The sequence below is a fragment of the Aquimarina sp. MAR_2010_214 genome, assembly GCF_002846555.1.
Taxonomy (GTDB): Bacteria; Bacteroidota; Bacteroidia; order Flavobacteriales; family Flavobacteriaceae; genus Aquimarina.
The window spans coordinates 5,088,185-5,203,527 of the sequence record NZ_PJMS01000001.1; the positions used below are offsets into that span (position 1 = coordinate 5,088,185).

A 115,343-nucleotide genomic window follows, 5' to 3' on the forward strand; every position below is an offset into this window, starting at 1 on the left:
GTTGTGCAAGATGAGCTTTTGGCTGTATCGCATTTAATTCTTTTTCGATGGTAGAACCACCTATCCCTAATGCATTCATACTATATATATTTTCTAAGGTGGGCTATACTGTCATTAACTTTTCAATTTCTTCTATTTCTATAGGCATAGCTTGTGTGAGGTTTATATTTCCGGTTTCTGTAATGAGATAATCATTCTCAAGTCGACAACCTATTCCTTCTTCGGGAATATAGATTCCGGGCTCACAAGTAAGCACCATTCCCGGTTCCAGAGCTCTGGAGTACAAACCAACATCATGAACATCTAGTCCAAGATGATGAGCTGTACCATGCATAAAATATCTTTTGTATAGAGGCAGATCGGGGTTTTGAGCAGCTACTTCTGCAGCATCAAGTACTCCGATTTTGATAAGTTGCTCTTCGACCAAACCTGCCATTTGTTTTTCATAATCTGCAGGGACTATTCCAGGCTTAAGTAATTTACTTCCCTCTTTTAAACAATTTAGTACTGCCGTATACACTTCTTTTTGTCGATCAGAAAATTTACCGTTTACCGGAACACAGCGCGTTGTATCACTATTATAATTACCATAACAAACACCAAAATCCAGCAGAATCATATCACCATCCCGGCATATATTATCATTAGTATTATAATGTAATGCGCAAGCATTTTTTCCTGATGCTACAATAGGCTTAAAAGCATGTCTTGTCCCTCCGTTTTTAAGGAATGCGTAGGTTAATTCTGCTTCTAATTCATATTCTTTGCAGTTTGGTTTTACTGCTTTGAGTACTCTTTGAAACCCTTCAACACTAATATCTGCAGCTTTTTGTATTTGTGCGACCTCTTCTTTTGCTTTAATCGAACGTAAAGTTCTTGTAATTTTGGCTGCTCGATAATACTGATGTAAAGGGTATTTTTCTTTACACCAGTTAATCATTCGATCCTGCTGCGTTTGTTTGTCATATGTAATTCGCTTTGAATGTTCATTATGTCCTAAATAAAAACCATCAGCTTCAAAAGCCATTAATTGAAGTATTTTTTCAAAATCATGTATCCATTCTATCCGTTTTACTCCAGAAACCTGATGAGCTTCTTCTTTGGTTAGTTTTTCACCATCCCAAATTTTGATATGCTCATTAGTTTCTTTTATAAATAAAATTTCTCTATTCTCTGGTTTATAAGCATCTGGATACAATACTAACACTGTGTCCTCCTGATCAATTCCTGACAAGTAAAACAAATCATTATTTTGAGCAAACCCCATAACATCATCTGCATTGGTATGCTTGATATCATTAGATGTAAAAATCGTGATTGTATTTTCTATAGTTCTTGAGGAAAAATTATTTCGATTCTTTATAAAAAAGGTATTCGATATAGCTTCGTAACGCATATTGAAATTCTGTAAGAAAAAAATGATTAATAGTTATTTATACTGTACCTTTCTCGTTTAGTTTTAAAGATACAGTCGACAATTTATAAGTTGTTTTACTCATTTCATTCTTTTTTATGTTTTTTTTAAGTAGAACTCACTTCTTTTACAGAGTTCGTTTGCAATAAAAACAAGAGGTTAGAGTAAAAAAATTAACTCACAATAGCATTTAGTTCTTTATAATCTGGTAAAACCGGCCTTGTTTTTAATCCTTTTTCTATAACTCCTAATACATGCATACGTTCTTCTCCAATAAGTGGTAATCTTGGCGCTCGTACATTTTCTGTTCCGATTCCCGTAGCGACTTCGGCTAGTTTAATATTTTGTACCAGTTTTGCATTGATATCCAATTCTAACAAAGGCAAAAACCACCTATATATCTCAAGTGCTTCCTGAAGTCTTCCTGCTTTTTGTAATTCATAAATAGCAACAGTTTCTGCAGGAAAAGCATCTACTAATCCAGCAACCCAGCCATCTGCTCCCATCAAAAGACTCTCTAAAGCTAAAGTATCCACACCAGAAAGGATTTTTAGACGATTTCCAAATTTATTTTTGATTCGGGTAATATTAGATATATCTCTTGTAGACTCTTTTACTGCCTGTATATTATCTACCTCTAATAACTCTTCGAACATATCCAGAGTTACTTCAATTTTATAATCGACTGGATTATTATATATCATAATTGGTAGCTCTGTACTTTTGGCCACTTCTTTAAAATACACTACTGTTTCACGATCTCCAGCTTTGTAACGCATTGGAGGTAGCATCATTAATCCCTGAGCACCATCTTCTTTAGCTTTTGCAGCTGCATCGATTGCATTTTTGGTCGTTTGTTCTGCAATGTTCATGATTACAGGAACTCTGCCTTTAACAATTTCAACCGTCTTTTTTACCAATATTCTTTTTTCTGTATCACTTAAGGTACTAGCCTCTCCCAGCGTTCCTCCCAGAATAATTCCATGAACTCCTGCTTCTAGTTGAGCATTAATATTAACTTTAAACATATCTAGATCCAAAGTATCCTCATTAGTAAATTTAGTTGTAACTGCTGGCATTACACCTTTCCAATCTATAGTCATAATTATGGTTTATTTTTTTGAAGCAAATATATCATGGATTTAAGGCCTAGAGTACTCTCAAATTACCCATATATGGTATTAAATTAACCTACATAACGGTAAATATTGATTTTTTGATTAATATTCATTCAGGTTAAAAAAAATAGGTTAGGCTCTTATTTTGTTTTATAAACCAAAATCCCCTCTTAATTGATCAGGTTTAACTGTCAATTAAGAGGGAAAGGGCTATTACAAATTAAAAATGAGTTCTATATCTCTTAATTCACATCCCAGAATATTTTGGTACTTAATTCATCTCCTCCAATATTTGAAGCAGCGTTTGCAACATTTGTACCATTAGTATTGTATTCTCTAATAGGGTACTTTATTCTTCTTGGGATAGGGTTACCTTCTGAGCTATCGTTTAAAGTAGGGAAACCTAGTCTTCTATAACTTGACCATCCTTCAAAACCTCTATTATAAAAAGCAATCCACTGCTGAGTTCCTATCTTTTGTCTATAGTTTCCTGTTGCAGTTGTGTATGCCACACTTGCTTGTGCCAGATAGGTTGTAGCATCACCAGATGAACCTCCCCAATACGTAATAGATGCTGTAATTGCATTATTATAATGATTTTCTGCACCTGCTGGAGATCCAACCAAAGAACGTTCTGCTGCTTCTGCCAATAAAAACTCTACTTCTGCATAGTCTAATAACAATCCTTCTACATCTGGTTGATGAAAAGCAGTACCAATGTGGGTAAAATTGTCAAATACATTAAGATTCCCTAGTATTCCTCCTACATAAGGAATTAAGTTATTATCAAAATAACCAGATTGTCTTGGGTCATTAATAGGCTGCATAATATCTACTATAGCCTCTGCAACAACATAATCTTCTCTACCACTATTTACAAGAGTTTCCCATATTGGATTTGTATTCGGTGTTGTTGTCTCATATGCTAATGATGCATTGTCTGCATTAGCAGTAAATACTCCAGAATTAACGGCCTCTGTTGCCAAAGTTCCTGCCTGATTAGAATCCACATCTGCAATCCTTAGTGCTAGTCGTAGTTTTAAAGAATTTGCAAATTTTGCCCATTTAGAGACATCTCCTTGATAAATCAAGTCTGAATCACCAAATGATTTTCCGGAAGTATTAAGGTTATTAATAGCAGTATTTAGCTGATTTATGATATTAGTATATATATTTTGATCATCATCATATACTGGATTCAAAATATTTTCATTCAAAGACAGAGCTTCAGAGTAAGGAACATCTCCAAAAAGATCTACCAAAACATGAAAAGTATATGCTTTCAAAATTTCGATAATCGCTAATCTATTTTGCTTATCTATTTCGGTAAGACCGAATACTTCTTCTTCTGGAATTAATCGAGCCGCTTCATTAAGGTCACTTAGAACATCTCTATAAAGTGTATTCCAATAATTTTGTGGAAAACTCTTAAGATCTTGAAAATTAGTTTCAGGACCTATAAAACCAGTACCCGCCCAATATTGCGCATAAAATTTCAGATGATTATCAAAAACACTTTGTGTAACCATTTGGTCTACCAAATTTCGTTGCCCATTAGTAAATAATGTTGTCGAAGGAACTTCAGAAATCTGTTTATCGCTCACATTGAGATCATCTACCTTACAGGAAAAGATCGTAAACAAGCAGAATAGTATGGCTAAAATTTTACTATTTTTCATTTTTTTAGAATTTTACTTTTAGGTTAAAACCATATTCTTTGGATGTAGGATATGCAGAAGATTGAAATCCTTGTAAGTTACCTGCACTTAATCCTGCTTCTGGATCAGAATATGGAATATTTTTATCAATAATCCATAAGTTTCTACCAATTACAGAAACCACCACATCATTAATAGGTAGGTTATCTAATAACTTTGTTGGCAGTGTATAAGAGAATATTACTTCTCTTAATTTTACAAAAGAAGCATCATAAACATCTTGTTCATCTGTTGATCTGTAATAAATAAATGGGCTATCAAAACTATTTACCGGAGTTCTTACTGTATTAGGGGTCCCATCTTCTCTAACACCAGGAGCAATTATTCCTCCTCCATCGGCAACAGCATCTCTTATAGGGTTACCTAAATCATTACGCCCTGCAGTTTCAGGGAATATTCCGGTAGCATATCCATATGTATGATCGAGAGAATAGATATCTCCTCCTTTTTGCATATCAATTAAGAAACTAAGCGAAGCATTTTTATATCTAAAAGTATTGTTGATTCCTCCATTCCAATCTGGAATTATATTACCAATCACTCCATTTTCTTCGTTAGTCACGTAGTATCCATTTTCATCAACAACTCGCTGGCCATTAAGATATTTAAAACTAGATCCTCTAATCGTACCATAAGGTTCACCTACAGTAGCATTAATAGAAACGTCTTCTTGCAATGTTCCTGATAAACTTAAATTATCAATTCCGTCCAATAGAGAAACTACTTCACTTTTGTATGTACTCCAGTTTACATTGATATTCCATTCAAATTTTTCGGTTTTAATTGGAGTTCCAAAAAGACTCACTTCATATCCTTTATTTTCAATTTCACCAGCATTTACAATTTTTGAATTAAACCCTGTAGAAGTAGATATATCTAATGGAAGAATTTGATCTTTACTATTTGTTTGATATGCTGTTATATCAAATCCAAATCTATTTTTAAAAAGCTTAATTTCTAATCCTGCCTCATAACTTATAACGGTTTCATGCTTAAGTGTAGGATTGTTTTTATTATTTGGTAATGAGAAAAGAGATTGCCCTGCAAAACCATTAACAAAAGTATATACATCATCTACAAGAAGTACTCCTGCACTATTACCCACTTCGGCGTAGTTCAATCTCAATTTCCCAAAATTTAACCAATCACTTGTAAAGAGGTTAGAAAAAAGAAAACTAGTAGAAATTGATGGATAATTAAATTGTCTTTTACCATCTGGTAGTGTTGATGATCGATCTATTCTATATGTTGCATCTAAGAATAAAATATTATCATAACCAAACGAAGCACTAGCATAATACCCATTAACACCCATGCTAGACTTTCTTTCGATAGGTGGTGCTATTGGATTTACTGAATTGGATAAAGAATAAAAACCAAAAGTATTAAGTCCTCCATTCGTTTCTGCAAAAATAGAACTTCTATTTGTTCTGGTGAGGTTCATTCCCAGTAGTCCTTTAAAATTAAGCTTTTCAGTAATATCAAAATTAAAGTTCCCTATCATGTCGTAGTTCATTTCTCTAAAAAACCCATTAAATCTGTTATACTCAGATGGGTTGAAACTAGAAACATTGACTCTTTCTTCTCTTATTTCATCAAATCTATCCATAGTCACTCTTGCCAAAACATCGAACCAATCATTCACTTTATATGTTAAAGCTACATTTCCAAAAACACGATCTCTACCATCGGTTTGATAATTTTCATATAATGTCCAATATGGATTATCCCAATATTGTGGTCTTGGTGCATAAGGATCATCACCTGTACGTGCTGATGACCGTAAATTCCAGGTAGCATTTCTTCCTAACCTAAAATATGCATCTCTTTGTTCTCTTAAATCAACATTTGTTTGATACCACTGTCGCAATCCAGGTAAAACACTATTTTCGTCATATCCTGTTGCGAATCTACCTCGTCCACTATTTTTTGTATACGTAACCTTTGCTCTCGCTGTCACTTTGTCGGTCAACTTATAACTTCCGCCAAAATCTACCGTTTGCCTTTTAATTAAACTGTTAGGCAAAATACCTGTTTGTTCTACATTGGTAAATCCTAACCTGAAATTTCCTTTGTCTGAAGCCCCATCAACACTAACATTGGTTGATTGCAACAAACCTGTCTGAAAGATTGAGGTAGGGTCATTTTTTGCTGCTACCCATGGTGTAGGAGTACGATAATTAGGGTTTTCTGGAAAAAAAGCTCCCGATTGGTATACCAAAAGATTAGAGTCAAATCTTGGACCCCAAGAAGCATCACCTCCTGTATCAACAACATTATCTAAAATACCATCTCCATTTACATCCTCCTGTACAAAAGAAGCTCCATAACCTCCTCCGTATTCTTTTTGATATCTCGCGAATGTTTTAGGATCAAATTTGCTAAATGTAGTGTTTGAGTTAATTGTTATCCCTAGCCCTTTATTTTTAGACCCTTTTTTTGTAGTGATTATAATTACCCCGTTTCCTGCTCTAGATCCATATAAGGCAGAAGCAGCAGCTCCTTTTAACACGTTAATACTTTCTATATCATCTGGATTAATATCAGATGCGGCATTACCATAATCATATCCTCCTCTACCGGCTGTTGAATTTCTTGAATTATTAATTCTATTACTAACCGGAGTACCATCAATCACAAATAAAGGTTGGTTATTACCAGTCAAGGAAGAGTACCCCCTGATAATCACATTCGTCGAACCTCCGAAGTTATTATTTCTAGAAACCGCAACCCCGGCAAGTTTACCAGACAATGAATTCACAAAGTTTACACCTTTAGCTTTGCTAATATCTTCTGATTCTATCTTTTGAGTTGCATACCCTAAAGATTTTTTAGATCTACTTATACCAAGAGCTGTTACTACGATTTCATCTAGTGAAGTAGCATCTTGATACATCGTCATATTTACTGTAGTCTCATTTCCTACTAGTTTTTCTTCTGTTTTAAAACCCAGATAAGAAAAAATAAGTGTTTGACCTGCTTCTACCTGCAAAGAGTAATTACCATCAAAATCAGATTGTGTACCAGATGATGTTTCTTTGATTAGAATATTTACTCCTGGAAGAGGAATCCCAGAATCCTCTGTTATTTTACCGGATACTGTTTTTTCTTGTGCAAAACCTAGTGTACAAAAAATCAGCATGAGTATAACCGAAAGATTAATTTTTGTGTTCATTAGTTTGTTTTATTAAATTTTAAAATTACTTGACGGATCTTTTGGCATTTTCCCAAGTACCTGATCCATAATTTTGTAGAAAGATTTAAGACGTAGAAGTATATCTATAATTAACTTTTAAGATGATATTTCTATCTGTCTTTTCTTATCAATCCCCTTTGCAATGTTTTAGAAAGAAGGATATGGGATTTTAGTTTTGTTTACGATTTTTGTAAAGTTTAGTTTCCAAGCCCTTGTCGAAAAAAGCTTTGAGTACTGATTTGTGTCTACTTTTTTTTCATATGTTTTTAAGATTGATTATTTAGAGGCGAAATATACCTTAGAGTTATGGTATTACCATTATTTGGATTAATAAAGTATCATATATGGATACTTTAGTACTATTTATTACATATTCTTTTCTAATTTTAACAAATAGATGAAGATTACATAATTACCTAAAACATTGAAATTAGGTGTAGATTCTTTTGGATAGTAAGTGAAGAAAATACTGTTCTAAATTAGTAAACCAAGCTGTTTCTAAAGAACCCCTTGCTATATTAAAACATAAGAGATACGCTTTACACATATATAAATAAGCATGTTCATGTACCCTTTTTACTACCGATTTTATTAAAAAAACCGTGTTGATTTACTTCTTGTTAAAAATGGTACATGGTTTTTGTATACCTATTTAATTATGTTCTCATGTGATAGTAAGCAATTTTTAGATAGCTCAAAACTGTTTAAAAAAAATCTATCTAAAAAGCTCTACTTATCTATAATCCACAGAAAACGCTTTTCTATTCTATACTTATCCTATAGAGATATTAAATTTTAAAGCATAAAAAACACTTTATAAAACAAATCCAACTTCTCTTAAAAAGAAAAAAAACTAAAAAAAGAATAAAAAAGAATAAAAATCACTGAAATCAAGCCTAAAAAATGAAAACATGCCTTAATACTGTAATTTTATTGCAACTAACATTTATTAGTATTTTTTTTATAAAACATACTAATAAAAAACACAAACTTCACAATGAAAAATTACAAAAAACACATGCTTTGGATAAGCATGGTGGCAGCAATGGTATTTGTACTTAAAACGAGTGCACGACCCGCGAACCCTATTACATGCAGTAAAAACAACACTTCTTCAATTCCCAAAAGCAAGCAAGCTTGTGAATGGGGAAATGATTTTCTCACTCCTACTGTAAAATTCACTGATTTTGACGGACAAACCGAAGGATCTCGAGTATTTAAGCAGGTAATTCCTAATGCAGAATCCTATATGAAACAACGTTGTTTAGACGTTGCAAAAATATTATATCGTAACTCCACAGATGCTCCTAAGTTTAGATTATTAAACTTTAATCTGAAAAACGAAGATTTTGTAGCTCACAAATTTGGAGATGGTGACCAAATGACCATAGAAGTAAGCACGCAACATCTGGCTAATGTCTATCGCCAATCTGGTAACAACTCTCAAGCCCTAAAAGATGAAATCGATGGTATTCTATTTCACGAAGTAACCCATGGCTATAATTACTCTCCTTCTACCGGAGGAACGTATGACGGATCTTCTCCTTTTTGGGCATATACTGAAGGTATAGCAGATGGCGTGAGAATTTATGCAGGGTTTCATCAGATCAAGACCCCAAATGTAATTGATTCCAGAAAATGGTTAGGTGGATACACCATAACAGGGTTCTTTCTGCACTATGTTACCCTAAAATATGACAAGAATTTTATCTATAAATTTAATAAGGCAGCAAAAGACTTAGGAAACTCCTGGTCATTTGACAATGCGTTTAAAGATATTCTTGGAAAAGGTGTTGAAACTGTATGGAATGAATACAAAAACTATATCAACAGCGGAAACACTCTTGATTATGATGGAAATTACCCATGGAGTCTGGATTGTGGTGATACCGGCGGAAGTGCTACTGATATAACTAATGATGGTGGAGTAGTGTCTAGTCAATATAACGACTCCCCATCCAACGAAAATATATCAAAACTAATCGACAACAATATCAATTCTAAGTACCTAACTTTTAATGCATCTGCATGGGTGCAGTATAAAGCTAGTAAATCTTATGTTTTATCTTCCTACACGATAACTTCTGCAAATGATGCAGCAGAAAGAGATCCAAAAAACTGGACGCTACAAGGATCCACAAACGGAAGTTCTTGGCAAAATATCGATCAGAAATTCAATCAAGATTTCCTGAATAGAAATCAAAAAAGAACTTTTCAGGTCAGCACCACTTCTTCATATCAATATTATCGATTATCGATGAGCAATAACAGTGGAACTATTCTTCAATTATCTGAAATCGAATTATTTGGAAAAGAAAAAAACACACAACAACTTCCGGTAGCTGATTTTAGCGCAAACAAAACCAACATAAAAGAAGGAGAAAGTGTGTCTTTTACTAATTCTTCAACCGATGCTACTTCATATAATTGGACATTTGATGGAGGTAGTCCATCTAGTAGTACACAAACTAATCCTGTAGTGAAGTATAATAGAGAAGGAACCTATTCGGTAACGCTTAAAGCAACAAATGGGGATGGATCTGATACAGAAACTAAAACTTCATTTATTAAAGTTTCTTCAAATGGAGGCGGAGGAGATATTGCTGACATCACTAATGACGGGGGAGTCATTTCTGATCAACATAATGATTCTCCTTCTTTTGAGAATATAACGAAACTCATTGATAATGATCCTAATTCTAAGTTTTTAACTTTTAATTCTTCTACATGGGTGCAATATAAAGCAACCAAAAACTACACATTATCTTCATATACGATAACCTCTGGGAACGACGCACCAGAAAGAGATCCTAAAAGCTGGACGTTGCAAGGATCCTCAAACGGAAGCAACTGGCAAAATATCGATCAAAAATCTAATCAAGATTTCCTGAATAGAAATCAAAAAAGAACTTTTCAAGTAAGTACTAGCACTAAATATCAATACTATAGATTATCCATGAATAATAATAGTGGAACCATTCTACAAGTATCCGAACTTGAATTATTTGGAAAAGAGAGTTCTACTGACGGAGGTTCTTGCCCGTGGGGAAATAATTTTCTCACTCCTACTGTAAAATTCACTGATTTTGATGGACAAACCGAAGGATCTCGAGTATTTAAGCAGGTAATTCCTAATGCAGAATCCTATATGAAACAACGTTGTTTGGACGTTGCAAAAATATTATATCGTAACTCCACAGATGCTCCTAAGTTTAGATTATTAAACTTTAATCTGAAAAACGAAGATTTTGTAGCTCACAAATTTGGAGATGGTGACCAAATGACCATAGAAGTAAGCACGCAACATCTGGCTAATGTCTATCGCCAATCTGGTAACAACTCTCAAGCCCTAAAAGATGAAATCGATGGTATTCTATTTCACGAAGTAACCCATGGCTATAATTACTCTCCTTCTACTGGAGGAACTTATGACGGATCTTCTCCTTTTTGGGCATATACTGAAGGTATAGCAGATGGCGTGAGAATTTATGCAGGGTTTCATCAGATCAAGACCCCAAATGTAATTGATTCCAGAAAATGGTTAGGTGGATACACCATAACAGGGTTCTTTCTGCACTATGTTACCCTAAAATATGACAAGAATTTTATCTATAAATTTAATAAGGCAGCAAAAGACTTAGGAAACTCCTGGTCATTTGACAATGCGTTTAAAGATATTCTTGGAAAAGGTGTTGAAACCGTATGGAATGAGTATAAAAACTATATCAACAGCGGAAACACTCTTGATTATGATGGAAATTACCCATGGAGTCTGGATTGCAGTAGAAGCAACAGAAATAATACATCTACTACGGAAAATATAAAACCCGAAGATGCATTCAAGTTAAAGTCATACCCTAATCCAATTCAGGATAAATTGTTTTTTGCAAAACCAAAAAACCTAAAAGGTACATCTTTACTTTATGAAATCTATGATACTCAAGGTTCTCAAATTTTTACAGAAAAAACGTCAGGAAGCGAACTGAATCTAGATCATTTAGAATCCAAAATGTATTTTATAATTGTTAAACAAGATGGAAAAACCATATATAGAAATAGATTTATAAAGCGATAATATCGGTTTATGCTATACCATAGCTAATTAGAACTTTAAAAACACCTGTCACTATAAGGACAGGTGTTTTTTTATATGAACTCATCTTGACTTTTCGTTTTTAACCGAAAATGAGTTGAAATTTAACCAGATGAGGCGCTTTTTGAAAGTTATAGCAGTTCTACAAATAAGAAAAGTAACAAAATATGGGTGAATTACAGCTATTTTTTAGGAAACAGAAAAAGTCAAGATGAGTTCTATGTGTTTGTTTATAGATAATATTCTGAAGTATGTTTAATCAGCTTTAATGAAAAAGTAGTATTCAAGACTCCAATATTATCTATTTTTGACAATTTAGAACGCATAAACTCATGATACTCCTCTAAGCTGGGCATATTAATTTTTAACAAAAAATCTACCTGTCCTGCCATATGAAAGCACTCTTGAACTTCCTTCAAGTTTTTTATTTGATTTTCAAACTTATCAATAAATGATTCCCCATGAGATTGAAGAGATACCTGGCAAAATGCTGTAATTGGCAGACCAACCATATTCTTATTTACAATTGCAACATATTTTTCTATATATCCTTTACTTTCTAAACGCTTTATCCTCTCATATATAGGAGAAACAGTTAAGTTCAAAAGATTAGCTATTTCTTTTGCTGTTTTTTTAGAATCTCTCTGAAGGATTCGTAAAATAGTTTTGTCTGTGTTATCCAACATTTCCATATTACCAATAAATAAAATTACTATATATAGATAAAAAAAACTTTTATTTCATAATAATACAGTTTTTTTTATTACAATCATACATTTGTTCAATCTATTTAACTAGATATAGCTATCTCTTAAAGATAAAATTCAAAATTCATGATAAAGTGATTTTACACTAAATTAACACTTGGAATGCATTATATCCTTTCAAAAAGGTATATATGTCTATTTTTATCAAAAAAAGATACATATTTTAACAAGAAAAAAAACTTAAGAACACAAAAATGCTTAGTTCAAAAAGATAAAAAAACTTTATATTTATATTTATACCATAAAAATCACTAATATTTATATCAAAATACAAATATTAATCTTCATATTATAAATTTGAAAACAATAACTCTCTTAAACATAATGTATTATTAATCTTTTCGAAACACAAATTAATTGAGAGTTTATTCGAGAAATCAGCAGTCAAATTATTAACTAAACCAATTTTAATATGAAGAATAAATTAGGATATCTATTTTTTGTGCTTACCTTCATGTCATTTGCCAATATAGGCACAGCCCAGGAAATTACTATTACCGGAACGGTAATGGATAATACAGGAATATTACTACCTGGAGTGAACATTGTCATAAAAGACTCTTCTAAAGGAACACAAACCGATTTTGATGGAAACTATTCATTAACAGCTTCATCAGGAGATACATTACTATTCAGTTATTTAGGAATGGAGACTCAAAATATTACAGTATCAAGTTCGGGGGTACATAATATAACCTTACAAGAAAACTCTAATCAATTAGAAGAAATTGTAGTAACCGGATATTCAAAACAATCGGTAAGAAATATAACAGGATCTGTTATCGTAGTCAAAGCTGAAGACATTGCTGCCACTTCACCTGTAGATATTGAACAATCTTTACAAGGGTTAGCATCTGGGGTAACAGTAGGTTCTGAAGGAGGACCTGGAGGAGAAGCTATGGTACGGATTAGAGGGTTTGGAACAATCAATAATAATAACCCATTATATGTGATTGACGGTACACCGACCAATACAGGAATAAATCAGCTAAACCCTTCTGACATAAAGTCTATGCAAATATTAAAAGATGCCTCTTCTGCTGCTATCTATGGATTTAGAGCATCAAATGGGGTAATACTTATTACTACAAAAGGAGGGAAATACAATAGTGATACTAAGTTTACTTTTGATTCTTATGTAGGCGTGGATAATATCCCTAAATCAGCATTTCCTGATTTATTATCTACACAAGAGACCGCAAATGTGATCTGGACTCGTTTTAATAATGATGGCACTGCCCCTTCCCACCCTCAGTATGGTAATGGAAGTACACCTGTATTACCTAATTATTTAACTCCAGCAGGAGCAAATTCTGCAGATCTATCCACTTATGACCCTGAGACAAACAAAATCACAAGAGCTAATAAAGAAGGGACCGATTGGTTTGATGAATATTTTAATGCTGCTTTTGTACAAAATTACAATCTAGGAATTTCAGGAGGTTCTGAAACTGCAAAATTTCATGTTGGAATAGGAGCTCTAACACAAGATGGTGTAGCTTTGCATACTTCGTTTGATCGATATGTACTACGAGTAAATTCAGAATTTAAAGTAACCAATAATTTTAGAATAGGAGAATCTTTTAGTATTTCCTATTCAGACAGAATTGGTTCTACAGGAAGTCAATTTACAGGAGGAGATATTTCTTTTTTATATCGATCTCAACCTATTATCCCCGTATACGATATTGCGGGTAATTATGCAGGCCCTCAAAGTCCAGGGTTAGGTAATGGCATTAATCCGGTAGCAAGTGCAACCCGTAACAAAAACAACCTTACCAGAAGACTTAGAACTATTGGTGGAGTATATGCCGAACTAGATGTTTTTAAAGACCTTACTTTCAAAACTAATTTTGGTGTGGATTATGACGCCAACAACAGCTCTTTCTTTTCTTTCAAAAATCCAGAAGTAGCAGAACCTACTAATGTTAACAAATTAACAGAAAATAACAGTTATGCTATTTCAACCACATGGTACAATACACTTAGTTATTCAAAAAAAATTGGTAATCATACAATCGATGCAGTAGTAGGAACAGAAAGTTATAAGCTACAAGAAAAATTCTTAGGTGCTTCAAGAAATAAGTTTCTTATCAACAATATCAATTATAGATATCTGGACAGAGGAGAAGGCTCTCGAGATAATAATGGAGAAGGAAATAAAGAAGGATATTTTTCTGTTTTCGGAAAGGTAGATTATAGTTATAATGACAAATACCTACTCTCTGCTTCTTTACGAAGAGATGCTTCTTCAAAATTTGATGAACAACATAGAGCAGATTTATTTCCTGGATATAGTGCAGCATGGAGAATATCAAGCGAACCTTTTATGGAAAATGTTTCTTTTATTAATGACCTTAAAATAAAAGCAGGATATGGAGAATTAGGAAACGAAAGTATTCCTCAAGGAAGAATATATAGTCAATACAATAACAACGACAATACCAATTATGACTTATTAGGAACTAATTCTAGCGTTCTCCCTGGGTATGGCCTATTCATTTTAGGAAACAAAGATTTAACCTGGGAATATACCAGTACAAAGAATCTAGGGGTTGATGGTGCTTTATTCAATAATACTTTCATGTTTAATTTAGAATTTTATAATTCGGTTACCGAAGAATTATTAGTTCCAGAACAAGCAAACATAACAATCATAGGTAATGCAGTTCCTAAATATATAAATAACGGAACCGTAGAAAATAATGGATTTGACTTGTCTTTGGGATATAGTAAGCAGATCAGTGAAGATTTAAAATTTGACACCTCTGTAAATATATCTGCTTATAAAAACAAAGTAAAAGATTTAGGAGATAATTCTGATTATTTTCTAGATGGAAACCTAGCAAGAGAAACTAAGCCTTCCAGAACACAATCTGGTCATGCCATCTCTTCATTTCATGGGTTTATAATTGATGGTATCATTCAAAATGATGCAGAACTTGCAGCTACCGGTGATTATTTAGGAAAAGAAATAGGGACTTTTAAATATAGAGATCTCAATAATGATGGAGTGATTAATGATGAAGATAGAGATTTCATAGGAAATCCTCATCCGGATTTCACTTATAGCTTTAACATGGGATTAGAATACAAAAATATTGATTTTGGAATATTCTTTCAAGGAAGCCAAGGAAATGATATTTATAATTTCACTAAGTTTTTCACTGATTATAACAGTTTTCCGGGAGCAAAAAGTAGAGATTATCTAAATTCATGGAGTCCATCTAATACCGGTGCCAGGTTACCTAAATTATCCAATAATCCAGCAGAGCATTATTCTAGTGCTAGTAGTTATTACATAGAAGATGGATCATACTTACGACTTAAAAATGTTCAATTAGGATATAGCTTGCCAGAACAAATAACATCTAAATTGAAAGTTGAAAAACTAAGAGTATACATTCAGGCCAAAAATTTATATACCTGGACAAAATACTCTGGACTGGATCCAGAAATTAACTTACAATATGGAGGTGGTTTTGGCAACTTAGATATAGGTATTGACAGAGGAGCATATCCAGTTGCAAGATCATTTTTATTTGGAGTTAATCTCAGTCTATAATTTATATGCTAGGAAAATAACATGAAGTAAAACATAACACTCATGTATCCTAATAATTGTAACACAAAACATTCAAAATATAAACAAATGAAAAAAATAATCATTTTTATATCCGTAGTTCTTTGCATCCTTTCTTGTGATAAAGAACTAGATATCGAACCACAAGGAGCTCTTGTTGAAGGGGTAATAGTATATGATGAAAATTGGGTAGATCTGCAACTTACTAGTGCTTATGGAATTTTAGATGGAAATCCTGGTTATTTCTGGGCTCCTGCATCTAACTGGGCTCTTGGAGATGTAGCTTCTGATGATTTCCATAAAGGATCATCTATAGACGATCAACCACCGTTAAACGATGTAGAACGATTTTCTGCAGGAACCACTAACATCTATGCTACCAGAAAATGGGAATCTACATTTGAAGGTATTTCAAGAACAAACCAAACCTTAGAGTCAATTGAGAAAGCCATAGAAGGAGGTGTTTCTGAGGAAAAACTAATCGTATTTCGTTCAGAAGCACGTTTTCTGAGAGCACATTATCATATGGATGCCAAAAAAATATGGAACAACATACCTTTTATTTCTGAAGGTCTTACAGAGACACCCTCTAATGAGATCGATGCATGGCCATTAATTGAAGAAGATCTTACATATGCTATAGACAATCTTCCCGAAAATCAAGATGATGCAGGAAGAGCTACATCATGGATAGCAAAAGCATATCTAGCAAAAGCACATATGTTTCAAAATGATTATGCCGCAGCAAGACCAATCCTAGATAACATTATCAACGAAGGGCCTTTCCAACTGGTACCTAATTATCATGATAATTTTAATGGAGAAAAGGATAACAATTCAGAATCTGTTTTTGCTGTTCAAAACTCTGTAAATGATGGCGGCGAAGGTTTTATTAATGGAAACCGAGGGAACAGACTAAACCATCCTTATGCTTCTGATGCACCAGGAGGGGGATGCTGTGGATTCTTTCAACCCAGTCAAAATCTCGTAAATGCATTTAAAACAGATGTTAACGGACTACCTTTATTAGACTCTTTTAATAACTCTGATATAACTAATGATCAAGGAATTACCTCTAATCAGGCGTTTACACCATATACCGGAAACCTAGATCCAAGGTTAGATTGGACAGTAGGTAGAAGAGGAATAGAATACCTTGGGTGGGGACCTATGCCTGGGTCGAGATGGATACGTGATCAATCTAATGGAGGACCATATGTAGGAAAGAAACACGAAATATTAAAATCTCAGGAAGGAACAATTTCTGCCGCTGGATTACCACAGTATAATGCAATCAACACACCATTAATAAGGTATTCTGATGTATTATTATGGAGAGCAGAGGTTTATGCCGAAGACGGACAATTAGGCGAAGCTATGAATCTAGTAAACAGAATAAGAGCAAGAGCTGCTAATCCTGACGGGTTTGTTAAAAACCCCAATGGAACACCAGCTGCAAACTATGTAATCAATGAATACACATCATTTCCTGATAAAGAATATGCAATTAAGGCAGTTCGTTTTGAAAGAAGGTTAGAATTAGCATCTGAAGGACATCGATTTTTTGATTTAGTACGATGGGGTGTGGCTCCACAAGTATTAAATAAATATATTAATGAAGAATCTTCAAAACGAGTTTATCTTAATGGAGCAAGTTTTAGTCAAGGAAAGAGTGAGTACTACCCTATCCCTCTAGACGCAATTAACTCTTCTGGAGGAGCTTTAAAACAAAACTCCGGATATTAATATATACACTACACTTTATCAATCGATTTTTTGTATTAGTTATTTTTTGTTTTAGATTGTAAAGACAGGATCATTTTTTAGATTCTGTCTTTCACATATTAATTCATCATATATTTATTAAAACCCTATGTCGCAAAACCACAAAGTTCAAAATAAATGAATCATGAAATTGTCTATGTTTAGAAGAATACTCCTGACTCTCACGATTGCAGGGTTAAGTGTACATTGTACAAATAAAAAAGAAGTAAAAAAACCTGTAGACTATGTAGATGTTTTCATTGGAACAAAATCGCCAGGACACACATTTCCTGGTCCTATGCTTCCTTTTGGAATGGTACAATTGAGTCCCGACACCAGAAATGACCATACTAGTTGGCCTGCCTGTGCAGGATATGATTATATGGATACCTCTATTATAGGATTTACCCATACACACTTATCAGGAACAGGGGTTCCCGATTTAGGTGATATTCTATTCATGCCAACAACAGGAGAAACACAATTTCAAGCCGGAACTCCAGAAAATCCTGATTCTGGATATCGTTCTAGATATAGTCACCAAAGTGAATTTGCAGAACCTGGATATTATTCAGTTGTGCTCGATGACTACAATATAAAAACAGAACTAACCACTACAAAAAGAGTTGGAGTACATAGGTATTCGTATCCTAAATCAGAAAAGACCAGTATCATTATTGACCTAGAACATCGCGATCCAGTAATAGAAGCAGAGTTCGAAATCATCAGTAAAACAGAAATTGCCGGATATCGAAGATCAAAAGCATGGGCAGGAAATCAACGCCAGTATTTTGTTGCACAATTCTCAAAACCCATTGTATCCTATCAAATTCTTAATGGAGAAAAAATAGTAACTACAGGCACTAAATTTAGCAGCAAAAAAATAATAGCAGCTCTCAATTTTGATAGTTCTGAAGATCAAATTACTACAAAAGTAGCACTGTCCGCTGTAAGCATAGATGGTGCCAGAAAAAACCTGGAAAAAGAATTACCAGGTTGGCACTTTGATGAAACAAGAAAAGAAGCAAAAAAAATCTGGAATAATTCGCTAAGCAAAATAGAAATATCCGATAGCAATGAAGATAAAAAAGAAATCTTCTACACCTCATTATACCATAGCCTTTTAACCCCTAATTTATATAACGATGTAGACGGTCAATACCGTGGAATGGATGATAAAATACACACTGCAAAAGGGTTCAACAATTATACAGTTTTCTCTCTTTGGGACACATTTAGAGGTTTACACCCATTACTAACAATTATAGAACCAGATGTAACCCGAGATATTGTTGTTACCTTACAAAAAAAGCATGAGCAATATGGCGAAATCCCCATGTGGGAACTAGCCGCAAATGACACAAGATGTATGATAGGATACCATGGAGTTTCGGTAATGGCAGATGCATATCTAAAAGGAATAACGAATGTAGATACCGAAAAAGTATTAAATGCGATGATAGAAAGTTCTAACGTAAAAAAAAGAGGCATTAATTACTATACCGAACTAGGTTTTGTTCCTTCAAATAAAAGCAGCCAATCTGTGTCTAAAACTCTAGAATATGCATACGATGACTGGTGTATTGCGCAAATGGCAAAAACTTTAAACAAAACAGACATCTATAATGAATATTCTCGAAGAGCTCAATTTTTTGTTAATCTATATGACCAGCAAACCGGTTTTATGAGGCCTCGATATTCTAATAGAAAATGGTATGAAGATTTTAACCCTACATCTGTCGAAAAAACTTATAATTTCAATTTTACAGAAGGGAATTCGTATCAATACAGCCTGTTTGTTCCTCATGATATAGCAAGTGTGATAGATTTAGTTGGTGGTGACAAAAACTTTAACCAATGGCTTGATAATCTGTTCTCTAAAAATTTTGATGAAGAAATTAGTGAAGATTCTGATGTCTCTGGATTATTGGGTCAATATTCTCACGGAAACGAACCCAGTCATCATCTCGCCTACTTATATAACTATGCCGGTAAACCATGGAAATCACAACAAACCATTCACAAAATATTAAATGAAATGTATACTTCTGAGCCCGATGGACTCTGTGGAAATGATGATTGTGGTCAAATGTCTGCATGGTACGTATTGAGTAGTTTAGGTTTTTATTCTGTTACACCGGGAGCTCCAGAATATGTTATTGGAAGTCCTACTTTTGAAAAGGCTGAAATCCACCTTGAGAATGGAAAAACTTTTACGATACTAGCCAATAATGCCAGTAAAACAAACATCCATTTTTCATCCTTAAAACTTAATGGCGAAGAATACCCTAATACATACCTAAAACATGAAGATATTCTAAATGGAGGTGAATTGGTTTTTGAAATGACAGATATTCCAAATAAAGATTGGGGTACAAATCCATCAAACAGACCGCTATCAGACACCCAAAAAACGGTAAACATACCATATCTAAAATCTGATCACACTACATTTTTAGATACCAAAATAGTTGATTTAGATTGTGACACAGAAAATGCATACATATATTATACACTAGATGGTAGTGAGCCTACAGAAAGTAGCATGAGATATAATTCTCCTTTTGAAATAAAAGGATCTACAAAACTAAAAATCAAAGCTTTCAAAAAAGGGTTAATATCTAGCTATACAACTACATTATTTTTAGAAAAATTAGAAAGCATAGATCCTAAAAAACTAAAAAACAAACTAAAAAATGGACTTTCATATCAATATTACGAAGGTATTTTTCGATCTGTTTACGATTTTTCACAAGAAGAACCTGTGCAAAAAGGAGAAGTTATAAATATCAATATAGAACCCCGTTTAAGAGATGAATGGATCGGTTTTGAATTTGATGGATTCATCGATATACCAAAAAATGGATTATATAATTTTGAAATTTCTGCCAATGATGGTGCTCAATTATTAATTGATAATAAAGAGTTATTTGAAAGTGACGGAAGGAAATCATTCAGTTTCACTCAAAAAAATGACATCATTCTATCTAAAGGATTACATAAATTTACTATTCGATATTTTCAATGTTCGGATAATATTGGTCTAAAAGCATTATGGAGTGGCCCTGGCTTTGAAAAAACAGAAGTTGACACTTCTCATCTTTATCATATAACTGATCAAAATGAAGATAAGCCTAAACCATAACACTTAAAAGATATTAAAGTACATATTTAAGTTAACATCAAAACCACACTTGGTTGCTAATAGAAATAAGAAGCAACTAATAATTAACTAAACGAAAAAACTGTAAAATAAACAATGATATTAGGAGTAGATATAGGGGGTAGTCACATTACTGTAGCCCGCATTGACATCAAAAACCATGAAATACCCGACTCTAATTTAATTTCGACAAAGGTAGACAGCACCGCTCAAGCAAATGAAATTATTGATCAATGGATCCATATTTTACAAAAAAGTATAGATTCTCTTAATGAAGATAAAGAATCTTTAGAAGGACTATGCATCGCATTACCAGGTCCCTTTGATTATTATCAAGGTATTTTTGCATATAAAATGGAGAACAAGTTTACTGCTTTATTGGGCATAAACATCAAAAAAATAATTATCGAACGATTAGCTTTATCTGATACCATACCATTACGATTTTATAATGATGCGGCTTGTTTTGGCATAGGAGAATCCTGGAAAGGAAAACTTAAATCCGCAGAAAAAGCATTGGCCATAACTTTAGGCACTGGTTTTGGAGCTACTTTCTTATCACAAGGACTTCCTATGCTTTCTGGAGATGGTGTTCCCGAAAATGGTGAGCTGTACAATATTCCCTTTAAAAATGGAATAGCAGATGAATATTTCTCTTCCCGCTGGTTTATTAAAAAATACAAGGAGGCAACAGGGATTACTATAAGTGGCGTAAAAGATCTAATTACTGATACTAAGTCCAGCCCACATACAGATCAAATATTCGAAGAATTTTCTAGAAATTTAGCTATTTTTCTGTCTCCGTGGTTAAAAGGATATAATGCAGATGCCGTAGTAATTGGAGGAAACATATCTAAAGCATGGAATTCTTTTGCAGACAACCTTAATGCTGAATTAAAAAACCAGGGATGTAACACTAAAATATATCAAAGTGAATTAAAAGAAAAAGCTATTTTACTAGGCGGGGCGCGTCTGGTTAATAACATATTTTATGAAAGCCTCTGCTTTTAAAATTATCTAAATAGAATACAGATCAACAAAAGATTAATTTTTATCTTAAAACGCTAAATATCAAAACAAAAATATCATAATCTAAAAAAAACTATTTTGAAAAACAGTACAACATATAAAAGTGCTTTTATATTTTTAACTTCCTTATTCTTTTTATGGGGATTTATAACAGTACTAGTCGACTCACTAATTCCAAGACTTCGGGAAGTTTTTACGTTAAACTATTTTCAGGCTGGATTAGTTCAATTTGCGTTTTTTGGAGCCTATTTTTTACTATCTATTCCTTCTGGGTTTATTTTATCTAAAATTGGTTATAAAAAGGGAATCATATTGGGTTTATTAACACTTGCATCAGGATGTTTATTATTTTATCCCGCTGCATCTTATCGTGAATTTAGCATTTTTATGTTAGCATACTTTGTAGTAGCAAGTGGGATTACAATTCTACAGGTTGCCGCTAACCCATATGTGGCAGTATTAGGCCCTGAAGAAGGTGCTTCGAGCAGACTTAACTTGTCTCAGGCTTTTAATTCATTAGGCACAACTATTGCTCCAGCTATTGGAGCTATGTTTATTTTAAGTGATAAAGTTAAAAACCCCCAGGAAATTGCAGCTTTAAACATCTTAGATAAAGAAAATTATTACATTTCTGAAGCTGCTGCGGTTCAATCTCCTTTCATAGGAATCGCCATATTTGTGGCCATCTTAGCCTTTGCATTTATATTTATCAAACTTCCTAAGCTAATAAAGGACAGTCCAAAAGGTGGATATCTAAGAGTTTTACAAAGCAAGTCTTTGGTAATGGGTGCTATTGGAATATTTGTATATGTAGGAGCCGAAGTCGCAATAGGAAGTTATTTAATCAATTATTTTTTAGACATGAACCTAGCTACTTTAATCAAAGAAAGCACATTCATGAAGAGTATTTCTGAAGGAATTCTGGGATCTGATAGCCAAACATTAGATAATAAAGCAATAGTAGGAGCTTTTGTTACTTTTTATTGGAGTGGCGCAATGATTGGCCGATTTATAGGTGCGCATTTAACAAAGATCATAAAACCAGCCAAGGTTTTAAGCTTCTTTGCTATCGGAGCTGTTTTATTAATTTTAGTATCTATATCAACTTCTGGTTTTATAGCTATGTGGAGTATTCTGGCAGTAGGGCTATTTAATTCTATTATGTTCCCTACCATATTTTCTTTATCAATAGAAGGCTTAGATGATCTAAAACCACAGGCATCTGGTGTCTTATGTACCATGATAGTAGGTGGCGCAATAATCCCTCCTCTATTTGGATTACTTTCTGATCAAACAGGATTTAAAACCGCACTGATCCTAGTTTTAATCTGCTATATTTATATCGTTTTTTATGGTAGAAGAAAAGCTAATTCTTAAAAATAAAATTTTTATTAAAAGTGAAAATAACAAATCATATAGTAATGAAATATCTATCAATTCTAATAACGATACTACTTTGTTTTTCTTCTTGTAAGAAAGATTCTACGGATTCTGTAAATCAGGTTCCTGTATCAAAAACTATCAAAAAAACAGATTTCACAAAATATGTCAATCCATTTATTGGCACCAGCAAAATGGGACATACTTATCCAGGAGCAACAGCACCTTTCGGAATGGTACAAGTAAGTCCACAAACAAATTTTGAAGTAATGTTTAATAAGGATGGTAGTTACAACAAAGAAACCTATGAATATTGTGCTGGCTATCAACACAGAGATTCTACAATAATAGGTTTTTCTCATACAAACCTAAGTGGTACCGGACACTCTGATCTAGGAGATTTTTTAGTGATGCCCACAACAGGGAATTTAGTACTCGATCCTATAAAAACCGCTGATGGCGCCAAAGGATTTTATTCTACATTTTCTCATGATAACGAATATGCATCACCTGGATACTATAAAGTAAAACTAAAGGATTATGACATTACCGCAGAGCTTACTGCTACAGAACGTGTAGGGGTTCATCAATATACTTTCCCAGAAACGAAAGATGCGCATATCATTTTGGATCTAGTCTACAATGTTTACCATCATGATGACAAAAATGTATGGACATTCTTACGAGTAGAAAATGATTCCTTAGTAACCGGGTATCGCCAAACTAAAGGATGGGCAAGAACCAAAAAAGTGTTTTTTGCTATGCAATTCTCTAAACCTTTTAGTAGTTATGGACATAAAAAGTACGATACTGTAAAGTATGATGGATTCTATCGTCGTTTTGAGCAACAGGAAAATTTTCCTGAAATGGCAGGAAAAGACATTAGAGCATATTTTAATTTTGACACAAAAGCTAATGAAAAAATCAATGTCAAATTTGCATTATCTTCTGTAAGTACCAACGGAGCATTAAAAAACTTGAAATCCGAATTACCAGATTGGGATTTTGAAAAAGCCAAACAGAAAACTGAGAACAAATGGAATGATGAATTATCGAAAATAGAAATAAAAACAATTTCAGAAGAAGATAAAACTACATTCTATACGGCACTATATCATACCATGCTTAGTCCAATTATTTATGAAGATGTAGACGGTAGTTACCTTGGATTGGACCAAAATATTCATACTTCTGAAAACTTTACAAACTACTCGGTTTTCTCTCTTTGGGATACGTATAGAGCTTTACACCCCCTATTTAATATTACACAACCTAGTCGTAATAATGACATGATCAAATCGATGTTGGCTCATCAAGAACAAAGCGTACATCATATGTTACCGATATGGAGTCATTATGCTAATGAAAACTGGTGTATGATAGGCTACCATGCAACTTCGGTAATTGCAGATGCCATTGCCAAAAACGTTGGTGATTTTGACAAAAACAAAGCTCTTGCTGCATCTGTAAGTACTGCCAATGTTTCTTATTTTGATGGTTTAGGGGATTATATCAAATATCAATACATACCCGACGATAAAAGCCACTCTTCAGTTTCTAAAACACTAGAATTAGCCTATAATGATTGGTGTATTGCCCAGATTGCAAATAGTACCGGAGATAAAAAAACTACAGATCAGTTTCTAAATAGATCAGAGTATTATAATAATGTATATGATCCCAAAATTGGATATATGCGTCCTAAATTATCTAATGGTGAATTTAGGAAAGAATTTGACCCTTTAGATACACATGGACAAGGGTTTATTGAAGGAAATGCATGGAATTATGGTTTATATGTACCTCATCAACTAGAAAAAATGGTAAAAATGATGGGAGGAAACGAACGATTTAGTCAACACCTCGATTCTTTGTTTACCATGAAATTAGAAGACAAATTTATAGAAAAACATGAAGACATAACTCGAGACGGAATTATTGGTAATTACGTACATGGTAATGAGCCTGGACATCATATCCCCTATTTATATAACTGGACAGGCAAGCCATATAAAACCCAAGAACGTGTTCGCATGATCATGAATACTATGTATGGTCCTACAGTAGATGGATTGTGCGGAAATGATGATGCGGGGCAAATGAGCGCATGGTATATATTTAGTAGCTTAGGTTTTTATCCCGTTACACCAGGATCAGCTGAATATGCAATAGGAAGCCCTCTGGTTAAGGAAGCAATACTACATCTGGAAAACGGAAAAGACCTTAAGATTATAGCAAAAAATCAAAGTAAAGACAATATTTATGTACATCAAGTATCGGTAAATGGTAAGGTTATAAATGATGTTACCCTTTCTCACAATGATATCATAAACGGTGGAGAAATTATTTTTGAAATGCAAAACACTCCGAAAAAGATAAAATAACACCATAAATCATAAGTTTTTTCATTGTATTGAATTTACTTAGGAACTAATAAGGTAAGATTTTAAAATATCTTTCTATAAAAAGGCCCCGAGACTTTGACTCGGGGTTTGTTACACAAAGAATAATTGGTAATAACCAAAGCAAAAACTATTTTAAATTGTAATTTTGGCGACTAGCTATTTTTTGCTAGTATTACTTAAATAGACTATATACAAAAAATGATATTAGGAGTAGATATTGGAGGGAATTATATTACTGTAGCTGGAATAGATACCAAAACAAACAAATTGTCGGAAGCTAATTTGGTTTCTATTACTGTTGACAATAAAGCTGAAGCTGATGAAATAATAGAAAGGTGGTTATTTGCTTTACAGAAAGTCATCAACACTCTTGTAGACGATCCTCTAGAAGGAATTGGAATTGCTATACCTGGACCTTTTGATTATTACAATGGAATTTTTGCCTTTAAAATGCAGCAAAAATATGCCTCTCTTTTTTGTATAAATATTAAAGAAATACTTAAGAAGAAATTACAACTGTCTGATGATATTCCTATACGATTTTACAATGATGCTGCTTGCTTTGGTATTGGGGAAGTATGGAAAGGAAAACTAAAATCAATTCGACGAGGATTAGGAATAACATTAGGTGCTGGTTTTGGTGCCTCCTTTCTGTTTCATGGGCTTCCAATCCTTTCTGGAGATGGCATTCCTAAAGACGGAGAGTTATACCACATCCCTTATAAAGATGGAATTGCAGATGATTATTTTTCTACTCGGTGGTTTGTCAAAAGATATAAAGAGATTACCGATACAACAATTAATAACGTTAAAGAGCTTACAGAAGCTTCTTTAAAAAATGATGTAGCCGTACAACAAGTTTTTAATGAATTTTCAGAAAACCTAGCTGAATTTTTAAGTCCCTGGTTAAAATCTTACAATGCAGAAGCTATAGTTATTGGAGGTAATATTGCTAAAGCATGGCCCTTTTTTGCTAATGAGCTAGAGAAAAAAATAAATACTCACGATTGTCTTGTTAAGATACACAAAAGCGAACTTCAAGAAAAAGCAATATTATTAGGTAGTGCAAGACTAGTTAATGACACTTTCTATAAAGGGCTTGCATTTTAAGCAAATAAAAAAGCTCAAAAATTCTTTTTTGAGCTTAAAAATATTGTATAAATCACATAGTTTAATAACGTGCAAAAACTATCGATTTTTATTTAACTAATTTTCTTCTTTTAAATTTCCATTGCGTAATCCCACCATCAAGATCATAAATTTTAGTGAAACCTGCTTTTCTCATATATGCAGAACATTTCTTACTTCTTGCTCCACGAGCACAGTATACAATTACAGGTTTTGTTTTGTCAACTTTAGTAATAAGATCTTTAAAATTTTTATTTCTAAAATCAATATTCACAGCTCCTTCAATATATCCTTCTGCATACTCACCGGGTGTTCTAACATCAATAAGTTGTACTTTACTCATTTCTAATAGTGAATCTATTTCTTCTACTGTAATTAACTCTACAACATCATCTTTTTCAACCCGTTTACAATTGAACAATATTGAAGAAATAAAAATAATTACTAAAAATGATTTGATATTCATAAGATAATATTAATCTTCTATGATTTCACCTTCCCAATTCATAAAGCCGCCAACCAAATTATATGTAGTTTCGAACCCCATTTGATTCATCAACATACATGCCTGAGCACTACGCGCTCCAGAACGGCAATATACATAGTAATTTTTAGCCTTATCCAGCTTTCCTATTTCATCAAGAAAACCTTGCCCTTGACGAATGTCTACATTGAGCATATTAGGTATATACCCATCCTCTACTTCTTCTTCTGTTCTTACATCTAAAATTACTGCATTATTGTCATTAGCAATTTGTTCTTGCCATTCTTCTTGAGTGATATCTTCTGCCATTATAAAATATATTCTACTAAAATTGAATTTTTATTTTTTAATATTCCTTTACAAATATAATGAGTAGTTCATTAATTGTATTAAAACTACACCTTCAATTTATTAAAAATTAGGAAAATACTATACCTTAATACTACAACCGATAGCTTTTGTGATTTCTACAGGAACTTTTTTTCCTTCTAATAGAGCATTCACAGCATCTTCAACATATTTCTGATCAGCAGCTGATGCATCCTTATAGTTATTATCAATAGTCCCTATATATCGAACGATATTACCTTTCGGTGTTTTCTCTAAGATATACACATGAGGAGTTTTTGTTGCTCCGTATTGAGGGTATATTTTTTGTCCATCATCAAATAAATATGGAAAAGTAAACCCTTTCTCTTTTGCTCTTATCTTCATATTATCAAAACTATCATCTGGATAAGATTTTGAATCATTAGGGTTTATAGCCACAACAGGGTATCCTTTTGCTTTAAAAGTAGCATCTAATGCTATTATTCTATCTTCATAAGCCACAGAGTATGGGCAATGATTACATGTGAAAACGACAATAAATCCTTTGGCATCCTTATAATCTGCCAATGATATCAATGTATTATCTACGTTTTTAAGTTTAAAGTCTGTAGCGACATCCCCTATCGAATATCCTCCTTCAATTTTGGCACCAGATACTTTATCCAAAGCAAATGCACTTATTGCTATTACAAAAGCTACTCCAACCAGGATTTTTAAAGTTTTCATTGGTTTAATTTTTATTACTCTTTACTTTACATCAATCTTTACAGCATTTTTTTAAGCTCTTTTTCTAATTCATTATAAGTAAAAGATCTTTCATAAAAATTACTGTCTCCATCTTTATATATTATCGTTGCAGGGATAGAACCCGACCAGTTACTATTAACTTTAGGAATCCAAGTATTTGCATCAGGATCATCTAGTAATATTACTTTGCTTCCTATCTTCTGTTTTCTAACAAAAGGAATTAATTTAGATTCTACTTGAGTGGGTAAATCCAAACTTACCAAAATCACCTCTACTTTATTCTTAGGATATCGACTATTGATCAACTCAAAATAAGGCAGCTCGGCCACACATGGTTTACACCATGTAGCCCAAAAATTAATGACTCTTATTTTTCCATCATTAATATTTAATAATGGTTTAAAACTCTTAAAATCATATACAGGTATTTCTATACCTTTACTCTCGAAAACATCAGTTGCATCAAGAGCCACAGTCTGCTGCTCTCCTTTACAATTTGTAAAAAGTACAATAAATACGGTATATAAAATTAATCTTGACATCATACTAATGTATCAAAACCATTGATAATGCAAAAGAAAATTAACAAGGTTTCTATATTTTATCTAAATATTTTCAGAATTTTTCACAATTGTTCAACTCAAAATCATGATATTTTTTCCAAATGGCAATAATACTATTAAACCTGATCTTTAAATTCGAATTTAACAAAGAATTAATAACATTTTATAATTTCTCAAATAAAAATTAATATACATTTGTATATACAAATATTGTACGAACAATTGAATATAGAAAAGATCATAAAAACAGATATTGAACTTCCGTTACCCAAAAAAGTTGTAATAAATTTATTATATACTGAAAATTGGATAATGGATAAAATCAATATCGAATTAAAAACTTATGATATTTCTCTTCAACAGTTTAATGTGTTGCGGATTTTAAAAGGTCAAAAAGAAAAACCTGCCAATCTCTCTACTATACAAGAAAGAATGGTTACCAAAATGAGTAATACTACAAGATTAGTGGATAAACTTATTAGTAAAGGTTATGTAAAACGAATAACTTGTAAATCTAATCGAAGAAAAGTAGAAATTACGATTACACAACAAGGAAAAGTTTTTCTTGATGAAATAAATCCCATAATGGATGAATTTGAAAATAGAATTACTTCAAATTTTTCTACAAAGGAGCTCGCTCAATTAAATGAATTATTAAATAAGTTCAGAAATTATAACTCATAAATACTATTACTAATTAATTTTTTAAAATAATCATGAAAACTAGACTTAAATCATTATTCTTAGCAATTGCAGTAATTGCAACAACATCTGCTTTTGCACAAAAAAAAGAGATCAAAACTTCAGAAAGTACAATTAACTGGACAGGTAAAAAAGTTACCGGATCTCATACAGGAACACTTAATCTATCTGAAGGCTTTTTAGTATTTGATGGTGACAAAATTACAGGAGGTGAGTTTACAGTAGATATGACTACACTTGCCGTTACTGATCTTGAAGCTGGAAAAGGGAAAGAAAAACTTGAAGGACATTTAACCTCTGATGATTTCTTCGGCATCGCAAATCATAAAAAAGCAAAATTAGTTGTTACAAAAACTAAAAAAACAGATAAAGGTCATATCATAGCCGGAGACCTTACCATCAAAGGAAAAACAAACCCTATTAAATTTCTTCTAGCTGTAAATGGTCATACCGCATCAGCAACACTTAAAGTTGACAGAACAAAGTATGATATCAAATATGGATCAGGAAGTTTCTTTGATAACTTGGGTGATAAAACGATCAGCGACGAATTCGAATTAGCGGTTACATTAAAAATGTAATTTTTTATAGCCTCGAATTATAATTAATTTATATATTTGAACCAACAAAGAAAAAATGAAAACAATCTTAACAAATAATTGGTGGTGGTCATCTCAAAACGAAAACGTCGTGAGATAGCTCCTATCATTGTGTTAAGTAAACATATCAAAGGCTTGTCGAATCACGACAAGCCTTTTTTTTGTTCCATAAACAGAGGCTGTAATTAAAAAATTAAACCGTAAAATGACTTTTAAATTAACCACACATTTCAAACAAATCCTGGCAGATACATTTACTCCGGTAAGTGTTTATCTAAAAATCAGAGATCGTTTCCCTAATAGTCTATTATTAGAAAACAACGATTATAGAGGTAGTGAAAATAGTTTTTCTTACATCTGCTGTAATCCAATAGCCAATATCAAAGTAGAAAACGAAATTATTTATCAGTCCTTTCCCGATAAGAGTATCGAAGAAATACCTATAACAGAAAGCACTAACATCGCCGAGATTATTGAGCAATTTGGTAAAAAATTTGTAACCTCAAAAAGTAAATTCAAATTCATAAACAATGGCCTTTTTGGTTATATCTCCTATGATGCTGTTCGATATTTTGAAGATATCTCTATTACTAAAAAAGAAGAAGGTTTACATATACCCGACATACAATACACAGTATATCAAAATATAATTGCTATTAGTAATTTCACTAATGAAGCCTATATTTTTGCACACTGTTATGAATCAGAAAGCAATATTTCCGAAATAGAATCTTTGCTTAAAGTTAAAAATTTTGCATCCTATAATTTTACTACTGTTGGTGATACTACTTCTAACCTCAATGATGAACAATATAAAGAACACGTAACCCTAGCCAAAAAACATTGTCATCGCGGAGATGTATTTCAACTAGTATTATCCAAACGTTTTTCTCAAAAATTTAAAGGAGATGAATTTAATGTCTATCGTGCATTACGTAGTGTTAACCCCTCTCCCTACCTGTTTTACTTTGATTATGGTGATTTCAAAATATTTGGTAGTTCTCCCGAAGCACAACTAGTGGTAAAAGATGATATTGCCGAGATTCACCCGATTGCAGGAACTTTTAAACGTACCGGGAATGACGAGCAAGATGCAGAATTAGCAAAAAAACTGGCGGTTGATGAAAAAGAAAATGCAGAGCACGTGATGTTGGTGGATCTGGCTCGTAATGACCTAAGTAGAAATGGAAATAATGTAACTGTAGAAACCTATAGAGAAGTTCAGTTTTATTCTCATGTGATCCATCTGGTTAGTAAAGTAACTAGTAAAAAACATAAAGACACTACCACTATGCAAGTAGTAGGAGACACTTTCCCGGCAGGTACATTAAGTGGTGCACCAAAACATATGGCTATGCAGCTTATCGAAAAATACGAAAACGTAAATCGCGATTTCTATGGGGGAGCTATTGGTTTTATGGATTTTTCGGGAAACTTTAATCATGCGATCATGATTCGAACGTTTCTAAGTAAAAATCACAAATTACACTGGCAAGCAGGAGCCGGATTGGTTAATGAATCAAATGAAGAAAACGAATTACAAGAGGTATATAATAAACTAGGAGCACTAACAAAAGCATTAAAAATAGCAGAAGAAATATAAGGGTGTTTCCCCAATTACTTGGGGTCGGGCTATTCGCGCTACAGGGTAGCTAGCTTCTATCCCTAACACAAAAAAATAATAACGTGTAAAAAACTCTGAAACCCTAAAAGAAAAAACAATGAATACAAAAATATTAGTAATAGACAATTACGATTCATTCGTATACAACTTGGTTCATTATCTAGAAGATCTTGGTTGTGAGGTTATCGTAAAACGTAATGACCAATTACGATTAGAAGATGTAGAAGCATTTCAAAAAGTCTTATTATCTCCAGGTCCGGGAATCCCAGATGAAGCCGGTTTATTAAAAGAGATCATCCGTAAATATGCAGATACCAAAAGTATTTTCGGAGTTTGCCTAGGACAACAGGCCATCGGAGAAGTTTTTGGTGGTAATATAATCAACCTCAACGATGTATATCACGGTGTAGCAACCAATGTAACAGTATCAGTTACCGATGAATCTCTTTTTGAAGGACTTGATACCAATTTTAATGTAGGGAGATATCACTCCTGGGTAGTAGCAGATAAAGATTTACCCGATTGCCTGCAAGTGACTTCATATGATGAAAACGGACAAATCATGTCCCTGCGTCATAAAGAATTAGACGTTCGCGGAGTACAATTTCATCCAGAATCTGTATTAACTCCCGACGGAAAAAAGATATTAGAAAACTGGATAAAAAACTAGATATAAACCTTTAAGGTTTTAAAAACCTTGAAGGTCTTAAAAACATAATATCATGAAAAAATTACTCAACCGATTAATCAATCACGAAACCATCTCTAAAGAAGAGGCCAAAGGTGTTTTGGTAAATATCTCTAAAGGAGAATACAATCAAAGTCAGATTGCATCATTTCTCACCGTATATATGATGCGTAGTATTACGATCGAAGAATTAGAAGGTTTTAGAGATGCATTACTAGAGCTTTGTATTGCTATAGATCTAAGCGAGTATAATCCCGTAGATCTTTGTGGTACTGGTGGTGATGGTAAAGATACCTTTAATATCTCAACACTTTCTTCTTTTGTCTCGGCAGGAGCCGGAATCAAAGTCACCAAACATGGGAACTACGGAGTTTCTTCAACATGTGGTAGTTCTAATGTAATGGAGCATTTGGGGATTAAATTCAGTAATGATAAAGACTTTTTGAAACGTAGTATCGATGAAGCTGGGATATGTGTATTGCATGCCCCGTTATTTCATCCTGCGATGAAAAATGTCGCTCCGATACGTAGAGAATTAGGGGTAAAAACCTTTTTCAATATGCTTGGACCTATGGTAAATCCGGCATTTCCTAAAAATCAAATCGTAGGAGTTTTTAACCTGGAACTAGCGAGAATGTATGGGTATCTGTATCAAAATACAGATAAAAAATTCACTATTATCCATGCACTGGATGGATACGATGAGATTTCACTAACCGGAAACACAAAAACAATTTCTAATACTACCGAAGGAATGCTTTCGCCATTAGATTTTGGAGTGCCACTATTGAAACAAGAAGATATTTACGGAGGAGATTCTATCGAAGCATCTGCTGCCATATTTATGAATATCTTGAGCGGTAAAGGAACCGAAGCACAAAACAACGTAGTCTGTGCCAATGCAGGAATGGCTATCGCAACAGTAGAAGGTCTCGAACCAAAACAAGGGTTCGAAAAAGCAAAAGAATCACTACTTTCTGGAAAAGGATTAATAGCACTAAAAAAAGTTCAGGAATTAAGTAAGAATTAAAATAATTTATCACTCCAGTACTTCAGCTGGGATTTATAAATACATCAAAGAAATTCAATTTAATAAAATGAAAGTCGAAACATACAAAATCACAGGCTGGAAAGAGAAAGAAACCGGGCTACTTATTAGCGAAAATGAAGATTGGATTTTGGTTAAACATATACCCGTTGATTATGTCATTGATGGATATAAATTGTATAGAAAAAGTGCTGTACAAAAAAGGAAGTCAAAATCAAAAGAAGATAAGATTTCTAGAGTGTTACAACTTAAAAATGTTAAAACAAACAAACCTGATACTTTTTCATTTGGAAGCGCACTTGAAATTCTTAAATGGTCTGAAGAAAAATATGATGTATTCGAATTTCAGGATACCGAAGCAGAATTATTTTACGGAAAATTAAACAGAGTAATTGGAGATATGTTTCATATTGATTTGATAACATCTAATGGGCGGGTCGAAAAGGACTATGATTACGATTTCTTAACTGATGATATTATTGCGATTACTTTTGAAACTGATTATTTTGAATCTGTTCGATTACTAATGAATGATGAACTAAAAAAAGAAGGAAAACTAAATATTGTTTAATAGACACAATATTTATTATATGCCTCACTAAAAAATAAGGTATTAAAATGAATGTAGCCAACAAACAACCATCAACCATAAATGAACATACTAGATAAAATAATAGCAGATAAATATAAAGAAGTTGAACTCAAAAAAAGTTTAATTCCTATCAAACAATTAGAGAACTCTGTTTTGTTTGATCGTCAAACAAATTCATTAGCCAAAGCTTTACAGAATAGTGATACTGGTATCATTGCAGAACACAAACGTAGATCTCCTTCTAAATCTGTAATTAATCAAAAAGTAAGTGTACAAGATGTGGCAGATGGGTATCAAAATGCAGGAGCTTGTGGAATGTCGGTGCTATCAGATGGCAAGTATTTTGGAGGATCTTTAGAAGATCTTTTACTTGCCAGAGCAACAGTACAAATGCCTTTGCTACGTAAAGAATTTATCATCGATGAATATCAATTATTAGAAGCCAAAGCTCATGGAGCCGATGTAATCTTATTAATTGCAGCCGTTTTATCACGCGATGAGATCAAATCTTTATCCCAGTTTGCCAAAAGCTTATCACTCGATGTATTATTAGAAGTTCATAACCAGGGCGAATTGCAAAAATCAATCATGCCATCTTTGGATATGCTGGGTGTAAATAATCGAAATCTAAAAACATTCGAGGTGAGTACAGATATTAGTAAAACACTAAGTACTCAAATCCCGGATGATTTTGTAAAAGTTTCAGAGAGTGGCATTAGTTCTATTGAAGCTATAAAAGACCTAAAACAATATGGATATAAAGGTTTCCTTATCGGTGAAAACTTTATGAAAACCGAAAACCCCGGAGCCAGTGCTGTAGAATTCATAAAAGATCTAAAGAAATGAAACTGAAAGTCTGTGGGATGAAATATCATGAAAATATAAAAGCTGCAGCAGCGCTGAAACCAGACTATCTCGGCTTTATTTTCTATGAAAACTCTCCCAGAAATTTTGAAGGAGAAATTCCAAAATTACCGGATCATATCAATAAAGTGGGGGTTTTTGTTAATGAGTCAATAAATCAAGTTGTTTCAAAAATTGCTAAACACAGTTTAGATGCTATACAACTTCATGGAGATGAGAGTCCCGAATATTGCAAGGCGTTAAAGGAAGTAGAACTGTCTCTTCCGGTTAGTAAAAATGGAAAAGAAATTGGTTTTGAACGCTATAATTTCGAAGTGTGGAAAGTATTTTCTATCAAAGACCAATTTGATTTTAAGGTATTGCAACCTTATGAAGGTGTGGTAGATTATTTTCTCTTTGACACTAAAGGAAAAGAAAAGGGAGGCAATGGATATACTTTTGATTGGAGTGTCTTAAAAGGCTACCCCTCTTCTACTCCATTCATTTTAAGTGGCGGTATTGGACTTGATGAAATAGAAGCTGTTGTATCTTTTCAGGAGAGCCCAGAATCTAAATATTTACATGCTATTGATGTAAATAGCAAATTCGAAAGTGAGCCAGGATTAAAAAAAACAGAAAATCTCGAAAAATTTATAAAGCGTGTCATTTCAACATAAACGTAATGACAACCAAAAACTACAGAAAATGAATTATCAAGCTAACGAAAAAGGATATTACGGAGATTTTGGAGGAGCATATATTCCCGAAATGCTTTATCCTAATGTCGAAGAATTACGAACTACCTATCTGGATATTATGAACGAACCTTCTTTTAAGGAAGAGTTTGATCAATTATTAAAAGACTACGTTGGTCGTCCTTCTCCTTTATATTTCGCCAAACGTCTTTCAGAAAAACACAACACCAAAGTATACCTTAAACGCGAAGATCTTAACCATACCGGTGCACATAAAGTAAATAATACTATTGGACAAATTCTTGTAGCCAAGCGATTAGGTAAAAACAGGATTATTGCAGAAACGGGTGCTGGTCAACATGGAGTGGCTACAGCTACAGTATGTGCACTTATGGGTATCAAATGTATTGTTTATATGGGTGAGATTGACATCAAACGACAAGCACCTAATGTAGCGCGAATGAAAATGCTTGGCGCCGAGGTAAGACCTGCTAAATCAGGAAGCAAAACTCTTAAAGATGCCACCAACGAAGCTATACGAGATTGGATCAATAATCCTGTCGACACACATTATATCATTGGCTCTGCTATAGGACCTCATCCTTACCCTGATATGGTAACACGGTTTCAATCTATAATCTCAGAAGAAATCAAGTGGCAGTTAAAAGAAAAAGAAGGAAGAGAGCATCCTGATTATGTAGTAGCATGTATTGGTGGTGGTAGTAATGCTGCAGGGACATATTATCATTTTTTAGAAGAACCAAGTGTTGGAATTATTGCTGTAGAAGCTGCCGGAAAAGGAGTACATAGTGGCGAGAGTGCAGCTACTTCTCAATTAGGAAAAGAAGGAATCATTCACGGGTGTAAAACCTTGTTAATGCAAACCCCAGATGGGCAAATTACAGAGCCTTATTCTATTTCTGCAGGACTGGATTACCCAGGTGTTGGGCCACTACATGCTCACCTATATAAAACTGCACGAGGAGAGTTTTATTCTGTAACCGATGATGATGCCATGGCTGCCGGATTAGAATTATCGCAATTAGAAGGAATTATTCCTGCAATAGAATCTTCGCATGCCCTGGCAATTTTTAACGATAAAAAATTCAGACCCGAGGATATTGTAGTGATAAGCTTATCTGGTAGAGGAGATAAGGATCTCGACACATACATAGGTTATTTTAAATTATAACAATTCAGTAGTAAGCACATTGTAATGAGCACTAATTACCAACTACTCAATACTCAATACTAAAAAATGAACAGAATAAATACAGCATTAGAGCAAGATAAAAAGTTATTATCTATATATTTTACAGCTGGCTATCCTTCACTAAACGATACCGTAAAAATCATACAAGACCTAGAAAAAAGTGGTGTAGATATGATCGAAATAGGGTTACCATTTAGTGATCCCTTAGCAGATGGGCCAACCATACAAGAAAGCTCAACAATCGCACTTAACAACGGAATGACCACTAACATTCTTTTTGAACAACTAAAAGATATTCGTAAATCGGTTAACATCCCTTTAATTATTATGGGGTATTTTAATCCTATGATGCAGTATGGCATAGAAGCTTTTTGTGCCAAGTGCCAGGAAATTGGTATCGATGGATTGATTATTCCCGATCTTCCGGTTAATGAATATCACGAGCATTATCAAGAAACCTTCGAAAAACATGGATTAATCAATGTATTTTTAATCACTCCGCAAACCTCGGATGAGCGAATTCGATTCATTGATAGTGTCTCTAGCGGATTTATTTATATGGTCAGCTCGGCTAGTACTACAGGAGCCAAAAACACTTTTGGAGATGTGCAGCAACAGTATTTTAACCGTATTAAAGCTTTACAACTCAACAACCCACAAATAGTAGGTTTTGGAATCAGTAATGCAGAAACTTTTACGCAGGCTACAACTACGACCAAAGGCGCCATAATTGGTTCTGCTTTTATCAAACACCTTACTAATGAAGGGGTAGGCACTATTGACAAGTTTGTTGGAAGCATTAGATAATTATATAGTATGCATGAAACTGTCAAACAAAAATATTTTTGTTTGATAGTTTCATAATTTCACTTCGTTTTACTTATTCTTAAGATATAACGCTCTTCTGGCACCTCCTTCATTAAACAATGCTCGCATTCTTTCTTTCTGGCCATTGGTAAACATAAACATGGTATCATCATCAACACGATCCATAAAATTCATAAACATCTCATTAGTATCACAAGATCTTTTAGGGTAAATCGGTTTTCCTAAATTTTGGTTTTTTTGATTAGGAGTATCCGCTACTTCATCTCCAACCTCACAACTACCATCTTTACCGTATATATGTTTTAAGTTCAACCAATGCCCTATTTCATGAGTAGCCGTTCGTCCTAATTCATATCCTGCTTCTAATGGAGGTAATGTACCAAATACTCTAGGATCTATAACTACGGCATCTATTCTTGGGTCTGCTCCAGGAAAATATGCATATCCTCCCAAGCCTAATCTTCCCCATCTATCAAACATGTCTGCAATATAGATATTTAGATACCTATCACTAGGCCAGATATCCTGTCCTCCTTTATTGTCAAAAAAAAGTTTGTATTCTTCTATAGGCAACTCACCCGTTAAATCATTTCCAGAAAAACCCGATATATCCGCTTCCGTTCTAATAATTCCTGTAGTCGGTTTTCCATCTGGATCTGTAGTTGCCAAATAAAACTCTATACCAACATCAGCAACCAAACTTATAAACTCATCTGGTGTTTTTATATGATCTTCATTTTTTTTCCTATAATCCTTATTGAGTACATCGATTTGAGATTGTATTTTTTCATCACTAATAACAAATGGTCGTGATGGTGGGTTGATCACATGTATAACTACTGGGATTTTAATAATTTCGTCTGATGGAACAATAACCTCTTCGGGCATTTCACTTAAGTTATTTTCATCATCACTACAAGAATAAAAAAATAGCATCAATACAATTGTTGCTATACTAGGTATTTTTTTTATCATACAACTATTTATTATTATTATTATTATGTATTATGTATTATAGATTTGATGAACATCTGATAAATAGGTTGCGTATCAAATCATGTTTTTAAGTAAACTTTAAGAGGTATTACCGTACAGTCTAGACACAAAATTACTTATAATGCACTACAGCAAACTGCTCGCTGATCCCAAAGTTTTGCCAAATATTACAAGTATATTCCCGATATATATTGTGTATTTATAATTAGCTCTACTCCTAACTTTATACCATTTTAACTTTCTAATGACGTATTAAATAGTTTCTTTTTTATCTTTAGGTTAATTAGAAAAAGGCAACCAAATGATTACTTTTTAAATTTTGGTTTTTTAAAGATTCGTTGTTTATTACCAAATGATATATCCGATCAATTTTATTCAATTATGAGTGTGACTTCTATATTTGCTATTATTTTTATAGTACCCTTTTCGTTTTTATATTCAAAAAATCAAGAAAGGTCTAATTATAAAAATGTATACTGTACCGCCTATACCTCACAAACATCTGATCTACAAGATAGCCTACCTTGGCCAGACACATCAAAATGGAAGGCTCATGTTTTTAAAATGAGCGGACATTCTTTTTCTATAAAACTACCAGGTCATATTAAGCTAACCACTATCGAAAATGATATTGTAGTGATCCTACCTAGAAGAAATACTAAAAAAATCGACTATAGGATATCTCTAGGAAAATGGGAAGATTTAGATATGAAAGAAGAACGGTCTTGGTTAGAAGGTTCCTCTAACCGAAAGGATCTTGTATGGCTAATCGATGAAGAAAATATTGCATATTATACAGGAATAGATCTTACCATTGCCAAACCCCATCAAACTACACATTCTTTTTATTGTAAAAAACGAGTCGGAGCATTTACATTCTTCATGAATATAGATGGCATAAGAGTCTATACTATTCGCGACATGTATTCTTTAACCCAAGAAGGTTGTTTACTATTTATTTCTGCATTTAAAACTATCAAAAACATACACTAATCTCCTTACTATAGTACAGATATTATCAATGACTTAATAAAAAATATCTGGTGATTTTGTATCTTTCTGTAATAAAACATATCATACTACGTGATATTATTTTTTTATGCTAATAATTTCTAATTTATGCTTCCCAAAAAACGGATTCTTTCTTTATTTCTTTTCATCCTTTTTGTTCAATTTAGTTTTGGGCAAAATGATTTTAAAATTCAATTATCTGATGCTGCTTTAGCATTAACTAAAAACAAAGTAACATATGACCCTTCCTATTTCTCTATTGACTACCCAAATGGTGATGTCCCTAGTGATAAAGGTGTATGTACAGATGTAGTGATTAGGGCCTATAGAATATTAGATATTGATTTACAAAAAGAAGTACATGAAGATATGTACGCCAATTTTGAACTATATCCCAAAAACTGGAGATTGTCTAAAACCGATAAAAACATTGACCATAGAAGGGTTCCTAATTTAATGAAGTTTTTTTCTAGATTTGGAAAAACAAAACCAATAACTAACGATTCAAAAGACTATATACCTGGTGATATTGTATGTTGGAATCTGGGAAGAGGGCTCACACATATTGGTTTGGTCGTGAATAAAAAAACTAGCGATCAACAGCGATATTTAATAGTTCATAATATTGGTGGCGGACAAGTATTGGCAGATTGTTTGTTTGATTATAAAATTATTGGCCACTATCAATATAAAAAACGATAGTACTTTTTTAATTCTTAGTGATAAGAGTTTTAAAAATTTATCTACCAGGTTCATCTCAGTATTTATTCATACACTCCTATTAAGAGTGCATGGTCTGATATGTTATGATATTCTTTTTTTAGAAAAATCGGTTTAATCTTTTTAGTACTCCAGATTTGATCTATTTCAAATAGAGGGATCCCATAAGGCCATGTTGCAGTAAATCCCTTAGAAACTGAATGAAAACTATTCAGTTCATTTTTATAATTACCAAAATGTACACTTTCATAAGGAGTATTAAAATCCCCTACAATAAAAGACGGGTCTTTTTTTATAGTGAATTCATAAATAGTATGTAATGCCGATTTTCTATATGTAAAAGGTACTGCATTAACGTCTGCAATAAGTATTGATTTTTTTTGATTGGCAAGAGTAACAGTTATATGGTTAAATTTAAAACTCTCGTCTTTACAATGATACTCAATGTCATTTATTTTTCCTTTCACTGCGATTACCATCCCTCCTTGCAATTTTTGTATACTATAAGATATAAATGTATTTTTAAATCGTATTACATCTTTATCAGTCAACTCTTCGGCTTCTACTAGTGCTATAAAAGACGGTTTTTGTTCCTTTACTTTTTTGATAATAATATTAATTGCTGGTTCTCCTTTTCTTGCGATATTCCAAAATAATATACTCTTACTACTGTCAGAAAATTCTAGTGGCGATTGCACTTTATAATAAACAGTAAACCAATACATAAATAAGCATAATAAGCATCCTACTAAGGAATAAAATATTTTTTTCATTTTAAAAAACACTATGCATAGTATTAAATTTCCAATGAGTAGAAATAATACAGGGCATGCATAATATATAATGTTAATAGGATACACACTATCCTTAATAAGGAAATGAATAAAAATAAATATGCTATAAAGTATAAGAAGAAGCTTTCTTTTCGAAATACTATAACTTCGTTTCAATATTTTTCGAAATGAATTCATCCTGACTTTTTTGATTCGACCGAAAATAGTTTTTTTTACTGAAATCGTTTAACCTTTTTTGATTGAAGTGAAAATAGTTAAACCATTTCAATCAAAAACAATACTATCTCTGACTTATACCTGATACAAAACAGCTCTAAAAAAAATATTATTTTTCATTTTTCATTTCTAAATCCTTACATTAGTAATTCACACCTAATCAATTATTTAATATAAAATCTAATATATGGGTAAAGGAGATAAAAAAACACGTCGTGGTAAAATCGGTATTGGTTCTTATGGAAAACTAAGACGTCGTAAAAAATTAACCGCTATAGTAGAAACAAAAAAACCTAAATCAACCCCAAAACCTAAAGCAGTGGCTAAAACTGAGCCAGCACCAAAAACTGAAGCAACGCCGAAAGCTGAGGCAAAAACAAAGACTGAAGCAAAAACAAAAACTGAGGCAACACCTAAAGCTAAACCTGCTGCAAAAAAGACTACAAAAAAGAAAACCGAAGAGGAATCTGAATAAGTTTTAAAAATATTTTTGATACTGCATCACCCTAAAATCAATAGTATTGAATTTAGGGTTTGCTTTTTTTAATGCCTTATATTCCTGCAAGCTTCCTATAGATCGATTAGCAGCCCCCGAAGGTGCAGTAAGAGAAACTGTATTGATTATTCTTTCTCCTAAACTAAACCGATGTATTCTGGGGATATCGTTTGACACTAATTCTAATTTCATATCATATTCCTTTAGATGTTTTCTAAAAAAATATTCTGGCCCATTTTTACTATTACCGCCAGTAAATAATACTGTTTTTATTTTGGGATATTGTTTCAAATACGATATCACATCTCTAAGCATACTATTTTGCATCCCCAAGTCTGATGCATCGATCTTTTCTCGTTCGCAACTATGCACGATATCACAAACTCCTATTCCTCTAGAGATTAAGAAATTCTTTCTTTGATCTATTGCTTTTTGAGTGGTCTCAAACTTTAAGTCTAAATCAAATATTCTACTCAAAACAGGCCATAACAAACCGCTTATACTTCCATAACAGAAATCGACATCTCCTTTCTTTAATTCTTTTGTAGTAAATCTGGGCGGAGGCAATGTTCCTACAATAAGTTTTGTGGCTCCTTTCGGGAAAAATGGTTCGTATGGATGAATATGTAAAAACAAATGAATTGTGAATTAATGGATTACGAAGGTAACAGTATTATTTAAAAAAGTAACAGAAGTTGTTTTATACCTTTTTAACTAAGAAAATGCACTAATATTGAAAAAGTGTGTTCTCCATTCAAAAAACAACTATCTACGGTAAGAAAATATACACTTACGTTCAACAAATACTCTTCTACATTAAAAAAACATTTCCCTACATTCAAAAAATGATCATCCACATCAAAAAAATGTACACTTACATTCAACAAACAAGCATCTACATTAAGGAAATATGCATTTAGGTTTAACAAATAACCATTTACATATAGAAAATCACCTGCTATGCTGTCAAAATAAAAAATCAAGGGGTAACATAATACCAACTTGGTAAATATACTAAGAACATATGCTCAAATAAATTGTAGCATACAAATTAGTATACACTTAAAACCCAATTTTTATGGATCAAAGACAGATCAATCGATTAGAAATGTACCAAGCAGTACAAACCTTTATGGATACCAATACCAATATATGGAATAGCGTACCCATATTAGTAACTTTTAAAAACGAGTTAGATGAGTTATTGGTACAAATCAATGAAAACAAAGATACTCAGGAAGCCTCCAGGGTATATCTAGGTAGTAATAAAACTACTCAAAAACGGTTTGTGTCAGAAAAAGGAGATATTCTTAATGACGCACTAGAGGCCTATGCTGCTATAGAAAGTAATGCAGTATTAGAACAAAAAGCAGCAAAAAGTTTTACTGATCTATATAGTCTGCGTAATCAGGATTTTGTAACTGTAGTTACAGAAACCATCTCATTATTAGATCAAAACATAACACCTCTTGGTGATTATGGAGTAACTCAGGATCAAATCACAGACCTAAAAAATAGTTTTGATAGTTTTTTGGTACTTAACGGTGAGCCCAGACAATATCGTATTGCTCAAAAACAAGCAACAGCTACGCTATCTGATCTTTTTGATCAAACCTCGACCTTGCTTAATAGCAAAATTGATAAAGTGATGAAACGGTTTAAACGCGCTAATACCACTTTTTATAATGGATACCTAGCAGCACGTATTATCGTAGGAAACTAAGTGAATATAGTAATACTTGTTCTTAAAATAGAGTAGAAATCGGTCTACTCTATTTTTTTTATGATTTAGAATTCATCTTATCTTTTACTACTACTTCATTCTTCACTTCTTATTTAAAAAAAACTTTTATTTTTTTTCTCAGTCCCGAAAAATGAAACTGAGATGATTTAATATTGCAGTAGGGAAACAAATTACATCATTTCAAAAGCCTAAAAAATCTTTGATTTGATGAATGAAAAATTATATCAATTACAAAATTATTATTTATGAAAAAAACACTTTTTATCGGTATCATTTTGTGCCATGTTTGCATAGGCTTATTTGGACAAACATCTTCTCCCGTTAAATCAGGAAATAAAAGTTCGATATTTGATCCTTTCATTCCCAAAGTTGTTCCTCCTAGTGTTGGGACTTTTCAAACTGTCAATTTAACCGATATTAATTCCTATCAAGGGGTTGCCAATATTAATATCCCCATCTATACCATACAAATAGGTAAGATTAGTGTTCCTATATCAATAAATTATAATACTTCTGGAGTTAAACCCAATCAGATAAGCTCTAATGTAGGTCAGAACTGGTCTTTACAAGCAGGAGGACAAGTTGTAAAGATTACTAAAGGACAGGAAGACTTTTCAGCTAGCTTCTCATTTCCATATAATACTAATGACCCTAGTTATACATTAGTAAAATATCAGGACCTTTGTCATCCAGAAGCTAATAATAATAAATTGAAAAATATAGGCTGGTTACTTCAAGGTGAAGATTTTTCTACACAAACATATCTTGATTTTAGTTCTTCATGCTCTAATACTATATATGCAGTAGCGGATATAGCAGAAAATCCAAAAATAGAACGTGACACATACCCTGATCTTTTTGCTGCTAGCGCCCCTGGTTTGAATTCTAAATTTACTCACCGCCTGGATCGAAGCATTCAAGAAATAGAAAAACAAGGATATCGTATAGAAACTACTATTGGTAAAAGTGAGGTCATTAATTTATTTCCGAAATTTCATAATGCTAACTTTCCTTTATCCTATCAAACGTTTGATGGAGGCACTCCAAGAAGATTAGTATGTGTCAATAAAATTGACATTACAAATACCTCCGGAACGCAATATGTTTTTAAGGATTTGGATATTGCACAATACGTACAAAGAGATGCGCTAAACTCTATACCAACTCAAGATGTTGGATCGGTATTATTAACCAATCAAGAAGTATCTGCTTATAACCTTAGTACGATACAAGATACAGAAGGTAATAAAGTAGATTTTATTTATGAAAAATATCAGATAGCTACCTCAGAATATAGCAAAAGTTCTGAGTATTCTTTAACCAAAAATGAAACGTATTTGGTTAATAATCTATTCTCTACAGAAAAAAAATACCCTCAACTTAATAGATTGAAACGTATTGTTTATCGAACTGGAAGTGTAGAATTTGTATACGGAAAATCACGATTAGATCTTACAGGTGATAATGCATTAACCCAAATTGTGATCAAAGATATGCATCAGAAAATCATAAAAAAAGTAAACCTAAAACAGGGCTATTTTGTTTCTAATAATGGGTGCTCAGAACCTACTTGTAAGCGATTAAAACTAGAACAAGTTATTATAGAAGGTAGGGACGGTCTCAAAATGCCTCCATATCGTTTTTTTTATAATTCGACTAAGTTGCCAGAAAGAGGGAGTACGTATATAGATTTCTTAGGGTATGCCAATGCGCAAGTACCCTCAGAATTTAATGGAGTGAGTGTTATTAAAAATAAAGAGACCACCTTAGTGCCTCCTCCTATCATTTATTTTTATCCATACAAAAAACGTTTTTCTTTTTCTCCATTCAAGATTTATACAAATAGCTATACCCCTTCCGGAGGTGTTTCATTAAGTTCTAATCTAGGAATGAGTCAGGCAGCAATACTTACCAGAATGGAAAAACCAACAGGTGCCAGCGAAGAATTTGTATATGAACTTAACAGTTTTATCACAAATGACGGTAAAGAAATCACTGGAGGGGGATTACGTATTAAAGAAAATAAAATCGTAAGCGAAAGTGGAGATGTCTATCAAAAAAATTATAAATATGTAAGTGAGACCGGCCTATCCTCTGGATACATTAATAATCTTCCATTATATGGAATAGCTCAGGCTTATGATAATGGGTATAATATACGTCTAGGTAGTGAGGTAAAAGCCAATATCATATCTGGAAATATTGCTTTGAAATATTTTCTAACCTCAAGAACTAATCTAGAATTAACTAATGGTGCTTTTGTAGGATATTCTAGAATTGAAATAGAGAAAAACCAAAATAAGTATAAAGAATTAACCTATACTTCGCCAAAAGATTATCCTTTAGAAGAACCTGATTTCTACCCACTTATAGGAGGATTAAACGAGGTAGAAATACAATATGCTTATGATAATGGAGGCTTTTTTCCTCATTTTAACACTAGAGATATATTACTAGGTAAGATGACAAAATCAAAGACATATAATGATAAAAATGAGGTGCTGATAGAAGAATCTATGGACTATCAATATAAAGTTTTTGAAACCAGTATACAGACCATAAAAGTTCCCAAGTCTCAAATAGTGGTTCAGGTATCTTCAGCAGCAGATTATAATTTTGAATTTAAGCCTAAAATATTTACGCATAGAAATTTAAAATCATTGGATGAAAAAACATCTATTTTAGACACAAAAAGAATAATAGAACGAACAAAATACTGGTACAGTAATGAATATCCTTTTATAGAAAAAACAGAACAGATCGGTGGTCGTTTTGACCAAAAAGTAACTACTCAATATTTTTACCCATTTTCAATAGCACCCAATACTTTTAATGCAGAACAAAATACGCTACATCAGGAATTAATCCAAATTCATAATATTAATACTCCGATACTTCAGGAATCATGGTTTAATAAGCCCGGTTTTACATCTCCAAAACTCGTCTCTAGGCAAAAAACAATGTTTACTAAATTTTCTGGTAATATTTTAACGAGTGAAATAAAAACATCCAAAGATGGATCTTCTTTTGACTCAAGAATCAGAATAAAAAGTTATGATAACTTTGGAAACCTTACTAGCTATAGGAAATCAGAAGGAACAGATATAAGTTATATTTGGGGATATAAAAATAGTTTACTTCTTGCTAAGTTAGAAAATGTAAAATATTCAAGCATCCCCAATACATTAATTACACAAATACAAAACCTTTCTGATGTAGATACCGACAATTGCAGATTGGCATCCTGTAAAGAAGAAGCATTAAGGATAGAACTTCAAAAATTAAGGGATTATTTTCCTAATGGCCAGATCACCACATATACTTACGATCCAAATATTGGTATAACCAGTACGATAGACTCAAGGGGATATGCTACTTATTATACTTATGATCACTTAAATCGTCTGGAGTCTGTAAAAGATGCTGATAATCATCTTATCTCTAAAAACAAATATCATTATAAAAACCAGCAATAATCACCATCTTTTTATTAGCAGAAATAACATGAAAACAATATATATAGTATTAATAATAATGATGATGACTCTAGCAGGCTATTCGCAAACATCTCCTGCGAGTCAGAATAATCAAAATACACCAAATTCTCAAGTCCCTTCCCCAGCACATCCAACAGGTAGTCCCTCTGATCCTATAAATCCTATAGGCCCTATAGGACCTATAGGGCCTGATGATGATAAAGAAAGTCATATAAAAGATTATAGAGATGCAGATGGAGACGGTTATGGAAATCCAAATGAATATGTCAAAATTCCTCCGATAAGCCTTTTTACATTTCCACCACCAGCCTCTGGGTATGTTCGTAATAAGGATGATTATGATGATACTAATGATCTGATTACAAACATCGCTCCAAGTAATTTTTATAAAGATAGTGATAGTGATACCTTTGGTAATCCTGAAATAAGTATTTATAGTAGCGTTAGCCCTAGTGGTTATGTGAATAATAATAGTGACTGTGATGACACAAATGCTGCAATACATCCTAATACGGTGTGGTACCTGGATTTTGATAAGGATAGTTGGGGGAGTCAAAAAAATTTAACAGTTACTGCATTGGATTTTTCATTATATGATTATCCTATCCCAGCAGTGTTTTCATCCCAGAACCCTGGACAAATACCTAGAGATATCTTGATATCTCAAACTACATTTATAGGGTGCAAACCTCCGGCTCCTTATAACTATGCACTCAGAGACGGAGATTGTGAAAATCTTGATTTTAGAAAACATCCAAAAAAATGGTATCGCGATATAGATAAAGACACCTACGGTAGTGATACAGACACAAAGATATCCTGTACACAACCTTCTGGATATGCAGCACGAGGAGGAGATTGTGATGATAATAATCCTGAGATTATCCCTCAATACTGGTATCCAGATACCGATGGAGATGGCTGGGGAGTATTTATTTTTGTTGCAAATAATGAAGTAGTCGATTTTCCTAACAAACTACAATGTGATCAGCCTGAAGGATATGTAGCTAACTTTGATGATAAGTGTCCTGATGAGTATGGGGATCGCCAGGGATGTTTATTTATTAAGTATCAAACTCCAACCTTATCTAATGAGAATTATGTGTTCACACAGGTATATCAAGAAGCAATGACTACACCTGCTGCCATACAATATGCTAAAGATGTAATTGAGAATGTAACCTATTATGATAAACTTGGAAGGCCCAAACAACAAAGAGCAATTCAAGCTTCAAAAAATGCGAAAGATATTGTCACCCATATAGAGTATGATAAAGAAGGTAGGCAAGACAAACAATACCTCCCTTTTGAAGCTAGTAACATAATAGGAAGCTACAAAACAGTCAATATTACTAAAGATATCAATACTTACTATAAAACTGTTTATAAAGATGATTTTACAGGAGTAAATGTGGCTGATATCAATGCATACTCTAAAAGTGAATTCGAAACGTCATCACTTAACAGGGTATTAGAACAAGGAGCACCAGGTACAGCATGGAAAGTGAATCCTGAAAATGATACCGATCATACTGTTAAATTTGATTGGCAAACCAACACCGCTAATGAAGTTGCTTATTTTTATGTGGATTTTACGGAAAATAGTACTGAAAAACCTGAATTACATAAAGGAACTACAAGCTACCTCGAAAACGAGCTATATGTGACCATTACCAAAAATGAAAACTGGAAACCTACAAATGGAAACTTAAATACTGTAAGGGAGTATACCGATAGATTAGGGAGAATGATCTTAAAAAGAACCTTTGCTTCGACAAGCTCAGCAACAGGAGCACCGAGCGTAGTCGAGGCACATGACACGTATTATGTATATGATGATTTTGGGAATCTTACCTATGTAATACCTCCTAAAGTAACTACAACTGATGGTATCTCTGATACTGAGCTTGCCGAATTATGTTATCAATATAAATATGATTATCGCAATCGATTGATCGAAAAGAAAATCCCCGGCAAAGGTTTGGAATCTATTATATATAACAAGCTAGATCAACCGATCTTAACTCAGGATGCGAACCTAAAAGCAGACAATACCTGGCTCTTAACCAAATATGATGTTTTTGGAAGAGTAGCGTATACCGGTAAAATCAGTATCACAGGAAAAAATCGCAAACAACTACAAACCGAAGCAAATGCATATACAGATAAGCTATGGGTAACAAGAGGGGCTAAAGTTAGCATCGGAGGAGTAGATATGTACTATACCGATGATGGTTATCCAAAAGCGCTTGCAAGTGAAGTATTAACGATTACTTACTATGATGATTATGGATTTTTGGGAGCTACTCCACAGCAAGCTTTTACAAAACCGAATACTATCTATAGTGAAGTAGTTTCAGACCAAACAAAAGCATTGACAACCGGAAGTTTAGTAAAAATACTAGATACCTCATACTGGACAACTACAGTTATGTATTATGATAAAAAAGCAAGACCGATTTATGTAGCCAGTAAAAATGAATATCTCAACACTACTGATATTATAGAGAGCAAGCTTGATTTTGTAGGTAAGGTAAAAGAAACCAAAACCAGCCACACCAAAAACAGCAACGCTGCAATTGTAACGATAGATACATTTACTTATGATCATATGGGTAGGGTGTTGCACCAAACTCAAAAGATCAATAGTCAAGATAGGGAGCGTATTACAAGTAATGATTACGATACTCTTGGACAATTAATCAAGAAGAATGTTGGAGGTGTTATTACTGGTACCATTACTCCAAGTAAAGTTGAAGGACTACAGGAAGTAAATTACAAATACAATATACGAGGTTGGCTTACTAAGATTAACGATCCTAATACTGCTCTTGGGAACAAATTGTTTGCTTTTGGGATCAATTACAATACCCCGCAACATGGAGCTACTGCACTGTTTAATGGTAATATTGCAGAAACAAAGTGGAAAACTGCCAATGATAATGTAGAGCGATATTACAAATATGAGTACGATGCTTTAAATAGGATTACCAAGGCAGATTGTAGTGATAGCGCTTTTAGTTTACTAGGAGTTAGTTATGATAAAATGGGAAATATTCTTTCATTATCCAGACATGGTTGGCAAGGTGGTACGACATATGATTATATGGATGTATTGGGTTATACCTATGACAGTGGTAATAAGCTACAAAAAGTAACCGATATCGGTAATAAAGGATATGGATTTAAGGATGGTACCAATACCAATGAAGATTTTGATTATGACCAAAATGGTAACATGATCAAAGATCAAAACAAGGGGATTACAGGGATTACCTACAATCATTTAAATCTCCCTAAAACAGTTACTATAAATAATGCTTCTCATAATGGAAATATTACCTATATTTACGATGCCACTGGAGTGAAATTAAAAAAGATCACAACAGAAGGAAGTTCATTAACAACAGAGTATGCCGGTAATTACATCTATAAAAATGGTAATCTAGAGTTCTTTAACCATCCTGAAGGGTATGTAGAGAAAGAAGCAGATGGGTATAAATATGTATACCAGTTTAAAGACCATCTGGGGAATATTAGGTTATCCTATAAAGATGCTGACAAGAATGGCTCTATCTCTCAAAGTGAGATTATAGAAGAGAAGAATTATTATCCTTTCGGTATGACTCATTCTGGATATAATAGTATACTACGAGGAAGAAATCATAATTATGGTTTTGGTGGGAAAGAAGAACAATCAGAACTTAGTCTAGAATGGTTAGATTTCTCAGCAAGAAACTATGATTCTGCATTAGGTAGGTGGATGAACATTGATCCATTGGCAGAAGCCTACTATGAGTGGTCTCCATATAATTATTCATATAATAGTCCTTTGAAATTTACTGACCCTACTGGTATGGGACCAGAGGATTGGGTTGACAAAAATGGTAATCTTGTTTATGACCCAAGTTTAAATGATGGCAAAGGAGGTTTTACTGAACACGCTACGAATACCGATAAAAATATAGCGAGATCGCTAAGACAAACAGAAGAAGGAGAAGCTCAATTTCAAGAATTAGTAACTTCTGAAGCCCAAATACAAGTTGAGTTAGACTCAGACTCACCCATAAAGACAGATAAGAAAACTGGCAATGTTATTGCTGGAGAAACAAATAACAGCGAGGTTGAACAAGACTTAAAAACGGGAGATGTTAAAGTTTTAAAGTCAAAAATAGTTTTATTTGAAAAAACTATTGATGCAGTTGTAGATGCTACCGAAAACCAAACGGTCGAAGTTGGAGGAGAATCAATAAATGGTTTAAACTTTAGTGAGGTTTTAGGTTCCGTTTTTGGTCACGAAATTGAACATACTACAAATGAAAATGAAAAAACGGCTAGAACAAATGGTAATACAGAAACTAAGCCTGTGCAAATTCAAGTCAAGATAATACAACAATTAAAAAAGAATAAAAAGAATTAAAATGATGAAGAATATTGTAAAAATGATTTGCTTGTTATTTGTATTAAGTGGTACATCTAATGCTCAGGATAGTGATATTAACTTATCAAATAATTTAAAAAAAGATATTGCTGAATTTTTAATATCTAAGGATGTTTTAAAAGAGACAGAAGATATAACAAGGTATTTTAAAACCATCTATATCACCAATTTAAATAATAATGATTTTAAAATTGATGAAGAAATAGGTGTATATGCTGTTGGAGCTTCTATAAGTCATACACCAACTTTTTTATTGTTACAAAATAAAAATCAATATGATATCTATGAAATAAACAACCTTAAATCACTTCTAAATAAAGTATTAGAATTATTAGAGAAAAAAGAAGATTTAGAGGATCAAACTATTGTTAATTATATCAATAATATATTTAAAGCATACAATAATAATCTAGCAAAATCACAACAAGGTTTTGTGATTAAATAAAAACGGATGCTCTACGAATGTCTCTGACTTCGTAACGGTAAGAGTAAAATAAATGATAAGAAACAGTCATCTAGAAATAGGTGGCTGTTTTTTTATTGTGCTAGTTTTTGAGTAAGGTCTGCTTTAAGTACAAATGCAGATAGAAAATCTTTTACGGTCTCTTTTTGTTTATCAGAAAGGTTCTGTGCTTTATTAAAAAGACTTAGTAAATCTTGGTCGTCAATAGTTGTTTGTGCCTTATTCTCTCCATGAACTAATCGATCTAATGACACTTCTAATATATCAGCCATCCTATTGGCAACTTCTAGAGAAGGTATAGAAATATTACGCTCATACTTAGAAAGGTTCGTTACATGTACTCCTACCTTTTTGGCAAAAGCTTCTTGTGAAAACCCTTTTTGACTTCTTAACTCTTTAAGATTATTACTAAAACTATCCATAGTCTAAACACTAGTTAAAAGCACTATATATACTTATAATGCTGTACAAATCTACAAATCATATAGCGAATAATATCTATGACATGTAAAAAACATATCGAAAAGGATTAGTTAAATAAATCAAATTCGCTATGTTTGTAATCGAAAACGATTAGTAAAAACTTTTCAACAATGTTAGACACCACCAACCCACATAACTACAGTTACATCACAAAACAGTTAGAAATCCACATTCTAGGAGGTATTAAGTTTAATAATCTAGAACGTATGCGAGTTACACTAAGCATACAGAAACCAGAAAATCACAATGTGTTGCGTCATAGTATTGATTTATATAATGATAATACAATAGAGAGATTAGTTAGAAAAGTGGCAGAACGTATAGAAATAGGTACATCAATAGTGAGGCAGTGCCTCCAAGAGCTTACCGCAGCACTAGAGCAATACCGTATCGATCAGATTAATAAAGAGCAAGAAGTTCCTGTACTTAAATCATTATCTAATAAAGAACTGCAAGCCGCAGAAACCTTTTTGCGAAACAAAGACTTACTAAAAAACACCAATGAACTCATCGGTAAATCTGGTGTGATTGGTGAAGAAACTAACCGATTATTAATGTACCTGATCTTTACGAGCCGTAAAACATCAAATCCATTACATTGTATCAGTCTTGGTAGTTCGGGAGTTGGCAAAACACACCTGCAATCTAAAGTAGCAGAATTAATCCCTGATGAAGATAAAGTAGAAATCACAGTATTATCGGCAAATGCCTTTTACTATTTTAATAGAACAGAATTACAACACAAGTTAATCTTAATCGAGGATCTGGACGGAGCAGAAAGTGTACTCTACCCATTACGGGAGTTACAATCTAAAAAGAGGATTACCAAAACAGTAGTTCATAAAGACAAAAAAGGAACAACCAAAACTATACACCTTACTGTAGAAGGTCCTGTATCTGTTGCAGGATGTACTACTCAGGAATCTATTTATGAGGACAACAGCAACAGGAGTTTCCTGCTCTATATCGATGAATCTAGTGAGCAGGATAAAAAGATCATGCACTACCAGCGCGCCGAGTCGGCGGGACGAGTAAATAAACAAGAGGAGTTTATCGCAGCTAGGTTTTTACGAGATGTACAACGAATCTTAAAACCTATCAAAGTGATCAATCCATATGCAGAATACTTAGAGCTTCCCGAATCTGTATTTAAACCTAGAAGAACCAATAGCCACTATTTACAATTTATAGAAGCTGTTACTTTTTATTGCCAGTATCAAAGAGAGCGTAAATATGATAAGCAAACGGGCGAAGAATATATAGAAACTACCATCGAAGATATACAAGAAGCCAACGAAATTATCAAAGAGGTTTTACTACGTAAAAGTGATACCATAACAGGAGCGGTACGAAACCACCTAGAAAGGCTCAAAGCCTACTTAAAAGAAAATACTCAAACTACGTTTACCAATACTGAAATCCGAAGAAACCTACGGGTAAAAGAAACCACCCTACGCAGATACAATACACAATTACTGGAAGAAGGCTATATCAAACGGGTAAAGAAAGCTAAGACCAAAAGCTACTGTTTTGAGATTATAGATATCAATGAATATACAAACCTTAAAACCCAAATAGACAATGCATTAAATACTTGTCTGCATCGACTCGATACCGCCAGTTCGCCACCAAGTCGCCACCAAGTCGCCACACCCTAAATGGCGAGGTTAAAACAAAGAAAGCTAGTTAATTAACTACTTCTCGCCACTAAACCTTAAAAAACACATACCGTATGAAAAAATTAAAGCTACAAAACGATAGCTATAAGATACTATTGTCTGATTTTAAGGACTGGTTAGATATCTTAGGCTATAATGAAAAAGCAGTGTATTACACTCCCATCTTTATACAGGAGTTCTTCTATTGGTTAGAAAACCATGATATCCAACGTTTAGAACAAATTACTATCGATACTGTAAAAGCCTATTATAAATATTTAGGAGAACGCAGTAACCAACGTACAAGTGGAGGACTAAGCAAAGCCTATCTGAACAAACATCAAAATGCCCTTAGAAAGTTCAGGGAATACCTAAAAAAACATGGAGCCAGAACCTTTAAAATACATCTTCGCTTAGAAAAGAAAGAAAGTGCCATAAAAGATATCCTTACCCAGTCAGAGGTCAAACAACTCTTTGAAGTGACCAGTTACAGTAGTAAGTATCAGCGTACCCGATTAAGAGATAGAGCAATCCTTGTTATATTATACAGTTGTGGTTTACGCAGAAAAGAAGCCGTTAGCCTTGATATTGGTGATATCCTTTTTGATGCAGGACGTGTGTTTGTTAGACAAGGTAAAAACTATAAAGAACGTTACGTACCCATCAACAAACACAACTTACGAATCTTAGAAGATTATATCTACGAAGCACGCCCCATGTATAACGGTAGTCATGGTACAGAAGCTTTACTTATCAATAAATATGGTAACCGTATGCACGGTCAGGGTATGAGCAGAAGGTTACAGCATTTATTAACCCTTGTAGATGATCAAACCCTAAAGGAAAAACATATTACTCCACATTGTCTTAGGCATAGTATTGCAACCCATCTATTGCAACAAGGTATGCGTATAGAAGACATACAACAGTTCTTGGGGCATAGTTCTTTAAAATCAACACAGATATACACACATTTACTCGAATTATTATGAAAGATTATTATACCTATTTAGAAGAATTACAGCATAGTGAGCAAACCATAAAAACCAACCTTTACAATATTAATAAACTGAAACAGTGGTGCAGATCAAAACGTACCAAACCAGAAAATCTAACCTACAAACAAGTACTTAACTATATCAACCACCTAAAAACTACGAATCAACCCCAAACCATCAATAGACATATTTGGGCAATCAAACATTATTGTACCTATCTGATAGAACAAGGGTATCGAACAGATAATATTGCAGATGATCTTAAAGTAAGAGGAGAACGTAAAAAGGTCTTCCACAACTTGCTTACTAGTGATGAACTCGAAGACCTGTTTTACAGTTATGAAACCGATAAGATATGGAAGGGTAATTTTTATTACAAAGCCACTGCAAAACGTAATAAAATGGTAGTAGGATTATTGGTCTACCAAGGAGTATTAAGCAATAACTTTAAATCGTTAGAAGTTGAGCATGTAGACTTACGCAAAGGAACTATCTATATCCCAAGTACTCGACGTAATGCATGGAGAAAGTTAGCCTTAAAACCCTGGCAGATTATAGAACTCAAAGAATATATAGAAGAAATACGACCTATCCTGCAAGATCACATAGGTACAAATGATGAAAAGCTGTTCCCTCTAAATACTCCACAGTTCAATACCATTTTACACCCGATCTTAAAAAAGCTAAAAACCTATAATCAAAAGGTCACTAACAATACTCATATCAGAGCAAGTGTTATTGTAAACTGGTTAGGACAATACAATATCAGGAAAGTACAACAAATGGCAGGACATAGGCATATTAACTCTACAGAATCTTACAAACAAGATAATTTAGAGAGTCTGCATGAAGCTATAGACAAGTTCCATCCAATACATTAAACTACAAAATCCATCCTTATGAAAATAGAACTTATCATTACCGACAAAGAAGAATTAAGTTATTTACAAAGTTCCTTAGCCGTAGCGATACATGAGTTAAGTGCATCAGAAAAAAACCATGAAGATAGTATTTATTGGTTATCACAAATCTTGCTTTTATCTTACGAGTAGTATAATAACCAAGTGTCTCCTTACAGTCGAAATATTATTATGGGCGCAGCAAGAAAAATGCTTTGCCCATAAGCTGTTATAAGGTGTTCCTTCGTCACGCCACAAGCTATTTTTTGTTATTCCACAAGTGCAGAAAAAGCACTTGCTCCATACCGTTCCAACTTCCTCATCTTCGGTCGTCAGTTTACACTACAAACAAATAGCCTTGCTCTGTTCCTCTCTCACCCGTAGCTACTTTTTTGCTTAAAAACGATAAAGAACGCTATCGCTGAATACTAAATTAAGCAAAACCGCTACTTCATGGGCTACGCCGCTTGGTCGCAACCTAGCCGATTATTTATGTTGAAGTTAATATCTGATAAAGCTGAAAACATAAAAATCGTCTGGCACACAAAACCGTTACACTCCTTTTTGTGTGTCGGTTGCTCCTCTCCGCTAGGCTCTCGCCTTGTTCTGCGTACACGCAGTTATCTTCAATCGCCAGATGGCTATGATTAATCTTGAAGCTGAAGGTCAGCCGCAACAGCAGTTGCGCACTTCAGCTTCAAGATCAATCGTTCTTACTCAGACGGTAAACTATTTTAGTAAAAAGCGGAATGCGGTGGGTGATGTAGTAGGTCTTCCGCTTTTTATTAAAATACTAGCCAAATGGCGACTGAATGCCACGCAAAGAGCATAAAAACAGCCTAAAATGCCTCTAAACCCTTCCAAATCACGTCTACGACACGATTATATAGGTGTAATATTATAATATCTTCCGTAAAAATAGCTCGTTAGAAGTCAGATTTTTTAATGATAGCAGCTTGTGCGCGGCTATTTTACATAGTTGCGTTATAGGCCCTGACGGCAGGAAGAGCGACTATAACTACCAATTATGTAAAGATAGCTTTGACTATGCGGCTGGCATTAACAGTAAATTACTATTTTAGCTTAGCAGAGGGATAGATGACAGGTAGAACGTTCTTATTTTTTGCTCAATAGCAAGGTAACCGTGTAAAAAAAGGGTATACCGCTTGTTTTTTTACGTAACTGATTATACAGGTAATTACATCTATAAAAATGGTAATCTAGAGTTCTTTAACCATCCTGAAGGGTATGTAGAGAAAGAAGCAGATGGGTATAAATATGTATACCAGTTTAAAGACCATCTGGGGAATATTAGGTTATCCTATAAAGATGCTGACAAGAATGGCTCTATCTCTCAAAGTGAGATTATAGAAGAGAAGAATTATTATCCTTTCGGTATGACTCATTCTGGATATAATAGTATACTACGAGGAAGAAATCATAATTATGGTTTTGGTGGGAAAGAAGAACAATCAGAACTTAGTCTAGAATGGTTAGATTTCTCAGCAAGAAACTATGATTCTGCATTAGGTAGGTGGATGAACATTGATCCATTGGCAGAAGCCTACTATGAGTGGTCTCCATATAATTATTCATATAATAGTCCTTTGAAATTTACTGACCCTACTGGTATGGGACCAGAGGATTGGGTTGACAAAAATGGTAATCTTGTTTATGACCCAAGTTTAAATGATGGCAAAGGAGGTTTTACTGAACACGCTACGAATACCGATAAAAATATAGCGAGATCGCTAAGACAAACAGAAGAAGGAGAAGCTCAATTTCAAGAATTAGTAACTTCTGAAGCCCAAATACAAGTTGAGTTAGACTCAGACTCACCCATAAAGACAGATAAGAAAACTGGCAATGTTATTGCTGGAGAAACAAATAACAGCGAGGTTGAACAAGACTTAAAAACGGGAGATGTTAAAGTTTTAAAGTCAAAAATAGTTTTATTTGAAAAAACTATTGATGCAGTTGTAGATGCTACCGAAAACCAAACGGTCGAAGTTGGAGGAGAATCAATAAATGGTTTAAACTTTAGTGAGGTTTTAGGTTCCGTTTTTGGTCACGAAATTGAACATACTACAAATGAAAATGAAAAAACGGCTAGAACAAATGGTAATACAGAAACTAAGCCTGTGCAAATTCAAGTCAAGATAATACAACAATTAAAAAAGAATAAAAAGAATTAAAATGATGAAGAATATTGTAAAAATGATTTGCTTGTTATTTGTATTAAGTGGTACATCTAATGCTCAGGATAGTGATATTAACTTATCAAATAATTTAAAAAAAGATATTGCTGAATTTTTAATATCTAAGGATGTTTTAAAAGAGACAGAAGATATAACAAGGTATTTTAAAACCATCTATATCACCAATTTAAATAATAATGATTTTAAAATTGATGAAGAAATAGGTGTATATGCTGTTGGAGCTTCTATAAGTCATACACCAACTTTTTTATTGTTACAAAATAAAAATCAATATGATATCTATGAAATAAACAACCTTAAATCACTTCTAAATAAAGTATTAGAATTATTAGAGAAAAAAGAAGATTTAGAGGATCAAACTATTGTTAATTATATCAATAATATATTTAAAGCATACAATAATAATCTAGCAAAATCACAACAAGGTTTTGTGATTAAATAAAAACGGATGCTCTACGAATGTCTCTGACTTCGTAACGGTAAGAGTAAAATAAATGATAAGAAACAGTCATCTAGAAATAGGTGGCTGTTTTTTTATTGTGCTAGTTTTTGAGTAAGGTCTGCTTTAAGTACAAATGCAGATAGAAAATCTTTTACGGTCTCTTTTTGTTTATCAGAAAGGTTCTGTGCTTTATTAAAAAGACTTAGTAAATCTTGGTCGTCAATAGTTGTTTGTGCCTTATTCTCTCCATGAACTAATCGATCTAATGACACTTCTAATATATCAGCCATCCTATTGGCAACTTCTAGAGAAGGTATAGAAATATTACGCTCATACTTAGAAAGGTTCGTTACATGTACTCCTACCTTTTTGGCAAAAGCTTCTTGTGAAAACCCTTTTTGACTTCTTAACTCTTTAAGATTATTACTAAAACTATCCATAGTCTAAACACTAGTTAAAAGCACTATATATACTTATAATGCTGTACAAATCTACAAATCATATAGCGAATAATATCTATGACATGTAAAAAACATATCGAAAAGGATTAGTTAAATAAATCAAATTCGCTATGTTTGTAATCGAAAACGATTAGTAAAAACTTTTCAACAATGTTAGACACCACCAACCCACATAACTACAGTTACATCACAAAACAGTTAGAAATCCACATTCTAGGAGGTATTAAGTTTAATAATCTAGAACGTATGCGAGTTACACTAAGCATACAGAAACCAGAAAATCACAATGTGTTGCGTCATAGTATTGATTTATATAATGATAATACAATAGAGAGATTAGTTAGAAAAGTGGCAGAACGTATAGAAATAGGTACATCAATAGTGAGGCAGTGCCTCCAAGAGCTTACCGCAGCACTAGAGCAATACCGTATCGATCAGATTAATAAAGAGCAAGAAGTTCCTGTACTTAAATCATTATCTAATAAAGAACTGCAAGCCGCAGAAACCTTTTTGCGAAACAAAGACTTACTAAAAAACACCAATGAACTCATCGGTAAATCTGGTGTGATTGGTGAAGAAACTAACCGATTATTAATGTACCTGATCTTTACGAGCCGTAAAACATCAAATCCATTACATTGTATCAGTCTTGGTAGTTCGGGAGTTGGCAAAACACACCTGCAATCTAAAGTAGCAGAATTAATCCCTGATGAAGATAAAGTAGAAATCACAGTATTATCGGCAAATGCCTTTTACTATTTTAATAGAACAGAATTACAACACAAGTTAATCTTAATCGAGGATCTGGACGGAGCAGAAAGTGTACTCTACCCATTACGGGAGTTACAATCTAAAAAGAGGATTACCAAAACAGTAGTTCATAAAGACAAAAAAGGAACAACCAAAACTATACACCTTACTGTAGAAGGTCCTGTATCTGTTGCAGGATGTACTACTCAGGAATCTATTTATGAGGACAACAGCAACAGGAGTTTCCTGCTCTATATCGATGAATCTAGTGAGCAGGATAAAAAGATCATGCACTACCAGCGCGCCGAGTCGGCGGGACGAGTAAATAAACAAGAGGAGTTTATCGCAGCTAGGTTTTTACGAGATGTACAACGAATCTTAAAACCTATCAAAGTGATCAATCCATATGCAGAATACTTAGAGCTTCCCGAATCTGTATTTAAACCTAGAAGAACCAATAGCCACTATTTACAATTTATAGAAGCTGTTACTTTTTATTGCCAGTATCAAAGAGAGCGTAAATATGATAAGCAAACGGGCGAAGAATATATAGAAACTACCATCGAAGATATACAAGAAGCCAACGAAATTATCAAAGAGGTTTTACTACGTAAAAGTGATACCATAACAGGAGCGGTACGAAACCACCTAGAAAGGCTCAAAGCCTACTTAAAAGAAAATACTCAAACTACGTTTACCAATACTGAAATCCGAAGAAACCTACGGGTAAAAGAAACCACCCTACGCAGATACAATACACAATTACTGGAAGAAGGCTATATCAAACGGGTAAAGAAAGCTAAGACCAAAAGCTACTGTTTTGAGATTATAGATATCAATGAATATACAAACCTTAAAACCCAAATAGACAATGCATTAAATACTTGTCTGCATCGACTCGATACCGCCAGTTCGCCACCAAGTCGCCACCAAGTCGCCACACCCTAAATGGCGAGGTTAAAACAAAGAAAGCTAGTTAATTAACTACTTCTCGCCACTAAACCTTAAAAAACACATACCGTATGAAAAAATTAAAGCTACAAAACGATAGCTATAAGATACTATTGTCTGATTTTAAGGACTGGTTAGATATCTTAGGCTATAATGAAAAAGCAGTGTATTACACTCCCATCTTTATACAGGAGTTCTTCTATTGGTTAGAAAACCATGATATCCAACGTTTAGAACAAATTACTATCGATACTGTAAAAGCCTATTATAAATATTTAGGAGAACGCAGTAACCAACGTACAAGTGGAGGACTAAGCAAAGCCTATCTGAACAAACATCAAAATGCCCTTAGAAAGTTCAGGGAATACCTAAAAAAACATGGAGCCAGAACCTTTAAAATACATCTTCGCTTAGAAAAGAAAGAAAGTGCCATAAAAGATATCCTTACCCAGTCAGAGGTCAAACAACTCTTTGAAGTGACCAGTTACAGTAGTAAGTATCAGCGTACCCGATTAAGAGATAGAGCAATCCTTGTTATATTATACAGTTGTGGTTTACGCAGAAAAGAAGCCGTTAGCCTTGATATTGGTGATATCCTTTTTGATGCAGGACGTGTGTTTGTTAGACAAGGTAAAAACTATAAAGAACGTTACGTACCCATCAACAAACACAACTTACGAATCTTAGAAGATTATATCTACGAAGCACGCCCCATGTATAACGGTAGTCATGGTACAGAAGCTTTACTTATCAATAAATATGGTAACCGTATGCACGGTCAGGGTATGAGCAGAAGGTTACAGCATTTATTAACCCTTGTAGATGATCAAACCCTAAAGGAAAAACATATTACTCCACATTGTCTTAGGCATAGTATTGCAACCCATCTATTGCAACAAGGTATGCGTATAGAAGACATACAACAGTTCTTGGGGCATAGTTCTTTAAAATCAACACAGATATACACACATTTACTCGAATTATTATGAAAGATTATTATACCTATTTAGAAGAATTACAGCATAGTGAGCAAACCATAAAAACCAACCTTTACAATATTAATAAACTGAAACAGTGGTGCAGATCAAAACGTACCAAACCAGAAAATCTAACCTACAAACAAGTACTTAACTATATCAACCACCTAAAAACTACGAATCAACCCCAAACCATCAATAGACATATTTGGGCAATCAAACATTATTGTACCTATCTGATAGAACAAGGGTATCGAACAGATAATATTGCAGATGATCTTAAAGTAAGAGGAGAACGTAAAAAGGTCTTCCACAACTTGCTTACTAGTGATGAACTCGAAGACCTGTTTTACAGTTATGAAACCGATAAGATATGGAAGGGTAATTTTTATTACAAAGCCACTGCAAAACGTAATAAAATGGTAGTAGGATTATTGGTCTACCAAGGAGTATTAAGCAATAACTTTAAATCGTTAGAAGTTGAGCATGTAGACTTACGCAAAGGAACTATCTATATCCCAAGTACTCGACGTAATGCATGGAGAAAGTTAGCCTTAAAACCCTGGCAGATTATAGAACTCAAAGAATATATAGAAGAAATACGACCTATCCTGCAAGATCACATAGGTACAAATGATGAAAAGCTGTTCCCTCTAAATACTCCACAGTTCAATACCATTTTACACCCGATCTTAAAAAAGCTAAAAACCTATAATCAAAAGGTCACTAACAATACTCATATCAGAGCAAGTGTTATTGTAAACTGGTTAGGACAATACAATATCAGGAAAGTACAACAAATGGCAGGACATAGGCATATTAACTCTACAGAATCTTACAAACAAGATAATTTAGAGAGTCTGCATGAAGCTATAGACAAGTTCCATCCAATACATTAAACTACAAAATCCATCCTTATGAAAATAGAACTTATCATTACCGACAAAGAAGAATTAAGTTATTTACAAAGTTCCTTAGCCGTAGCGATACATGAGTTAAGTGCATCAGAAAAAAACCATGAAGATAGTATTTATTGGTTATCACAAATCTTGCTTTTATCTTACGAGTAGTATAATAACCAAGTGTCTCCTTACAGTCGAAATATTATTATGGGCGCAGCAAGAAAAATGCTTTGCCCATAAGCTGTTATAAGGTGTTCCTTCGTCACGCCACAAGCTATTTTTTGTTATTCCACAAGTGCAGAAAAAGCACTTGCTCCATACCGTTCCAACTTCCTCATCTTCGGTCGTCAGTTTACACTACAAACAAATAGCCTTGCTCTGTTCCTCTCTCACCCGTAGCTACTTTTTTGCTTAAAAACGATAAAGAACGCTATCGCTGAATACTAAATTAAGCAAAACCGCTACTTCATGGGCTACGCCGCTTGGTCGCAACCTAGCCGATTATTTATGTTGAAGTTAATATCTGATAAAGCTGAAAACATAAAAATCGTCTGGCACACAAAACCGTTACACTCCTTTTTGTGTGTCGGTTGCTCCTCTCCGCTAGGCTCTCGCCTTGTTCTGCGTACACGCAGTTATCTTCAATCGCCAGATGGCTATGATTAATCTTGAAGCTGAAGGTCAGCCGCAACAGCAGTTGCGCACTTCAGCTTCAAGATCAATCGTTCTTACTCAGACGGTAAACTATTTTAGTAAAAAGCGGAATGCGGTGGGTGATGTAGTAGGTCTTCCGCTTTTTATTAAAATACTAGCCAAATGGCGACTGAATGCCACGCAAAGAGCATAAAAACAGCCTAAAATGCCTCTAAACCCTTCCAAATCACGTCTACGACACGATTATATAGGTGTAATATTATAATATCTTCCGTAAAAATAGCTCGTTAGAAGTCAGATTTTTTAATGATAGCAGCTTGTGCGCGGCTATTTTACATAGTTGCGTTATAGGCCCTGACGGCAGGAAGAGCGACTATAACTACCAATTATGTAAAGATAGCTTTGACTATGCGGCTGGCATTAACAGTAAATTACTATTTTAGCTTAGCAGAGGGATAGATGACAGGTAGAACGTTCTTATTTTTTGCTCAATAGCAAGGTAACCGTGTAAAAAAAGGGTATACCGCTTGTTTTTTTACGTAACTGATTATACAGGGAATTACATCTATAAAAATGGTACTCTTGAGTTCTTTAACCATGCAGAAGGTTATGTAGAAAAAGAAGCAGATGGATATAAGTATGTATATCAGTTTAAAGATCATTTAGGGAATATTAGACTATCCTATAAAGATGCTGATAAGAATGGTTCTATAAGTACTTCCGAGATCGTACAGGAGAAGAATTATTATCCTTTTGGGCTGCAACATGAAGGTTACAATTTTGCTGTGAATGGCAGTAAACATAACTATGGATATAATGGTAAGGAAGAGCAAGACGAACTTGGTTTAGAGTGGTTAGACTTTGGAGCTAGAAACTATGATCCTGCTTTAGGTAGATGGATGAATACAGATCCGTTAGCAGAAAGTTTTATTTCAATTACTCCATATAATGCGATGGTTAATAATCCTCTAAGTTATATTGATCCAGATGGTAGGTTTTCTACAAATGTGACAAAAAATGAAGATGGTACTCACACAGTTGTTGAGGGAGGTGATGCAAATGATGGAGATAATAACATCTATGTAGTTGATGGAGATGGAAACCGCACAGGAGATGTAATAGGTGAATCATTAACTAGTCATTCCTTTTTTGATGAAAATGATAGTGCTGTAGTTGGTGCTGTTATAGATACTAATTCTTCTGAAGGCCAAGATTTTATTGATAATGAGATTATAGCTGATGATCCGGGATTAGTTGACTATATGGTAAATGCTACTGGAGGAGAAAAATTTGATTTGAAAGATAGAGGAATAGAAAAAGCTGTAGAAGGAGGTCAGACTCCTATACAACATAGATATAGAGGAAGTAAAGCTAGTAATGGAAAGATAGGCTCAGCTAGAGACTTTGGTAACGGAGCTGCTGGTATTGTTGCTGCAAGAAAAGGTTTGTCTTGGAGTATGACAAGAGTAGGGTTTGATGGACTAGAAACGTTTCAAAACAGAAGTGCTTCTTGGTTAGTTGCTCCATATGCTATCGGAGAAGGAACTCCAAGTGTTTTAGCTCAAAAATTAGGTTTTCAAATAGGTAAAGCATTAAATGCTAGTGAAGGAATTAGATTACCTTCTAATCGTACCGTACAAAGATTTGGAGAATATTAATTACAAATATTAAAATATTAAAAATGAAGTTGTTTTTAACATCATTACTAATAGTGTTATTTTTTACTAGTTGCAAGAAAGATACTTATCATATTTATTCATTAGATAAAGAAAATTGTATAACAGTAAAAGATATTGGTAAGATAAGATATATAATAGACGGGAAGCATTCTTCAGTTCCTAATGATAATTATATAAAATTAGATATAAGTGGTATTGCTTCAATGGGAGATGGTTTAGCAGGCTGTTGGAATAATGAGAATTTTAAATGGGATATTGTTAATGATAAATCTATAATTATAGAAAACAAATTAGATCCTACAAAATTTAGATTTTCTAATAAACTACCTGTAGATGATCGAGGTATACCAACACAGAAGAAATACAGAAATGATAATTGCTTTACATTTGACTTTCTTAGAGGTGAATTACTTCCAGATAAAGGAGCAATCATAGAATAATTCCCCCGCTTTCCGAAGAGTGATTAAATAAAAACGAATGCTTCGCAAAGCCTCCTGACTTGACGTGATGCTTAAAGCAGTATATTAATATTATAAATCCACAGCAGCAATGTTGTGGATTTTTTGTTTTATAAAGTATAGAGCTTTATTTTTTGTATAATTTGGCTACGTTTTTATCAATAAGGTAATCAGACATATTGGTGTCGTTATAGATCACTTCTGCAATGTATCGAGCATATTGGTCTTTGTTTTGTTTGGTCGTAGTAATGGTCACGATCGCACCCTCTGGGCAGAACTTTCTGGCTACTGCTCTGGCGTGTTTTGCTTGTCTTTCTCTGTATGCTACAGTATCATGCATCTCTGGGGCATCAATACGAGCCAATCTTATCTTTTGTGTGGTCTGTACATAGAACCCTAAATCGATCTCTACTTGCAGGGTATCACCATCGATCCACCTAACAACTCTGGCTTTATAATTAAACATAGCATTAAAAGTACTACATTTTTATACATGAAAATGTAATTTGGTCAAAAAAGGAGGTCAAAAAAGCATCAAAATACCGTTGTAATAAACTGTATTATAGTTGTTTATGAAATAACACTACATTTTTAAGGTCAAAAATGCATGCTCATTATATATAATATAAATAGATAGGTTCTATTTTGTAGGAATATTGTTATTATTTATAAAATAGATTGAATCTTACGTTTAGCAATAAAAGCATCTATAACAGAAAATATATGTTCTTTATCTTCTTCTTCAAATTTAGAAACTTCTAAAATACGGTCACGAGTATGTTTATCCATCTGTACATCAGCTTTACCAGTAAGGTAATCTAGGCTTACATCAAGTATATCGGCTATTTTACGAGCAATCTCAATAGAGGGTAATACTTCATTACGTTCATATCTACCTAATACATTTTTATGAATACCAAGCTTAGTAGCCAAGTCTGTTTGTGATATACTTTGTTCTTTTCTAAGTTCTACAACAATACTTCCAAAATTCATAAAAAGAAACTCTATAAGGGTTTTAAACCTTGATTATTACTAATAAGCAAATATATAGAAACTAAATCGGTTCTTCAAAAACTATAAAGTTTGCATAATAAAACTAAATTGGTATCTTAGCACCTAATTAGTTGTCAAATATATTTTCAAACTTTTTTAGCAATGTTAAATACTACTAACCCGAATAATTACGAATACACAACAAAGCACTTAGAAATCTATATTCTGGGTGGTATCAAACTGAATCATTTAGAAGCGTTACGGGTTACACTAGGAATTAATAAAGTGAAATCAGAAACCAAACTACGTCACAATGTAGATTTATACAATGATAACCAAGTAGAGAAACTGGTTAGAAAAGTAGCAGAACGTATAGAAATAGGTACAAGTGTTGTTCGTAATACATTACAAGAATTAACCAATGAACTAGAACAATACCGATTAAGTCAACTTGATATTGATGAAAACGAAATCCCAATCAAAGAACTATCAAGTACAGAAGAAAAGAATACAATTAAGTTCTTAAAATCAACTGATTTACTCACTAAAACCAATGAATTGATTGAACAAAGTGGTGTAATCGGAGAAGAAACCAACAGATTATTAATGTATCTAATCTTTACAAGTCGTAAAAGCTATAACCCATTGCATTGTATAAGTTTAGGAACTTCTGGATCAGGGAAAACACATTTACAATCCAAAGTAGCCGAACTTATACCCGATCACGAAAAAGTAGAAATTACCGTATTATCAGAAAATGCTTTTTACTACTTCAACCGTACAGAACTACGAAACAAACTTATACTTATAGAAGATTTAGACGGAGCAGAATCTGTACTCTATCCACTTAGAGAATTACAATCCAAACGAAGAATAACAAAAACGGTAGTTCATAAAGACAGAAAAGGAACTACCAAAACGATACATCTAACTGTAGAAGGCCCTGTAAGTGTTGCAGGTTGTACCACACAGGAATCTATCTACGAAGATAACAGCAACAGGAGCTTCCTTTTATACATCGATGAATCAAAAGAACAAGATCAAAAGATCATGTATTATCAACGATTGATTAGCGCAGGAAAAGTAAATATCGATGAAGAACTCAAAGCAAAAAACATGTTACAGAATGTACAAATGTTATTACAACCTGTTAAAATCATCAATCCCTATGCAGAGTTTTTAGAACTGCCACAATCAGTATTTAAACCAAGAAGGACTAACACTCACTATCTACAATTCATTGAAGCCATTACCTTCTATAAACAGTACCAAAGAGAAAAACAATATGATCAAAATACAGGCGAAGAATATATAGAAACTACTACCCAAGATATAGAAGAAGCCAACGAAATCATCAAAGACGTATTATTACATAAAAGTGATACCATCACAGGAGCAGCCAGAAATCATTTAGAAAAGCTTAAAACTTATTTAAAAGAAAATAACCAGACAACATTTACTAATGCCGAAATCAGAAAGCAGCTACATCTTAAAGAAAGTACATTACGAGGCTATCACAAACAACTACAGGAAGAAGGATATATAAAAAGAATGAGGCATAAAAAGACCAAAAGTTATTGCTTTGAAATCACCGATATGAAGGAATATGATTGGCTCAAATCCAGTATTGACAATGCTTTAAAGAGTTGCATACTACAGATACAACTCGCAACCCCGCAACCAACCCGCAAGTCACCTAGTTGCGAATCCAAAAGTAAGAAAGTCAGTTAATTAACTACTACTCGCTACAAAATCACAAAAAACACATACCCTATGAAAAAAAGTAAGCTACAAAATGCTAGCTATAGAACTCTATTGACCAATTTTAGTGAATGGTTAGATATCTTAGGCTATAGTGATGCCATGCAAAAGAACTATCCTGCACAACTCTGTGAGTTCTTCTACTGGTTAGAGCAAAACGATATTACTCATATTGATTATATACAAGATCATCATATCAGGAATTACTACAACCATTTAAAACAACGACCCAATAAGACAAGAGGTGGCGGACTAAGCAATATCTATCTTAATAATCACCTGCAATCCTTACACAAGTTTAGGGAATACTTAAAAAAGCACAATGCAAAACCCTTTAATCTACCCATCAAAAGGGAAAAGGAAACTATAGCAGAAAAGCTAAATATAGTATCGCAAGAAGAAATCAAAGACTTGTTTATGGCAACGAGTTACAGCAATCCATTACCAAGATTTAGGGCAAGACAAAAAGCAGTATTAGTCTGTTTGTACAGTTGTGGTATGCGAAGAAATGAAGTGTTGAACATAGAAATATCAGATATCCTTTTTGATAAAGAACGAATCTACGTCAGAAAAGGTAAAAACTATAAAGAACGTTTTATCCCAATCAATTTATACAATCTAAATATCCTGGAAGATTATATATATGATAAAAGAATGGAGTTTAATAAATCCAGTGAAAGCAACTATGTTTTTATTACCGAACATAGTATCAAAATGAGTGGAGCTACTTTAGAAAACGATTTAAAACAGATTATAAAAGCTACAGAAGATAGAATACTACTCGAAAAGAAGATCACACCACACGCATTACGCCACAGTATCGCTACCCACTTTTTACAAGCAGGCATGAAGATCGAGGATATACAACAGTTTTTAGGACATAGTAGCCTAGAATCCACACAAATCTATACACATATTTTAAAAGAAAACTAATGGAATATCGAGAGTATTTACACCAAGAAAATTATAGTAAGACCACAATAGTACATTATCTAAAACGTATTACAGAATTTACGGGATGGCTTAAAAAGCGAAGGATTACAGCAAGCGAAATCGATTATAAAACCTGTATGAAATACATCAAATACCTACAACAAAAAAAGATCAAACCCCAAACGATCAATAACCACTTGGTAACAATTAGAAACTATTTTGATTACCTGATAGAGAGAGCAGAGCGAAGCGAAAACCCATTAGAAGATGTATCTGTAAAAGGCACTGTAAAAAAGATGTTGCACAATCTTTTAGAGCCAGACGAACTAGAAGATTTATACTACAGTTATGAAACCGAGAAGTTTAATAGGAACGCTAACGGCTTTGCTAAATATGCAGCAAAACGTAATAAAATTATTGTTGGGCTAATCGTATATCAAGGTTTAAATGCTACCCATCTAAAAAGCCTAAACTTAGAAGATGTACAATTAAAAAAAGGTAAAATCTATGTTCCTGCAACCCGTAGGAGCAATGCCAGAGAAATAGAATTAAAACCTTGGCAAATCATTGATTTTATCGAATATCTAGACCAAATCCGACCACAAATAGCCAAAAACAACGATCTGCACAATCAAGAATTATTAATCCCACAAAAGTGCTTTAATGATATGTTACGAATAGGAATCTTAAAAAGGTTAAAAAAGATCAATCATAAAGTCATTAATGTAAATCAATTACGAGCCTCTGTAATCTGTAATTGGTTAGGCCAATACAATATCCGTAAAGTTCAATATCTGGCAGGACATAAACACATCGGTTCTACAGAATCCTATAAACAAAACAATCTGGAAAGCCTCCACGAAGCTATTAACCAGTTCCATCCAATACATTAAGCAAATTAAACTACAAAACCCATCCTTATGAAAATAGAACTTATCATTACCGACAAAGAGGAATTAAATTATTTACAAAGTTCCTTAGCCGCAGCAATACATCAATTAGCCATATCAGAAAAAAACCATGAAGATAGTATTTATTGGTTATCACAAATCTTACTTTTATCTTACGAGTAGTATAATAATCAAGTGACTCCCTACGGTCGGCATATTATTATGGGCGCAGACAAAAAAGTCTTTGCCCATAAGCTGTTATAAGGAGTTCCTTCGTCACTCGTTCCCTGCTTCGCCAGTTGCTATCGCACCATAATCACTTCCTCGCCTTCGGTCGTCAGCAATTATTACTGGTCTTCGCGGGACTCCTTCCTCCATCACCCGCAGCTACTTTTTTGCTTAAAAACAATAAGGTACGCTATCGCTAAATACTAAATTAAGCAAAACCGCTACTTCATGGGCTACGCCGCTTAGTCGCAACCTAGCCGATTATTTATGTGGAAGTTAATATTGTGATAAATAAGAAAACATAAAAATCGTCTGGCACACAAAACCACTACGTTCCTTTTTGTGTGTCGGTTGCTCCACTACGCTTTGGCTACGCCTTTGTCTTCTGCGTTCGCCACGCAGGCATCTTCAATCGCCAGATAGCTATGATCAATCTTGAAGCTGAAGCACTACACTTACAGCCTTTGCGCACTTCAGCTTCAAGATCAATCGATCTTACTCAAACGGAAAATATTTTAAGAAAAAGTGGAATGCGGTGGCTGATGTAGTAGGTCTTCCGCTTTTTATTAAAATACTAGCCTTAATGGCGATTGAATGACCCCACAATGCTTAGAATCACGTCTACGACACGATTATATGTGTATAATACTATATATCTCTCCTAAAAATAGCTTGTTAGAAGTCAAAATCTTTAAGTGTAGTAGTCGGTGCGCGGCTATTTTATATAAACCCTGTTATAGACCCTGACAACGGAAGTGCGGGTATAATAAGGATTATGTAAAGATAGCTTTGATCATGCGGCTGGCATTAGAAGTAACAAATACAGAATACTGTAATGCAAGTACACTCTAAATTATTATTTTAGCATAGCAGACAGATAGATGATAGGTAGGACGTTCTTTTTTTTTAGCAGTTTTAACAGGTGTCTGGGAAAAATGTGACCGCAAAATTTATTTTTGGGCGTAAATGGTGACCATTTAGGCAATATCAGATTGTCTTATAAAGATGCTGATAAGAACGGTTCTATTACTCAAAGTGAGATTATAGAAGAGAAAAACTACTACCCCTTTGGACTACAACATAAAGGATACAACTTTACTACAAATGGTAGAAAACATAATTATAAATTCCAAGGTCAAGAATTAAACCAAAGCCTAGGTTATAATATGTATGAGTTTGAACTTAGACACTATGACGCTACAATTGGTAGGTTTGTGACAACAGATCCGTACGAACAATTTATGTCTCCTTATCTGGCAATGGGTAATAATCCTATTACCTCCTTTGATCCAGATGGCGGATATTGCCTTGATGCAAACGGTAATCAAATAGCTTGCCCTGATGATGCTGGAGATCTTTATGATGATGTAAAAGATAGCGAAACGAATCATATTGAAATTTTAGATGAAGCTATTGTTGATGGAGGTGGAGATGATTCTTCAAATAGTGGAAATATAGATCTAGCCTTTTATGGAGGAGAAAAGATTGCTTCTTCTATAGGAGATATGGATGGTTTTGATAAGCTTTTTGCAGAAGCACAAGATAATATACCTTGGTTGTTTGGTAGAAGAAAATCTGATGATGGATATTTTTTTGTTGATCCAAGTGGAAATTCAATAGGAATTGCCCCGATGACAGGGATAGCCCCAGGGCCAAGTGGGTCTTTAAAAGTTGCTAAAGCAGCAAAGAGTACGAAAAATATATTAAACCTAAGGAAACTAAAGGTAAAAAATCCTCTTCCCTCTTTAGATGCTACGGGTAAAGTTCATGGAACATTACCTAAAATAAGAGATCTTTCTAAATATACTAAAGATGAATTAAAGATATTGTTGAAAGAACTTAAGTTAAGCGTCCAAAGAAGAATTAAGGTTACTTCACGTTTAGGACGAGATCGAGCTCATGGACAGAGGCAGGGAGCTGAACAAGATTTAATAAAATCAATAGAAAAACATCTAGAGAATAGATAAATGAAACGATTAGAAGAAATAGAATTGATGTTAATTTCTGAATTACAGAGTAATATAAGTAATATTGAAAACTTAGACTCAGATTTAGAGTATTATAATGAAATACTAGGTGATAGCTCATTTTTATTAGGAGGTCTTTTGGATGTATTATTAAAACCTGATAATGATTGGGATTCAAAAAAGTGGATCGATGATAGTCTATTAACAAGGATTAAATCAGAAGGCAATAAGTTGTCTATATCTGGTATTATGATTTGGGGAATAGAAAATATTACTGAACAATGGACGGATCCTTTTTATTTTGAAGTTAAATTAAAAGAAAATAAGCCTGATTTTGATGAATACACTTTTTTGTTTTGTGATTTAGATAAATCTGAAATCTCTTATGAAGATTTTAGTATGAATCGTAATTATTGGAATCCTACAGAAAGAAACTGGAAATATATAATAAATCAGAAAAACCCAACCCCGAGCTCCGCAAAGTCTCCTGACTTAGCGTGATGCTTAAAGGGGTGTAATAGTATAAAAAATCCACAGCAGTAATGTTGTGGATTTTTTTTGTTTTTAAAGTATAGAGCTTTATTCTTTGTATAATTTAGCTACGTTTTTTTCAATCAAATAATCAGACATATTAGTATCGTTATAGATAACTTCTGCAATATATCGTGCATATTGGTCTTTGTTTTGTTTGGTTGTAGTAATGGTAATGGTAGCACTGCTCTACGAATGTCTCCTGACTTCGTAGCGGTACGGTAAGTAATAAATATAAGAAGCAGTTACAGGCATTAAGTTTGTAGCTGTTTTTATGTTTTATGCAGCATTTAACGGCTACATTTTTACATACAAAAATGTAATTTGATCAAAAAAAGGGTTTAGAAAAGTGTTAAAATATATGTATAATCAATTGTTTTTAAGCTAGTTGAAAATAAATATTGCGTTTTTGATATTAAAAATGCATGTGGCTTATTTATAGTGTGAAAAAAGAATCTAGAGTCTGAAGGAACATAGTTGTTATTTATTGGATAGACTTAATTTTATGTTTAGTAATAAAGGGGTCTATATCAAAAAACATATAGAAATTAAATCGATTCTTCAAAAACTAAAAAGTTCACAAAATAAAACTGAAAATGGTGTCTTAGTATCTAATTAGTTGTCATAAATATTTTTAAAAATGTTCCTAATCCAAGCCATTACAGTTTGAAAGTATTACTTTTAAGTATGAAATCTGACTTTTAAGTAACTAACAAAAGTTATTCACAAATGGTTATTTTTTCGCTACTAATTTTTTTACTAAGTCAAAAATTGATTTTTTTTCTTCATTAGAAAGCTTTTCTAGAAGTCGTATATTTTCTTTTAAATTATCATCATTGTTGGTAGCTTGATAAGAAAAAAATAAATCTGATAAATTTATATTTAAAGCTTTTGATATTTTTTCAATAGTAGAAATTCTAGGATCAACAATGTCTCTCTCAATTTTTGAATATTGAGATTGATTCATGCTAATAGAGTCAGCTAGCTCTCGTTGAGAAATGTTTTTATTTTCACGTAACTCTTTTATTTTGCTTCCAATTTTCATCAAAACAAAAATACTCATTTAAAGTAAAAAAGTATCTAAATGTACTATTGATATCATTTTTTAGTTTTTTATATCAAATATTTTATATATTTGAGTACTTTTAAGTACTAAATATATAAAAATGCTCAATACGACCAATCCAAACCATTACCAGTATACCACAAGACACTTAGAAATATCAATCTTAGGCGGTATCAAACTCAATCATTTAGAAGCGTTACGGGTTACACTAGGAATTAATAAAGTGAAATCAGAAACCAAACTACGTCACAATGTAGATTTATACAATGATAACCAAGTAGAGAAACTGGTTAGAAAAGTAGCAGAACGTATAGAAATCGGTACAAGTGTTGTTCGTAATACATTACAAGAATTAACCAATGAACTAGAACAATACCGATTAAGTCAACTTGATATTGATGAAAACGAAATCCCAATCAAAGAGTTATCAAAAAAAGAACAGCAAACCGCAGAGAAGTTCTTAAAATCAAAAGACCTACTTACCAAAACCAATGAACTGATTGAACAAAGCGGTGTAATCGGAGAAGAAACCAATCGATTATTAATGTACCTGATCTTTACCAGTCGTAAAAGTTATAACCCTTTGCATTGTATAAGTTTAGGAACTTCTGGATCAGGGAAAACACATTTACAAAGTAAAGTAGCCGAACTCATCCCAGATCATGAAAAAGTAGAAATTACCGTATTATCAGAAAATGCTTTTTACTACTTCAATCGTACAGAATTACGAAACAAACTGATACTTATAGAAGATTTAGACGGAGCAGAAAGTGTACTCTATCCATTACGAGAATTACAATCCAAAAAGAGAATTACCAAAACGGTGGTACATAAAGATCGAAAAGGAACAACCAAAACCATACATCTAACCGTAGAAGGCCCTGTATGTGTTGCAGGCTGTACTACTCAAGAATCTATTTACGAAGATAATAGTAATAGAAGCTTCTTATTATACATCGATGAATCAGAAGAACAGGATAAAAAGATTATGGAATATCAACGATTACTCTCAGCAGGCAAACGAAATGTTAAAGAAGAATTTGAATCCGCACGTTTTTTACGAAGTGTACAACGATCGTTAAATATAATATCAGTACGAAACCCGTATGCAGAATACTTAACGCTGCCTGCATCCGTATTTAAACCTAGAAGAACTAATAGTCATTACTTGCAGTTTATAGAAGCCATTACCTTTTACAAACAATGGCAACGTAAAAAGAGAACAGATAAAGAAACAGGCGAGATGTATATAGAAACTACACTTGAAGATATCGAAGAAGCTAACGAAATTATCAAAGAAGTATTACTACGTAAAAGTGATTTAATTACAGGAGCAGCCCGAAACCATCTGGAACGATTAAAAACCTATCTAAAAGAATCAGGACAAACCACTTTTACTAATGCTGAAATACGCAAGCAACTACACATCAAAGAAAGCACATTACGTGGCTATCACAAACAACTACAGGAAGAAGGTTATATAAAACGTATAAAGAAGAAGAAAACCAAGAGTTATTGTTTTGAAATCACAGACATGCGAGAGTATGATTGGCTTAAAGCCAGTATTGATAATGCTTTAAAAGGTTGCATACAACAAATCGAACTTAACTTATCATAAACTCGCGAACCGCAAATAACTCGCAACCTATCTACTTGCGAAGATAAAGAGAAGAAATACAGCTTATTAACTACTTCTCGCTAAAGAATCTTAAAAAACACATACCGATGAAAAAATTAAAGTTAGAAAACTCTAGCTATAAAGCTTTATTGCCTGAATTTAAACAATGGTTGGATATATTAGGATATAGTGTTGCCACTGTAAAATACTCGCCCATTTATCTGCAAGAGTTCTTTTATTGGTTAGAACAACAGCACATAAAACACATTAATCAAGTTACCAGAGCAAACGTTATCCAATACTTTGATTACTTAAAAGAAAGACCTAACCAAAATACAGCAGGGGCATTAAGCAAGAATTATATAAATGGTCATTTAAGTGCATTAAAACGGTTCAATACGTATTTAAAAAAGCACAGTCATAAAGGAATATCCATACACTTACATTTTGAAAAGACTGATAAATTACACGCATCCGATATTGTCACAGAATCAGAAATCAAACAACTTTTTAAAGCTACACAATACAGTAACCCTTATGAGCATATACGGCTTAGAGATAAAGCAATCTTGGTAGTACTCTACAGTTGTGGGCTTAGAAGAAATGAAGCAGTACACCTTGATCTAGCAGATGTACTTTTTGATAAAGAAAGACTTTTTGTACGACAAGGCAAAAATTATAAAGAGCGTTACGTGCCTATCAATGGGTATAACTTGCGCATACTGGAAGATTATATATACGAATCTCGTGCAAAGTATTACAAAGCTAGTGAGAATGAAGCCTTGTTTATCAATCATCAAGGTGGTAGAATGGGTGGTCAGAGTTTTAAGCTACGCTTACGGGCTATTATCAAAGCGACAGAAAATGAAGAACTCATAGAAAAAAAGATTACACCTCATAAACTAAGACATAGTATAGCTACACATCTACTAGAGCGTGAAGTGCCCATAGAAGCGATCAGCCAGTTCTTAGGACACAGTAGTTTAGAATCCACACAAGTATACACCCATATCCTTGAAGAGTTAAAAATATAAACTTATGAATTACAGAACCTATTTAGAAAAGCACCAGTATAGCGAGAATACTATTGTAATCAATATTTTACGTGTTAAACGGTATGAAGACTGGACAAAATCTTATAGTATTAAAATAGAACGAGTAACGTATAAAAATCTATTAACCTATGTAACTTATTTAAAAGAAAGCAAAAAATACAAACGCCAATCCATTAATCTAGAGTTACGAGCAGTCAAATTATATTATGATATGCTCATTGAGAAGAATGAAGTAGTTGAAAACCCAGCAGAGAATCTAACCATACGAGGAACCCGTAAAAGTATCATCAAAGATATTTTAAGTGAGGAAGAGTTGGAAGATCTATATTATTCTTACGATATCGAACATCACGATACCTTTTTTAGAGCAACCAAACAACGAGATAAGGTAATAGTTGGATTAATGGTATATCAAGGTGTTACAGCAGTAGAACTCTATCAATTAAAGGAAGAACACCTAGAACTTACCAGAGGTAAAATACACATCCCATCTACTCGAAGAAGTAATAGAAGAACCTTAAAACTACAACCATCACAGATCATGGAACTGATGGAATATACTACCAAGACTAGAGCATATTTATCAAAACGAAACAATGCAGCTAATGAAGAACAATTATTTTATGGAAGCCTAAACCTTATTCACAGTATTACGGGAAGAATCATCAAAACTTTAAGAAACTACAATCGTAGTGTAAAAAGTTATGGTCAAATACGATCAAGTGTTATTGTAAATTGGTTCGCTAAGAATAACCTTCGACAAGTACAGTATATGGCAGGACATCGTTACATCAGTTCTACAGAAAGATACTTACAAGACGACCTTGAAAACCTACACGAAATCATTAACAACTTCCATCCAATAAATTAAGCATCACAAAAACCATCCTTATGAAAATAGAAATCATCATTACCGACAAAGAGGAATTAAGTTATTTACAAAGTTCCTTAGCCGCAGCAATACATCAATTAACCCTATCAGACAAAAACCATGAAGATAGTATTTATTGGTTATCACAAATCTTACTTTTATCTTACAAGTAGTATAATAGCCAAGTGATTCCCTACGGTCGGAATATTATTATGGGCGCAGCAAGAAAAATGCTTTGCCCATAAGCTGTTATAAGGTGTTCCTTCGTCACTCGTTCCCTGCTTCGCCAGTTGCTATCGCACCATAATTACTTCCTCACCTTTGGTCGTCAGTAATTATTACTGGTCTTCGCGGGACTCCTTCCTCTATCACCCGCAGTTCTCTTTTTGTATGATTAAGGAACGCTAACGCTATGAGTTTATATATATAAAACCGCTGCTTCATGGGCTACGCCGCTTAGTCGCAACCTAGCCGATTATTTATGTGGAAATTTATATCTGATAAAGAAGAACACATAAAAATCGTCTGGCGCACAATCGCCCTACGGGACTCTTTTTGTGCGTCGGTTGCTCCACTACGCTATGGCTACGCCCTGTTCTGCATGCATGCAGCTTATCTTCAATCGCCAGATGGCTATGATTAATCTTAAAGCTGAAGGTCAGCAGCAACTGCCGTTGCGCTCTTCAGCTTTAAGATTAATCGTTCTTACTCGGAACGGAAGACTATTTTAATAAAAAATGGAATGCGGTGGCTGTAGTGGCTGGTCTTCCGCTTTTTATTAAAATACTAGCCTTAATGGCGATTGAATGACCCCACAACGCTTGAAATCAGGTCTACGACACGATTATATGTGTATAATACTATAATATCTCTCCTAAAAATAGCTTGTTAGAGGTTAAAATCTTCAATAATAGCAGTCGGTGCGTGGCTATTTTATATAAACCCTGTTATAGCCCCTGACTTTGGGAAGTGCGGGTATAATAAGGATTATGTAACATAGCTTTGATCATACGGCTGGCGATAGAAAACCTACTTTTTATTTTAGTACTTTTGTGACAGGTAAATGATACCGAAAACGTTCTTTAAAATTTTGCTTCCAGTGAACTATACCGAGCAAAAAAGGATGCCGATTTTTGTTTTTTTGCATAGGCTATGCAGTTAATGGTAACATGATCAAAGATCAAAACAAGGGGATTACAGGGATTACCTACAATCATTTAAATCTCCCTAAAACAGTTACTATAAATAATGCTTCTCATAATGGAAATATTACCTATATTTACGATGCCACTGGAGTGAAATTAAAAAAGATCACAACAGAAGGAAGTTCATTAACAACAGAGTATGCCGGGAATTACATCTATAAAAATGGTACTCTTGAGTTCTTTAACCATGCAGAAGGTTATGTAGAAAAAGAAGCAGATGGATATAAGTATGTATATCAGTTTAAAGATCATTTAGGCAATATCAGATTGTCTTATAAAGATGCTGATAAGAACGGTTCTATTACTCAAAGTGAGATTATAGAAGAGAAAAACTACTACCCCTTTGGGCTCGAACACAAAGGATACAACTTCGCTGTGAATGGTAGCAAACATAACTATGGGTTTAATGGTATAGAATTTACTGAAAGTTTAGACCTGAACCTTTATGAAATGGATCTTCGACAATATGATCCTGCCATAGCTCGATGGACTTCTATAGATCCTGTTACTCATTATTCTAATTCTACATATAACGGTTTTGATAATAATCCTGTGTTTTGGGCTGATCCTAGTGGGGCATCAGTTGAACAAACTGAAAATGGAACTACATATACAGGTGAAGATGCTAAAGTTGCATTCCTTAATTTAAGGAAGCAGTATGGTAGTGGAAACTCAAAGAATGAAGAAGAAACAAATCCTCAGGATGATATCACAGTTAATTCTGAAGGGGTTGTTACGAATGTTGTTAAGAATAATGATCCAAATAGATTTTTTGATGAAGATGGAAACGAATTGTCTTTTCACGATTCTGAAGGAGTAGATAAGCCATATATAACAGGAACATATAGGAGAGGTGATCGATTATTCTATTCAGTTTCCACAGAACAAATGAATGAAGAAATAATGAATAGAGGCCTTATAATGCAAAGATGGCTTTCAAAAAGAGGTGGTCCTCAAAGTGGAGTTTATTATATGTGGAGTTTATTTTCTGCTAGAAATAAAGGACATGGGGATTTTGATTTTGCGGAACAATATTTAGCGGATTTAATTGAAAACCCTTCACTTAATACGGGGAGAAATAGATCAAGTACAACTTATAATGATGGAGCTGGTTTTTTTAGACTTGGTAATACGAACAACATTTATAATTTATATGATGCTGGTAATTATATGTGGGGAAAAGCAATGGGAATGTCAGGATTCTCTTATGGAGAAGTAAGAATAGGTTCACAAGCTAATGAAACATTTAGAGATAGTAAAGCTGACCAAAGAGCAATTAAAAAAGGATTTAATGGAAACTAAACTAAAAAGAAACACGTATCTATCATTATTATTTTTCATATTAGTGATTTTGACATACCTATTGCGTGATTTTATTGATGATAATTATTATAGAAAGTTTTTGAGTTGGACAACATTATTTATTTTTTATCCGTCGATACTTTTATCTGTATTTTTCTCAATTAAAAGTTTTAATTTGATTTATAATAATAAAGAATTGGCTCAAAAAAACAAATGGATTATACTTAACTCTTTAAGTATTATTTTTGCTTTATATTTTATTGTTAAAATAATTTTGGTAATGTCTAAACCTGTATAATAAAGCCCGATAGCGCGGATTTTTGTAATCCGTGAAACATACGAGTAAGAAAAAAGGGAAAAACCAGTTACATTGATTTGTAGCTGGTTTTTTATGTTTTATAAAGTATAGCGGTTTATTCTTTGTATAATTTAGCTACCTTTTTATTGATAAGGTAATCAGACATATTAGTGTCGTTATAGATTACTTCTGCAATATATCGTGCGTATTGGTCTTTGTTTTGTTTGGTGGTTGTAATGGTCACGGTAGCACCTTCTGGGCAGAACTTTTTGGCTACTGCTCTGGCGTGTTTTGCTTGTCGTTCTCTGTATGCTACGCTATCTCCTAACTCTGGTGCATCAATACGAGCGAGTCGTATCTTTTGCGTGGTCTGTACATAAAATCCTAAATCAATCTCTACTTGCAGGGTATCACCATCGATCCACCTAACAATCTTTGCTTTATAATTAAACATAGCCTTAAAAGTACTACATTTTTGGGTGTGAAAATGTAATTTGGTCAAAAATAAGGTTCAAAAAAGTATTAAAATATCGTTGTAATAATTTGTATTGTAGTTAGTTACGAAATAAAACTACATTTTTAAGGTCAAAAATGCATGCGGATTATATATAGTATAAAATGATAAGTTATATTTTGTAGGAATATTGATTTTTTATTTATGTAATAGATTTAAGTTTTACATTTTTGATAAGAGCATCAAGAGTATAGAGTATATGTTCTTTATCATTATCATTCATCTGTTGTACTTCAATAACACGTTTAAGGAGTTGGTTATCTACTTCTACAGTTACCTTACCTATTAAGAAATCTAAAGATACTTCTAGTATATCAGCTATTTTAGCAGCTACCTCTATAGATGGTTTTACTTCATCACGTTCATACCGACCGATAATATCCCCAGAAGTACCTACTTTTTTACCCAATTCATTTTGAGAAAGCTTTTTTTGCTTACGTAGCTTGGTTATCTGCTGTCCTAAAGTCATACTTAAAAGTAGTTAAAATGCTATATATAATAAGGTTTTAGCAAAAATAAACGATATAAATATCATAACAAAGATATATAAACCTTGTTTAAATCTGATAAATGTTTTAGTTTTGTGATATATATATCAGAATTTAAACTTATCAACAATGCTAGACACCACCAACCCGAATAATTACGAGTACAGGACAAAGCACTTAGAAATATCAATCTTGGGCGGTATCAAACTGAATCATTTAGAAGCGTTACGGGTTACATTAGGAATCAATAAAATAAAGTCTGAAACCAAATTACGTCATAATGTAGATTTATACAATGATACCCAAGTAGAGAAACTAGTTAGAAAAGTAGCAGAACGTATAGAAATAGGTACAAGTGTAGTTCGAGAAACATTACAAAATCTCACAAGTGCCTTAGAACAATATAGAATAGATCAACTCAACAAAGAGCAGGAAGAAGGACAATTACAGATTAAAATATTATCAAGTAAAGAGCAACAAGAAGCTACCAAGTTTTTAAAATCAAAGAACCTGTTACAAAAGACAAATGAATTAATCGGTCAAAGTGGTGTAATCGGAGAAGAAACCAACCGATTATTAATGTACCTGATCTTTACCAGTCGAAAAACATCAAACCCCTTACATTGTATCAGTCTTGGTAGTTCAGGAGTTGGTAAAACACATTTACAATCTAAAGTATCAGAATTAATCCCCGAAGAAGATAAAATAGAAATTACCGTATTATCTGCTAATGCCTTTTATTACTTTAATCGTACAGAACTACGAAACAAACTCATACTTATAGAGGACTTAGACGGTGCAGAATCTGTACTCTACCCATTACGGGAATTACAATCTAAAAAGAAGATCACTAAAACAGTAGTACACAAAGATACCAAAGGCACTACTAAAACCATACACCTTACCGTAGAAGGCCCTGTATCTGTATCGGGTTGTACTACCCAAGAATCTATTTATGAAGATAATAGTAACAGAAACTTCTTATTATATATTGATGAATCACAAGAACAGGATAAAAAAGTAATGCACTATCAACGGTTATTATCCGCAGGAAAAGTAAACAAAGATCAGGAGTGTATTGCAGCACGATTTTTACGAGATGTACAAAGGGTATTACATCCCATCAAAGTGATCAACCCGTATGCAGAGTACTTAGAATTACCACAATCCGTATTTAAACCAAGACGCACCAATAGCCATTACTTACAATTTATAGAAGCCATTACCTTTTATAAGCAATTACAACGATCAAAAAAATATGATGAACAGTCAGGAGAAGAATTTATAGAAACTACGATCGACGATATACAGGAAGCTAATGACTTGATTAAAGAAGTACTACTTCGCAAGAGTGATATATTAAATGGTGCTTGTAGAAACTTTTTTGAAATGCTCAAAGGGTATCTAAAAGCCAATACTCAAACCACTTTTACTAATAAAGAAATCCGCCACGTATTACGTATCAATCCAAGCAATCAAAAACGATATATGATACAATTGCAAGAAGCAGGATTGATACAGAAAGCAAAAGGTAATAAACGAAATGGGTATCTATATGAAATAGCAAATTATGAAGAGTATAGCAATACTAATCAACAGATAGAAACATTACTTACTAGTACCATAAAAACCTTAGAAGTTCAATATAGTTCATAATGGTTCAACCCCTATAATGAACCATTACTATAGTTAATAATCAACGAATTACACAAGTAGTTCACCAAACTCTAAAAAACACATACCGATGAAAAAATTAAAGTTAGAAAGTCCTAGCTATAGGATACTATTGCCTTCATTTACCGAATGGTTAGACATCTTAGGATATGCAGAAACAACAGTGTATTACCTACCCAACCATCTAAAAGAGTTCTTCTATTGGTTAGAATGTCATGGGCATACTGATATAGATACCATCACAGCGCAATTAGTAAAAGAATATTACCAGCAGCTTACACAAAGAGCCAATAAAACTAGGTATGGTGGGCTTAGTAAATCCTATCTCAATAAACACCAGCAAGCATTAAAGAAATTTAGAGAGTACCTGATGCAACACGATGCCAAAACACCTTTAAGAGTACATCTTAAATCTGAAAGCAACCCTACAGAAGAAAAGATAAATATCCTAACCCAATCTGAAATCAAAGAACTCTTTACCACTTGCAGCTATAGTAATAAACGTAAATGTATTAGAATACGGGACAAAGCTATCCTAACCATGTTTTATAGTTGTGGGCTTAGAAGAAATGAAGCCGTACACCTTGATATTAAAGACATCCTTTTTGATAAAGAACGTGTATATGTTCGTAAAGGCAAGAATTACAAAGAAAGATTTGTGCCGATCAATAAATACAACCTACGGATATTAGAAGATTATATCTATGAATCTCGACCAGAGTTTACGAATCATACAGAAAGCGAAGCTTTATTTATAAACCAGTTTGGTACACGACTGCAAGGCATGTCTTTTGCCAATCGGTTAAAAGCTATAACAACAGCTACCGAGAATACAAAGATTATAGAAAAAGATATCACCCTGCATACGTTACGCCACTCTATTGCCACCCATTTATTACAAAAAGAAGTGCCACTCGAAAGTATCAAACACTTTTTAGGGCATAGCAGCTTAGAATCCACACAGATTTATACACATATCGTAAAAACCATAGAAAATGAATGATTATACTACGCATTTAAAGAAAGAAGGATATGCAATAACTACCATCAAAAGTAATGAAAGACAAGTTACAGATTTTAAAAAATGGTGCAAACGAAATCATACTACACCCATAGAAATAGATTATAAAACCTGCTTAAAATACATCAAATATTTAACCAGAAAAGGCAATAGTAAAAGAACGATCAATCATAAATTAGGAAGCCTAAAAAATTACTTCAACTATCTGATAAGTGAATCCTACCGACTAGACAATCCAATAGAAGATACCAATATAAAAGGAGTAAGAAGGACACTCAATCATAACCTACTCGAACCCGAAGAATTAGAAGATTTATATTATAGTTACCAAACCGATACTTACCAAGAAGAATATCACAAATACACCTCAAAACGTAATAAAATCATCGTTGGATTACTCGTGTATCAAGGATTAGACACCAAAGACCTGAAAAACCTAAAAACAGAACATTTACAATTAAACAAAGGTAAAATCTATATCCCAGGAACGAAAAAGAGTAATGCCCGAGAAATCGAACTCAAACCGTGGCAGATGATGGATTTTATGGAATATATAGGGGAAGTTAGAAACAAATTATTAGAACGATTACAAACCGATACCGATCAACTCTTTCCCTCTGGAGATCGGTTTATCATTGTCAATGCCATTATAAAAAAGGTTAGAAAATATAATCAAAAAGTACAGAATGGTAAACAGATCAGAGCATCCGTAATCACCAATTGGTTAAGTCAGTACAATCTTAGAAAAACTCAATATCTGGCAGGACACCGTTACATCAGTTCTACAGAAAGATACTTGCAAGACGATCTTGAAAACCTACATGAAATTGTAAATAATTATCATCCAATACAGTAAACCAGAAACCATATAAAACCATAACTTTATACCCTTACACAATGAACATCCGAGTGAAACCAAATACCAAAATAGAAAGCCCCGAAGAACTGTACGAAATTATGCAACGCATCCTAAAACGGGAGCAAAAAACAGATCGTGATCGGGAACACTTCTGGACAATCAGCCTAAACAATGCCAACACCGTACTCAATATAGAGCTTGTCAGTATGGGCAGCGTAAACGCTACGATTATAGAACCGATGGAAGTCTACAGCATACCTTTACAGAAAAGGGCTACACGGATTATTTTAGTACACAACCATCCTGCGGGAACATTAAAACCATCCGAATCAGATAAAGACATTACCAATAGACTGATACAAGCAGGGAGGATATTACATATAGAAGTTTTAGACCATATCATCATTACCGAAGAATCCTTTTACAGCTTTAGCCAAAGTGGTTTGCTCGAAGAACTGGAAAAAAGCCTTGAATATGTTCCTGCCTATGAAATTAAAGCACAAGGAAAAGAAGAAGGACAACAGGAAAAAGCTAAAGAAATGGTAAAAGCAATGAAAAAAGAAAATGTTGATATAGAAACCATTATACGCTTTACAGGATTAAGCAAAGCAGAGATAACCAAATTACAATAACTTACATCAATATGAGTGAAGAAATCACTATCCCAAACGAAATAATCACTAGTAAAATATACCTGATTAGAGATCAAAAAGTAATGTTAGATAGGGATTTAGCAGAGCTTTATGGGGTAGAAACAAAACGGTTAAAAGAAGCTGTAAGAAGAAATACAGAACGTTTTCCAGAAGATTTTATGTTTGAAATGACAAAAAATGAGTTCCAAAATTGGAGGACGCAATTTGCGACCTCCAAAACAGATCAAAAAGGTTTACGTTATGCTCCTTTTTGTTTTACGGAGCAAGGGGTAACCATGTTATCTTGTGTTTTGAATAGTAAAAAAGCTATTGAAGTGAATATCCGAATTATTAGAGTATTTACCAAGATAAGACAAACGCTAACCGATAATCTAAGTGTAAAATTAGAAATTGAGGAAATCAAAAAGAAACTTACCAATCATAGTAAAAATATTGAACTGGTCTTTGATTACCTTGATGAACTCAATAAAAAATTAGACACACCTGAATTGGATGAGAGAAAGAAAATTGGCTACAAAAAATAATTAAAAACTAAAAAGATAAAGCGCACTCATACCCCAAAGCTTTTAATAAATTTTAATAGCTTCAAAAAGAATTAAAAAGCTAAAGAAATACATACAGATCATTAATAATCCCGAATCAAAAGTTCGGGTTTTTGTTGTCATAGATAAATAGCCAAGTGAGTCGTTACACTCCAATTTACTATTATGGGCTTAGCCAGAAAAAGGCTTTGCCCATAAGCTGCAATAAGGTGTTCCTTCGTCACTCCACAAGCTATTTTTTGTTATTCCACAAGTGCAGAAAAAGCACTTGTTCCATACCGTTGCAACTCCCTCGCCTTCGGTCGGTAGTCTCTACTACAAACAAATAGCCTTGCTCTGTTCCTCTATCACCCGTAGCTACTCTTTTGCTTAAAAACAATATGGTACGCTATCGCTGAATAGTTCATTAAGCAAAACCGCTACTACATGGGCTACGCCGCTTGGTCACAGCCTAGCCGATTATGTATGTTGAAGTTATTATTGTCATAAATCGGAAACATAAATAATCGGCTGGCACACAAAACCACTACGTTCCCTTTTGTGTGTCGGCTGCTCCTCTTCGCTAGGCTCTCGCCTTTGTTCTGCACGCATGCAGCTTCGTTCAATCGCCACTAAGCTATGATCATTATTGAAGCTGAAGCTCAGCCGCAACAGCCGTTGCGCCCTTCATCTTCAATAATAATCGTTCTTACTCAAACGTAAAAAAAAGATCAACTAGATTGTTTTTGTATTATAGTTGAATATTAAAGTCGTCATCAACTTTTGTGACCGAATTGTATGGTAAGACATAAAATTATATTTTTACAAGGTATCCTATTGGATTTTGAAGTGTAGGATTTTACAATCCAAACATGTTAAAATATATCACATCATTTTTTTTTAATCACAAAAAACTTAATTAAAATAGAATTAACACTTTTGTTAAAAACTATAAAGAAATGTATATTTACACTATTGATTAATAGCTGTTTAAGTTGCTTCTTCCCTAGCTATTTTTAATCTACATTTTTACCCTCGATTTATAGCGTTTATAAAACTGTATTTTTTGAATAAAAACGAGTTTTTGCAAAAAAATACTATTTATAAATGTATGGTTCTCTAAAACCTTGAAGAGATTGTTTAATGAAACTAAATATTAAAACCTAATATAATGAACTTTATACACGTAACACTAATAATCATTTTTGGATTTGTTTTTATAATGACAATATTGCTCAATTTTGTTGATAAAGAAAAAATACCGCTAATGGGGGATTTTTTTGGAAAAGTACTTCCAAAAATGCCAAAACTCTTCAGTCAATCAAAAGGTAAGGAAGACGAAGAATCCCCATAAAATAAATTGTAGAAACAATAGATATATCTATATTTACAATACGTTCTTAAAAAAATAAATTTGCTGTAGGTATGGGTCAAAAATAAGGGATACCGTTAAAAAAAATGCGTAAACTATTATCCCTTTGGGCTGCAACATAAAGGGTACAATTTTGCTGTGAATGGTAGGAAACATAATTATGGGTATAATGGGCAAGAAACTGAAGAATCTCTAGGATTGAACGTTTCTGAAATGACTTTTAGACAATATGACCCTGCAATTGGTAGATTTAATGTAATTGATGCTGCTGCAGAATTAGCACAAAATTGGACGCCTTATCGTTTTGGTTTTAATAATCCTATTAAATTTAGTGATCCATCAGGTTTATGGGAAATAAAAGATGGTAATTGGTATACCAATGATTCAAAAGACATTGAACGTTTTGTAAATATGCTTGGTTTTGAAAAATCAAATACAGGAGAGGAAGCTTCTATAGCACAAATAGATACTTTTATTTCAGAAGAGTTTAGAGGTTCTGGAGGAAGGTTAAGTGATGGTAGTGCATTATTAGATAGTGAAACGGTAGTTGCAGACAGTAATGGTAATTCAAATGGATTTAGTGAAAGGCAGGCTTTTCATATAGGTAGTCAAGTGGAGAATTTTGGTTCAAATCCTTGGAATGAAAAATCAGGACTATATGACAATCCTTTTTATAGCTACAAATACTATAGAGAAAGAAGTTGGGAATCAAGAGGAGGATCATTTCCTGGTATAAAATTAGGTTTCTTTGGATCTAAATATGCTCAAAGTCTTTTGTATAACCCAGGGAATTGGTGGTATTCTACTAAAGTTAATAAATTTTATGATTGGTCATTTACAGGAAACGGTCATACTGGAGGAAGAAATAAATATATAGGTAATATATCTAAAAAATGGAGTAAGTATGCAGGAAATGCAGGAAAAGCATTTGGTGTATACAGTCTCTATAATACAGCAGGACAATATCAAGATGGAACTTTAACTGCTTTTGGAGCGGTCTATATAGGAGGTGTAGATGGAGCTGCTTTGGGTAGTAAAAACTTAAATGTTGCAGCTTGGTCATTAGGCACAGGAATAGGTAAATCAATAGTAGAGAGTAATTGGTATTTTAATGCAGTTCATAATGATATAAACTGGTAAAATGATATATAGAAGTTTTTTCGGATTTTTATACTCCTATTTTAAAAAGGGTAAAGATATTGATCCATTAATATCTTCGACTTTTGCAATAGTAGGCTTACAAGTATTAAATTTAATCTTTTTTCAAGGTTTACTTTTCTTTCATTACAGTAATCAAAGGCATTTATTGTATAGTGAGACTCGTGTTTTTGGATTTGGAATTATAACATTATTGATATTTGTAAACTACTTTTATTTTAAAAAACGTGAAGGGGAAAAACTTGAAAAAGAATATAGAATTGTTGCTAAAAAGAAAATATATATCTTGTTTTATTGGATATATATTTTAGCTTCAATTGCTTTAGCGATAATCATGTTATACACTATAAGAAACAATATAAGATTTTTTTAATGCTATTGAAAAACTATCAAGAAAGAACCCTTTTTTTAACTTTACCTATATTTATTACTGTATCTATTTTTATGGGTTGTTCATTTAATGATAAAAGCTTAAAAACGGAATATTATAAAAATGGAAATATTAAAACGGTAGGATATACCAAAAAAGGTGAAAAAGATGGAATGTGGGCTTTTCATTCTGAAGACGGAAAATTTATAGACTCTATTCAGTTCAAAGAAGGTGTAAAAGATGGATTGGTAAAATACTATGGGTACAACAATCAATTGTTTAAAAAAGGGTATTATAAAAATGGTCTAAAAAATGGAATATGGGAATCCTATCATGCTGAAGGAGAACTTCATTCCAAAGAAGAATTTAGAAAAGGAATTGCAAGAGGAGAACAGGAATATTATTATGCAAATGGAACTCCAAAAATGTTAACTCCAATCCAAAACGGTAAATTACACGGAAAACATAAAGAATTTTATCCTAGTGGTAAATTGTCAATATTAGGATACTACCATAATGGGAATAAAGACGGAGAATGGAAAGAATATGACGAAAATGGGTTAATTAATGAAATATACCATTATCAAGGAGGTTTGTGGCACGGAGATTATCAAAAATTTTACCCTAGTGGTAATATTGCCGAAAAAGGAAGATATGAGTTAGATAAAAAGATAGGTGTATGGGAATATTTTGATGAAGATGGTATTGTTAAGGCAACTCAAAAACACAAATAAAGCTATCGACCCAGCTTTTTGAAGAGTTCTAAACCCGATGGCGGTAATAGGTCAAACTGGTGCTTTTGAAAAAAGGCATGTTTTTAAGTTTGATTATTAGTAAGTTATATAGTGAACAAGCCTCTTGATTGAGGCTTGTTTATGTTGTTTGTCTTATTTGAAATCGTTTAAAGCTTATTGTATAAAGGTTTTATATTCTTACGTAGGTCAAACTGGTGCTAATAGTCAAGCACAAGGGGCTCAAACGGATATTTATGGTAGAGTTCGACACGATGAAAAAGGACAAAAGACAATTATTGGCAGTCTAACCTAATATTTTTATGTTTACTAAGGTGGTACAGAAATGCTTTCTGTGCTGGGTATGAGTAATAGTTCAAAGAATATAGGAATAAAAACTCAAATTCTCCCCTACTCTAACGCTTCACTACCTAAAACTGAAAATAAATAAAAGGCTGAAAATCGGCTGCATAAGTTTGATAACAGATAATTGCTACGACCACCACTACCAAGGCTTTGATTATCATATTACTTTTAATAAACAAATCCTCTACCCAATCTTTGGTACGATAGGGCAACCAATGTGTAATATACCCCAGAACCATAACAATAAATACAATACGATACTCCCAGAGTACAGCTAGAGCATTCTGCCAATCCATATTGGTAACAACTTGCTGATAAAAACGATCAATATGATCCATACTGTTTCCTCTAAAATAGATACGTGTAAAGGTGATAAATACAAAAGTCAGTGCAATTCTCCATAACAAAACATACCAAGCCTTAGACTCTTCATATGGACTTATCTTACGCCAATATTTGTACGCTACAATTCCGATACCATTAAGACCTCCCCAGATTACAAATTTCCATGAGGCACCATGCCATAATCCACCGACTAACATGGTAATCATAATATTAACATTTCTATTAAAATGCCATGCTAACCTAGGTGAGAAAAGCGTAATAATAAGTATAACACCAATTCCCGAAGCTGCCAACAGTGCAATCGCATAATCAGAAATGGCAAAAACTCCTAAAAATGTAAAAATCAATATAAATGTGTAGGAAAAGATTGTTCCATTACGATTACCTCCAATAGGTATATATAAATAATCTTTAAGCCAGCTCGATAGTGAAATATGCCAACGTCTCCAGAAATCACCGCAATGAATAGCTTTATATGGTGAATTAAAATTAACTGGTAATTTATATCCCATAAGCAATGCTAATCCAATAGCAATATCGGTATACCCAGAAAAATCACCATAGATTTGTAGTGAATATCCAAACATAGCCATGATATTAGTAAAACCAGAAAACATCTCGGGGACATCAAATACCCGATCCATAAAATTAGCTGCAATATAATCGGCAAATAACATTTTTTTAATTAACCCTTTAAGGATCATAAAAGTTGCCTGACCAAATTCTTTTTGGGTAATAGTAATCTCTTTTCTGATCTGAGGGACAAAATCTGCAGCTCTTACAATTGGTCCAGCCACTAACTGCGGAAAAAAGCTTACAAAAAACCCAAAATCAATAATTGATTTTAAAGGTTTGATTTGTTTTCTGTAAATATCTACACTGTAGCTAATCGTCTGAAAGGTATAAAAAGAAATTCCCACAGGAAGAATAATTTTATCCACTGTAAAGTAATCTACCTCACTCCATGTATTAGCCCATTGCGCCAGGTAATTAATAACTTCGTAATCAGTTTGAAAAAGGAAATTATACGAATCTGTAAAGAAATAGGCATATTTAAAATAACAGAGTGTTCCCAGGTTAATAATCACACTTATAGCAACTAATGTTTTTTGTAGTAAAACCGACCTACTATTATAAATAGCTTTACCCAAAAAGAAATCGTTGACCGTACTAAACAATAAAATCCCTATAAAAAGACCACTGGTTTTATAATAAAAAAGTAGACTTATAGCAAAGAGATAAGCACTTCGTAAATTTTTTTTGCTATATACTATAGCGTAAATAAAATATACTGCTGCAAAGAAAACCCAGAAGTTCGCCTGTGTAAAGATCAACGGAAAATCTTCTGAAAAAGAAAATATGTCAATAAGTCTATTCATTAATTACCTGATTCAAAATAGAGTTTGGCTCTAATTGCAATTCGTTTTCCCATGAATGCGCTAATGCTTGTAACAAAAGATCTGCTTTTATACGATATCCCATAACTGTAAAATGAATACGATCTCTAGGCATTAGTTTATTTGCATACCAATCTTTTGAGGAATTAAAACCTCCCATAATTTCATAAAAATCCCAAACCGCCATTTTTTGTTCTTTTGCCACTTCATAAATGATTTTTTGGGCGATTCTAGTTCTGGGATTTGGAAATTTCTTTTTATAATACGAATCATTAGGCACAGTAAGTAATACAGCACAGTTAGGATTTGCTTTTTGAACTAATTTTATTAAATCTGTGTAGTATGCTTTGTATGCTTCCGGATTAAAATCAGGATGATACGCATCATTGGTACCAATAGATACTATAAATAAATCCGGTTTATAGAGCAATAACTGGTCATCAAAAAAGCGACATCTTTTATAATACGAAAAACTACCGCCATTGACTCCTATAGAAGTATATTGAATTCCTTTATTATCATTCATTAGTTCAATACCCATCATCAAAAACTCGGCATTTTCTTCATCTTTAATTTTACGAATACAAAACTCAATTTCTTCAACACTCTTATGTAAGGTATATTCTACAAAATGTGCTTCTTTATTTTCTTTAACTACAGAAACCAGCGAATCTTGCTTGAATGATATTTCATAATCATCACTCCAGTTATCATAAAAGATTCTGATTTTATTAAAATCATACATCTTCTCGTGATAATTATTACCATTAGCAATTATTTTCACATTTGACACAGTATCTTTAAAAACTGCAGTTACCCCAGATAATCCCCAGGCCACACTGTCTTTTCGAACCGAGCATCGATATCCCTCCCATTCACCATCATACTTTATTCTATAATTACCAGGGTTATTGGTTTTGGCAATGCTAAATGGATAAATAAATCCTCGTTGTCCTTTTGCAGTAGGGCTCATCATCTGAAGATAAGATCGTAAACGATTTGAATAAATATCTGCCTGTATATGAGACCCTCCGATATGAAAAACATGTAAATCTTCTTTTCCTCCTTTTGCAATGGTATCTAATTTGCGAAAAAGTGTTTTAAATGCCGGTGAATTTTCTGCCATTTTTATGGTATTGGCTTTCCAATTCACAAAAGGGTATTTATTTTGTATGGTATCTATAACATAGGTTTGTGCCATCAAAGGCAATGTCATAAGCCATACATAAAAGAATAATTTGTTACGTGTCATCATGGTTATCAGGTTCTTTGAGGTCAAGGTATAGGGCTGTAAAAAATAGTTCTGAAATTATTTTGGTTCCTTTCCAGGTAAAATGCATATAATCTTTGGCAGTTAGTTTTTCATCTACCCATAACTTCATCGCTCCTTTTCCGCCCATGGCATCATACATACTCCAATAGGCTACATTATTTTCGAGGCAAGTTTTCATTAATTCAGCATTAAGATACGGTAATAATGGGTAGGTTTCCATTTTACCGTTTACCGGAAGACACATATCTGTTGGTCCAATAAATACAATACTGGTATTTTTTGCTCGCCTTCTAATCCAATTTACCTGTCTGGCAATTCGTTTAGCATACTTGGTTACATCTGTAGAATCTTTGAGATATGGCATCGTATTACCTCCATATTGCATAATAACAATTTTGGGTTTTAATTGCCTCATCATTTGACCGTAGATAGCAGCACTCGAATTTGCAAAAACCGTTCCCGAGGCTCCTCGCATCGCTACGTTATCAATTTGCACTCTAGACCCTCCATCCAATGTTAATCCATAAAAATCTGCGCTAACTTTACCTTCTAGTTCAATTTTGAGATCTGTAGGTGTAGTCGTTGTTCTTATTTTATATTGATGGTATTTACCATCTGCAATCAGATCATCTTGCTGAATCAAAACTCCATCATTATACACCGATACCTTAATCGGAAAATTACAATTACCATAATGCAAGCCAATATTGGTAAAATATCTAAATTTTGCATATGTTTTCCTAGACTTCCCAATTTTTACAGAAGCTTTGATAATTGGTAAAGAATCAACCATAGTACTATCTGGGAGTTCTTTTTTATATGTTGTAAAACGAGAAGCAGAAAGATAAGCTCCGTATTTTCGATGAGAAAACTTTTTTTGAGTTGGGTCAAAAAACGCATAACGCTGCCAGTTTTCACTTGGTTCTACCATAGCGCTTATTTGTCGATATACCGGTAGTACAGGAAGGAACCCAGGGCCACTACCGCCATACATGCCCTGAAGTCTATTACGTATATATCCCGTGATACGGTCTCCTTCGATCTGAGAATCGCCATAATGTATAATTCTACATGATCTCGAAGATAATTTTTCTCTCAACTCACTTGCAAAATCAGGATTACTCTCAGGGTACTTGATCCTAACAATACGAGTTGTATCAATTTTTGAGAAATCCGGAAGTTTTTTTATTTCCGCTGTAGCGGCAATATCATTTTTATGCTCATCGGTTTCTATATCCAAAGGAGTTACAATTTGAGTAACCTCAAGAATATCTTGTCTTGTAAGAGATGAATCTTTTTCTAATCCTAAAAATGTAGTATGTGTGGGGTATTTAACCGAAATCCCTTCATATGAAAATCCATCATCCTGTGTTTGGGCTTTTTGAACCCCTCCTTTTTGACTCAAAAACATGAGTCCAAATAATGCTCCTAATATAAATAGGATAAATAATGATATTTGAATAGGTTTGATTCTCAATGTTTCCCGGGGATATTTCTACTTTTTAGTAAAAATAGAAAGATTTTAGAAATTACCAAGAGATCTAACAAGTAGTTACTAGCGAATAGGAAATAGTTTTACGGCCATACTCGTTTTATATTGCAACCAAAACTATGTATTAAAGTGAAGAAGCAAATTTCTTTACATCATTCACAACTGCCTGATATTTGCTTCTATTGGGTTTTGACATATGTTGAGATTCTATCAGGATTTCTGATAGAATTTCTTTAGCATCTTCTATTTTTCCTTTTTCTACCAAAAATTGAGCAAGTGTATATCGTTCCTCATAATTAGAATATCGTTGATCAATTTGTTTTAGTTGCTCTTCTGCTTTTTCAGACTGCCCTATTTCTTCTAATGCCAAACCATATAAAAACTGACTTCGGGATCCTTTAAAATCAGATTTAACATTTATCTTCTCGGCACAAAAGATAACTTTATCATAGTTTTTGATTTGATAATATCCTTCTATTAATTTTTTAACAACACCAGCATCCTCATCATAATTGGTACTAAGTGCCACTTCATATTCGTTTATAGCATTAGGATAATCTTTTATTTCTAATAAAGCATCTGCCAAATTCACCCGATTCTGAAATGTTTCAGCAAAATCTAGTTGTTTTTGTAAATCATCAATCTTCTTCGTAGGGTTAATCACGTTCACAATCTCATCCTGAACCACATCCAGATCTTTTTTACTAAATACCTGAGTCAAAAGATAAATAACACTCCCTAACACCGGTAAAAATATAATTACAAAAAACCAATAGTAATTGTTTTTATTCTTGACTGCATGGTAAACACAAAAGCCTTGTAAGGCAATAATTAAAAAATATGGCATGGTGTAAAAGTAAACAAAACTATTTAAGCATGATTACCAAATCATCAGCTTCGACCATTGTACCTGATTTAAGAACAATTTTCTTAATCACTACATCTTCATTGGCCGTAATGGTAGTTTCCATTTTCATGGCTTCTATGATAAATAGAGGATCATTCTTCTTTACTTCCTGACCGGTTTTGACCAATACAGAGGATAATGATCCTTGTAAAGGGGCTCCTATCTGTTTAGCATCTGTTTTATCCACTTTTGCATGTATCACTTTATCTACTTTAATTGCATTATCTTGTATCTCTACATTTCTGGTTTGGCCATTTACTTTAAAGAATACAGTGACTTTACCATCATCATGAGGTTCTCCTACCGATATCAATTCTATTAACAGTATTTTTCCTTTATCAAGTTCTATAATGATTTCCTCTCCAGGTACCATTCCATAAAAAAAGTTTTTGGTTGGTATTGTCATCACATTACCATATTTTAAATGATGATTGTAGGCTCCTGTAAAGACTTTTGGATATAATTTATAAGAAAGAAAATCTGTAATATCCAACTCTCTTCCCATACCTTTTTTGAATATTTTGACAAACTCTATAAATTCGGTTTCAAAATCAACAGGTTCCAGATGTGCATTGGGTCTGTTTGTAAATGGTTTTTGATCTTTTAATATTGATTTCTGAAGATCTTTCGGAAATTCACCAACAGGCTGTCCTAATTCTCCTTTAAACAAACTAACCACCGATTGCGGATATGAAATGGTATCTCCTCGCTCTTTTACATCTTCTATAGTTAGATTATTACTCACCAGATATTGCGCCATATCCCCCACAACTTTAGAGCTTGGTGTTACCTTCACAATATCTCCGAAAAGCTCATTTACCTCTCCATACATTTTAGTAATTTCATGAAAACGATCTGCTAATCCTAATCCTTGTGCTTGCGGTTTCAAATTAGAATATTGTCCTCCGGGGATTTCATGTTGATATACTTCTCCTGTTCCTGCTTTTAATCCGGATTCGAAAACATAATAGTATTCGCGTACAGCCTCCCAATAATTAGAATACTCGTTTAATTTGGAGATATTCATTGTATTCTCACGTTCATGAAATCTCATCATTTCTGCTATCGCATTAAAATTGGGTTGTGCCGTTAATCCTGATAATCCACCTAAAGCAACATCTACAACATCTACACCTGCTTCAATCGCTTTAAGATATGTTGCTGATTGTACCGAAGAAGTATCATGTGTATGTAAGTGTATCGGAATGTTAATTTCAGATTTTAATGCCGAAACCAATTCATAAGCGGCATATGGTTTTAGCAATCCTGCCATATCTTTGATACCCAGAATATGTGCTCCTGCATTTTCGATATCTTTGGCCAGTTGAATATAATAATCGAGAGTATATTTAGTTCGATTTGGATCTAAAATATCTCCTGTATAGCATAAGGAACCTTCGGCAAGGCCTTGTGTTCTCGTACGTACATGTTCGATACAAGGAGCTATAGATTTCATCCAGTTTAGGGAATCAAAAATTCGAAACACATCTACCCCATTCTCCCAGGATTGTTCTACAAATTTCCCTATCAAATTATCAGGATATGCAGTATATCCCACACCGTTAGATCCACGAATTAGCATTTGAAGCAACAGGTTAGGCATTGCTTCTCGTAGTGAACGGAGTCTTTCCCATGGGTTTTCTTTAAGGAAACGAAGGCAGACATCAAAAGTCGCTCCTCCCCAAACTTCCATACTAAAGATTTCTGGGTGGTTTTTAGCAAACCCTTCTGCTACTTTATGCATATCATAGGTACGCATTCTGGTAGCTAATAAGCTTTGATGCGCATCACGCATTGTAGTATCTGTAAAATGAACTTTCTTTTCATTCTTCAGCCACGTTGCAAACTTCTCTGGTCCTAATTCAGTAAGTAAGTCTTTGGTTCCTTTTGTATATCCCAGGTTTTCATCAAATTTTGGAACTGTAGGCACTACAAAAGTTTTTGTATCATCAATCTTTTTAACATCAGGATTACCATTTACGATAATATCCCCTAAAAAATTAGCTAATTTGGTTGCTCGATTACGAGGTTCTTTAATCGTAAATAACGATTTAGTATTCTGGATAAAGTTAACGGTTACCTCTCCTTTTCTGAAGGTTTCGTGTCTTAAGATATTAGCTAAGAATGGCATATTGGTTTTTACACCACGTATTCTAAACTCAGACAGTGCTCTTAACATTTTTCTACATGCGCCATCAAGAGTTCTACTATTTGCCGAAACTTTCACCAACATCGAATCAAAGAATGGTGAAATGGTTACTCCTTGATATACACTGCCTGCATCTAACCGAATTCCAAATCCTGAAGCACTACGATAGGTTGTAATTGTTCCGTAATCTGGTTTAAAATCATTCTCGGGATCTTCTGTTGTAATTCTACATTGTAACGCAAATCCTGTTGTTTCTATACTCTCCTGGTTTTCTATTTTTATTTGCTTATCAGATAGTTTATATCCTCCTGCAATAAATACCTGAGCTTTGATTAGATCTATTCCCGTTACAATTTCTGTAACCGTGTGTTCTACCTGTACCCGAGGATTCACTTCAATAAAATAAATACTTTCATCTTCATCAACCAAAAATTCTACAGTACCAATATTATTATAATCAACTGCTTTACAAATAGCAAGTGCATAATTGTATAAATCCTGTTTTATATGTTCCGATACTCCAAAAGAAGGAGCATATTCGATTACTTTTTGATAACGTCGTTGTACTGAACAATCACGTTCAAAAAGATGTACCATATTACCGTGATGATCTGCTACGATCTGTATTTCGATATGTTTTGGATTCTCTACAAACTTCTCCAAAAATACGGTATCATCTCCAAAGGCATTTAAGGCTTCTCTTCGTGATTCTGGGTATGCTTTTTCGAGCTCTTCATCATTTCGAATCACTCGCATCCCTCGACCTCCACCACCAGAAGCTGCTTTTAGCATTACCGGATAACCAATACGCTTAGCTTCTTTTAATGCTATTGTTACATCTATAAGATCCTCTTTGTTACTTTCTATGATAGGAATATCATTCTCGATCGCTACTTTTTTGGCTGTGATCTTATCTCCAAGAGACCGTAGAACTGATACTTTGGGGCCAATAAAGATGATATCATTTTCTAAACATTGCTGTGCAAATTCTGAGTTCTCAGAAAGAAACCCATAGCCAGGATGGATAGCATCTACATTATTGTTTTTGGCTACTTTTATAATGGCCTCAATATTTAGGTAAGGCTTTAATGGTTCATTATTTTCACCAATCTGGTATGCTTCGTCTGCCTTGTACCTGTGTAACGAATATCGATCTTCATAGGTATATACTCCTACTGTTTCTAATCCAATTTCTGTACAAGCTCTAAAAATACGGATTGCAATTTCTCCCCGATTAGCTACTAAAACTTTTTTGATTTGCATGATATAAATTATGAGTTAAAACCATTTTTAGCGAATGTTCGCTACGAAGATATTGATTAGATTCATTTTTTGCAATACATATTCTTTAGAATAAATCAAATAATTAATTTTAGTATTAATTATTAACCAATTCATGTAATATGTTAATTAAAACACTCTTTTATTAAAAGAATATTACTCAAAAACAACAATTTAGGCAAATATTAAAAAACAGATTCTCTACAGAATTCTTTCTCACTTTCGTCTAGATAATCACTTTTTTTGAACATCAATTTAATTACTCCTAAAACTAAAATTATGAAATCCCTATTCTTTAAATCTTTATTACTACTATCCATCCCGATGTTATTACAAAGTCAAATAACAGAAAAAAGTAATCTCGCCAACATATCCTTACAACATTCTAATACTACTTCTAATCCAAACTATATTACCATAGTAGACAATGACTGTAGTTCTATGGCTGATTTTTTACCTAATCAATGGGGGATCAGCACATCACAATTTGTTTCTACAGGCGGATCGATTACTGATTCTCCTAATCGTTTACTAAGTAGTGGTACTTTTTCTCCTTTACAACTTGAACAAGAAATAGATTTAACATCTGTAACTGCTGCTTTTGTAGAATTTAAGGCTAAATGGGAATTACAGAAATTTTTTGATTATGTGCAATTCGACGTTTTACCCGAAGGTGCACCTTCTTTTAATGGCTGGGAAGCACAGCATGGTTTACACACTAAACTTTCACCAGTGGCTGGCACACAATTTCAACCATTAGGAGAACCAATATATAATCTTGTGCAATCCGATTGGGTACAAGAGAAAATCGACTTAAGCAAATACATTGGGCAAAAAATTCATATCCGATTTTATATTGCAGCATTGACATATGTTGGTGGTCGTACTGATGGTTTTTATTTTGACGACCTTAAAGTTAAAGTTCTCCCTGATCCCGATGGAAATACAAATAATACTATTACACTTCTAGAAGATGATTGTAATTCTTTAGATAATTTTATCATTGATGATCATGGACAATGGGGAGTAGATACTTCGAGGTTTCTTTCTCCTATCGGCTCTATTCATGATACCCCTATGAGTGATTTACAAAATGCCACTCACACCAAAATAGAATTCAAGCAATCTATTGATCTAACATCTGTAAATGATGCTTATGCAGAATTTTACTTTATAAATTATATGTACCCTCATTCCTGGGATGAATTTGTACAATTTCAAGTTAAATTAGAAAATGAACCTGATGGAGATTGGGAAGCATTATCTGGAATAAATACACGTCCCGCACCAGCTCCAGGTAATGAACCCTGGCAAAAAGCAGGAGCTCCTTTGTATGGAGGCGTAGTATCTAATTGGATTCATGAGAAAGTAGATTTAAGTAAATTTGATGGGCAAAAAATACACATACGCTTTTTAAGAGGTGGTAGAAAACCTCATACCGGAAATCGTGGTTTTGCTTTTGATAACTTTAAAGTAAAAGGTTCTCTAAAGAACAAACAACTTAACACATTAAATAACAACGCTCTACTATCTTCTACAGAAGAAACACTAAGAGTATACCCAAACCCAACCAGCGATTATATCATTATTAATTCTAGTATAAAAGATTCTTTTTTTATTACTATAAAAAATGCTCAAGGACAAAAAATAAAAACTATATCTACTACAAACAATTCGATCAAAATAAATGTTTCTTCATTTGCAAACGGAATATACTTTATTTCTATACAAACCTCTAAAACACAAAGGTCAATTAAATTTTTAAAGCAATAAAAAAATAATATTACCAGATGGTTTGTACTAATTCACAAACAACAGTATTACATTTTCTTATCCTTATTGAGTTAAAGTAACTACGTGATATATGTATTTTAGTTCCAAATTTTGATATTAATTTAGTATTGATATTTGGGGCTAAAACTATACACTGTACTCTAATTTTTCTCCTCCAAAAAAAGAGCTGATATAGCATGTGAAATATTAGATTTATCCATTTTAAATCAAAATTACATTAACCTTAACATAAATTAACTACACCTTTTATAAGATTCTCTATTTCAGACACGTTAGTTGTATAATAAACCTTGAAAAAATAATTTTTAATTTATTTATTAAAGCCTTTAACAATGAAAAATAGAATTTTTGCCTTTGCAGGCCTTTTATTTATAACAAGCAGCTTTTTATTAAGTTGTAGCGATGATGACAATGATACGCAAATACCAACCACTGCTGTCACTACTTCGAAACAATTTAAAGATATTAAATCTGCTAACAAAGAAATAGGGTCTATAGTAGAAAATGTTTTCAATACTGAAAATAAGACTTCTAATAAGTCTTTTTCTAAAGTAAAAACACCTCAATGTGCGACTATCACTTCAGAAACAACGGATCAAACCAAAACTATTACTATTGATTTTGGGGATAATTGTGAACTACCTAATGGAGAAGTAATTTCTGGTAGTATTCGTATGAGTTTTAGTCTACAGCTGGATACAGAAAGTAAAATCGAAATTAGTTATAGTCTTGAAAAAATCGTCTATAAAGATATTACTGTTAGTGGAACTGCAACTACAATATATTCTTTTCAAAGTGATACCGGAAACACTAAATTCTCCACAAATTCTGATTTCACATTTGCATGGGGAGACGGACTTTCTGCAACTAGTAAAACAAATTTTGTAACAGAAACTTTCGCAGGAAACACTAATCCAGACATACCGACTAGTCCAATTTTTTATAGCTTAACTACTGGTAATAGCTTAACCGAGTTTAGTAATGGTGATCGATTTGCTGTAGAAATTACAACTCCTTTACGCGATGAAAGTTCATGTCAGTATACTGTGAGTGGTGTTATGGCAACTACAGAGAATAGTGCAGTTATTACTTTGAACTATGGTGATGGAGAATGCGATAATATTGCAACTCAGACCGATGCAGACGGTAATGAAACTACTATCGAATTGTAGTAAGACCCTTCAAAATAATTAAACCGTTTCAGAAGAAATTTCTTCTGAAACGGTTTTTTTGATTACTTCTGTATTTTATTATAATAAGCTTTTTCTGTTACTTCAGACCATTTGGAGATCTTTTTTTGAAAACTTGAATAGCTCTCATACACTTCTTTAGAAAGTGGATCATCTCCTATCATTTCCTGGATTGCTTCATCAGTAAATCCTCGTAAGGCATCCAGAGTTTCTTTAGAAAATTCGCGAACCTCAACACCTTCTTCATTTATCAATTTATCCAAATAAATCCCATTTTGTCTATCAAACTCTGCCAAAACCCAGACTTGTGCTCGTTTAGAAGCCGCTTCTAATACTGCTTGCAGATGTGGAGGCAGACCGTCGTACAAATTTTTATTAATAAAAAACTCAAGTTGTGAACCTGTCTCGTGCCATCCTGGTGTATAATAATATTTTGCAATTTTATGAAATCCCATTTTATAATCGTGATATGGGCCAATCCACTCGGTAGCATCAATAACTCCTCTTTCTAAGCTTGTATACACCTCACTACCTGCTACCAAAACTGCTGCTCCTCCTGCTTTCTCCAATACTTTTCCTCCAATACCCGGTAAGCGCATTTTTAATCCTTTAAAATCTTCAACAGAGTTGATTTCCCGGTTAAACCACCCTCCCATCTGTACACCTGTATTCCCTCCCATAAAAGGTACAAGGTTAAATTTAGCATAGGTTTTTTTCCATAATTCATATCCTCCTCCTGTTTCTAACCAGGAGGTAATTTGTTGGCTATTCATCCCAAATGGTACGGCTGCAAAAAACTGTGCTGCCGGGGTTTTTCCTGCCCAATAATACGCTGCTCCACATCCCATCTCTATAGTTCCCTGGGATACTACATCAAAAGCTTCTAACGGGGGTACCAATTCTCCTCCTCCATATACTTTTATTTTAATCTGCCCATTAGACAATTCGTCTACCCATTTTGAATATTTCTCTGCAACTTCACCCACCACAGGAAAGTTTGGTGGCCAGGTAGTTGTCATTTTCCAATAAAACACTTTATCGGGTTTGGTCACATCATATGAAGTAGTACGCATACTTGCTGGTGGGTCCCCTAAACAAGAAAGAAACAATACTAAAGTGGTCACTAAGGTGAAATACCTTAAAATTTTATTTTTTTGAACCATAACAAACTTTATAAGATCTACTAATACGTTATTAAACATCTTTAGAAATGTAAAAGGATATTCTTTTATAGTTTCCAAAGAACATATTTTACTATTCTTCTATTTTGATATAAAAATAATCTCAGGAAAAAACACAACCATACCAACAATAATTAACTGAATGATAATAAAAGGTATAATCCCTTTATAAATCTGACTGGTTTTTACATTATCTGGGGCAACGCCCTTAAGATAAAACAAAGCAAAGCCAAATGGTGGTGTCAAAAACGACGTTTGCAGATTTAATGCTATCAAAATCCCAACCCACAACATATCCATACCAAAAGCATTAAAAATAGGAGTCACTACTGGCACTATAATAAAAACAATTTCAATAAAATCAATAAAAAAGCCTGCAATAAAGATCACAACCATGACCAATAACAAAAACATAAGAGGTGTCAAATTAGATGACATAATCAATTCTTGCAGATATGCATCTCCCCCCAATGCTCTAAACACTAAAGTAAATGTAGTTGCTCCTAAAAGAATAAAAAACACCATCGATGTTAGCTTTATAGTTTCCTGAGCTACTTCTTTTAGAATTTTAAACGAAAACTTTTTTTGAATTATGGTCAATATTGTTGCGCCAATAGCTCCAATGGCAGAAGCTTCTGTAGGAGAAGCTACACCAGTAAAAATAGAGCCTAATACCAATACAATCAAAAGTATTGGTAAGAAGAGTGCTTTTAAAATTTTTGAAGTGAAATTAGTTCCTCTAAATGCTGCAATCTCTTCTGCAGGAATGCTGGGAGCATCTTCTTTGTGAACAAAAGATTTTATCAAAATATAGCCAATATATAATCCTACCAATATCAATCCGGGTAACAGTGCGGCAGAAAACAAAGCTCCTACATCTACAGATGCCGATCCTCGTGATGAACTATTGATGGTATCTGCTAATAACACTAATACAATAGATGGCGGAATGATTTGCCCTAATGTTCCTGAAGATGCTATTACTCCTGTTGCAAGTTCTGTTTTGTACCCTCGTTTAAGCATTGTAGGCAAGCTTATTAACCCCATCGTCACCACCGTTGCTCCAACAATCCCAGTAGATGCTGCAAGTAAAGCCCCTACAATTACTACAGAAATTGCTAAACCACCACGTACACGCCCAAACATCATTGCCATAGTTTCTAACAAGCTCTCTGCCAGACCCGATTTCTCAAGCATGATTCCCATAAAAATAAATAAAGGAACCGCCATTAGTACATAATTATTGACTACTCCCATAATTCTTGCCGGAAGCAAGTAAAACGTAGACATCTGAAACACTTCTGGAGCAAAAATGGATACTCCGAAAGCAAAGGCTACTGAAATCCCTCCTAATGTAAAAGCAACTGGGTACCCTCTTAGAATCAGAATAAAAATAATTACAAATAGTACTATTGCCAGGTATTCCATTTCTAATCCTTATTAAAAATAATTTGAATTGATTTCAACATATGGGATATTCCCTGAAGTAATAGAAAAGTAAACCCCAGAGTAATACAAAATTTAAGTATGTACAAAGCTGGTAAGCCTCCTGGTTGAGGAGAACTTTCTCCAATCATAAAAGAAGACAGTCCATAATACCAGGAAGAAACAATAACTACATAGCACCAGGGAATTAGTAAAAAAGCTCCTCCTAAAAGATCTACCCAAGCTTTTCCTTTTCTAGAAAGTTTAGTATAAAAAACATCAACTCGTACGTGTTTCTCATATTTAAATGTATATCCAGATGCTAATAGAAATATCATCCCGAAGAGATAAATCTCTATTTCGATCATCCAGACAAATGTAAACTTAAAGATATAGCGAATAATTACATCAAGGCCAATGATTATCGCCAGTAGTGTTGCTACCCAACTAACCAATAGTCCTATCTTCTCACCAACTCTGTCAAGAAAATTGATAATTTTTTGCATCTAATGATTTGTGTTACTAATACCTGGGTTGAAGATACTAAAATTAGATGCATTTGAAAACGGAAGTTAGTAATTGTCAAAAAGCGTATCAAAGATTTTCAATACTCACGTATTAACAATTATCATATTAAGTTATCTCACAAAAACCAATTCATTAGGTTTGGTAGTATATTCTTCACTAAACCCATAGCCTTCATAATTAAACCCTTTTAAATCTTCAATAGTTTTGGCATCTGTATCGATAATATATCGAACCATCATACCTCTGGCTTTTTTGGCAAAGAAGCTTATCATTTTAAGTTTGTCTCCTTTCCAATCTTTAAATTGTGGAGTAATCACTGGTACTTTTAATGCTTTTTTATCAATTACGCTAAAATATTCATTACTTGCTAGGTTGATAAATAATTCATCGTCTTGCAATTCATCATTTAAGTACTGGGTAACTGTTTTTTTCCAAAACTCATATAAATTATTTTTTCGACCCACTTTTAATTTAGTTCCCATCTCAAGACGGTAGGGCTGCATTAGATCCAAAGGTTTTAGAACTCCATATAACCCAGAAAGTATTCTTAATTGACCCTGTAATGCGCCTAATTTTTTTTCGGGAATAGTATACGCATCTAATCCGATATATACATCTCCATTAAAAGAGTATACCGCAGGTCTTGCGTTTTCGTTTGTAAACGGAAGATGAAACTCCTGATTACGTTGCCAATTAAGTTGTGCTAACTTATCACTTATACTCATTAACTCAGAAAGTTTTTTAGGTGTTTTCTTCTTTAATACATCATTTAGCTTTTCAATTTCTGTAAGAAAAGCTGGAATCGTATACTGCTGAGTTGGTAATGCTGTTTCAAAATCTAATGATTTAGCTGGAGATATTACAATTTTCATGTAGGTGACTTTTTTGTTATTCAAAAATACAATTGTCTATGGACAATTAAAATCTATACCCGTATTTATTCTCTATTTGGGTATTTGAAAAAGTTATTTTGATTTCGGGATATATTCTTCTATCTGTTTAGCAAAAGTTTCTTCATCTTTAAATGCTATTAGATTTCTATCGGGATCATAGAATTTTGCTACTTTTCCCCAATGGTGTTCCTGATAATCGACGGCTATTCCTTTTCTTTTTAAATCGTTTGCTATACTTTGTACATTATCTACATTCATTCGTATACAGCTAAATGCCTTTTCATTCGTTTCATCCATTATCAGATAATCCTCCCTATCTTCTTTTTCAACCATTAAATAGGTGCCAAACAAATCAAAACATGTTAATTCATCATTTTTAAATAAAATAGTTAGTTCTAAAATAGTTTCATAAAACAAAATAGATTCTTCATATTTTTTGACATATAAAATGAGCCCCGTTCTTTTAATTTTCATATTGAAAGATTTTGTGGTTAAAGTACGATTACATCTTAAAATCATAAATTAGTTATAGTATTTCTTATCTATTGAATTATTGGCTATCTCTATCTATAGGTATACTAATTTACAATGATTAACCTTATTTGAAATAAATATAAATAACTGATTTTCAGGTATTATGAAGTAAAAAAACAACATATTCCTTTTTAGGAAAAAAGATTTTAACTAGTTTTAATGCAAATAACGTATTACAAAGAGGGGAAACCCTCATTTTTTTCGTCATAAAAGCATGAATTCTGATGTAATTAAACATTAGAACACATTGTCTGATTATTCACAAATCTTCTTGTATACACTAAAAGCTCTTTAGACATTTTGTTTGACGTTTAATTTAATATTTGTAATATGTTACGATCTTCGAATACTTTTATTTTTTTCATTTTTCTTTTTATTGTTTTCTTTTATTCTTGTGAAAAAGAAGATATTACTTTAATTGATCAACAACAGATTGATGAGCAATCTGCAGCAGAAGTTGTTCAGGACACAACATATACTGATGCCGAATTATTAAAAGTTCTAGAAGAGGAAAAAGAGTTTATTAAACTTGAGAAAGAAGGGTATATTGTTGATATTTCTGGTATGGATGTCGTTAAAGAAAATCCAAAAAAAGTATATGTACACTATTTGCCCTGGTTTCAAAATAAAGATTTTGATGGATACTGGGGACAGCATTGGACAATGAGTAATCAAGATCCTGAAATCATAGATGAAAATGGTAACCGACAAATCGCCTCCTACTATTATCCTCTAATTGGTCCGTATTCTTCTGGCGATCCGGATTTACATGAATATCATTTTTTAATGATGAAACTCTCGGGAATTGATGGAGTAATTTTTGATTGGTATGGCAGTAGAGATTTACATGATTATGGGTTGATAAAACAATCTACAGAAACCTTCATTAATAGTTTAGAAGATTTGGGACTTGAATTTTCAATTATGTATGAGGATCGTGTAGCTACTCAGGCTACAGGACAATCTATCATAGAGGCTGCGCAAGAGGATTTTACATACATTAATGACAGTTATTTCTCTAGCCCCAAATACATGCAATATAACGGCAAAAACATGTTGTTTGTTTTTGGTCCTCATTATCTAACTACAGCAACCGAATGGAATCAGGTATTTGATGTACTACCTACAGAAAATCGACCAAGCTTTTTAACTCTATGGGCAGCAAGTAATCGTGTTGGAGTTAATGCTTCGGGAGAATTTTTATGGGTAGACAAAGATCATTTACTTGCTCATCAAAATTATTATGACACCTATCAAGCATCCAATCCAATAACTGTAGGATCTTCTTATCCCGGTTTTAAGAGCTTTTATACAGAAGGTGGATGGTCTAATGGTAGTAATGATTGGACCATTGACTTTAATTCTGGACATACTTTTGTAGAAACTCTTAATTATACCCATCATGAACTTTCAGATTTTATTCAAATCATTACCTGGAATGATTTTGGCGAAGGTACTATGATAGAGCCTACACAAGAGTTTGGTTTCACCTACTTACAACTCTTACAACAATATACAGGAGTTTCTTTTTCTCCTAATGATCTACAGGTAGCTCTGGATTTGTATCATATCAGAAAAGAATATAAAAAAGATGCAGAGGTACAGAAAATCCTGAACCGATCTTATAAATACATAAAAAGATTAAGGTTACAACGTGCTGATAAGGTTTTAAAAGCTATTAAACGATTTTATTGAGATATTATCATATAAAATAGAAAAAGCCTGTCTAACAGACAGGCTTGTGTTTTAAAAAAGTCAAATGTATATTATAATACTTTCACGTTTACCGCGTTCAATCCTTTTTTACCTTCTTGTAGATCAAATTCTACTTCATCACCTTCACGCACTTCGTCGATTAAACCTGAAATGTGTACAAAATGATCTTTGTTTGATCCTTCTTCTGTTATGAATCCAAATCCTTTGGAGTCATTAAAAAATTTTACTGTTCCTTTGTTCATTATAATTTATTAAAACGCGAAGGTACTATTATTTGATCAGTAATCCTTATTTATTTCAAAATAAAGTTTTTAGTAACGTTTATTTAATACTATACAAATGCTTTAGTAACAGTATAATATTCTCTATACCAGCTCAATTTATTCTTCAGATAATTGGTTCTTAGCATATTTTCTCCAACGTTCTATACATTGTTGTATATCGTCTGGGATTTGTGTTTCAAAATGCATATGTTCTTTAGTTACAGGGTGCTCAAAACCAAGGGTTCTGGCATGTAAGGCTTGTCGAGGTAAAATTTTAAAGCAGTTTTCTACAAACTGCTTGTATTTGGTAAACGTAGTTCCTTTTAATATTTTCTCTCCGCCATAGCGTTCATCATTAAATAAAGTATGGCCAATATATTTCATATGTACTCGAATCTGATGCGTTCTTCCGGTTTCTAATCTGCAAGAAACTAATGTAACATATCCTAGTCGTTCTATAACTTTATAATGTGTTATTGCCGGTTTTCCCCTATCAGCTTCATCACCTTCAAAAACAGTATTCTGCAATCTGTTTTTGGGGTGTCGTCCTATATTACCTTCTATGGTTCCTTCATCCTCGGCCACATTCCCCCATACAATCGCTATATACTCACGCTTACTCGTTTTATCAAAAAACTGTTTTGCCAGATGAGTCATAGCCTCTTCTGTCTTGGCAATTACCAAAAGTCCGCTAGTATCTTTATCAATACGATGTACTAACCCTGGTCGATTACTACTATTATTTGGAAGGTTATCAAAATGATAAATCAGTGCATTAATTAAGGTTCCCGAATAGTTACCATGGCCAGGATGTACCACCATCCCCGCGGGTTTATTAACAACCAGCAATACATCATCTTCATAAACAATATCTAACGAGATGTTCTCTGGGGTTAGTAAGTTTTCATAAGGAGGATGAGAAAACAACACCCGTACAATATCATTTGGTTTCACCTTATGATTTGATTTTACAGGAACATCATTTACAAAAACGCTTCCGTTTTTTGCAGCCTGCTGTATTTTATTACGAGTTGCATTCTCTACAAAATTCATCAAAAACTTATCCACCCTTAACGGTACCTGACCAGCTCCAGCCACAAAACGATGATGCTCATAGAGGTCATCCTCTGTAGCATCAAAATCTCCTTTATCTTCGTTTTCTTTCAAAATCAATTAGATAGGTTTATTGTTCCTCCTCTTCCATCTCCTAGAACCAAATCGATAACAGAGGTTTTCATTAATTTTGTTCCAGGTTTTAGCCTTTTACCATTATGTCTTAATTCTAATACCATATCTCTTGCAATATTGGGTTGATATGTTACAGAACCTATTTTAAATCCAAGAGCAACCAATTTTGGCTCTGCCTGTCTTCTAGTTCTCTGTACTACATTAGGAACTTCAATTTTACGGTAACCCGAAGGATTCAGGGTTACATATATTTTACGATTCTCTTTTACCTCACTACCAGCAACAGGGTTCTGTTCTAACACAGAATATCGAGGATAATCAGGATTAAAGCTCGCAGAATCCTGAACTTCATACCTCAATTCTTTTTCTTCTAGTATTTTCCCCACCTCATCTAAAGTTTTTTTACTTAAACTGGGTACTACTATACGCTGGTGATGATTGGTTGTACTTTCTAACCACTCTAATGCAACATAAGATAAGATAGCAATCATTGCTACTGCTATAACCATTTGAATCAAAAATATTTTACTGTAAATAAATTTGAATAGATCTCTGAAGAAATTTATAAATACACTCATCTGTTTTATACCTGTTATTTTTATAGTCAAACATAACCTTCCTGATTATGTAAACAAAATTTGCCACTAACCATTCTAATTATTAGTATTAACTTTATTGTAATGGCTTATTTCATAATTTGGACAAATATATAAAAACGGAAAGTTTTAAGCTTTTCTTATAAGATAAATGATATTTTTGTTTTCAAAAGTCACTCGATGAAGAAAAACATTGCCATTTTAATGGGTGGATATTCCAGCGAATTTGAAATCTCGATCCAAAGCGGAAACGTAGTATACAAATACCTGGATAGAGATTTATATGTTCCATTTCGTGTTCATATCACCAAAGACAGTTGGTATTATGTAGATGATAATGATCAGAAATATAGTATTGACAAAAGTGATTTCTCTTTAATATTAGAAGGTTCTAAGATCACTTTTGATGCTGCTTTTAATACTGTACATGGTACCCCTGGTGAAGATGGTTTACTACAGGCATATTTTGAATTGATTGAGATTCCGCAAACGGCTTGTGATTTTTACCCTGCGGCACTTACTTTTAATAAACGAGATTGTATTAGCACTTTAAAGCCCTATGGAATACCTACTGCCACCAACTATTTTTTAAATAAAGGTGATGCAATAGATAGTAAAGCCATTGTAGATACTGTAGGATTACCCTGTTTTGTAAAAGCAAATAAAGCTGGGAGTAGTTATGGAGTTTCTAAAGTTAAAACTATAGAAGAGCTTCTGCCCGCAATAGAAATGGCTTACAAAGAAGATGATGAGATTATTATAGAATCTTTTTTAAGTGGAACCGAAGTATCTGTAGGAGTTATTCAACATAATGGAGAAGATACAGTATTACCAATAACAGAAATTGTATCCGAAAATGAGTTTTTTGACTATGAAGCTAAATATATGGGGAAGTCTGAAGAAATCACCCCAGCCCGTTTATCTGATGAAGATACCCGAAAAGTTAAAAATCTGGCTTTAAAAGTATATCAGATTTTAAAAATGAAAGGATTTTCAAGAAGCGAATATATTTTTCATCACGGAGAACCTTATTTTGTAGAAATGAACACCAATCCCGGATTAAGTGAAGCTAGCATCTTACCTCAACAAGCAGAAAAAGCTGGGATTAGCTTAAAAGAATTATTTTCTAATGCTATAGCATCTTGTATCCGTTTACAAAAATAGAAGTTCAATTTATAATTTGAATTATATTTGTAAATGCAACAATTAATAATTACCAATGAGAAGAGCTGTTTTTCCCGGATCATTTGACCCCATTACATTAGGACATTATGACATTATCGAACGAGGTCTTACCTTATTTGATGAAGTTATCCTTGCCATAGGCGTAAATTCTGAGAAAAAATATATGTTTTCTCTTGAAGAGCGAAAGCAATTTATCGAAGAAGCTTTTAAAAATGAGCCTAAAATTAAAGTAATGACCTACAAAGGGCTAACTATTGATTTTTGTAAACAACAAAATGCCAATTTTATATTAAGAGGCCTCCGCAATCCAGGTGATTTTGAATTTGAAAAAGCCATTGCACATACCAACAGAAAAATGTCGGATATCGAAACGGTATTTTTGTTAACCTCTTCTGGAAAAAGTTATATCTCTTCTTCTATTGTTCGTGATGTAATTCGCAATGGCGGAGATGTTTCAGGGTTAGTCCCAGATACCGTTCGTGTGAAATAACACACCACTATGAAAAGAAAAATAGGAGCTATAGCTCTGGTTGTAAAGGATTATGATGAAGCTATTCAGTTTTATGTAGAAAAGCTTAATTTCAAACTTATTGAAGACATTAGGCTTGATGACAAAAAACGATGGGTTCTCATCGCTCCAAATAATCAGACAGAAACTACCATCCTTCTAGCTAGGGCAGCCACTTCTGAACAAGAAAAAGCAATTGGAAATCAAACAGGCGGACGAGTTTTTCTATTTCTTCATACTGATGATTTTTGGAGAGATTACCATACTATGAAATCTAAAGGAGTTTCATTTCTGGAGCAACCAAGAGAAGAACCCTACGGAACTGTTGTCGTTTTTGAAGATTTATACGGTACCAAATGGGACTTGCTAGAGTTAAAATAATACAAATTACAAACTCCTCCTGACATACCTTTGTCACTACCTGTATTTAGTTTTATCGTATCTATTAATCTAACATTAAAAATCATGATAAAAACAAAAATCGAACCTTTCTGGATCGTGGGGGTTTCAGTACGTACAACTAAAAAAAATGAGCAATTTGCAAAAGATATCCCTACTTTATGGAATACCTTTATGTCTGAAGGAACAATGCATAAGATCCCTAATAAGCTTGAAGATTCTATCTATGCCGTATATACTGATTATGAAAGCGACCATACCGAGGGGTATACTACAATCATAGGATGTAAAGTTGCAAACTTAGATACTATTCCATCGGGAATGACTAGCGTGCGAATCGAAAAAAGCACCTATTCTCGATTTACTGCTAAGGGAGATATTACCAAAGGTGTGATCTATGATAAATGGGCCAATATATGGGAAATAGATCTCGATAGAACATATACTACCGATTTTGAAGTATATGGAGAAGAAGCCGTAAATCCTACAGATGCCGAAGTGGATATTTTTGTAGCAATTGAATAAAATTATTATAAAAAGACCTCACAAGTTTAAGCTTGTGAGGTCTTATAAAAGTAATATTGTTTACATAAAAAAGTATCTTTTATTATAGTTGTGAAACCACGTCTTTCTTGTATTTTTTTAAGAGTGCACGTGTCATTCCGAGATTTGCTTTTGTAGAATCAACAGCTAAATAGATAAAATATTCACCGTTTTCAGAAACGTCAATAATATGAATTTGGTTTGTAAGTGTAATTATAATATCCTGAACTTCTGATTTCAAGCCTAATGCTTTGATAGCATTCTTCTTAGCTTTTACAACTTCCAAATTATAGGCAGAAGCCGTTTCAGGATCAAAATCTTTTTTATCAGAATTAGATACATAACACACTCCTGTACTTACTTCTGTAACAGTAACTGCAATATAACCAGGTACATTAGATTTAATATCTTCGATGAATTGTTCTAAAAAATTTGACATAGTATAATTTAATTTTAATTAATAATATTTTCAGTAAAATTATTTATCTAAAGAGCTCATATATTTAAGGAGCAGCCCGAGTTTTGACATTTTTTTAGATACAACCAATATGATCGAATCAGATTTAATCCTATTTGCAATAAGAAAACCTTTTGAAGATTTTGCCATCAATTGATCAAGATCACCACTAAGTAGATCTTTGATCATATCATTACACATCGAAAATGCTGTTTCCAACATTAAAGCAATATTAGTATCATGCTGAGTGTCTAATGCATCTATTACATTGCCATTTTTATCAGCAATAATTACACTATCAACCTCGGTATCTTCTTTAATTTTTTTCAGATCAATCATATATCTAAAATTTAAATATTTTCATTTTTTATTGAGTAAATATAGTAACAATAGTTATTTAAAAAAATCTTTCGTCGATTTTTTTTACTTTTAAACGATTATTACTATCTTGTACAATATTATTTTTGTAGAAAAATTCCTACAAATTATCAAATTAATATAATATGAGAGAAATTTTAATCATAAAAACAACATCTATACTATGACTCTAATTAATCTACCAAACTCTGAATTAAAAACAATTTTAAAAACAAGAAAAGACAAATTCGATTCCTACAGGGTAGGAAAAAAGCAAGTTTCTCAAAAAACCGAGGATATTTCTGAAACAATAGAACGATTAGTCAAACAAGAAAAAGAAAGTTCTTCTAAAAAGAGGAAAAAACCTAATGCCGATGATCTTGTAACTTCAAACGATACTACTAAAGCTACAAAAACATATACCGAAAAAATAAAGGGAGGCTATTTTGGAAAAAGGAGAAGTCGTTTTTAATCTGGTTTCTATTTTACACTTATGAATAGTATTTCTGATGATAAAATGATTATGGATACTCTAAGAGATTGTTTTTTCTATAGGTATATGAAATTAATTTGTTGTTACAGTAATGAAGTGCTGTAATAAATTTTGACGCTAGTTTCACTATATATTAATTTCAAAATGAATACTAATGCATCTACTACAACAATAGATAGGAAAGATATCATAGGGGTTACAAAAAAAAGAAGTCATAGAACCTTTGTAACCAATCGAAAACGTTAACATTTATTCAATACTACTAATTGTGGCAGTTTTCACTCTAAAATCCTGCCATAAGAGCCCCACAAATTCCTAACCCTACAATAAGGTATATCCCAGCAAGGATAAAGAAAATTTTTCCGGCTTTTCTGTTTTTAGTCTTGAATAAAATTATGCCAATAATCGAAAGAAATATTGGAGGTCCTAAGAGAATTAAAAGAATAAAATACACCAATCCATTAAGGTTTCCTACTTCCAAAAAAATGGTATTTGTAATCATAATGTTTCTTTTCTTAATTGTTCTAAATACTCTTGCTTATCATCTCTATAAAATAAGTTCATTGTCTCAAAAGGAATGATTTTATAATCTTTATTCACAATATGTACGCAAGATTTTTTAATCGCTCGCACATCAAAATTATAAGCATCAATAAATTGCATAATTATAATTCTGAATAGATTATCATATCCTAAATCCGGAGCATCGATCTCTGGCAAACAACACATTATAGATTTCAGATTTTCTGAAGCTGTTTCTACAGAATTTCCGGTGCTAAATAATTCCAAAACTTTACCATGCAACTCTTCATCTTGCTCATACACAATGGTATTTTTTCCATTATCTAACAGATCTGCCGGATTGATATACCTGGTAAGAGGTAGAAGTCCATCTTCATTTTTTAAAGCGTACCCCATAACCAAAGCATCTGGATTACAAGGCACAGGGATAAGGTCATCGGATTCAAAAACGGGAAATTGTTCTAAAATCTTTCTTCGTACCTCGGTTAATGTTATTCTATCGGTTTGCGTATCAAAATCTTCTAATCGCCCTGCTATTTGGGTAGGCTGAAATGTAACTCCTCTCACGCATTTTTGCTGTGTTGCAAATGTTAGTATATCACCAATTAGAGTGTCATTTAATCCTTTTTCTAATGTAACAACCAGAGTAGTCGACAGAT

At 33.3% G+C, this 115,343-nt stretch carries 104 protein-coding genes and 1 pseudogene (2 of these 105 running past the window's edge); 67 read left to right on the forward strand and 38 right to left on the reverse strand.

Annotation, left to right across the window (positions count from 1 at the left end; genetic code table 11):
- The 5 genes from ATE84_RS21795 to ATE84_RS21815 form a co-directional block, all read right to left on the reverse strand.
- Positions 1-79, reverse strand: the beginning of a protein-coding gene (locus ATE84_RS21795) for a Xaa-Pro peptidase family protein (protein ID WP_101449965.1). The gene continues 1,136 nt to the left of window position 1, outside the view; only the first 79 of its 1,215 coding nucleotides appear in the window; it begins with the start codon at positions 77-79; the stop codon falls past the left edge of the window.
- A 24-nt stretch (positions 80-103) separates the two neighbouring features.
- Positions 104-1,396, reverse strand: a complete 1,293-nt coding sequence (locus tag ATE84_RS21800; RefSeq protein ID WP_101449966.1) for an aminopeptidase P family protein — start codon at positions 1,394-1,396, stop codon at positions 104-106.
- 191 nt (positions 1,397-1,587) lie between these two features.
- Positions 1,588-2,517 (reverse strand): dihydrodipicolinate synthase family protein, encoded by a 930-nt coding sequence (locus tag ATE84_RS21805; protein WP_101449967.1) that lies wholly within the window; start codon positions 2,515-2,517, stop codon positions 1,588-1,590.
- A 257-nt stretch (positions 2,518-2,774) separates the two neighbouring features.
- Positions 2,775-4,211, reverse strand: coding sequence for a SusD/RagB family nutrient-binding outer membrane lipoprotein (locus ATE84_RS21810; RefSeq protein WP_101449968.1), 1,437 nt, complete (start codon positions 4,209-4,211; stop codon positions 2,775-2,777).
- A gap of 4 nt (positions 4,212-4,215) precedes the next feature.
- Positions 4,216-7,425, reverse strand: coding sequence for a SusC/RagA family TonB-linked outer membrane protein (locus ATE84_RS21815; RefSeq protein WP_101449969.1), 3,210 nt, complete (start codon positions 7,423-7,425; stop codon positions 4,216-4,218).
- A gap of 1,018 nt (positions 7,426-8,443) precedes the next feature.
- Between ATE84_RS21815 and ATE84_RS21820 the strand changes: the two genes are divergently transcribed.
- Positions 8,444-11,521 (forward strand): basic secretory protein-like protein, encoded by a 3,078-nt coding sequence (locus tag ATE84_RS21820; RefSeq protein WP_101449970.1) that lies wholly within the window; start codon positions 8,444-8,446, stop codon positions 11,519-11,521.
- Between the two features lie 248 nt (positions 11,522-11,769).
- Here the strand turns inward: ATE84_RS21820 and ATE84_RS21825 are convergent, their stop codons facing one another.
- Entirely contained in the window at positions 11,770-12,225 is a 456-nt protein-coding gene (locus tag ATE84_RS21825; RefSeq protein ID WP_233195872.1) for an Lrp/AsnC family transcriptional regulator, read from the reverse strand.
- 493 nt (positions 12,226-12,718) lie between these two features.
- Between ATE84_RS21825 and ATE84_RS21830 the strand changes: the two genes are divergently transcribed.
- The 7 genes from ATE84_RS21830 to ATE84_RS21860 all read left to right on the forward strand — a co-directional run bounded on the left by ATE84_RS21830 (position 12,719) and on the right by ATE84_RS21860 (position 26,740).
- Positions 12,719-15,871 carry a TonB-dependent receptor gene (locus tag ATE84_RS21830; protein WP_101449972.1) on the forward strand — a complete coding sequence of 1,051 codons (3,153 nt, stop codon included), beginning with the start codon at positions 12,719-12,721 and terminating at the stop codon, positions 15,869-15,871.
- Between the two features lie 87 nt (positions 15,872-15,958).
- Positions 15,959-17,635 (forward strand): RagB/SusD family nutrient uptake outer membrane protein, encoded by a 1,677-nt coding sequence (locus ATE84_RS21835; RefSeq protein WP_101449973.1) that lies wholly within the window; start codon positions 15,959-15,961, stop codon positions 17,633-17,635.
- A gap of 163 nt (positions 17,636-17,798) precedes the next feature.
- Complete coding sequence (locus tag ATE84_RS21840; protein WP_101449974.1) at positions 17,799-20,798, forward strand: GH92 family glycosyl hydrolase; 3,000 nt, start codon at positions 17,799-17,801, stop codon at positions 20,796-20,798.
- A 114-nt stretch (positions 20,799-20,912) separates the two neighbouring features.
- Positions 20,913-21,827 carry an ROK family protein gene (locus ATE84_RS21845; RefSeq protein ID WP_101449975.1) on the forward strand — a complete coding sequence of 305 codons (915 nt, stop codon included), beginning with the start codon at positions 20,913-20,915 and terminating at the stop codon, positions 21,825-21,827.
- Positions 21,828-21,923: 96 nt separating this feature from the next.
- Positions 21,924-23,222 (forward strand): sugar MFS transporter, encoded by a 1,299-nt coding sequence (locus tag ATE84_RS21850; protein WP_101449976.1) that lies wholly within the window; start codon positions 21,924-21,926, stop codon positions 23,220-23,222.
- 44 nt (positions 23,223-23,266) lie between these two features.
- Entirely contained in the window at positions 23,267-25,609 is a 2,343-nt protein-coding gene (locus ATE84_RS21855) for a GH92 family glycosyl hydrolase (RefSeq protein ID WP_101449977.1), read from the forward strand.
- A 219-nt stretch (positions 25,610-25,828) separates the two neighbouring features.
- On the forward strand, positions 25,829-26,740 hold the full coding sequence (locus ATE84_RS21860; RefSeq protein ID WP_101449978.1) for an ROK family protein: 912 nt from the start codon (positions 25,829-25,831) through the stop codon (positions 26,738-26,740).
- A gap of 88 nt (positions 26,741-26,828) precedes the next feature.
- Here ATE84_RS21860 and ATE84_RS21865 read toward each other — a convergent pair whose 3' ends face one another.
- The 4 genes from ATE84_RS21865 to ATE84_RS21880 all read right to left on the reverse strand — a co-directional run bounded on the left by ATE84_RS21865 (position 26,829) and on the right by ATE84_RS21880 (position 28,861).
- A complete protein-coding gene (locus ATE84_RS21865) occupies positions 26,829-27,224 on the reverse strand; it encodes a rhodanese-like domain-containing protein (RefSeq protein WP_101449979.1) in 396 nt (131 codons plus the stop codon).
- Between the two features lie 9 nt (positions 27,225-27,233).
- Positions 27,234-27,551: a rhodanese-like domain-containing protein gene (locus tag ATE84_RS21870; RefSeq protein WP_101449980.1), complete on the reverse strand. Its 318-nt coding sequence runs from the start codon at positions 27,549-27,551 to the stop codon at positions 27,234-27,236.
- Between the two features lie 120 nt (positions 27,552-27,671).
- Positions 27,672-28,298 (reverse strand): thioredoxin family protein, encoded by a 627-nt coding sequence (locus tag ATE84_RS21875; protein ID WP_101449981.1) that lies wholly within the window; start codon positions 28,296-28,298, stop codon positions 27,672-27,674.
- Positions 28,299-28,336: 38 nt separating this feature from the next.
- Positions 28,337-28,861, reverse strand: coding sequence for a TlpA disulfide reductase family protein (locus tag ATE84_RS21880; protein WP_101449982.1), 525 nt, complete (start codon positions 28,859-28,861; stop codon positions 28,337-28,339).
- A 243-nt stretch (positions 28,862-29,104) separates the two neighbouring features.
- Here ATE84_RS21880 and ATE84_RS21885 point away from each other — a divergent pair, with 243 nt between their 5' ends.
- The 10 genes from ATE84_RS21885 to trpA all read left to right on the forward strand — a co-directional run bounded on the left by ATE84_RS21885 (position 29,105) and on the right by trpA (position 37,693).
- Positions 29,105-29,566 carry a MarR family winged helix-turn-helix transcriptional regulator gene (locus ATE84_RS21885; protein WP_101451179.1) on the forward strand — a complete coding sequence of 154 codons (462 nt, stop codon included), beginning with the start codon at positions 29,105-29,107 and terminating at the stop codon, positions 29,564-29,566.
- Positions 29,567-29,598: 32 nt separating this feature from the next.
- A complete protein-coding gene (locus tag ATE84_RS21890; protein ID WP_101449983.1) occupies positions 29,599-30,165 on the forward strand; it encodes a YceI family protein in 567 nt (188 codons plus the stop codon).
- Positions 30,166-30,388: 223 nt separating this feature from the next.
- Positions 30,389-31,786: an anthranilate synthase component I family protein gene (locus tag ATE84_RS21895; RefSeq protein ID WP_101449984.1), complete on the forward strand. Its 1,398-nt coding sequence runs from the start codon at positions 30,389-30,391 to the stop codon at positions 31,784-31,786.
- A gap of 118 nt (positions 31,787-31,904) precedes the next feature.
- On the forward strand, positions 31,905-32,477 hold the full coding sequence (locus ATE84_RS21900) for an aminodeoxychorismate/anthranilate synthase component II (protein ID WP_101449985.1): 573 nt from the start codon (positions 31,905-31,907) through the stop codon (positions 32,475-32,477).
- Positions 32,478-32,529: 52 nt separating this feature from the next.
- Complete coding sequence (gene trpD, locus ATE84_RS21905; RefSeq protein ID WP_101449986.1) at positions 32,530-33,525, forward strand: anthranilate phosphoribosyltransferase; 996 nt, start codon at positions 32,530-32,532, stop codon at positions 33,523-33,525.
- Positions 33,526-33,592: 67 nt separating this feature from the next.
- The gene (locus ATE84_RS21910; protein WP_101449987.1) at positions 33,593-34,114 is read left to right on the forward strand and encodes a hypothetical protein; all 522 of its coding nucleotides are present in this window, start codon (positions 33,593-33,595) and stop codon (positions 34,112-34,114) included.
- An 81-nt stretch (positions 34,115-34,195) separates the two neighbouring features.
- Complete coding sequence (gene trpC, locus ATE84_RS21915; RefSeq protein ID WP_101449988.1) at positions 34,196-34,981, forward strand: indole-3-glycerol phosphate synthase TrpC; 786 nt, start codon at positions 34,196-34,198, stop codon at positions 34,979-34,981.
- A complete protein-coding gene (locus ATE84_RS21920) occupies positions 34,978-35,655 on the forward strand; it encodes a phosphoribosylanthranilate isomerase (RefSeq protein ID WP_101449989.1) in 678 nt (225 codons plus the stop codon). Before trpC ends, ATE84_RS21920 begins: the two co-directional genes overlap by 4 nt.
- Positions 35,656-35,683: 28 nt before the next feature.
- Positions 35,684-36,865 carry a tryptophan synthase subunit beta gene (gene trpB / locus ATE84_RS21925; protein WP_101449990.1) on the forward strand — a complete coding sequence of 394 codons (1,182 nt, stop codon included), beginning with the start codon at positions 35,684-35,686 and terminating at the stop codon, positions 36,863-36,865.
- Between the two features lie 66 nt (positions 36,866-36,931).
- Positions 36,932-37,693 (forward strand): tryptophan synthase subunit alpha, encoded by a 762-nt coding sequence (gene trpA / locus ATE84_RS21930; RefSeq protein ID WP_101449991.1) that lies wholly within the window; start codon positions 36,932-36,934, stop codon positions 37,691-37,693.
- A 69-nt stretch (positions 37,694-37,762) separates the two neighbouring features.
- Here the strand turns inward: trpA and ATE84_RS21935 are convergent, their stop codons facing one another.
- On the reverse strand, positions 37,763-38,689 hold the full coding sequence (locus tag ATE84_RS21935) for a zinc metalloprotease (protein WP_101449992.1): 927 nt from the start codon (positions 38,687-38,689) through the stop codon (positions 37,763-37,765).
- Between the two features lie 402 nt (positions 38,690-39,091).
- Between ATE84_RS21935 and ATE84_RS21940 the strand changes: the two genes are divergently transcribed.
- Positions 39,092-39,703, forward strand: coding sequence for a hypothetical protein (locus ATE84_RS21940; protein ID WP_101449993.1), 612 nt, complete (start codon positions 39,092-39,094; stop codon positions 39,701-39,703).
- Positions 39,704-39,829: 126 nt separating this feature from the next.
- Positions 39,830-40,423 carry a DUF1287 domain-containing protein gene (locus ATE84_RS21945; protein WP_101449994.1) on the forward strand — a complete coding sequence of 198 codons (594 nt, stop codon included), beginning with the start codon at positions 39,830-39,832 and terminating at the stop codon, positions 40,421-40,423.
- A gap of 62 nt (positions 40,424-40,485) precedes the next feature.
- Here ATE84_RS21945 and ATE84_RS21950 read toward each other — a convergent pair whose 3' ends face one another.
- Positions 40,486-41,214 carry an endonuclease/exonuclease/phosphatase family protein gene (locus tag ATE84_RS21950; protein WP_143273685.1) on the reverse strand — a complete coding sequence of 243 codons (729 nt, stop codon included), beginning with the start codon at positions 41,212-41,214 and terminating at the stop codon, positions 40,486-40,488.
- A 424-nt stretch (positions 41,215-41,638) separates the two neighbouring features.
- Here ATE84_RS21950 and ATE84_RS26830 point away from each other — a divergent pair, with 424 nt between their 5' ends.
- Positions 41,639-41,926, forward strand: a complete 288-nt coding sequence (locus ATE84_RS26830; protein ID WP_101449996.1) for a 30S ribosomal protein THX — start codon at positions 41,639-41,641, stop codon at positions 41,924-41,926.
- A 3-nt stretch (positions 41,927-41,929) separates the two neighbouring features.
- On the opposite strand, the gene ATE84_RS21960 is transcribed toward ATE84_RS26830, so the two are convergent.
- Entirely contained in the window at positions 41,930-42,583 is a 654-nt protein-coding gene (locus tag ATE84_RS21960) for a uracil-DNA glycosylase family protein (protein WP_101449997.1), read from the reverse strand.
- A 442-nt stretch (positions 42,584-43,025) separates the two neighbouring features.
- On the opposite strand from ATE84_RS21960, the gene ATE84_RS21970 reads away from it, so the two are divergent.
- From ATE84_RS21970 to ATE84_RS21985, 4 genes are all read left to right on the forward strand, one after another.
- Complete coding sequence (locus ATE84_RS21970) at positions 43,026-43,670, forward strand: hypothetical protein (RefSeq protein WP_101449999.1); 645 nt, start codon at positions 43,026-43,028, stop codon at positions 43,668-43,670.
- A 266-nt stretch (positions 43,671-43,936) separates the two neighbouring features.
- Positions 43,937-47,167 carry an RHS repeat protein gene (locus ATE84_RS21975; protein WP_101450000.1) on the forward strand — a complete coding sequence of 1,077 codons (3,231 nt, stop codon included), beginning with the start codon at positions 43,937-43,939 and terminating at the stop codon, positions 47,165-47,167.
- Between the two features lie 28 nt (positions 47,168-47,195).
- Entirely contained in the window at positions 47,196-51,608 is a 4,413-nt protein-coding gene (locus ATE84_RS21980) for a DUF6443 domain-containing protein (protein WP_158237316.1), read from the forward strand.
- Position 51,609: 1 nt separating this feature from the next.
- Positions 51,610-52,074 carry a hypothetical protein gene (locus tag ATE84_RS21985; RefSeq protein ID WP_101447335.1) on the forward strand — a complete coding sequence of 155 codons (465 nt, stop codon included), beginning with the start codon at positions 51,610-51,612 and terminating at the stop codon, positions 52,072-52,074.
- A 92-nt stretch (positions 52,075-52,166) separates the two neighbouring features.
- Here the strand turns inward: ATE84_RS21985 and ATE84_RS21990 are convergent, their stop codons facing one another.
- The gene (locus tag ATE84_RS21990; RefSeq protein WP_101447337.1) at positions 52,167-52,514 is read right to left on the reverse strand and encodes a helix-turn-helix domain-containing protein; all 348 of its coding nucleotides are present in this window, start codon (positions 52,512-52,514) and stop codon (positions 52,167-52,169) included.
- 171 nt (positions 52,515-52,685) lie between these two features.
- Between ATE84_RS21990 and ATE84_RS21995 the strand changes: the two genes are divergently transcribed.
- The 7 genes from ATE84_RS21995 (at position 52,686) to ATE84_RS22020 (ending at position 58,791) form a co-directional block, all read left to right on the forward strand.
- On the forward strand, positions 52,686-54,233 hold the full coding sequence (locus tag ATE84_RS21995) for a hypothetical protein (RefSeq protein ID WP_101447339.1): 1,548 nt from the start codon (positions 52,686-52,688) through the stop codon (positions 54,231-54,233).
- A gap of 74 nt (positions 54,234-54,307) precedes the next feature.
- Positions 54,308-55,225 (forward strand): tyrosine-type recombinase/integrase, encoded by a 918-nt coding sequence (locus ATE84_RS22000; RefSeq protein WP_101447349.1) that lies wholly within the window; start codon positions 54,308-54,310, stop codon positions 55,223-55,225.
- Complete coding sequence (locus ATE84_RS22005) at positions 55,222-56,112, forward strand: tyrosine-type recombinase/integrase (RefSeq protein WP_101447343.1); 891 nt, start codon at positions 55,222-55,224, stop codon at positions 56,110-56,112. The genes ATE84_RS22000 and ATE84_RS22005 overlap by 4 nt, the downstream gene beginning before the upstream one ends.
- Positions 56,113-56,130: 18 nt before the next feature.
- The gene (locus tag ATE84_RS26345) at positions 56,131-56,283 is read left to right on the forward strand and encodes a hypothetical protein (RefSeq protein ID WP_158237205.1); all 153 of its coding nucleotides are present in this window, start codon (positions 56,131-56,133) and stop codon (positions 56,281-56,283) included.
- A 490-nt stretch (positions 56,284-56,773) separates the two neighbouring features.
- Entirely contained in the window at positions 56,774-56,962 is a 189-nt protein-coding gene (locus ATE84_RS22010; RefSeq protein ID WP_143273594.1) for a hypothetical protein, read from the forward strand.
- Between the two features lie 334 nt (positions 56,963-57,296).
- A complete protein-coding gene (locus tag ATE84_RS22015) occupies positions 57,297-58,325 on the forward strand; it encodes an RHS repeat domain-containing protein (protein ID WP_101447347.1) in 1,029 nt (342 codons plus the stop codon).
- 1 nt (position 58,326) lies between these two features.
- Positions 58,327-58,791 (forward strand): hypothetical protein, encoded by a 465-nt coding sequence (locus tag ATE84_RS22020; RefSeq protein WP_101447335.1) that lies wholly within the window; start codon positions 58,327-58,329, stop codon positions 58,789-58,791.
- Positions 58,792-58,883: 92 nt separating this feature from the next.
- Here the strand turns inward: ATE84_RS22020 and ATE84_RS22025 are convergent, their stop codons facing one another.
- The gene (locus ATE84_RS22025) at positions 58,884-59,231 is read right to left on the reverse strand and encodes a helix-turn-helix domain-containing protein (protein ID WP_101447337.1); all 348 of its coding nucleotides are present in this window, start codon (positions 59,229-59,231) and stop codon (positions 58,884-58,886) included.
- Between the two features lie 171 nt (positions 59,232-59,402).
- Between ATE84_RS22025 and ATE84_RS22030 the strand changes: the two genes are divergently transcribed.
- From ATE84_RS22030 to ATE84_RS22055, 7 genes are all read left to right on the forward strand, one after another.
- A complete protein-coding gene (locus ATE84_RS22030; protein WP_101447339.1) occupies positions 59,403-60,950 on the forward strand; it encodes a hypothetical protein in 1,548 nt (515 codons plus the stop codon).
- A gap of 74 nt (positions 60,951-61,024) precedes the next feature.
- Complete coding sequence (locus ATE84_RS22035; RefSeq protein WP_101447349.1) at positions 61,025-61,942, forward strand: tyrosine-type recombinase/integrase; 918 nt, start codon at positions 61,025-61,027, stop codon at positions 61,940-61,942.
- Positions 61,939-62,829, forward strand: a complete 891-nt coding sequence (locus tag ATE84_RS22040) for a tyrosine-type recombinase/integrase (RefSeq protein WP_101447343.1) — start codon at positions 61,939-61,941, stop codon at positions 62,827-62,829. The genes ATE84_RS22035 and ATE84_RS22040 overlap by 4 nt, the downstream gene beginning before the upstream one ends.
- Positions 62,830-62,847: 18 nt before the next feature.
- The gene (locus ATE84_RS26350) at positions 62,848-63,000 is read left to right on the forward strand and encodes a hypothetical protein (protein WP_158237205.1); all 153 of its coding nucleotides are present in this window, start codon (positions 62,848-62,850) and stop codon (positions 62,998-63,000) included.
- 490 nt (positions 63,001-63,490) lie between these two features.
- Positions 63,491-63,679 carry a hypothetical protein gene (locus ATE84_RS22045; RefSeq protein WP_143273594.1) on the forward strand — a complete coding sequence of 63 codons (189 nt, stop codon included), beginning with the start codon at positions 63,491-63,493 and terminating at the stop codon, positions 63,677-63,679.
- Between the two features lie 334 nt (positions 63,680-64,013).
- Entirely contained in the window at positions 64,014-65,144 is a 1,131-nt protein-coding gene (locus ATE84_RS22050; protein WP_101450002.1) for an RHS repeat-associated core domain-containing protein, read from the forward strand.
- Positions 65,145-65,167: 23 nt separating this feature from the next.
- Entirely contained in the window at positions 65,168-65,605 is a 438-nt protein-coding gene (locus tag ATE84_RS22055) for a hypothetical protein (protein ID WP_101450003.1), read from the forward strand.
- 145 nt (positions 65,606-65,750) lie between these two features.
- Here the strand turns inward: ATE84_RS22055 and ATE84_RS22060 are convergent, their stop codons facing one another.
- A complete protein-coding gene (locus ATE84_RS22060) occupies positions 65,751-66,089 on the reverse strand; it encodes a thermonuclease family protein (RefSeq protein WP_101450004.1) in 339 nt (112 codons plus the stop codon).
- 200 nt (positions 66,090-66,289) lie between these two features.
- Positions 66,290-66,616 (reverse strand): helix-turn-helix domain-containing protein, encoded by a 327-nt coding sequence (locus ATE84_RS22065; protein ID WP_101450005.1) that lies wholly within the window; start codon positions 66,614-66,616, stop codon positions 66,290-66,292.
- A gap of 162 nt (positions 66,617-66,778) precedes the next feature.
- Between ATE84_RS22065 and ATE84_RS22070 the strand changes: the two genes are divergently transcribed.
- The 6 genes from ATE84_RS22070 to ATE84_RS22090 all read left to right on the forward strand — a co-directional run bounded on the left by ATE84_RS22070 (position 66,779) and on the right by ATE84_RS22090 (position 72,896).
- Positions 66,779-68,347, forward strand: a complete 1,569-nt coding sequence (locus tag ATE84_RS22070) for a hypothetical protein (protein WP_101450006.1) — start codon at positions 66,779-66,781, stop codon at positions 68,345-68,347.
- Positions 68,348-68,389: 42 nt separating this feature from the next.
- Positions 68,390-69,310 carry a tyrosine-type recombinase/integrase gene (locus tag ATE84_RS22075; RefSeq protein WP_101450007.1) on the forward strand — a complete coding sequence of 307 codons (921 nt, stop codon included), beginning with the start codon at positions 68,390-68,392 and terminating at the stop codon, positions 69,308-69,310.
- Entirely contained in the window at positions 69,310-70,203 is an 894-nt protein-coding gene (locus ATE84_RS22080) for a site-specific integrase (protein ID WP_101450008.1), read from the forward strand. Before ATE84_RS22075 ends, ATE84_RS22080 begins: the two co-directional genes overlap by 1 nt.
- A 27-nt stretch (positions 70,204-70,230) precedes the next feature.
- Entirely contained in the window at positions 70,231-70,383 is a 153-nt protein-coding gene (locus ATE84_RS26355) for a hypothetical protein (RefSeq protein WP_158237254.1), read from the forward strand.
- A gap of 1,001 nt (positions 70,384-71,384) precedes the next feature.
- Positions 71,385-72,395 carry an RHS repeat domain-containing protein gene (locus tag ATE84_RS22085; RefSeq protein WP_101450009.1) on the forward strand — a complete coding sequence of 337 codons (1,011 nt, stop codon included), beginning with the start codon at positions 71,385-71,387 and terminating at the stop codon, positions 72,393-72,395.
- Complete coding sequence (locus tag ATE84_RS22090; protein ID WP_101450010.1) at positions 72,396-72,896, forward strand: hypothetical protein; 501 nt, start codon at positions 72,396-72,398, stop codon at positions 72,894-72,896.
- 78 nt (positions 72,897-72,974) lie between these two features.
- Here ATE84_RS22090 and ATE84_RS26835 read toward each other — a convergent pair whose 3' ends face one another.
- On the reverse strand, positions 72,975-73,103 hold the full coding sequence (locus ATE84_RS26835; protein WP_101451181.1) for a thermonuclease family protein: 129 nt from the start codon (positions 73,101-73,103) through the stop codon (positions 72,975-72,977).
- Between the two features lie 556 nt (positions 73,104-73,659).
- Positions 73,660-73,971: a helix-turn-helix domain-containing protein gene (locus ATE84_RS22100; protein ID WP_101451183.1), complete on the reverse strand. Its 312-nt coding sequence runs from the start codon at positions 73,969-73,971 to the stop codon at positions 73,660-73,662.
- A gap of 121 nt (positions 73,972-74,092) precedes the next feature.
- Between ATE84_RS22100 and ATE84_RS22105 the strand changes: the two genes are divergently transcribed.
- The 5 genes from ATE84_RS22105 to ATE84_RS22120 all read left to right on the forward strand — a co-directional run bounded on the left by ATE84_RS22105 (position 74,093) and on the right by ATE84_RS22120 (position 80,043).
- Positions 74,093-75,610: a hypothetical protein gene (locus ATE84_RS22105; RefSeq protein WP_101450011.1), complete on the forward strand. Its 1,518-nt coding sequence runs from the start codon at positions 74,093-74,095 to the stop codon at positions 75,608-75,610.
- A 107-nt stretch (positions 75,611-75,717) separates the two neighbouring features.
- Positions 75,718-76,644, forward strand: a complete 927-nt coding sequence (locus tag ATE84_RS22110) for a tyrosine-type recombinase/integrase (protein ID WP_101450012.1) — start codon at positions 75,718-75,720, stop codon at positions 76,642-76,644.
- A 4-nt stretch (positions 76,645-76,648) separates the two neighbouring features.
- Positions 76,649-77,536, forward strand: a complete 888-nt coding sequence (locus ATE84_RS22115) for a tyrosine-type recombinase/integrase (protein ID WP_101450013.1) — start codon at positions 76,649-76,651, stop codon at positions 77,534-77,536.
- 20 nt (positions 77,537-77,556) lie between these two features.
- Positions 77,557-77,709, forward strand: a complete 153-nt coding sequence (locus ATE84_RS26360) for a hypothetical protein (RefSeq protein ID WP_158237317.1) — start codon at positions 77,557-77,559, stop codon at positions 77,707-77,709.
- 960 nt (positions 77,710-78,669) lie between these two features.
- Positions 78,670-80,043, forward strand: coding sequence for an RHS repeat domain-containing protein (locus ATE84_RS22120; protein WP_101450014.1), 1,374 nt, complete (start codon positions 78,670-78,672; stop codon positions 80,041-80,043).
- Between the two features lie 413 nt (positions 80,044-80,456).
- On the opposite strand, the gene ATE84_RS22130 is transcribed toward ATE84_RS22120, so the two are convergent.
- Both ATE84_RS22130 and ATE84_RS22135 read right to left on the reverse strand, forming a co-directional pair.
- Entirely contained in the window at positions 80,457-80,795 is a 339-nt protein-coding gene (locus ATE84_RS22130; RefSeq protein ID WP_101450016.1) for a thermonuclease family protein, read from the reverse strand.
- Between the two features lie 202 nt (positions 80,796-80,997).
- Positions 80,998-81,324, reverse strand: a complete 327-nt coding sequence (locus tag ATE84_RS22135; protein ID WP_101450017.1) for a helix-turn-helix domain-containing protein — start codon at positions 81,322-81,324, stop codon at positions 80,998-81,000.
- A 148-nt stretch (positions 81,325-81,472) separates the two neighbouring features.
- Between ATE84_RS22135 and ATE84_RS22140 the strand changes: the two genes are divergently transcribed.
- From ATE84_RS22140 to ATE84_RS22180, 9 genes and pseudogenes are all read left to right on the forward strand, one after another.
- Positions 81,473-82,999 carry a hypothetical protein gene (locus ATE84_RS22140; RefSeq protein ID WP_101450018.1) on the forward strand — a complete coding sequence of 509 codons (1,527 nt, stop codon included), beginning with the start codon at positions 81,473-81,475 and terminating at the stop codon, positions 82,997-82,999.
- Between the two features lie 88 nt (positions 83,000-83,087).
- Positions 83,088-84,020, forward strand: coding sequence for a tyrosine-type recombinase/integrase (locus ATE84_RS22145; protein WP_101450019.1), 933 nt, complete (start codon positions 83,088-83,090; stop codon positions 84,018-84,020).
- Positions 84,013-84,894: a tyrosine-type recombinase/integrase gene (locus tag ATE84_RS22150; RefSeq protein WP_101450020.1), complete on the forward strand. Its 882-nt coding sequence runs from the start codon at positions 84,013-84,015 to the stop codon at positions 84,892-84,894. Before ATE84_RS22145 ends, ATE84_RS22150 begins: the two co-directional genes overlap by 8 nt.
- Positions 84,895-84,935: 41 nt before the next feature.
- Entirely contained in the window at positions 84,936-85,529 is a 594-nt protein-coding gene (locus tag ATE84_RS22155) for a RadC family protein (protein WP_101450021.1), read from the forward strand.
- Positions 85,530-85,540: 11 nt separating this feature from the next.
- Complete coding sequence (locus ATE84_RS22160; RefSeq protein ID WP_101450022.1) at positions 85,541-86,074, forward strand: ORF6N domain-containing protein; 534 nt, start codon at positions 85,541-85,543, stop codon at positions 86,072-86,074.
- A gap of 1,168 nt (positions 86,075-87,242) precedes the next feature.
- Positions 87,243-87,425: a hypothetical protein gene (locus ATE84_RS22165; protein WP_101450023.1), complete on the forward strand. Its 183-nt coding sequence runs from the start codon at positions 87,243-87,245 to the stop codon at positions 87,423-87,425.
- Between the two features lie 126 nt (positions 87,426-87,551).
- A pseudogene (locus tag ATE84_RS22170) lies at positions 87,552-88,583 on the forward strand (RHS repeat-associated core domain-containing protein); the annotation flags it as partial.
- 1 nt (position 88,584) lies between these two features.
- Positions 88,585-88,974 (forward strand): hypothetical protein, encoded by a 390-nt coding sequence (locus tag ATE84_RS22175; protein WP_101450025.1) that lies wholly within the window; start codon positions 88,585-88,587, stop codon positions 88,972-88,974.
- A complete protein-coding gene (locus tag ATE84_RS22180) occupies positions 88,974-89,705 on the forward strand; it encodes a toxin-antitoxin system YwqK family antitoxin (RefSeq protein WP_101450026.1) in 732 nt (243 codons plus the stop codon). Before ATE84_RS22175 ends, ATE84_RS22180 begins: the two co-directional genes overlap by 1 nt.
- A gap of 428 nt (positions 89,706-90,133) precedes the next feature.
- On the opposite strand, the gene ATE84_RS22185 is transcribed toward ATE84_RS22180, so the two are convergent.
- The 5 genes from ATE84_RS22185 to ATE84_RS22205 form a co-directional block, all read right to left on the reverse strand.
- Complete coding sequence (locus tag ATE84_RS22185; RefSeq protein ID WP_101450027.1) at positions 90,134-91,792, reverse strand: MBOAT family protein; 1,659 nt, start codon at positions 91,790-91,792, stop codon at positions 90,134-90,136.
- Complete coding sequence (locus ATE84_RS22190) at positions 91,785-93,065, reverse strand: GDSL-type esterase/lipase family protein (protein WP_101450028.1); 1,281 nt, start codon at positions 93,063-93,065, stop codon at positions 91,785-91,787. The genes ATE84_RS22185 and ATE84_RS22190 overlap by 8 nt, the downstream gene beginning before the upstream one ends.
- Complete coding sequence (locus ATE84_RS22195) at positions 93,052-94,560, reverse strand: GDSL-type esterase/lipase family protein (protein ID WP_101450029.1); 1,509 nt, start codon at positions 94,558-94,560, stop codon at positions 93,052-93,054. Before ATE84_RS22195 ends, ATE84_RS22190 begins: the two co-directional genes overlap by 14 nt.
- 139 nt (positions 94,561-94,699) lie before the next feature.
- On the reverse strand, positions 94,700-95,422 hold the full coding sequence (locus ATE84_RS22200) for a CDC27 family protein (RefSeq protein ID WP_101450030.1): 723 nt from the start codon (positions 95,420-95,422) through the stop codon (positions 94,700-94,702).
- A 19-nt stretch (positions 95,423-95,441) separates the two neighbouring features.
- Entirely contained in the window at positions 95,442-98,894 is a 3,453-nt protein-coding gene (locus ATE84_RS22205; RefSeq protein ID WP_101450031.1) for a pyruvate carboxylase, read from the reverse strand.
- 297 nt (positions 98,895-99,191) lie between these two features.
- Between ATE84_RS22205 and ATE84_RS22210 the strand changes: the two genes are divergently transcribed.
- The gene (locus tag ATE84_RS22210; protein ID WP_101450032.1) at positions 99,192-100,685 is read left to right on the forward strand and encodes a T9SS type A sorting domain-containing protein; all 1,494 of its coding nucleotides are present in this window, start codon (positions 99,192-99,194) and stop codon (positions 100,683-100,685) included.
- Positions 100,686-101,038: 353 nt separating this feature from the next.
- Positions 101,039-101,878 (forward strand): hypothetical protein, encoded by an 840-nt coding sequence (locus ATE84_RS22215; protein WP_101450033.1) that lies wholly within the window; start codon positions 101,039-101,041, stop codon positions 101,876-101,878.
- Between the two features lie 62 nt (positions 101,879-101,940).
- Here ATE84_RS22215 and ATE84_RS22220 read toward each other — a convergent pair whose 3' ends face one another.
- The 5 genes from ATE84_RS22220 to ATE84_RS22240 form a co-directional block, all read right to left on the reverse strand.
- A complete protein-coding gene (locus ATE84_RS22220; protein WP_233195874.1) occupies positions 101,941-103,137 on the reverse strand; it encodes a TRAP transporter substrate-binding protein in 1,197 nt (398 codons plus the stop codon).
- Between the two features lie 21 nt (positions 103,138-103,158).
- Positions 103,159-104,505, reverse strand: a complete 1,347-nt coding sequence (locus ATE84_RS22225; protein WP_101450034.1) for a TRAP transporter large permease subunit — start codon at positions 104,503-104,505, stop codon at positions 103,159-103,161.
- A gap of 2 nt (positions 104,506-104,507) precedes the next feature.
- Positions 104,508-105,008: a TRAP transporter small permease subunit gene (locus ATE84_RS22230; RefSeq protein ID WP_101450035.1), complete on the reverse strand. Its 501-nt coding sequence runs from the start codon at positions 105,006-105,008 to the stop codon at positions 104,508-104,510.
- A 132-nt stretch (positions 105,009-105,140) separates the two neighbouring features.
- The gene (yaaA, locus tag ATE84_RS22235) at positions 105,141-105,902 is read right to left on the reverse strand and encodes a peroxide stress protein YaaA (RefSeq protein WP_101450036.1); all 762 of its coding nucleotides are present in this window, start codon (positions 105,900-105,902) and stop codon (positions 105,141-105,143) included.
- 93 nt (positions 105,903-105,995) lie between these two features.
- Complete coding sequence (locus tag ATE84_RS22240; protein WP_101450037.1) at positions 105,996-106,397, reverse strand: VOC family protein; 402 nt, start codon at positions 106,395-106,397, stop codon at positions 105,996-105,998.
- A 390-nt stretch (positions 106,398-106,787) separates the two neighbouring features.
- Between ATE84_RS22240 and ATE84_RS22245 the strand changes: the two genes are divergently transcribed.
- Entirely contained in the window at positions 106,788-108,152 is a 1,365-nt protein-coding gene (locus ATE84_RS22245) for a glycoside hydrolase family 71/99-like protein (protein ID WP_101450038.1), read from the forward strand.
- Positions 108,153-108,223: 71 nt separating this feature from the next.
- Here the strand turns inward: ATE84_RS22245 and ATE84_RS22250 are convergent, their stop codons facing one another.
- The 3 genes from ATE84_RS22250 to ATE84_RS22260 all read right to left on the reverse strand — a co-directional run bounded on the left by ATE84_RS22250 (position 108,224) and on the right by ATE84_RS22260 (position 110,202).
- On the reverse strand, positions 108,224-108,415 hold the full coding sequence (locus tag ATE84_RS22250; RefSeq protein WP_024770737.1) for a cold-shock protein: 192 nt from the start codon (positions 108,413-108,415) through the stop codon (positions 108,224-108,226).
- A 138-nt stretch (positions 108,416-108,553) separates the two neighbouring features.
- The gene (locus ATE84_RS22255) at positions 108,554-109,603 is read right to left on the reverse strand and encodes an RluA family pseudouridine synthase (RefSeq protein ID WP_101451187.1); all 1,050 of its coding nucleotides are present in this window, start codon (positions 109,601-109,603) and stop codon (positions 108,554-108,556) included.
- A 2-nt stretch (positions 109,604-109,605) separates the two neighbouring features.
- Positions 109,606-110,202: a PASTA domain-containing protein gene (locus ATE84_RS22260; RefSeq protein WP_101450039.1), complete on the reverse strand. Its 597-nt coding sequence runs from the start codon at positions 110,200-110,202 to the stop codon at positions 109,606-109,608.
- A 198-nt stretch (positions 110,203-110,400) separates the two neighbouring features.
- On the opposite strand from ATE84_RS22260, the gene ATE84_RS22265 reads away from it, so the two are divergent.
- The 4 genes from ATE84_RS22265 (at position 110,401) to ATE84_RS22280 (ending at position 112,837) form a co-directional block, all read left to right on the forward strand.
- Positions 110,401-111,384, forward strand: a complete 984-nt coding sequence (locus ATE84_RS22265) for a D-alanine--D-alanine ligase (RefSeq protein ID WP_101450040.1) — start codon at positions 110,401-110,403, stop codon at positions 111,382-111,384.
- A 55-nt stretch (positions 111,385-111,439) separates the two neighbouring features.
- A complete protein-coding gene (gene coaD / locus ATE84_RS22270; RefSeq protein WP_101450041.1) occupies positions 111,440-111,895 on the forward strand; it encodes a pantetheine-phosphate adenylyltransferase in 456 nt (151 codons plus the stop codon).
- A gap of 9 nt (positions 111,896-111,904) precedes the next feature.
- Complete coding sequence (locus ATE84_RS22275; protein ID WP_101450042.1) at positions 111,905-112,294, forward strand: VOC family protein; 390 nt, start codon at positions 111,905-111,907, stop codon at positions 112,292-112,294.
- A gap of 84 nt (positions 112,295-112,378) precedes the next feature.
- On the forward strand, positions 112,379-112,837 hold the full coding sequence (locus ATE84_RS22280) for a GyrI-like domain-containing protein (protein ID WP_199176904.1): 459 nt from the start codon (positions 112,379-112,381) through the stop codon (positions 112,835-112,837).
- An 82-nt stretch (positions 112,838-112,919) separates the two neighbouring features.
- Here ATE84_RS22280 and ATE84_RS22285 read toward each other — a convergent pair whose 3' ends face one another.
- Together ATE84_RS22285 and ATE84_RS22290 are read right to left on the reverse strand one after the other, a co-directional pair.
- The gene (locus ATE84_RS22285; protein ID WP_101450043.1) at positions 112,920-113,294 is read right to left on the reverse strand and encodes a hypothetical protein; all 375 of its coding nucleotides are present in this window, start codon (positions 113,292-113,294) and stop codon (positions 112,920-112,922) included.
- A gap of 39 nt (positions 113,295-113,333) precedes the next feature.
- Entirely contained in the window at positions 113,334-113,651 is a 318-nt protein-coding gene (locus tag ATE84_RS22290) for a roadblock/LC7 domain-containing protein (RefSeq protein WP_101450044.1), read from the reverse strand.
- 202 nt (positions 113,652-113,853) lie between these two features.
- Here ATE84_RS22290 and ATE84_RS22295 point away from each other — a divergent pair, with 202 nt between their 5' ends.
- Positions 113,854-114,141: a hypothetical protein gene (locus tag ATE84_RS22295; RefSeq protein ID WP_101450045.1), complete on the forward strand. Its 288-nt coding sequence runs from the start codon at positions 113,854-113,856 to the stop codon at positions 114,139-114,141.
- A 304-nt stretch (positions 114,142-114,445) separates the two neighbouring features.
- On the opposite strand, the gene ATE84_RS22300 is transcribed toward ATE84_RS22295, so the two are convergent.
- Together ATE84_RS22300 and ATE84_RS22305 are read right to left on the reverse strand one after the other, a co-directional pair.
- The gene (locus ATE84_RS22300) at positions 114,446-114,664 is read right to left on the reverse strand and encodes a hypothetical protein (RefSeq protein WP_101450046.1); all 219 of its coding nucleotides are present in this window, start codon (positions 114,662-114,664) and stop codon (positions 114,446-114,448) included.
- Positions 114,661-115,343 carry the final stretch of a radical SAM protein gene (locus tag ATE84_RS22305; protein ID WP_101450047.1) on the reverse strand. 712 nt of this gene lie beyond the right edge of the window, so the window shows 683 of its 1,395 coding nt (coding positions 713-1,395); its start codon lies off the right edge, out of view — the gene reads right to left on this strand; it ends in the stop codon at positions 114,661-114,663. Before ATE84_RS22305 ends, ATE84_RS22300 begins: the two co-directional genes overlap by 4 nt.

What these genes read in the sequence shown, in the direction of transcription:
- ATE84_RS22020 (WP_101447335.1), top strand. Translation starts at nt 58,327, where the DNA reads ATGATGAAGAATATTGTAAAAATGATTTGCTTGTTATTTGTATTAAGT.
- ATE84_RS22175 (WP_101450025.1), top strand. Translation starts at nt 88,585, where the DNA reads ATGATATATAGAAGTTTTTTCGGATTTTTATACTCCTATTTTAAAAAG.
- ATE84_RS26355 (WP_158237254.1), top strand. Translation starts at nt 70,231, where the DNA reads ATGAAAATAGAACTTATCATTACCGACAAAGAGGAATTAAATTATTTA.
- trpA (WP_101449991.1), top strand. Translation starts at nt 36,932, where the DNA reads ATGAACAGAATAAATACAGCATTAGAGCAAGATAAAAAGTTATTATCT.
- trpC (WP_101449988.1), top strand. Translation starts at nt 34,196, where the DNA reads ATGAACATACTAGATAAAATAATAGCAGATAAATATAAAGAAGTTGAA.
- ATE84_RS22040 (WP_101447343.1), top strand. Translation starts at nt 61,939, where the DNA reads ATGAAAGATTATTATACCTATTTAGAAGAATTACAGCATAGTGAGCAA.
- ATE84_RS22155 (WP_101450021.1), top strand. Translation starts at nt 84,936, where the DNA reads ATGAACATCCGAGTGAAACCAAATACCAAAATAGAAAGCCCCGAAGAA.
- ATE84_RS22295 (WP_101450045.1), top strand. Translation starts at nt 113,854, where the DNA reads ATGACTCTAATTAATCTACCAAACTCTGAATTAAAAACAATTTTAAAA.
- ATE84_RS26360 (WP_158237317.1), top strand. Translation starts at nt 77,557, where the DNA reads ATGAAAATAGAAATCATCATTACCGACAAAGAGGAATTAAGTTATTTA.
- ATE84_RS22275 (WP_101450042.1), top strand. Translation starts at nt 111,905, where the DNA reads ATGAAAAGAAAAATAGGAGCTATAGCTCTGGTTGTAAAGGATTATGAT.
- ATE84_RS22200 (WP_101450030.1), bottom strand. Translation starts at nt 95,422, where the DNA reads ATGCCATATTTTTTAATTATTGCCTTACAAGGCTTTTGTGTTTACCAT.
- ATE84_RS21835 (WP_101449973.1), top strand. Translation starts at nt 15,959, where the DNA reads ATGAAAAAAATAATCATTTTTATATCCGTAGTTCTTTGCATCCTTTCT.
- ATE84_RS22035 (WP_101447349.1), top strand. Translation starts at nt 61,025, where the DNA reads ATGAAAAAATTAAAGCTACAAAACGATAGCTATAAGATACTATTGTCT.
- ATE84_RS22080 (WP_101450008.1), top strand. Translation starts at nt 69,310, where the DNA reads ATGGAATATCGAGAGTATTTACACCAAGAAAATTATAGTAAGACCACA.
- ATE84_RS21805 (WP_101449967.1), bottom strand. Translation starts at nt 2,517, where the DNA reads ATGACTATAGATTGGAAAGGTGTAATGCCAGCAGTTACAACTAAATTT.
- ATE84_RS21995 (WP_101447339.1), top strand. Translation starts at nt 52,686, where the DNA reads ATGTTAGACACCACCAACCCACATAACTACAGTTACATCACAAAACAG.
- ATE84_RS26830 (WP_101449996.1), top strand. Translation starts at nt 41,639, where the DNA reads ATGGGTAAAGGAGATAAAAAAACACGTCGTGGTAAAATCGGTATTGGT.
- ATE84_RS21840 (WP_101449974.1), top strand. Translation starts at nt 17,799, where the DNA reads ATGAAATTGTCTATGTTTAGAAGAATACTCCTGACTCTCACGATTGCA.
- ATE84_RS22165 (WP_101450023.1), top strand. Translation starts at nt 87,243, where the DNA reads ATGAACTTTATACACGTAACACTAATAATCATTTTTGGATTTGTTTTT.
- ATE84_RS22045 (WP_143273594.1), top strand. Translation starts at nt 63,491, where the DNA reads ATGATTAATCTTGAAGCTGAAGGTCAGCCGCAACAGCAGTTGCGCACT.
- ATE84_RS22105 (WP_101450011.1), top strand. Translation starts at nt 74,093, where the DNA reads ATGCTCAATACGACCAATCCAAACCATTACCAGTATACCACAAGACAC.
- ATE84_RS22055 (WP_101450003.1), top strand. Translation starts at nt 65,168, where the DNA reads ATGAAGTTGTTTTTAACATCATTACTAATAGTGTTATTTTTTACTAGT.
- ATE84_RS22245 (WP_101450038.1), top strand. Translation starts at nt 106,788, where the DNA reads ATGTTACGATCTTCGAATACTTTTATTTTTTTCATTTTTCTTTTTATT.
- ATE84_RS22225 (WP_101450034.1), bottom strand. Translation starts at nt 104,505, where the DNA reads ATGGAATACCTGGCAATAGTACTATTTGTAATTATTTTTATTCTGATT.
- ATE84_RS21845 (WP_101449975.1), top strand. Translation starts at nt 20,913, where the DNA reads ATGATATTAGGAGTAGATATAGGGGGTAGTCACATTACTGTAGCCCGC.
- ATE84_RS26345 (WP_158237205.1), top strand. Translation starts at nt 56,131, where the DNA reads ATGAAAATAGAACTTATCATTACCGACAAAGAAGAATTAAGTTATTTA.
- ATE84_RS22145 (WP_101450019.1), top strand. Translation starts at nt 83,088, where the DNA reads ATGAAAAAATTAAAGTTAGAAAGTCCTAGCTATAGGATACTATTGCCT.
- ATE84_RS22140 (WP_101450018.1), top strand. Translation starts at nt 81,473, where the DNA reads ATGCTAGACACCACCAACCCGAATAATTACGAGTACAGGACAAAGCAC.
- ATE84_RS21990 (WP_101447337.1), bottom strand. Translation starts at nt 52,514, where the DNA reads ATGGATAGTTTTAGTAATAATCTTAAAGAGTTAAGAAGTCAAAAAGGG.
- ATE84_RS21975 (WP_101450000.1), top strand. Translation starts at nt 43,937, where the DNA reads ATGAAAAAAACACTTTTTATCGGTATCATTTTGTGCCATGTTTGCATA.
- ATE84_RS22210 (WP_101450032.1), top strand. Translation starts at nt 99,192, where the DNA reads ATGAAATCCCTATTCTTTAAATCTTTATTACTACTATCCATCCCGATG.
- ATE84_RS21815 (WP_101449969.1), bottom strand. Translation starts at nt 7,425, where the DNA reads ATGAACACAAAAATTAATCTTTCGGTTATACTCATGCTGATTTTTTGT.
- ATE84_RS22240 (WP_101450037.1), bottom strand. Translation starts at nt 106,397, where the DNA reads ATGAAAATTAAAAGAACGGGGCTCATTTTATATGTCAAAAAATATGAA.
- ATE84_RS21860 (WP_101449978.1), top strand. Translation starts at nt 25,829, where the DNA reads ATGATATTAGGAGTAGATATTGGAGGGAATTATATTACTGTAGCTGGA.
- ATE84_RS22030 (WP_101447339.1), top strand. Translation starts at nt 59,403, where the DNA reads ATGTTAGACACCACCAACCCACATAACTACAGTTACATCACAAAACAG.
- ATE84_RS21830 (WP_101449972.1), top strand. Translation starts at nt 12,719, where the DNA reads ATGAAGAATAAATTAGGATATCTATTTTTTGTGCTTACCTTCATGTCA.
- ATE84_RS22010 (WP_143273594.1), top strand. Translation starts at nt 56,774, where the DNA reads ATGATTAATCTTGAAGCTGAAGGTCAGCCGCAACAGCAGTTGCGCACT.
- ATE84_RS21820 (WP_101449970.1), top strand. Translation starts at nt 8,444, where the DNA reads ATGAAAAATTACAAAAAACACATGCTTTGGATAAGCATGGTGGCAGCA.
- ATE84_RS22060 (WP_101450004.1), bottom strand. Translation starts at nt 66,089, where the DNA reads ATGTTTAATTATAAAGCCAGAGTTGTTAGGTGGATCGATGGTGATACC.
- ATE84_RS22300 (WP_101450046.1), bottom strand. Translation starts at nt 114,664, where the DNA reads ATGATTACAAATACCATTTTTTTGGAAGTAGGAAACCTTAATGGATTG.
- ATE84_RS22000 (WP_101447349.1), top strand. Translation starts at nt 54,308, where the DNA reads ATGAAAAAATTAAAGCTACAAAACGATAGCTATAAGATACTATTGTCT.
- ATE84_RS22230 (WP_101450035.1), bottom strand. Translation starts at nt 105,008, where the DNA reads ATGCAAAAAATTATCAATTTTCTTGACAGAGTTGGTGAGAAGATAGGA.
- ATE84_RS22100 (WP_101451183.1), bottom strand. Translation starts at nt 73,971, where the DNA reads ATGAAAATTGGAAGCAAAATAAAAGAGTTACGTGAAAATAAAAACATT.
- ATE84_RS21970 (WP_101449999.1), top strand. Translation starts at nt 43,026, where the DNA reads ATGGATCAAAGACAGATCAATCGATTAGAAATGTACCAAGCAGTACAA.
- ATE84_RS21935 (WP_101449992.1), bottom strand. Translation starts at nt 38,689, where the DNA reads ATGATAAAAAAAATACCTAGTATAGCAACAATTGTATTGATGCTATTT.
- ATE84_RS22135 (WP_101450017.1), bottom strand. Translation starts at nt 81,324, where the DNA reads ATGACTTTAGGACAGCAGATAACCAAGCTACGTAAGCAAAAAAAGCTT.
- ATE84_RS22065 (WP_101450005.1), bottom strand. Translation starts at nt 66,616, where the DNA reads ATGAATTTTGGAAGTATTGTTGTAGAACTTAGAAAAGAACAAAGTATA.
- ATE84_RS22285 (WP_101450043.1), bottom strand. Translation starts at nt 113,294, where the DNA reads ATGTCAAATTTTTTAGAACAATTCATCGAAGATATTAAATCTAATGTA.
- ATE84_RS21985 (WP_101447335.1), top strand. Translation starts at nt 51,610, where the DNA reads ATGATGAAGAATATTGTAAAAATGATTTGCTTGTTATTTGTATTAAGT.
- trpD (WP_101449986.1), top strand. Translation starts at nt 32,530, where the DNA reads ATGAAAAAATTACTCAACCGATTAATCAATCACGAAACCATCTCTAAA.
- ATE84_RS21920 (WP_101449989.1), top strand. Translation starts at nt 34,978, where the DNA reads ATGAAACTGAAAGTCTGTGGGATGAAATATCATGAAAATATAAAAGCT.
- ATE84_RS26350 (WP_158237205.1), top strand. Translation starts at nt 62,848, where the DNA reads ATGAAAATAGAACTTATCATTACCGACAAAGAAGAATTAAGTTATTTA.
- ATE84_RS22265 (WP_101450040.1), top strand. Translation starts at nt 110,401, where the DNA reads ATGAAGAAAAACATTGCCATTTTAATGGGTGGATATTCCAGCGAATTT.
- ATE84_RS22280 (WP_199176904.1), top strand. Translation starts at nt 112,379, where the DNA reads ATGATAAAAACAAAAATCGAACCTTTCTGGATCGTGGGGGTTTCAGTA.
- ATE84_RS22025 (WP_101447337.1), bottom strand. Translation starts at nt 59,231, where the DNA reads ATGGATAGTTTTAGTAATAATCTTAAAGAGTTAAGAAGTCAAAAAGGG.
- ATE84_RS21810 (WP_101449968.1), bottom strand. Translation starts at nt 4,211, where the DNA reads ATGAAAAATAGTAAAATTTTAGCCATACTATTCTGCTTGTTTACGATC.
- ATE84_RS21870 (WP_101449980.1), bottom strand. Translation starts at nt 27,551, where the DNA reads ATGGCAGAAGATATCACTCAAGAAGAATGGCAAGAACAAATTGCTAAT.
- ATE84_RS21825 (WP_233195872.1), bottom strand. Translation starts at nt 12,225, where the DNA reads ATGTTGGATAACACAGACAAAACTATTTTACGAATCCTTCAGAGAGAT.
- ATE84_RS22190 (WP_101450028.1), bottom strand. Translation starts at nt 93,065, where the DNA reads ATGATGACACGTAACAAATTATTCTTTTATGTATGGCTTATGACATTG.
- ATE84_RS22185 (WP_101450027.1), bottom strand. Translation starts at nt 91,792, where the DNA reads ATGAATAGACTTATTGACATATTTTCTTTTTCAGAAGATTTTCCGTTG.
- ATE84_RS21800 (WP_101449966.1), bottom strand. Translation starts at nt 1,396, where the DNA reads ATGCGTTACGAAGCTATATCGAATACCTTTTTTATAAAGAATCGAAAT.
- ATE84_RS22115 (WP_101450013.1), top strand. Translation starts at nt 76,649, where the DNA reads ATGAATTACAGAACCTATTTAGAAAAGCACCAGTATAGCGAGAATACT.
- ATE84_RS22070 (WP_101450006.1), top strand. Translation starts at nt 66,779, where the DNA reads ATGTTAAATACTACTAACCCGAATAATTACGAATACACAACAAAGCAC.
- ATE84_RS21875 (WP_101449981.1), bottom strand. Translation starts at nt 28,298, where the DNA reads ATGAAAACTTTAAAAATCCTGGTTGGAGTAGCTTTTGTAATAGCAATA.
- trpB (WP_101449990.1), top strand. Translation starts at nt 35,684, where the DNA reads ATGAATTATCAAGCTAACGAAAAAGGATATTACGGAGATTTTGGAGGA.
- ATE84_RS21865 (WP_101449979.1), bottom strand. Translation starts at nt 27,224, where the DNA reads ATGAATATCAAATCATTTTTAGTAATTATTTTTATTTCTTCAATATTG.
- ATE84_RS22215 (WP_101450033.1), top strand. Translation starts at nt 101,039, where the DNA reads ATGAAAAATAGAATTTTTGCCTTTGCAGGCCTTTTATTTATAACAAGC.
- ATE84_RS21855 (WP_101449977.1), top strand. Translation starts at nt 23,267, where the DNA reads ATGAAATATCTATCAATTCTAATAACGATACTACTTTGTTTTTCTTCT.
- ATE84_RS22180 (WP_101450026.1), top strand. Translation starts at nt 88,974, where the DNA reads ATGCTATTGAAAAACTATCAAGAAAGAACCCTTTTTTTAACTTTACCT.
- ATE84_RS21895 (WP_101449984.1), top strand. Translation starts at nt 30,389, where the DNA reads ATGACTTTTAAATTAACCACACATTTCAAACAAATCCTGGCAGATACA.
- ATE84_RS22260 (WP_101450039.1), bottom strand. Translation starts at nt 110,202, where the DNA reads ATGAGTGTATTTATAAATTTCTTCAGAGATCTATTCAAATTTATTTAC.
- ATE84_RS21945 (WP_101449994.1), top strand. Translation starts at nt 39,830, where the DNA reads ATGCTTCCCAAAAAACGGATTCTTTCTTTATTTCTTTTCATCCTTTTT.
- ATE84_RS22075 (WP_101450007.1), top strand. Translation starts at nt 68,390, where the DNA reads ATGAAAAAAAGTAAGCTACAAAATGCTAGCTATAGAACTCTATTGACC.
- ATE84_RS22150 (WP_101450020.1), top strand. Translation starts at nt 84,013, where the DNA reads ATGAATGATTATACTACGCATTTAAAGAAAGAAGGATATGCAATAACT.
- ATE84_RS21890 (WP_101449983.1), top strand. Translation starts at nt 29,599, where the DNA reads ATGAAAACTAGACTTAAATCATTATTCTTAGCAATTGCAGTAATTGCA.
- ATE84_RS21980 (WP_158237316.1), top strand. Translation starts at nt 47,196, where the DNA reads ATGAAAACAATATATATAGTATTAATAATAATGATGATGACTCTAGCA.
- ATE84_RS22250 (WP_024770737.1), bottom strand. Translation starts at nt 108,415, where the DNA reads ATGAACAAAGGAACAGTAAAATTTTTTAATGACTCCAAAGGATTTGGA.
- ATE84_RS21910 (WP_101449987.1), top strand. Translation starts at nt 33,593, where the DNA reads ATGAAAGTCGAAACATACAAAATCACAGGCTGGAAAGAGAAAGAAACC.
- ATE84_RS21940 (WP_101449993.1), top strand. Translation starts at nt 39,092, where the DNA reads ATGAGTGTGACTTCTATATTTGCTATTATTTTTATAGTACCCTTTTCG.
- ATE84_RS22160 (WP_101450022.1), top strand. Translation starts at nt 85,541, where the DNA reads ATGAGTGAAGAAATCACTATCCCAAACGAAATAATCACTAGTAAAATA.
- ATE84_RS22110 (WP_101450012.1), top strand. Translation starts at nt 75,718, where the DNA reads ATGAAAAAATTAAAGTTAGAAAACTCTAGCTATAAAGCTTTATTGCCT.
- ATE84_RS22290 (WP_101450044.1), bottom strand. Translation starts at nt 113,651, where the DNA reads ATGATTGATCTGAAAAAAATTAAAGAAGATACCGAGGTTGATAGTGTA.
- ATE84_RS21880 (WP_101449982.1), bottom strand. Translation starts at nt 28,861, where the DNA reads ATGTCAAGATTAATTTTATATACCGTATTTATTGTACTTTTTACAAAT.
- ATE84_RS22090 (WP_101450010.1), top strand. Translation starts at nt 72,396, where the DNA reads ATGAAACGATTAGAAGAAATAGAATTGATGTTAATTTCTGAATTACAG.
- ATE84_RS22130 (WP_101450016.1), bottom strand. Translation starts at nt 80,795, where the DNA reads ATGTTTAATTATAAAGCAAAGATTGTTAGGTGGATCGATGGTGATACC.
- ATE84_RS22205 (WP_101450031.1), bottom strand. Translation starts at nt 98,894, where the DNA reads ATGCAAATCAAAAAAGTTTTAGTAGCTAATCGGGGAGAAATTGCAATC.
- coaD (WP_101450041.1), top strand. Translation starts at nt 111,440, where the DNA reads ATGAGAAGAGCTGTTTTTCCCGGATCATTTGACCCCATTACATTAGGA.
- ATE84_RS21950 (WP_143273685.1), bottom strand. Translation starts at nt 41,214, where the DNA reads ATGAAAAAAATATTTTATTCCTTAGTAGGATGCTTATTATGCTTATTT.
- yaaA (WP_101450036.1), bottom strand. Translation starts at nt 105,902, where the DNA reads ATGAAAATTGTAATATCTCCAGCTAAATCATTAGATTTTGAAACAGCA.
- ATE84_RS22005 (WP_101447343.1), top strand. Translation starts at nt 55,222, where the DNA reads ATGAAAGATTATTATACCTATTTAGAAGAATTACAGCATAGTGAGCAA.
- ATE84_RS21900 (WP_101449985.1), top strand. Translation starts at nt 31,905, where the DNA reads ATGAATACAAAAATATTAGTAATAGACAATTACGATTCATTCGTATAC.